We start from the raw sequence: 115,343 nt of genomic DNA on the forward strand, positions 1-115,343 counted from the left end.
AGGACGCCGAGAGTACTGCAGGGGAGACCCTGTGGGAGGGTAGGTTGTTGCCAGGTAGCTTAAGCTACGCTTAACTCAATTGGCTCCTTGGTCAAGCGGTTAAGACACCACCCTTTCACGGTGGTAACAGGGGTTCGATTCCCCTAGGAGTCACCATAGAATATGCAGATGTGGCGGAATTGGCAGACGCACTAGACTTAGGATCTAGCGCTTTACGGCGTGGGGGTTCGACTCCCTTCATCTGCACCACTTGCGGGTGTAACTCAATGGTAGAGTGCTAGCCTTCCAAGCTAGTTACGAGGGTTCGATTCCCTTCACCCGCTCCAAAATATGCGTTTTTAGCTCAGCTGGATAGAGCAACGCCCTTCTAAGGCGTGGGCCAGGGGTTCGAATCCCTTAAAACGCACCATATATTGGGATATCGCCAAGCGGTAAGGCACCAGACTTTGACTCTGGCATTCGTAGGTTCAAATCCTGCTATCCCAGCCAAATGGTTCACTAGCTCAGTCGGTAGAGCACATGACTTTTAATCATGGTGTCCGGGGTTCGATCCCCCGGTGAGCCACCAAAGCTTTGGCTCCTTGGTCAAGCGGTTAAGACACCACCCTTTCACGGTGGTAACAGGGGTTCGATTCCCCTAGGAGTCACCATAACTCTTACTTTTAAAGTAAGAGTTTTTATTTTTGGGAATGTTTTTTATAATTAATATATATTAATTATAGATGATAGATTATAAATGTATAAGATTAATAATAAATACATACAAAGTTGAGGAACAGAAGGAATTTAAAGAACTAGTTTCTAAAAGAAGTAATCTTATGCAAAAGATAATTCATTATATATTAAGAATAAAATGAGATAAAGCAATGAAAAATTAGAGTTAAATAATACCAATATCCTCAATGGATATTGGTATTATAATTTTAATAAGAAAAACTCATTGTTATAAATCCTTATTACATATTACTTATCATTGGTAATTTCTTTTTAGATGTCTTTGAAAGTATAATTCCATAGACTATACCTAAAGAAAGCCAAGTAAAACCTACAGTTAATGCAAAGGTTGATAAATTAATCCATAAATAGAAACATACAATAAACCCTAAAGCTGGAATTATTAGATTAGAAAGAATTTTTCTCTCTTTCTTTTTAATAAAGTAATATACAATTACAGAAAGATTTACACACATGAACCCAACAAGTCCGCCAAAGTTTAATAGTTCTGTTACTAAGGATATATTAAGAGTAAGTGCACCTATAATTCCTATAGTACACATTATAAAAATATTATAAGTTGGAGTTTTATATTTTGGATGCAAATGAGTAAAGAACTTTTTTGGCAATACTTCATCTCTTCCCATACCAAAAAGCAAACGTGCAGCACTAGATTGTCCTGTAAGCCCTGCAGTAAGAGTAGAAATAACAACTGCAAAAGTATAAAGCCCTGCTAAGAATGCTCCACCTGCAAGTTTAGCCACTTCAAATAAAGCAGTATCTGAAGATGCAAAGCTTGAATAATCAGGCCATACTAATTGTATAACATAGGCTTGAACTATAAAGATTAATCCACCTACAATACAGGAAATAAGGGCAGCTTTTCCAATATCTTTTTCTGGTTTTACTGCTTCTTCTGCCATAGTAGTTATAGAATCAAAACCAAGAAAAGAGAAACAAGCAATTGCACCACCAGCTATAAGAGTTGAAACTGAAAAAGTATTTTCATTATAGAACGGTTTAATTGATAATAATGTTCCTTCACCAACTCCGCTTAAGAGCGACTTTCCGCAGATAAATATAAATATTACTACAATGGCACCCATTAATCCTACTAAATAAAGATTTGCCTTGGCAGCAATCTCTACACCAAAATAATTTACAACAGTAGTTACTCCACCTATAATAAGTACCCATGCCCAATAAGGAATGGAGGGTATTGCTACATTAGCATAAGCTGCACCCACCATGAATACCACCAATGGAACTAAAACATAGCTCATAAACATACACCATCCAGCTAAGAAACCAAGATAGGGGCTAATAGCACGCTGAGTATATGTGTAGGTGGATCCAGCCACTGGAAAAGCCGCTGCCATACGACCATAGCTATAAGCTGTAAATAGCATTGCTATCATTGCACAAAGATAAGCCAGTGCTAGCATTCCACCTGTTAATTGTGATGCTGTACCATAGATATATGCTGGTGCAATAGGAGTCATAAAAGCAATTCCATATATAGTTAAGTCTTTTAATGTTAAAACTCTTTTTAACTCATCTTTATAACCGGAGTTTCCATTTTGTGAATTTGTTTTTTTTACGCTTTCAACTTCTGTATTCAATTAAATATCCTCCTATCTTTTAGTACAAGCTTTACCATTTAATTTCTTCTGCATTTGCAAGTCTACAAATGACTGTTGCTAATATGTCAGCTAAAGCTTTTAATTTATTTGGATCTACTCTCTCTGGTTTATCCTCTGGGCTATGGTAATGTTTATCTCCAGGCCCCCAAATCCATGTAGTTGGAACACCTGCTTCAGTAAATCTTCCACTATCAGGTGTGCCTAATACACAATAATCTTGCTCTAGATAATATCCCATTTCATCAGCTACATCTACTACATAATTACATAGCTTTTCTGGAAAATGAATTTGTCTACCTGGCCAATTTCCACCTTTCATTACCCAAAGCTCGCTGCCTGCACCTACCATATCTACTTCAATACCTGCTTTAACACTTTCTAAGTCATCTTTATGTTTTTTAATATAGGCATCTGAGCCTGCTGAGCCAAGTTGTTCTTCAGCACCTAGTGATATAAATTCCACTGTACGATTAAGCTTTTTATCTTGTAATATTCTTGCAAGTTCCATAATAATTGCTGTACCAGAACCATTATCGTTTGCACCTGGTGTTCCAGCAGAATCTCTATGCCCATAAATGATAATCTTTTCTTCAGGAAATTTGCTACCTTTTTTAATTCCTCTAATATTAACTGAATATCCATCTTCATTTTTAGTTTTTACTACAAGATTTCCTGATACTATTCCATTATTCATAAGTTTTAAGAGTTTATCACCTTCAATACAATCTATAACTACAGCTGGAATTGGCTGCGGATCAATTGGAAGAAATCTTCTTTCACTTTCAAAATATCCAGTTTCTAAAGTAGTGATAAATATCCAAGGATCAAAATTGATAAGAATTGCTCCTATTGCACCATTTTTTGCTGCATTACATATTTCAGGCCAAAATTGATCTTTCATTGTTTCTTTATCTCTTTCAAAAACAACTATTTTTCCTTTAACATCTTTTCCTTCATAATCTTCCTCCAATCCTTTATTTACATAAATTAATTCCCCATTTAGCCCATCATCGCAGGTTGCTTCAGAGAAGAACATAGCTCTTGAAGGAATTTTTATTTCATTGTTTACTTTTATAAAAGAATATTCTTCATTAAAGGTTTTAATAGGGAAGTCCTCTTCTATTACTTGAATTCCTGAATTTTTAAAGGAATCTGTCACTAGCTTTGCAGCCATATATTCTACTTCTGAGCCTGCAAATCTATTTCCAAGCGCTGCTAATTTCTTGATGTCATTAAACATCCTTCCTGCTTTTGATTGTTGAATAATGTTACTCATAATGAGACCTCCTAAAATTATATGATTATTATAAATGTGATTTCCTACACGTATATCAATATAAAGCAAGTGGCATGCCAACTAAAAAAGCAAGAAAATCTACTAATTTTCTTGCTTTCTGTATAGTAATTTTATGTAGTTTTTTAGAACTGATACTATAAGGTATCAAAAAAAGTGAGAATTTTCGTGCTTTTACTAAATATCTTCTTTTTTATATGATACCTTTTAGTTACATGGTGTTACATTTTTGTATCATCTTTTGATAAATCTAGCTGTTTAATTTTCAGTTGTAGATTTTTTCTAGCAATATTTATTTGCTTTGCAGTAGCGGAAATGTTCCAGTTATTTCTTTTTAAGGCTTGAGTTATGTAGTTTTTTTCAAAAATTTTTTTCGCTTCAAGAAAAGGCATTTTATCATCTTTAATTTTAGTTATTTCCTCATTTTTTATTTCTTTTGGTAAATCATGAGTATGAATTATTGTGCTAGAAGAAAAGACTACTAACCTCTCTACTAGATTTCTTAGTTCACGGACATTTCCAGGCCAACTATACTCCATAAGAATTTTTAATGCTTTGTCAGAAAAAGCCATGAAAGGTTTACGCATTTCACTACAAAAATACTGCAGAAAATAATTAAGAAGTATAGGAATATCTTCAAGCCTATCTTTTAATGGCGGCATATGAATAGGAACTACATTTATTCTATAAAAAAGATCTTCTCTAAAATTACCTTTAGCTACTTCTTCAGATAAGTTTTTATTAGTAGCTGATATTAAGCGAAAATTAGCTTTAATAATTTTAGTGCCTCCTACACGCTCAAATTCCTTCTCTTGCAACACCCTAAGAAGTTTACTTTGAAGTTTTAGAGAAATTTCACCAATTTCATCAAGAAAAAGAGTTCCACCATTTGCCATTTCAAATCGTCCAAATTTCGTTGATATTGCTCCTGTAAAAGCTCCTCTTTCATGACCAAATAATTCACTTTCTAGAATACTCTCTGACAAGGCTGCACAATTTACTTTTACTAAAGTACCATCACTACAAGAGCTATTTTGATGTAAGAGATTAGCAACAATTTCTTTTCCTGTACCACTTTCACCAGTAATTAATACGGTGGAATTTGTAGACGCAACAATATTAATGTTTCTTTTAATTTCTTTAATTTCAATGCTATTACCTAATAGCTGTACTTTTTTTTCCATTGCTTCAATTCTATTTTTTAGGATTCTATTCTCAGTATTTAGATTATAAAAGTTTAGCGCTCTCTCCACATTTAAAAGAAATTCTTCTATATTTAAAGGTTTTACAAGATAAGTATAAGCACCAAAGGTCATAGCTTCAACTGCACCTGAGATTGAAGCTTCACCTGTAAGCATGATTACTTGAATATCAATATATTCATTTTTAATTTTATTTAATACATCAATACCACCAATACCTGGCATTACAATATCACATATAACTACCGCATAAGGTTCATTTTTAAGCATAGTAAGAGCATACTCTCCATTAATAGCTGTATTAACATCATATCCTTTAGACTGTAAAATTCTACAATGAATTTTTAAAAAACTTTCATCATCATCTATCATTAAAATTTTATTTAGTTTATTAGGCATTTGTATCACACCTTTCTTTAGAAGGGAGTATAATCACAAAGGTTGTCCCATGTTTATATTTACTTTGTACTTGAATTTCCCCTCCATGTTTTTCAATCTCTTTATTAACAATCCATAGTCCTAGTCCTGTACCTTTACCTGTTTCTTTTGTAGTAAAGAAAGGTTTGAATATTTTGTCTAGATTTTCTTCTGGTATTCCTAAACCTGTATCAGAAAAACATATCTCTATTTTTTCATTATTTAAGTTTTTTCCGTTAATATTTAGTTTCCCTCCTTTAGGCATTGCTTGAACTGAATTAGTAATGAGATTCAAAAATACATGTTTTATAGAACTAGATTTACCAAATACATATAGTGGTTCATTAGGTAAGTTTATAATTACATCAATATTTCCTTTAATGATAGATGTTTTCTCTAAAAGAAGCACTTGCTCAAGAAGATTTCTAGCTTCTATTTTTTTTATTTTTTCATCTGAAGGACGAGAGAAATTTAAAAGATTATAAATAATTTTCTCAGCTCTTATGATGTTAGTATCTATTTCTTCAATTGCCTCTGTAGCTATTTCATCTTCATGGATATTACAACAAGAATTAAGTAAGTATGAAGCACCTTTTATTACAGCTAAAGGATTTTTTAATTCATGAGTAATTCCCGCAGACATTTGCCCAATTGCAGCCATTTTTTCAGCTTGAATAAGTTCTTTTTCAAGCATAACTTGTTCCGTTACTTTTCTACTATGTACAACTATTTCATCAATATTACCTAAACTATCATATACAGGAAATGACCAAAGATGATATACATCTGAGTCTCTTAAAATTTCGCTTTTATATTCAGATCTAGTTTCTAATGTATTTATTATAGGACAATCTTCACAAGGGCAATTTGACTGATTGAAAACTTGGTAACAAAACATACCTATAATATTGTCATCTTTAAAAGTTTTTTTAGCTATATTTAAACCTTTATAATTAATTCTTCTAATTTGATAATTTGGTCCTAAAATCATCATTATTCCACTAAAACTATTAAAAAGAGTTTCTAACTGATTCTTATTTCTAATTATATTTTCTGTATATTCCTCAATTTTTCTACTCATGGTATTGAAGGACTCAGCTAAAATACCTATTTCATCTTTAGAGTTTACTTTTACAGTCTCACCAAATTTTCCATCAGCTATTTTTTTAGCATCTTGAGTAAGGATTAAAATAGGATTTGTTATTTTTAAAGAAAGATGAACTCCCATAAGTAAAAGCATAAATATAATGAGTGCTATAGCTAACCAAAACTTTGATGCTAAATTTTTAAAACCAACTACATAGTCACTCTTATTAACTTCTATACCTATGCTCCATCCTAAGTTATTAATTGGTTCGAAAGAAATGATATGTTCCTCTGAGCCTTTATCATATAACAGGAGTCCCTTTTCACCATATGTCATACTAGATAGTATTTTTTCATAATCTTCACTAATTTGTTGTTTAAAGATATTAGTATTAAGCAACTCACCTTGTATAGGACTTGTCCTCATATACTCTGGATGATAAATAACACTTCCTTCCTGATCTATTATAAAGGCAAATCCTGAATCGCTTAAATTAAAATCTGCAAGCGTCTTTTTAATTTTGTTTAAAGAAACATCTATGCATACAATCCCTTTAAAATTTCCATTTATATAAATAGGATGAGAACAAGTAATCACCCATCCTTTTCCACCATAATCATAGTAAGGTTTAGTCCATATTGCTTTAGACTTATTATTATTTTCCTGTGCTACTAAGGTATAAAATGGGTCTTTTCTTTGATCATGATCTGGAGAAAAGGTCAAATTGGACAAATAAGGATATACTCTAATAAATCCATTATTTGAAACCATATATATGTATTCTATAGAAGAGTTACTTTCTTTTATTTTCTTGAAAACATTATCTAATTTTTCCGTATTAATAAGATCATTTATTACTTCTTCAGTAAATTCAATATTATTAGGTACATATATATTTGAAATATTGCTTAAAGATGTTTCTTTCTTTATTTGTCTTTCTAACACTCCTCTACTATCGAAAGAATAGTGATCTGGAATAGATTTTCCACTTTGCTTTTCATTTAAGATATACTCTGTCCATTGAGATAAATTTTCCACTTCTCTTTCCACTTGATTTAAGTCTTTTGAAATAACATCTGCTTTTTCTTTAGCAAGTGCACCTAGATTTTCCTTCATATTTTTCTCTTCTATAGTTCTACTTTCTTGAACAAAGAAAAGAGTAAATAGTGTAAATGGTACTATGCATATGAGAATAAAAAAACTTATTATCTTAACAACCAAAGATTTTCTCATAATCATTGCACTCCTTTATTTTGTACTTATAGAAGTATAAAATGATTATAGCATATAGCAAGAAAATTTTTACCTGAATAAATGAAATATTCTGTAATTAAAGAATAACTAAAGAGTATATGATTTCATTTTATGTCTCAAATATAAGACAGAAAGCGTATCCTACAAGCAGAACAATATTTACAAGTATTGATTTATTAAAATAATTTTTAAATAATTCTAAAGAAGGAGTATTTTTACCTATTATTAAATATGATAAAAAATTATTAATATCAACGGTATGTTCTATATTGTTATAAACACCTACATAATTTACCCCAAGAGAAATAGTAATTATTATTGAGAATAATAGTAATATTAGTATGGGTTTATTTAATTTCACTATTTTATGTCTTTTAAATGATTTTAAGCATAATACTAAAGAAAATATTATAAATACAATAAATACTAGTAATAAAAATTTCACAGTCAATTCCTCCTAAAACTAGTTCAATTTTAACTCATAATAATTTAATTCATGATCTTCATAAGTTTTAACAAATCCAAAAGAAGTAAATAAATTTTTAGATCTTTCATTATACTTATATATTGATATAGATATTTTCTGCAAATTTAAATATTTTGCTCTTTTAATCAAAGTTGCTATGATCTTAGTACCTATACCAGTACCCCAATAAATTTCTTCTCCAATAACTATAGGCATATTTTGTTCTGATAGTGCAGCATCACCGATTGCTTTCCAAGTATTATTTTCAAGTATTTCTATAAAATAGACCTCACCAATGTTTTTTAGTAGCTATACATTTTATTTATAATTTCTAAATCATATGATCTATTAGTTACCCCTTCAGAATAATAAAGTATTTTAGGATTTCTATACCATGGTAGTGCTAGTTTATAATCTTCTTCTATTATAGTCCTTAATCTTAGAGTGTCATCTATATTAATATAGTTAGGACTATGCACAATATTAGAATTCATGATTTTAACCTCCAATTCAATAAAAAATTTTGTGTTTTATAATAAAATCATTCATGAAAAGATTTTAGTCTAATATAATTACTATATATAAGTATATAATTCCTGTCATTTCTAGAAAATTATTTCGTTTTTGCATAGGCTATGTTATGATAGGAGAATAGGATAATTCAATAAGGTAATAAAGGAGACGTATTATGGAAAATAAAGTTTTAGCCGTAGTTAATGGAAATGAAATAACTCAGATGGATTTAGATTTTTCAATAGCTAGATTCCCAGAGCAAAATCAAAGTTATTTCCAAACAGAAGAAGGCAGAAAGCAACTATTAGATCAAATTGTTAATTATGAATTAATATACAATTATGCTAAAGATAATAATGTAGAAAATGAAGATGAGTACAAAAAACAATTAGAACTTCTTAAAAGAGACCTATTAATACAAATTGAAGTAACAAAAACTTTCAATAAGGTTAAAGTTAGTGATGATGAAATAGAAGAGTTTTACAATAACAATCAAGAGACGTTTAAAACAGAGGAAACAGTAGTAGCTAGACACATACTAACTGATTCAGAAGAACAAGCTAAACAAATAATAGAAGAAATAGAAAACGGCAAGTCATTTGAAGATGCTGCTACAGAATATTCAAAATGCCCATCTAAAGCACAAGGTGGAAATTTAGGGGAATTTGGAAGAGGAAGAATGGTACCTGAATTTGAAGAGGCTGCTTTTGAATTAGAAGTAGGGGTAATTAGTGAGCCAGTTAAGTCTCAATTTGGATTTCATATTATAAAAGTTGAGGATAAGAAACAACCTTCAATAAAACCATTAGAAGAAGTTAAACCTATGATAACAACTAATTTATTACATGAAAAACAAAATAAAGAGTTTTTAGCATTAGTTGAAAAATTAAAAGGTATCTATTCAGTAGAAATGAAATAATTTAGAATCCCATAGTGAATGCTATGGGATTTTGTTTATATGTAATAAAAATTATAAAATTAAATTTATAACATTATAAATCCAATATGAAGCTACAAATAGGTTATAACTTTATATTAAGTCTATAAACAATTCCTCGTGTATCTCTATGTAAAATACGAAGAAAAATAAAGATAATAGAAGAAATAAAAAAATAAATTTATATTATGATATATTTTTAGATGAGAAGTATATATATCCTATGATATCATGTAAAAGTCGCAATTCCACATGGGAACTGAGGCATATAGAATAGCTTAAAATTTTCTTTTTAATTAACTTTTTAATGACATTTTAAATAATTTTAAAAAAATAAAAAAAGTTGTTGACAAGAAAAAAATTAAGTGATAAACTAATTAAGCAGTCGGAAAACGACGGTAAAAATTACTAAATAATTTGGTCTTTGAAAATTAAACAGAGAAATAGGTAAAACCAGTTAATTCATTGAGTTTCGAAAGAAACTTAAAATGACTATTACAGTCAGCAAACTTTACTTGAGCAAATTTCTTTAAGAAATGATCAAGATTCAAACTTTTAAATTGAGAGTTTGATCCTGGCTCAGGACGAACGCTGGCGGCGTGCCTAACACATGCAAGTCGAGCGATGAAGCTCCTTCGGGAGTGGATTAGCGGCGGACGGGTGAGTAACACGTGGGTAACCTGCCTCATAGAGGGGAATAGCCTCCCGAAAGGGAGATTAATACCGCATAAAGTATGAAGGTCGCATGACTTTTATACCAAAGGAGCAATCTGCTATGAGATGGACCCGCGGCGCATTAGCTAGTTGGTGAGGTAACGGCTCACCAAGGCGACGATGCGTAGCCGACCTGAGAGGGTGATCGGCCACATTGGAACTGAGACACGGTCCAGACTCCTACGGGAGGCAGCAGTGGGGAATATTGCGCAATGGGGGAAACCCTGACGCAGCAACGCCGCGTGAATGAAGAAGGCCTTAGGGTTGTAAAGTTCTGTCATATGGGAAGATAATGACGGTACCATATGAGGAAGCCACGGCTAACTACGTGCCAGCAGCCGCGGTAATACGTAGGTGGCAAGCGTTGTCCGGATTTACTGGGCGTAAAGGATGCGTAGGCGGACATTTAAGTCAGATGTGAAATACCCGGGCTCAACTTGGGTGCTGCATTTGAAACTGGGTGTCTAGAGTGCAGGAGAGGAAAGCGGAATTCCTAGTGTAGCGGTGAAATGCGTAGAGATTAGGAAGAACACCAGTGGCGAAGGCGGCTTTCTGGACTGTAACTGACGCTGAGGCATGAAAGCGTGGGGAGCAAACAGGATTAGATACCCTGGTAGTCCACGCCGTAAACGATGAATACTAGGTGTAGGAGGTATCGACCCCTTCTGTGCCGCAGTTAACACAATAAGTATTCCGCCTGGGGAGTACGATCGCAAGATTAAAACTCAAAGGAATTGACGGGGGCCCGCACAAGCAGCGGAGCATGTGGTTTAATTCGAAGCAACGCGAAGAACCTTACCTAGACTTGACATCCCCTGAATTACCTGTAATGAGGGAAGCCCTTCGGGGCAGGGAGACAGGTGGTGCATGGTTGTCGTCAGCTCGTGTCGTGAGATGTTGGGTTAAGTCCCGCAACGAGCGCAACCCTTATCATTAGTTGCTACCATTAAGTTGAGCACTCTAGTGAGACTGCCCGGGTTAACCGGGAGGAAGGTGGGGATGACGTCAAATCATCATGCCCCTTATGTCTAGGGCTACACACGTGCTACAATGGTTGGTACAACAAGATGCAAGACCGTGAGGTGGAGCTAAACTTAAAAACCAATCCCAGTTCGGATTGTAGGCTGAAACTCGCCTACATGAAGCGGGAGTTGCTAGTAATCGCGAATCAGCATGTCGCGGTGAATACGTTCCCGGGCCTTGTACACACCGCCCGTCACACCATGAGAGCTGGTAACACCCGAAGTCCGTGAGGTAACCGCAAGGAGCCAGCGGCCGAAGGTGGGATTAGTGATTGGGGTGAAGTCGTAACAAGGTAGCCGTAGGAGAACCTGCGGCTGGATCACCTCCTTTCTAGGGAGTCGACGTAGTTGGTAACTCTACTACGAAAACTGGTACTATCTCTGTTTAATTTTGAGCGACCAAGGTCCTACGGGACAGAGGAAAAGCTCAATTGTTCTTTGAAAATTGCACAGTGAAAATATTTGTTTAAATATCCTTTAAATTTAAAAGATAAATAAACAATTTCGTCAAGACAAACAGAAATAAGTTTAAAAACAAAGTTTTTGAATTCTATTTATGCGAATTTGTATAAGACAATTTTAAAAAAAGCAATAGAAACGAGTAGTACAAGGAAACGAAGGAACGAGGAGCAGAGTTTACTAATGTAAATGAGCACCGCAGTGACTGAAGTTGACGAAGTAATACAAAGTTTATATTGATTTTTAGATAGGTCAAGCTACAAAGGGCGCAGGGTGAATGCCTTGGCACTAGGAGCCGAAGAAGGACGTGATAAGCTGCGATAAGCTTTGGGTAGACGCAAATAGTCTGTGATCCAAAGATTTCCGAATGGGGAAACCTACATGGCTACGCCATGTACTATATGCTGAATACATAGGTATATAGAGGTAAACCCGGGGAACTGAAACATCTAAGTACCCGGAGGAAGAGAAAGAAAAATCGATTTCCTAAGTAGCGGCGAGCGAAAGGGAAAGAGCCCAAACCTAAGCCTTTGGCTTGGGGGTTGAGGACAGAACATAAAAGAGGTGGCTATTGTAACTGAAGATAGCTGGAAAGCTACTCCGTAGAAGGTAATAGACCTGTAAGTGAAACGAGAAGACCTTAAGTTCTGATCCAGAGTACCACGAGACACGTGAAACCTTGTGGGAAGCAGGGAGGACCACCTCCCAAGGCTAAATACTACCTAGTGACCGATAGTGGAGAAGTACCGTGAGGGAAAGGTGAAAAGAACCCCGGGAGGGGAGTGAAATAGAACCTGAAACCCTGTGCCTACAACCGATCGAAGCACTTTATATGTGTGACGATGTGCTTTTTGTAGAACGAGCCAACGAGTTACGATATGTAGCAAGGTTAAGTACTTAAGGTACGGAGCCGAAGGGAAACCGAGTCTGAATAGGGCGCAAAGTTGCATGTCGTAGACCCGAAACCGGGTGACCTATCCATGGCCAGGTTGAAGCGAGAGTAAAATCTCGTGGAGGACCGAACCACGTTGGTGTTGAAAAACCATGGGATGAGCTGTGGATAGCGGAGAAATTCCAATCGAACTCGGAGATAGCTGGTTCTCCTCGAAATAGCTTTAGGGCTAGCGTCGATTAATTGAGTAATGGAGGTAGAGCACTGAATAGGCTAGGGGGCATATCGCTTACCGAACCTTATCAAACTCCGAATGCCATATACTTTTATTTCGGCAGTCAGACTGCGAATGATAAGATCCGTAGTCAAAAGGGAAACAGCCCAGACCATCAGCTAAGGTCCCAAAGTGTAAGTTAAGTGGTAAAGGATGTGGGATTTCTAAGACAACTAGGATGTTGGCTTAGAAGCAGCCACTCATTCAAAGAGTGCGTAATAGCTCACTAGTCAAGAGATCCTGCGCCGAAGATGTCCGGGGCTAAAACTTACCACCGAAGCTATGGGTGTACACTACGTGTACGCGGTAGAGGAGCTTTCTGCATTGGCTGAAGTCGTACCGGAAGGAGCGGTGGACGATGCAGAAGTGAGAATGTTGGCATAAGTAGCGAGAGACAGGTGAGAATCCTGTCGGTCGAAAACCTAAGGTTTCCTGAGGAAGGCTCGTCCGCTCAGGGTTAGTCGGGACCTAAGCCGAGGCCGAAAGGCGTAGGTGATGGACAACAGGTTGATATTCCTGTACCACTAGCAGACGTTATTACAAATGGGGTGACGCAGGAGGATAAGATGTGCTAGCTATTGGATGCTAGTCTAAGCGTTTAGGTATGTAGGATAGGCAAATCCACCTACATTAGCTGAGGCGTGATGGGGAAGCCCTTTAGGGTGAAGTATCTGATTCCACGCTGCCAAGAAAAGCCTCTATGGAGGAAGCTAGTGCCCGTACCGCAAACCGACACAGGTAGGTGAGGAGAGAATCCTAAGACCATCGGAAGAATTGCTGTTAAGGAACTCGGCAAATTGACCCCGTAACTTCGGGAGAAGGGGTGCCTACGCAAGTAGGCCGCAGAGAATAGGCCCAAGCAACTGTTTAGCAAAAACACAGGTCTCTGCTAAAGCGAAAGCTGATGTATAGGGGCTGACGCCTGCCCGGTGCTGGAAGGTTAAGGGGATTGCTTAGTGCAAACGAAGGCATGAACTTAAGCCCCAGTAAACGGCGGCCGTAACTATAACGGTCCTAAGGTAGCGAAATTCCTTGTCGGGTAAGTTCCGACCCGCACGAATGGCGTAATGATTTGGGCACTGTCTCAACAGCAAATCCGGCGAAATTGTAGTGCAAGTGAAGATGCTTGCTACCCGCGATTGGACGGAAAGACCCCGTAGAGCTTTACTGCAATTTAGCATTGAGTTTCGGTACTATCTGTACAGGATAGGTGGGAGACTTGGAAGCAAGGGCGTCAGCCTTTGTGGAGTCATCCTTGGGATACCACCCTGATAGTACTGGAATTCTAACCGGAGGCCTTGAATCAGGTCACGGGACATTGTTAGGTGGGCAGTTTGACTGGGGCGGTCGCCTCCAAAAAAGTAACGGAGGCGCCCAAAGGTTCCCTCAGAACGGTCGGAAATCGTTCGAAGAGTGCAAAGGCAGAAGGGAGCCTGACTGCGACACAGACAAGTGGAGCAGGGACGAAAGTCGGGCTTAGTGATCCGGTGGTTCCTCGTGGGAGGGCCATCGCTCAACGGATAAAAGCTACCTCGGGGATAACAGGCTGATCTCCCCCAAGAGTCCACATCGACGGGGAGGTTTGGCACCTCGATGTCGGCTCGTCGCATCCTGGGGCTGAAGTAGGTCCCAAGGGTTGGGCTGTTCGCCCATTAAAGCGGCACGCGAGCTGGGTTCAGAACGTCGTGAGACAGTTCGGTCCCTATCCGTCGCGGGCGTAGGAAATTTGAAGGGAGCTGTCCTTAGTACGAGAGGACCGGGATGGACAGACCTCTGGTGCACCAGTTGTCACGCCAGTGGCACAGCTGGGTAGCTATGTCTGGAAGGGATAAACGCTGAAAGCATCTAAGCGTGAAGCCCCCCCTAAGATGAGATTTCCCATAACATAAGTTAGTAAGACTCCTGGAAGAACACCAGGTTGATAGGTGAGAGGTGTAAGCATGGCAACATGTTCAGCTGACTCATACTAATAAGTCGAGGGCTTGACCTAATTAATTTCACTGTGCAATTTTCAGAGAATAATTTCTTTGAAGCTTATATAAATTTTTAAAATTTGATAGAAACGAGTAATACAAGGAAACAAATGAGTGAGGAGCGGAGTTTACTAATGGTAAACGAGCACCGCAGCGAATGCAGTTGACGAAGTAGTACGACGTTTATAGCAAATTTAGATCTGGTGATGATGGTCCTAAGGGTAACACCCCTTTCCATTCCGAACAGGCAGGTTAAGCCTTAGGACGCCGAGAGTACTGCACGGGAGACTGTGTGGGAGGGTAGGTTGTTGCCAGGTAGTGCTAACTAAGTTTTACTTAGTTTAGCAATATGGCTCGATAGCTCAGTCGGTAGAGCAGAGGACTGAAAATCCTCGTGTCGCTGGTTCGATTCCTGCTCGAGCCACCAAAGCTTTGGCGCCATGGCCAAGTGGTAAGGCAGAGGCCTGCAAAGCCTTTATCCCCAGTTCAAATCTGGGTGGCGCCTCCAAGTTAGAAAGCTTGCAAATGTATATTTGTAAGCTTTTTTTGTCTTTAAAAATCATAATTATAAATAAATTAAACTTTTGTAATTAATTAAATTATTAAGATAATTATTTTTAATATCAAACATTAAGTTTCAAATTAATATGTCGATATATTGTATGGGTATAGGAGTTTTTATACTATGTTTATATTAAAGCTTATACTTAACAAAATATCAGACATTAGTAAAAAATTTTAATTTGATTCTTTTTATATTATTTTATAAATCAAAGGGGGAAAGATTATAAAATGGAGAATAATTTTCTCAAAAAATCAATAAGAAAAACAAGTATTATTAGTGGACTAATGCTTATTTTAATAATTAGCATTATTATATTAGCATTATTTGAGGCGAAAGGTAAAATTCCATCTATTTTAGGAAAACCAGAAGAAATCAATACTGTAGAAGAGCTTGAAAAATATAATAAGACTGGAGAGGGTTATGCAACTTTAAATATAGAGTATATGGCAGATTCAGGTTATTATATTGCTGAAGATGGAGGAAAGGGAACAATAACAGAGAATGTATATATTGCAATTATTGAGGATAAATTTGTTACAGTAGCTTTACCTGCTAAAGTATCTTCAAAGAATCCAAGTGAAATGGAAAACGTTTCATTTGTAGTTAAAAGGTTTGATGGATTGGAGAATGCTAGTAAAGTTCAATTACTTAGTGAAATAAAGAAAGAAATTGCAGAAGGATTTGGAGTATCTATACAAGATGTAAATGATGGATTTATAGATGTTATGCTTGAAGATTCAAAAACGGATAGATTACTAGAAAAAATATTTTATATAGGTGTATTTATTGGATTAATATTTTTAATTATGCTTGTTATAAAGAAAGTAATTGCCATAACAAATTATAGAAGTAGTAAAGTTATTAAAAGATTAAGCAAATATGGAAATACAGATTATATAGAAAACCAAATAAATCAAGAAATTAATTATCCAGAGTATGTTAATAGAAGAATAACTATTACAAATAATTGGATAATAGATAAAACACCTTTTAGTGTAAAATTTATGCCTATAGAAAATTTAGTATGGGTATATAATGTGAGAACTAAACACTATCAAAATGGAATTAGAACAGGTACATCATTTTCGGTAATGTGCTACTCTGATAAGAATGAAAAGCTTCCATTAAATGTAGGCTGGAAAAAGGATGAAGAAAAGGCAATAGAGATTATAGAATTACTTTCACAGAAAGCTCCATGGGCTATATATGGTTATAGTGATGAAATAAAGAAGAACTTTAAGAAAAATCCACAAAAAGTTATTGAAGAAGTAAGAAATATAAAAATGGAAAATTCATTGTAAAATAACTTCTAATAAAGATTTTTAGAAATATAAAGATAAAAGGATTAATTAGATTAAACTATTTAATCCTTTTTTTATTTATTGTTTCAAAATGCAAGATATTTAAGACTTTATTATATAATTTTTATTACAATAATTAATTATATGATAAATAAATCTTTTAGCTTCTTTTGCTCTTTTAATTTTTGATATATATAGAGAATTCTTAGAAGTATTTTCCCTTATGCGAATGGCTTCTTCAATTATCAATCTCCAGTTGGAAGGTAAAAATTCAATTGAAAATTTAGCTCCTTCAACTTTTGAGGTTATTTTTTTATTTTCAAGAGTAAATAAAATTCTACATAGAGTTAATATAGAAAATTCTATCCAATTATCAAATAAGAAAACTATGGTTTTATTTAACTTATCTTTCCAATAGATATTTAAATTGTAATCCATTGTATCTAATACATTATTCCATTCAACTTCAAAATTAAGGTTACAAGCTTTAGGACTGTTTATTTCTACGCCATAATGCTTTAATACCCACCATGTAACATAATTAATATCATAATATCCGCTAGCAGTGAGCTTACCATCAGCAAAATAAGGGTAAGGCGTAATTTGTGAATTACTTTTACCTAAATCATTTACTTGAATGTACATTCCCTCCATCTTCTTTCCGTAAGGACTTTCTATGTTAAGACTTTTATGTATTGAAGATAATAATTCTAATTCTTGTTTTGATAAAGGGGTTTTGAGCACAGTTATAAAATCTATATCACTTTTATTCTCATCAAATTTACCTAATGCCAGTGAATTATAAACATAAACTCCAAAGATTTTATCTTCAAAGGCACTATTAATAGATGAATAATAATCATCTAAAAGCTTTGCTATCATGTCAGGAATTTCATTTTTCATAGCTTTACCTCATTAAATTTATTATCTATATAAACATTATACTTAAATCTTTCTAATTTGTATGTGACATTTATAAAGCTATTATTAAACTAATAGTTATAAATAAAAAAATAAGTTATTTCATTAATAAGAGAAACTTTTTAGTGAAAATAAGATTGATAGAATTATTAAGATTTAAAAAAAATTTTATGAAGAAATAGAAGAAATATATGAAGATAATGGATCAAGAAATAATTTTTATATTTATCTAGATAAAATTTATGCAGTTTATAATAGTATAAAATGTGTTGGATATTATGAGGATATACATATTATATCTTATAATACGGTTTCCATAAATAATAAAAGTTTTGTAAGAGATAGATTAACTATGCTTTTTGATAAGTTATAGTAGAAAATATCTAATGAGGCACGAGGGAGAGTCTTTATAGAATGGAAAGAGTATCTATATATTAGAAATGTTATGGATAATAAAAAAATTTTTAATTATAGTAATGAAATTACTTGTCCTATAGCTAGAGTTTCTGCTAATTTTTTAATAATTAATTATGGAATAGAAAAATTTAAAAGTTTTTGTTTAGATTATGGCTATGCAATAGAAATTTTAGAAAGGGATTATAGATGCTCTTTAGAGAGGTTACAAGGCTTATTTTATAAGTCTGTGGAAAATATAATAGTGTTATATATTAACACGTTAACAATAGGAAAAACTTAAACTTTTATAAATACCTTAATAGATTAAAAAATCCAGAGAATAAAAAACTCTGGATTTAACTTTAAACATTTTTTGTGCAATTATAAGATATGCAATAAAATTTGATTCTTTTTATCATAATTATTGTATTATAACAAAGAAATCAGTATTTCATCGTATTGTAAATTATTATATATATTTCTTAATTCTATTAGCGTATTATCATTTACTTCATACCATGTGCCATTAACTTTTACTAAATTATCTGCAAATATTAGGGAACAATTTAGTTCTCCCTTTACTTCTATTAAAAGTAATGGTTCAGTTGTATTCACTTGTTTTGTGGTATTATAATCAAGTGTATTTAAAAAGTTTATAATTTCCTCCAGGTCCTTTTTTTAGTTACCTTTTTCATTTTAGGAGGAAAATAAAGCAACTTTATAGTGATATTATCAACATATTTTAGTGAAATAGATTTTGGATTGTAATTACATGATATAGCACATATGTCTAATACTATTAATAATATTATTAAGAATCTTTTCATAGTAAACTACCCACTTTTTTATAAAAATTAACGTTTATATTTTTTTACAGTAACTACAACTATTAATATTGGCATTGCAATTATTAATAAGAATATAAGTATTTTAGCAATTGATTTTAATAATATAAGACCTACTATTACTGAAAGTACGATTAAAAATGCCTTTTCAAGAAAGTCAGAATCTCGTTTGCGACATTTTTTATGGTTGCAACATCTTCCTCTAGATCTCATAAAATTCCTCCTAAATATTCCTATATATAAATTATGCGAAATATTTATATAAATGACATTATATCTTTAAATAGAAATTACAAAATATAAAATAACTAATTTAAATGTCATCAAATGTCTAAAAAAAATTAAAAATTAATTAAACTTTTGATATCAATTTTAGATGATATAAATATTATATATCTGTAAGGTAAAATTGAGGAAGTGATTATAATATGAGGTTATAGTAAGCTGAATGATTAATTTTAGCAAAAGTATAGAAGATAAAATGAAAAATTCATTATTTAGCTTCTAATCCTAAAATTTTTAATTTAGAGAATATTTGCATTTAAAAGTATGGACAATATAACACAAGATAAATGATGCTATATAATAATAGTTTGCAATAAACTCTATTAAAGAGGAAATTTAACTATTAGTAAGCTTTAAAAGGCTTTAGTTCAAGTGGATTATTTCCATAAAGCCTAGTATAATACTCTAGGACAAGATAACAAAGAATTTTTAAGGTATAAGAATTAGGAGGATTTAGTGATGGGGACTATGTATAAGGAAATTATATATAGAAAAAAATTACCAGTACTATTATTTTTATTTAGTATAATTCTGATTTTCATATTATTATCAGATTTTATAAATAGTTTGATAGGAAATATGAGATTTGTTTGTAATATATTCTTTTTACTTTTAACTATAGTATGTTGTATTTTTGAAGCTTATAAGTGCAGTATTAAATACAAGTATTCTATAATAGCTGATCAACTCATTATTCATAGAATAAGGGGAGATATTCAATGCTTGGTAGAAGATATAAAGATAAAAGATATAGAGTATATAGGTCAATGCTCTCAAGGAAGTAAATTTTTTAGAGTTATAAGTCCTAAAAGATATATTTGTTCAATTTTTAAATTAAATAAATATTGTTGTGTTTATAAGATGAATGGTAAAATTTCGAAATTCTATTTTGAACCTAGTAATGAATTGGTCCAAAAATTAAAAAATGTTAAAGAAAAAAATGCACTATGTTATGGACAATGTTTATAATAATTGATGTACTTAATATATTAGAGAGTAACAAAGGATAGCTATTAACTATCCTTTTTTTTTACTTTTTAACTTATAATAATTAACTATTATTTTTTAGATTTTTATGTAGTTCAATTGTTATTTCTTCTAATAAATCATTTCTTTCAATAAAATCTACAGCAGTTATTGCAAGAGCTTCTGCCGCTTTTATAATTCTTTCTTTACATAAAGAAGATAAAGTTGATTCTTTAAACTCTAGTGAAGGACAGTTAATATTCTGATTTTCAGTAATTGCTATAGAAGGATATATTGTAGGAGTAGTATGACTAATAGTTCCTATACCAAGAGAATATTCCGCAGTTTTAGGATCGCACACATTAATAATACCACATTCCTTTAAATTATTAGAAAATATTCTAGACAATATAGTATTACTTACAAGTTCTTTTGAAGGAAGTTCATAAAGAGCTACTTCATATTTAACATTTAAAATAGTTTCTAATGTTTTAAGGTAGTTTCTAATTTTATGTTCTATTTCTTCCGCATCTTTTATATTAGGAGATTTTATATTAAATTTGAACATTTCCTTAACTTTTTTACCATGAATTTTATTATTTATGTCTATACATAAATTATCTATATAACATTTATCGCAGGATGATTTAACTAATTCATTTATAGCACTAAGATTAAAAATAGAATAATCTAAAGAATTATTATATGGAGTATTTAATATATACTCTATTTTTAATGGAATAGATGCCATAGATGTACCACTTTCAGAGCCATAATTATCAACGTGAGGAGCTAAAATAATATCCATATCTTCAAATACATTTTCATGGGTCATTTTAATTTCACTACCATTAGAATAAAGACCTGGGCAGCCTATTATGACTATACTACCAGAAAGTTTGTCTATTGCTATTCTTGAAGCTATGGCAGTAGCCATTGAAATGGAAGCATTAGCATTATTTCCATAGATATGTCCATCTTTTTCATCAGCACTATATTTGCAAATAATGCAAATTTTAGGATGACCTTCTCCGTATTGTCCATAAAAAGCAGTTGGAATATTTAAAAAGTTATCTGTAATATTAAAATCATACTTTTTTAGCATATCTATTAAATATTTTGATGATTTATTTTCATAAAAAGGTTTTTCAGGATTATTATATAAAAACTCGCATAGGGAATAGATATCTTCTTTGATAGTTGATAAAAAACTTATTATATTTTGCTTCACTAAATATCTCTCCATTCAAATTAAAATGCATCATAGTTAGTATATCCAAGAAAAATTTATTTATTGGTATATTTTATATCTTAAAAAATTTTATAAGTCATTAAGAAACATCTTTAAATTATAATTATATTTTGTCACTTAATAGATTGAATTAAGTAGTGTATTGTTAAAATAGGTAGAAATATTAGGAAATATTTTAGCAGATAATTTTAGTGGACAAAATAAATAATCGATGATTGATGAATAAAATATAGTACAAGGGGCGATAATTGGGATATATTAAGCTTAGCAATTACAAGGGGGATTAATAATAAAAATGAAATGTATAATATGCGGAAAGCCTCTAAATAATGGTATAATAATATATGGTAGAGGTATTTGTATTAGCTGTGAGCACAGACTAATAAATTCAAATATTGAAACAGACTTCTACGAATTTTATAAAAGCTGTATTAGAAGAAATTTAATACAGTTCTTATTAAGAGGAGTGAATAATGAATGTCAAGATTACCACTTGTAGAGGGTCTCTTGAAGTATGTGAAGGAAAATAATATACCCTTTTCTATGCCTGGACATAAGGGGGGAAGGGGACTAAATTATACTAAAGAGGGCATTGAACTTCTTAATAATATTGTAAGTTGCGATATTACAGAAGTAGATGGATTAGATAATCTTCATAATCCTGATGGAATAATAAAGGAGTCATTAGAGCTTTTAAGTAATTTCTATAATAGCCAAAAGTCTTATTTTTTAATAAACGGAAGTACTAGTGGAAACTTAGCAATGATTTTTTCAAATTTTAATGAAGGTGATAAAATAATAGTAGAAAGAAACTGTCATCGTTCTATATATAATGGAATTATTATGAGGAAATTAAAGCCAATATATATTAAAAATAAGATGGATTATAAATATGATGCTCCTTTTTCCATAGATAAGGAGCATTTTTCCCGTATTATAAGAGAGCATAATGATGCTAAAGGAATAATTATAACTTATCCAAACTATTATGGAATATGTTGTGATTTATCTTACATTGTTAATGAAGCTAAAAAATATAATATGAAAGTTTTAGTGGATTCTGCTCATGGTGCTCATTTTAAAGCAAATGAAAAACTACCTAAAGATGCTTTAGAATTAGGATGTGATATGGTAGTTGAAAGTTCACATAAAACTATGCCAAGCTTTACCCAAACTGCTTTTCTTCATTTAAACCATGGGATAGATACGGAAAAAGTTGATTTTTACATTTCATCATTCTTAAGTACAAGTCCTTCCTACATGCTTATGGCATCTATGGATTATGGAAGATTCTTTTTAGAGACTTATGGAAGAGATGTATATGATAAGTTAATAGATTTATGTGAAGAGTATAGAATTAAAATAAATAAGTTAGAAAATTTTCATATTATAAGTAAAGAGGATCTATATTCAGATATAGACTTAGATAAAACAAGATATATAATTAATGTTAAAAGTGGATATAGTGGTCATAAACTTTTAGAGTATTTAAGGGAAGAAAAAATTCAGTGTGAGTTAAGTGATGCAAGAAATGTAGTAGCTATATTTTCACCATTTAATGATAGAAGGGATTTTGAAGCCCTATATAGAGCTTTAGACAAGTGTAATATAGAAAAGTTAAGAGAGAATAGAATAGAGGCTCTGGAGCAGGAAATACCCGAAATAAGGCTACTTCCATATGAAGTTATGGAAAAGAAAAAAGTTAAAATTAATATAAATTCTTCTTTAAATAAAATTTGTGGCACTTCAATCGTTCCTTATCCACCAGGAATTCCATTGGTAATGCCGGGTGAGATTATAAATAAAGATATTATAAAATCTATTAATTATTACATTGAAAATCATGTTACAATACTAGGAGTAGAAGAGAATAAGATTAGTATAGTAGAGGAATAGATATTTTAAATTTAGGGAGGAACCTATGAAAAAAGGGTTATTAATAGCATTAGAAGGACCAGATGGCGGCGGAAAAAGTACTCAAATAAAAATGCTTTGTGATTATTTAGAAAATAAGAATCATGAAGTTTTATTAACTCGTGAACCAGGAGGAACATCAATAAGTGAAAAAATACGTCAAATTATATTAGATAACTCAAATTCAGAAATGTGTGATATGTGTGAAGCACTATTGTATGCTTCATCTAGAGCACAGCTTGCAGAGGAGATCTTAAAACCAGCTCTTGAGAGAGGATGTATAGTACTTTCAGATAGATTTGTATATTCATCTATTGTATATCAAGGTATAGGTAGAGGACTTGGTATCGATAGAATTAAGTATATAAATGACGCTGCACTTAATGGAGTAAAAGCAGACTTAACTATAATGATTAATGTATCTTATGAAGAGGGACTAAAGAGAAAATCCAGCCAAAGAGATTTAGATAGACTTGAAAATAGTGGCAACAATTTTCATAAGAAGGTTTATGAAGGATATCAATATATTGCAACTAATATGGATAATATAATAGTTATTGATGGAAATAGAAGTTTGCAAGAGGTTCATGAAGATATTGTAAGAGAAGTAGAAAAATTTATAGGTTAATAAAAAATATATTCAAAAATATTTAAAGAATATGATAGAATATTTATAATATATAAATAATAAAGTTTATATATTAAGATTTAAGGAGGGATTGTTATGAAACTAGTTATTGCAATAGTACAAGATGATGACGCAGGTGATTTAATAGACGTTATAACTGAGAATGGATTCAGAGTAACAAAACTTGCTACTACAGGAGGATTTTTAAAATCAGGAAATACTACATTAATGATTGGTGTTGAAGATGATAAAGTTGATACTGTTCTAGCATTAATAGAAGATATATGCAAGGTTAGAAAGCAAATAGTTTCATCGCCTTCACCAGTAGCAGGTTCAACAGGCGTGTATGTACCTTATCCTGTAGAAGTAGATATTGGGGGAGCTACTATATTTGTAGTAGACGTAGACAAATTTTTAAGAGTATAATAATATAAACTTGAATTTAATAATGTGCAGTAAAATATAGTATTTTACTGCACATTATTTATAGATTTAATATAATATATAAACTTGTAAATTTGTAATATATTAGGAGGAATGTTGTGGGCTATAAGAATATAATAGGACACGAAGAAATAATTAAAACTTTTGATATTACAATAAATAATAATAGATTTTCTCATGCTCATATTTTCTTAGGAGAAGATGGTATTGGTAAGAGTGTTATTGCTAAGAATATAGCAATAAAGCTTATTGGAGAAAGTGAATATAAGGATTATGTTGATATCGTTCATTTTAGATTAGAAAAAAATAAAGCCTCTATAGGAGTAAATGCCGTAAGAGAGCTTATAGAAGAAATTAATAAAAAACCTTATCAATCAGAAAAAAAAGTTGTCATTATCCATGAAGGTCATAAAATGACTGTTCAAGCACAAAATGCGCTTCTAAAAACAATAGAAGAACCGCCTAAAAATGTTTTTGTTTTTATTTTATGTGAAAATATAGAAAATATATTGGATACTATTAAATCTAGATGTCAAATACATAAATTTAACACATTAAGTGAAGATGATATGCGTACATATTTACAAGTTAATTATCCTGAATTAAATGAGGACAATATAACATTATTGTTGTCTTTTAGTAATGGTATTCCAGGAAAAGCTGAATTTTTGATGAATAATGAAGAGTTTAGAGAATTAAGGAATAAAGCTATAAATATAATATTACTCTTAAGCAATATAAGAGAACTAGATATATTTAAGGAAGATGAATTTTTTATGAAGAACAGTAATATGTGGGAGGACATAATGGAAGTCTTTATTTCCTTTATAAGAGATACAATTATTTATAAGGAAGTTGGTTGTAAAGAACTAATTATAAATAAAGATAAACTTGAAGAAATAAAACAATGTGCAAATATGTTTTCATTCACTAAATTAAATGATATTATTAGTATAATAAATGAAACTAGAGAGAACATTGATAGAAATGTAAATAATTTGTTAGCTTTTGATGTTATGTTACTGAAGATGCAGGAGGTGTAACATGGTTACAGTAATTGGCGTTAGATTTAAGAAAGCTGGTAAGATATACTACTTTAATCCAAGTGGTTTAGATATAAAAAAAGGTGATTTTGTAGTAGTTGAAACTGCTAGGGGAGTGGAGTTTGGAGAATGCGTAATTGGAATCAAGAGCATTAGTGAAGAGGAAATAGTTTCTCCACTTAAAAATGTTATAAGAAAAGCAGAACCAGAAGATATAGAGAAAAATATTGAGAATAAGCAAAAAGAAAAAGAAGCCTATGATATATGTGTTGAAAAAATATCAAAGCATGGGCTAGATATGAAGCTTATAGATGTTGAATATACATTTGATAATAATAAAGTTATATTTTATTTTACAGCTGATGGTAGAGTAGATTTTAGAGAGCTGGTTAAGGATTTAGCTTCTATATTTAGAACTAGGATTGAGTTAAGACAAATAGGGGTTAGAGATGAAGCTAAGATGACAGGAGGACTTGGTCCTTGTGGAAGAACCTTATGTTGTTCTACGTTCTTAGGTGAATTTGTTCCTGTTTCAATTAAGATGGCTAAGGAACAGAATTTATCATTAAATCCTACAAAAATATCCGGTATATGTGGAAGACTTATGTGTTGCTTAAATTATGAACAAGATATATATGAAGAAATAAGAAAGAAACTTCCAAAGGTTGGATCAATAGTTAATACACCTTATGGTGAGGGTGAAGTAATTAGCAATAGCGTAATTAAAGAAAGTGTTAAAGTTAAGGTTCGGATAAAAGATGGAGAAGATGAATTAAAGGTTGTAAAAATTGAAGATTTAACATTGATTTCTGGTAGCTATGAGGATATTATTAACGATGTAGATATAAAAGAACTGGAAAGCGAAGTAGAAGATCCAGATATGATAAAAGAATTATTTAAGGAAAATTAGGAGGAAAAATATGAAATCAGTACTTAAAGTGTGCGATATGGTGACATCAAAAGATATTTCTAATGTTAGAAGTGCAATTTCAAATAATCAAGGGGTTTTAGCTTGTCAGATATTAACTGAAAGCAAGGAAATTGAAATTGTATATGATGACTACTTTATTAGTATTGATGATATTATTGAATCAATAGAGGACAAAGGATATACAGTACTGTAAAAAAGCGGCTTAGGCCGCTTTTTTTATTTATAGTATATAAAAATTTAAATTTTCATCTTTCAAAGAAGCGTGACAAAGTCACGCTTTAAATATTAATTCCATGTAGTATGAAGTAAGCAAAGAATAATAACGAAATAATGTACATGGAAATTGATAATTCTTTATGCTCTTTTTTAAAGAACTTCATCACCGGGTAAGCTATAAAACCAAAGGCTATACCATCAACTATACTGTAAGTTAAAGGTATTAGCACTATTGTTAAGAAAGCGGGAAATCCCTCTGTAAAATCTGAGAAATTAATATTTTCTACATTTTTTATCATTAATCCACCTATTATTATTAATATTGGTGAAATTGCTGCATTAGGTATTATTTTTATAAATGGTATAAATAATAGCGAAACAAGGAATAGTATACCAGTAATTAGTGAAGTAAGACCAGTTTTTCCACCAGCAGTTATACCAGCGGTACCCTCTACTGTTGACACAGAAGGACTTGTACCTAATAATCCACAACATAAAGTTGATAACGCAGTTGCTTTTAATGCAGGGTTAAACTTATTTTCAGATTTTAGCATTCCATTTATTTGACCATGTAACAATCCTATATTTTCAAAAACTAAAACTAGAGTTAATGAAAATGTAGCTATCCAAAAGGATAAAGTAAATATTTGACTAAAATCCATACTAAAAAACAATTTGTTATAGCTAGAAATATCAATACTACCAAGATTGATTCCGGTAAGGTCAATAATATTAAAACCAAAACAAATTAAAGTTCCAGCGATAATACTAATTAAAAATGCACCAGGAATATCTCTTAAAAATAAAAATAAGGCTATTGTTAAAGTTATTAAAAATGCTAAAACCTCTGGAGAATTTAAACTTCCTAATGCTACAAGGTTTTTTGCATCACTTATAATAAGCCCACTCTTTTGAAGGCCTATAAAAGTAATAAATAAACCTATACCTACTGTTATTGCTTCTTTTAGTGACTCTGGAATAGCTTTTGATATTATAGTAGATAATTTTGTAAATGCTACTATAGAAAACAACACTCCAGACATAACTACCGCAGCTAAAGCCTGCTCATAACTTAGTCCCATAGATTTAACTATAGTGTATGTGAATAATGCATTTACTCCCATGCCGGGCATTAATATTAATGGTGAATTACTTATAAATGCCATTAATAAACAACCAACTAATGAAGCTAAAACAGTAGCTACAATTTGTCCTTCTAAAGGCATTCCTGTATCACTTAAAATACTTGCGTTTACTACAATGATATACACTGCAGCAAAAAATGAGGTTAAACCTGCAGTAAATTCATTTTTAAAGCTTACTTGATGTTCTTTAAGGTTGAAAAATTTTTTCATCCTCTCTACCTTCTTTTTCTATATCCCTCACCCACCCTCATCTATAAAGATGCATTAAGATTATAACATAAAGTAAAAAATAATTGTTATATATTTTTTAGAAAAACTTTAACTCTTATTATAGCCATTAAAGGATAATTAGTTAACATAGCGGTCATTTTATATAATATTTAGCTATAGTTTTAACTACGATTTTATTTAAGATGGCTTAATTTGAATATACTTAGGAAAAAGGGTTAATACTAGGATTAGAAGGAGGCGAGTTGTTTATGAAAAAGGTTGCTGTTCAAAAGGGATTAAATCCAGTAAAAAGTTATTTAAATCAAGAAGGATATACAGTTAGAGAATTTGATAGAAACAAGAAAAATACAGAGAGTTTTTTAAATAAATTTGATGCTGTAATAGTAACTGGAGAAGAAGAGAATATGATGGGAATACAAAATGCATCAATTAATGCTCCAATAATTAATGCTGATGGTATGACCCCACAACAAGTAAAAGACCAATTAGAAAATCAATTTAAATAATAAATTTAATTTAAATGGGAAAAATCTAAAGGGATTTTTCCTTTATCATTTTAATTTTTAGGTATAAATCTATGATATAACTTTAATATTTAAGCAGAGTATATAATATTTTTACTTTGTTTAAAATGAAATATTTATCATGTTTTTAGCAAATTATATTAGTTTATAAATCTAATATAAAAAAATTATAAATAAATTTTATAAAAGTGAATAAAATTCAAATATCTGTTAATTATTTAGATAGAAATTAGAAATTAGTGAGGTGTATTACATTATGAAATTTAAAAAGGAAATAATTGCAGCTATAACCTGTGCTGTAGTTTTAGTAGGAATTTTTTTAACTGTTAGCTTTATAGGAAAAAAAGATGCTGCCTTATCCACTAATAAGGTAAATAATAAAGAGGTAACAGAAACTGAGAATGATAAGAAAAAGCAAGATGAAAATAAAGACAATGAAAGCCAAAAAACTAACAGCAAAGAGACAAAAGATAAAGAGAATAATGATAAAGAAAAGAAAGTAGAAACTAATAATCCTGAAGAAAAAAAAGAAAATGAAAAAAAAGTTAATAACAACAATGACAAACCACAAGAAGACAAAAATGAAAATGAAAATAAGCCTTCAGATAAAAACTCTAATTCAAGTTTAAATGAAGAAGAGGGAATAAAAGAAGGAATATATGTAATTCAGAAAAATGACACATTATACAGTATAGCTAATGCATACATGCCAAGTCATGATACTAGCTTAGTTATAGAAACTATAATGAAAAGAAATAATTTAAATAGTTCTAATAAAATAATCCAAGGACAAGAAATTATAATTCCTTATGAAGTTGCTTTAGAAACTAAAGCTACATCAGCTTCAACAGAAGATGACAAGAAAAAAGATAATTTAAAAGAAAATAACAAAAATACAGATGAAAAAAAGGAGCCTTCAAAAGAAACTGACAAAAAAGTAGATGAAAAAAACACAGATGAAAAAAAGGAAGATAATAAAGAAAAATTAAGTGGAAATAAATATGAAATTAAATCTGGTGATAATTTATATAGTATAGCTAAAGAAAAAATGCCTGAGATTTCATTAAAAGAAGCAGTTGAAAAAATTAAAGCTCTTAATGAAATTAAAGATGAAAATGCTATAAAAGCTGGAGAAGTAATATATATACCAGCTAAATAATTTACAATAGGTTATATTACTCCTAAAAATACAATAACCCTATAAGTCCGTTATTAGACTTATAGGGTTATTATATTTTTAATATACTTATACTACTACTTTCAGCATATAAAAAGTCACTATCTAAAGTTAGCAAATAATTAATACAATGACATTCTGCAGTTGCTAGTATAGTGGCATCATTCACAGAAATTAAATGTTTTACCATAAGTTCTTTAGCTTTTAATATACAATCTCTATTTATGTCTAAATAATTGAATTTTATAGTGTTTTCAAGCTGAGTATGCATATTGACAGCAGTTTTATAATATATGGCTAATAAATCTTTCTTCAAAACGTTTTTAGAAAGGTTATCGAAATACTTTTTATAAGGTATATCAACAAGTTTATCAGTTCTTTTTTCTTTAAGTGCTTTTCTATCATACTTATTAAAACTAGATATAATAGTTCGTATATTATTACGACTATTAAAAGGTGTATTCTTAATAGATTTAAATTGCATATCAAGCATAAAAACCTTATACATAATTTGATTTAATACCTCAGAAGAAATTACAGAGGTAACATACAAAATACATTTATTTAATAATAATTTTCTAAGGACTTCTATACATTCAGAATGCTTTATATCTTCGTCATAAACTAAAGATAAAAGAAAGGAGGCATCTAGCATTATTGAAGTGTTTTCATCGAATGTAACACTTTTAAAGGGATATAAAATCATTTCCATAAGATATACCTTCTTTAAACATAGTATATTTAAAGTTTATTAAGGTATATCTTTAGTTATTACATTAAGATGTTAAAAATCTTTAATATTATTGGACTTAGACATACAGTGATTAGCCCAGCAATTCCTATAGCTAGTCCACTCATTGCACCTTCTGTTTCACCTAGCTCTATTGCTTTTATTGTACCTACTGCATGAGAGGAAGTTCCTATTCCTATACCAATGGATAAACTATCCTTTATCTTAAATATTTTAAATACTAAAGGTGATATTATAGCACCAATTATTCCTGTTATAATTATTGCTGTTACTGTAATAGCAGGTATGCCTTGAAGTTGTTTTGAAATTTCCATACCTATAGGTGTAGTAATAGATTTAGGGATTAGTGAAAGAGCAATAGTATTATCTATGTTTAACAATTTACACAGAATAATAATAGAGATCATGCCTGCAAAACTACCAACAGTTATACCAATGATTATAGGCAATGCATTTTTTTTAAATAAATCAATTTTATTATAAAGTGGAAGTGCTAAAACTATGGTTGAAGGGGTTAAGAAGAAAGAAATTAACTTACCTCCACTATTATAGTCTTCTAGTGGAATTTTAAATATTACTAAGAATAATATTATAAATATCATGGATAATAGCAAGGGATTAAATAATGCTATTTTAGTTTTTTTACTAATGTACTGCGCCAATATATAAGATAATAATGAAATTAGTATAGCAAATAATGGTGTTGATAATAATTCCTTCATTTAATATTCACTTCCTCATATATATTCTTAGTTTTTTTCTTTTGTAAGGATGATACAAATTGTACTGTATAAGCTGTTACTAATAGTACTATTATTGTTGTTATTATACATACAAGCAATATTTTAAGTATGTTTCCTTTTAAAATATCAAAACACCCAAGCACTCCCACACTTGCAGGAATAAAGAAGAATGCTAAATTACTTAAAAAATAATTACATACTTCCTCTATAGCTTTAGGTTTAATTATTTTAGTCATTAAGGCTAAAAGTAATAAAAGCATACCCAATACATTCCCTGGTATAGGTAAATTAAGAAAACTACTTATAGCTTCACCAAGAAATGTAATAAGCAGTATGATAGATAGTTGCTTTAAAATCTTCATTTTATCACTCTCATTTCTCTAATTATTTAATTTTAAAGTTAGTTATGTTTTAAAATAAATATTGTGTTTATGAAATTTAGCATTTAAAACTTAGTTACTTTATAACTATTTTTATAGGATACTTAAATTTCAACAACATCTTTTTAAAACATTACTTAAAAATTTAAAGCAAGAAATTAAAAAAATTTATTTCCATTGTATATTTTAATACTTTTTGGCAAATATACTAATATAAGATTTAAGCAAAATATAAAACCCTAGAAGCAACATACAAGTATTATATTCTAGTTTATAGTGTTTATTTAGTAAGTATACACCTATATAAATTTGTTTGTTGCTTCTCCCCCTATAAAGAAAAATTATAACTTACTTTAAAATATAGATAGCTTAGAACCGAAAGGTTCTTTTTTATTTGGTAATATAAGTTATTTAGAACTTTAAACACAAATAAATTATAATTAATTGTTAAGCGGATAAGGGATAAGCTATAAATTTATCGTAATGAAATTTTTAACCTATTATTATATAATGTTTTCTGTATCTAATATTAAGGCATATTCAAAAATAACTAGTCATTATATTCGTCTATTTTGCCTCATTATGTATGTTAAAAATAACAGGATATATAATATCAGGAAAGTTGTTTTCTTGTCTTAAACAAGATATACTTGTTTTTTTGAATGGTTATTTTTCTATATGTCTAAGAGGTTACTTTGATTAAAAGTGAGGTTTAAATATGAAGTTTGTAAAAGATAATGAAACGTTAGATGATTTGCAATTAAAAGGCATTCATGTTATCCAAAAGAAAGAAGGTTTTAGATTTGGTGTGGATGCAGTACTTTTAGCAAATTTTTCTAAAGTTAAAAGAAATCAAAGAGTTATAGATTTATGTAGCGGAACAGGAATAATTCCTTTTATTTTATCAGGAAAGACAGAGTGTAATAGTATAATGGGAATAGAAATTCAAGAAGAATTTGTGGAGATGGCAAATCGATCAGTAGCTTATAATAAGCTTCAAGATAGAGTTAGCTTTGTAAATGGAGATTTAACAGATATAGAGCTTTTAAAAACTATTTCAAAGGCTGATGTAATAACAGTTAATCCACCATATAAGCTTCATAATTCAGGGATAATTAATATGAATGATAAAAATGCTATTGCTCGCCACGAAATATGCTGTAAATTAGAGGATGTTATAATAGCGTGTAGAATACTATTAAAGGATAATGGGAGAATGTTTATGGTCCACAGACCAGATAGGCTTATAGATATAGTAACGCTTATGAGAAAATATAAGATAGAACCTAAGAGGATAAGAATGGTTCACCCTTCTCCAGGAAAAGCACCTAATATAGTTTTAATAGAAGGACAAAGAGATGGTGGTGCCTTTTTAAAATGGGATGAACCACTAAATGTTCACACTGAAGATGGTGGATATAGCGAAGAAATAATAAAAATGTATAATTCTCAAGTTTTAAAATAATTATTGCAAAGGATGATTTAAATGAGTGGTAAATTATATCTAGTACCAACTCCTATAGGAAACTTAAAAGATATAACTTTAAGAGCATTAGAAGTATTAAAAATGGTGGATGTTGTGGCTTGTGAAGATACTCGCCAAAGTCTAAAGCTATTAAATCATTTTAATATAAAAAAGACCTTAATTAGTTATCATAAGCATAATGAAAACGAAAAAAGTGAAGATATAATTGAAATGTTAAAAGAAGATAAAAATATTGCAATTGTAAGCGATGCTGGCACACCGGGAATTTCAGATCCTGGGGAAGTAATAGTAAAAAAATGTATAGAAGAAAATATAGATTTTGAAGTGCTTACAGGTGCAACAGCTATTACTACAGCTCTTATTTACTCAGGATTAGATACAACTAAATTTATTTTTAGAGGATTTTTACCTAGAGAAAATAAGGATAGAAAACCTATTATTGATGATTTAGTGAATAGAACGGAAACCTTAATATTTTACGAGGCACCTCATAGAATACTAAATACATTAGAATTCTTATATGAAAATTTAGGAGATAGAAAGATTGCAATATGTAGAGAACTTACTAAGATGTATGAGGACATTATAAGGATGACTTTAGGTGAAGCTATAAAATACTATAAAGAAAATTCACCTAGAGGTGAATATGTTTTAGTTTTAGAAGGAAAAAGTTTAGAAGAATTGCAGGAAGAAGAGAGGTCTAAGTGGAATAACTTATCTGTAGAAGAACATATTAAAACTTATATAGAAGAGGGATTTAGTAAAAAAGATGCCATAAAAAAGGTTGCAAAAGATAGAGAAATGCCAAAATCTGAAGTTTATAAGTATTCCATTGATATATAAATATGTATATATTTTCTCAAAAATGTATATATATCAACTCAAATGGTATATTATAACACATATTTTATAGAAAAAGTAAAGCTTTTGTAACAAAATAAAAGAAATATTGGTTGAAACCTTGAGTTTGCCCTTTAAATGATGTTATAATTAAAAAGAAATTTTACTGGGAGGGATTGATGTGAATAAAAAAATTGTAGCAATTGCTATGGCAATGGCGATAGTGACTTCGAATATGGGTGTAATAGCTTATGCTAATCCATTTGATAGTCAGGTTAGTGAAAAAAATAATGAATATAAAAGTGCTCAAGAAAAAGTAGACGAAATAAATGCAAAGATTCAAAAATTAGATAATGAAATATCAAACTTAATTATTGAAATAGACGAAACAAATGGTAAAATAGCTAAAACTGAGGATGATATAGAAAATACTAAAGAAAATGTGAGACAAACAGAAGATAGCATGGTTGAAGAAGAAGATTTATTCAATCAAAGAATGAGAGCTATGTATATGAATGGAATGGATAGTTATGTTGAAGTTATCCTAAATTCAGAAGGAGTTTCAGATTTAGTTTCAAGAGTTGAAAATGTTAAAGAAATAATAAACTATGATAAAGAACTTATGACTGAATTAACAAATAAAAAAGTTGCATTAGAAAAGCAAAAAGCAGAACTAGAAGATAAAAAAGCTGAATTAGTGGCTCTTAAAGAACAAAATGACAATAAAAGAAAAGATTTAGAAGTTATGAAAGAAAGTCATAATAAAGAGTTTGAAGTGGCTAAAGCAGAAAAAGCTAAAGCAGAAGATGAGTTAAAAGCAGCACAAGGTAAACAAAGTGCATTTAATGATGAACAACAAAAAATAGCTGAAGAACAAAGAATAGCAGAAGAACAAAGAAGAGCAGAACAAGAAAGAATAGCGGCAGAACAAGAAGCAAATAATAGACCATCAAGAGGTGACGGTTATGATGAAGAACCGTCTGGTGGTGGAGCACCAGCAGGTAGTGCCAGTGGACAAGCTATTGTTGATTATGCTTATAGCTTTTTAGGTATAGACTATGTATGGGGTGGAAATGATCCATCAGGATTTGACTGCTCAGGATTAACTCAATATGTATATGCACATTTTGGTATAGATATTACAAGAACTACTTACACACAAATTGGACAAGGTTCCTATGTGTCAAGAGACCAATTAGCTCCTGGTGACTTAGTATTTTTTGGATATGGAAGCCCAGATCACGTTGGTATCTATGTTGGAGGAAATCAGTACTTACATGCACCACAAACAGGAGAAGTAGTTAAAGTATCTCCAATGACTAGAAGCGACTATATGACTGCAAGAAGAATAGTTCACTAATAGTCATTAGAGCTAGATATTGTTAATTTAAGCATTGAAAATAAATGAAGTTTATATAAATAGACCATTGATTTATTCGATGGTTTATTTTTTATAATTTTATTTATTTTAATTGTATCATTATAAAATATAGAGAAAGTTAAAAAAAGATTACAAAATATAAAAAGCTTATAATAACTTTTTATTAAAGTAGAAAATATATAAAATACAGAATTTTAACCAACCATTAATTTAATAAATAATTAATAGATAAAATAGTAGAGTGCAATATAAAAAAATAAAGTTGTATGGTGCTTAAATAAGCCTAATAGGCTGTAGATTTAACTTTATAGTTTAATATGTGTAAAAGGTTATCTACGTTTAAAAGTGTTTTAAAACATAATAAAAACGTTAGCAAATTTATGCTAACGCCTTTTATTATAAAAGTGATTATTCAGCTTTTAATGCTTCTAAACAGTTTTTACAAACGTTTTTAGATTTGTAGTTTATAACATCTCTAGCATCTCCACAGAAAATGCAAGCAGGTTCGTATTTTTTTAATATTATTTGCTCACCATCTACATATATCTCTAGAGCGTCCTTTTCACCTATATTTAATGTTCTTCTTAGCTCTACTGGGATAACGATCCTTCCAAGCTCATCTACTCTTCTTACAACACCAGTTGATTTCATAATGTATTTCCTCCTAACGCAAAAAAGTTTTTTTCGACAAAATATTATTTAAAATTATATATTCTTGGGTATTTAGCATAATTTCTTAAACCTATACTCTTATAAAGTTACAAAATTTCTACTAAATTCCATCTATAGTTAATATACTACCATATTATACAAATGTCAATATTATTTTTAATTTAAAATACAAAAATTTACACCAATGATAAACGTTGAAATCAAGCGATTCGCTGATAAATAGGGCGGTTGTACTTATAAATTTAACAATTATATTAATAAAAATATTTTGAGAAATAAATGTAACAATATGGTTATAGCATTAAACAATGTCGAATATTACAAGAAAACCTTATATATTATGGTTAAAAAAGTAATTAAGATGTATAATAATATATATATTTTTAAACTAAATACTTCTTAGAACAATTTATGGTATTATATGCTCTTTTATTAAAATCAAAATACATGACTAGTTTTATTTATTTCCAAAAATTTTCATATTTATTTTTAAATATTGGGGTACATGTATTTATATAGTAAAAAAATTAAGAATATAATATCATTTACGTAAATTTCCATAAATTACATAATAATTAATAAAAGTATACAAAAGGACACTAGATACAATAAAATGACGGATTTAATTCAATTATTTCCACAAAAATATAACAAGTTATACACAGGCTAATTGTTGATAATGTGGATAATTATATGCAAATATTCACAGTTATAAACAACAATATTGAAGAGTGGCATGAATAAAGGGAAAGTTATGCACAGATTTTGTGAATAACTTATAATAAAATGTGTATAACTTACTGTGGATATCATTAAATGATGTTGATAACTAAAAGATTGCAATATTTTATTTCCTGATTTGCAATTAATATAATATTGTCGAAATTAATAATAAAAAAACAGCTTTCAAGAGATGAATAATATGTATTTTATGGTTAAAAATAATTTGTAATAAGTTTATATATAACATATAATATGAATACGAAGAAAATATTAAAAATTAATGTAGTAATAAATAAATTGAATCTGAGGTGAGCATATGGAAAATAATTCGAATCAAGAAAACAATAATGTGAAAAAAGGCTTTAGTCCTGAGGCTCTATCTAACATATTAGGTAGAATATCTGTTATGGCAGAGGATATTGCTGAAAAAAGTGTGATTCCTTATGAAGAATTACCACAATATGATTTGTTTTTATCACAGGTAAAGGATTACTTAAATGATAGATTTGATGATGATAACTTTACTAATAATATACTTCAAAACTATATAAAAAGTGAAGTAATATCTAAGCCAGAAGATGGGAAAAAAAGAGGTTATACAAAAATTCACTTAATACAATTAGTTTTATTAAGTTATATGAGACCTATACTTACTACAGAAGAAATAAGAAAAGTATTTAAACTAGCATTTAATGAAATAAATAATAGAGAAGATGATATACTATCATGGGAAGATACTTATGAAGTTTTTTCAAAGATGCAAAAGGATAGTTTTAATGCACTTTTCATAAATGAAGAATTTAATGATAAAGAAAAATTAAGCGATTACTTTAAAAATCATGATTTTAAAGAAGAGGAACATGAAAGAATTCTTGTATTTTTAGTTGTAATGACATTAGTAGCTCAAGCTAGTTCAATTAAAAAGCTTGTAAGAAGAATTGTTAGTGAGTATACTGATGAAAATTAGAAATTACAATATTCCCTAATAGCATGGATAAAATATTATCATATACCACAAAATAATTATAAATTTAAGAAATTATTTTTGGTATAGGAGCTGAATATATGAAACAATTACGTATAATTGATATTAAAGATAAACAATCTTCCCAAAAGTTTATCATGCTTGTTATGATTAAAAAGAAGTTTTATGATGCTGAAGGAAGAGTAATGCATTATGTGGGAGATAATAGTGGAGATTTAAAGGTATTTATACCAGAAGGTACTAAATACAATATAGGTGATGTTATAAAAATAGAGGCAGTTTCAGATGGTAAGTTTAAAATAAATAAATCTGAAAAAATAGAAAATTTTAATATAGAAGATTTTCTTCCTACTGTTAGAAGACCTATAGAAGATATAATGAATGAACTTAAATCTATATCTGATGAAGAATTTAAAAATAGTGAAGTAAAAGCATTAAATGATTATTTTTTTAATGATATAGAATTTTTAAATAAGTTTAAAAGAGGGATTGCAGGATTAAGTCAACATCACGGATATTTAGGTGGACTTGCTGAGCATACTCTAAATGTTACCTATTTAACTAAGGTTTTTGCTTATAGATATAATTGTAAACATAAAGAAATTGCTATTTTAGCTGCAAAGCTTCATGATATAGGTAAAATATATGAATATAATTATGATGGACCATTTTCTATGAGTATGAGGGGTGAAATGGAGGGGCATATAGTAATAGGTATAAATATGATAGAAGATGCCTTTAAAAATCAACCAGAACTTTACACAGAAGAGTTTAAACATAGAATAAAGGGATGTGTAGTTCAACATCATGGGAAGGTGGAATATGGCTCTCCTAAAGCACCTAATACTGAAGAGGCTTTTATAGTCCATTATGCTGATTATGTAGATGCAACAATGAATAAGGTAGAGCAAATTAAGGATATAACTGAACCAGGAACATGGTCCGAATATGACAGGAGAATAGGTACAAGATTATTTGTATAAAAATAAAAAAAGCTATGAACTTTCATAGCTTTTTTAGATGTCTTATATAAAAAAATATTTGATAATTTTTATAAGATTATGGTGTTAGCATATTTTTATTTACTAACAAGTACTTGGTGCTACTGTACTTGATGCTACTTTAAAAGTTTCTCCAAAAATTGTTTTTGAATAGAAGACTCTACAATTTTCAAATATTTCTGCTTCCTCGTTATCTACAACAAATTTTATTCCTTCAACTGTTTCAGCTATATCGTTTTGTTTCTGTTCATCCAGAACAGCTCCTAAAGTTGGGCCGCCTCAGCCAAAGCCTTTAATCATTAATCTGAAAGCATCCTTATCGCTTTTTTCAAGCTTATCTAAAAGAGCTTTTTTTGTTTTTTCGTCAAATGATATTTTCATTAAAATTTTCCTCCTTTATTTTAAGTAGTTGGTTATAATATTAGTGTACCAAAAACTTATGATATAAATCATTTAGTTAATGGTAATGTTTAGCTACATATCAAATTTAGATTATTAATAAAAATATTTAGTATATTTGTATAACTCATGATATTTATTATGATATATCTATAGAAGTTCTTAATCAAAATTTAACTTATATAGCATTTTAAATTCCATAATAAATAGTCTTATTTATGAATTAAAAATTAAAAATGAAGCACAGGAATCATGATTAAAATTCCTATGTGAAAGTCTTGGAAATTTTTAGAATAAATTTCATTTTAGGTTCTTCATCCTTAACTATTAAGAGGTTAAGCTATTTTTATATAGATTTATTTCACAGTATATTTTAAAACTTTATACTGGATATTTATATTATACTATATATATATTCAAATATCTATATATTTGGATATAATAATTTAAAATTATTTTTATTTTAATAAATTTATAATACATATTATGTTATTTTAGCAAGTATTGGTGAATATGATATATACTAAGTATAAATTTAATTTATATATTCATAGAATTATCTAAATCCTATAATTATAAAATTATTAATGTAATATACATTGAAGTAAAATATTTGTAATTTAATAAAATATCTTGACAACTATTAAAGATTTATATAATATGTATTTTAAGATAAAAAAATATTAAAACTTTAATATAATCCTTTTAAATTTGATTCCGTGAGATCAGAAGGGAAGATAGTAGTGTTATGTAGGTATATAGGTGTAGCTATAATTATAGCTATAGCTATATGTTTATAGTAAAGAAAAATGCTTTCCTTTCAGGAAAGCATTTTTTATTTTATAAAAATTTTAAACTCTTAAGTTATACTAATACCTTTAAATTAACCCAGTGAGGTAAAAAGGAGATGTCATTATGTTAAAAGGAAGAAATTTAATTGAGCCAATGGATTTTAATTTAAATGAACTAGAGGAGATATTTATACTTGCTGATGATATCATCAAAAATCCATGGAAATATTCAAAACTTTGCGAAGGAAAATTATTAGCTACACTTTTTTATGAGCCAAGTACTAGAACAAGATTCAGTTTTGAGGCAGCTATGTTAAGACTAGGAGGAAGTGTAATAGGGTTTTCTGAACCAAATTCAAGTTCAGTAGCTAAAGGAGAAAGCATTTCAGATACTATAAGAACCGTTGCTTGCTATGCAGATATAGCTGTAATGAGACATCCTAAAGAAGGTTCAGCTTTAGTTGCAGCATCTAACTCAGAAATACCAGTTATAAATGCTGGAGATGGAGGCCATCAACATCCTACCCAAACTTTAACAGATCTTTTAACAATAAGAAGTATAAAAGGCAATTTATCAAATTTAACCATAGGATGCTGTGGGGATTTAAAATTTGGTAGAACAGTACACTCACTTATAAAAGCTTTATCTAGATATGAAAACAATAAATTTGTATTGATATCACCTCAAGAGCTTAAAGTTCCCGATTATATAATAAGACTTTTAGAAGAGAAAAATGTAGAGTTTGTTCAAGTAGAAAAAATGGAAGATGTTATAGGAGAACTAGACATACTATACATGACGAGAGTTCAAAGAGAAAGATTCTTTAATGAAGAAGATTATGTAAGATTAAAGGATTCCTATATCTTAGATGTTGAAAAAATGAATATGGCTAAAGATAATATGATAGTACTTCACCCACTGCCAAGAGTAAATGAGATATCTTATGATGTTGATAATGATGAAAGAGCAGTGTACTTCAAACAAGCTAAATATGGAATGTTTGTAAGAATGGCACTAATTGCTAAACTGTTAGGCTTAGCTTAAATATTGGATGTAGGAGGAGTATGAATATGTTAACAATAAATAGTATTAAAAATGGTATAGTTATAGATCATATAAAAGCAGGTGGTGGAATAAAAATATTCAATTACCTAGGGCTAGATAAGGCAGAATATAGAGTTGCATTAATAATGAATGCTGAGAGTGAGAAGCTAGGAAGAAAAGATATTATAAAGATAGAGAATGTTATAAACATAGATTACGCAATTTTAGGCCTTATGGATAAAGGTATAACCATAGATATAATTAAAAATGAAAATATATCTAAAAAAATAAGCTTAAAGTTACCTGAGAAAGTAGAGAATGTTATTAAATGTAAAAACCCAAGATGTATAACTTCCATAGAGCCATATTTAAATCATGTTCATTACTTAGTAAATGAAAAGACAAAAGAATACAGATGTAAATACTGTGATGATATAAGAAAAGTAGGAGAGTTTATCTAATAAACTCTCAAAAGGAGAGAGTATTTATGGAATTGTGTATAAAGAATGCTAAGGTAGTTGATTGGTGCGGAACATTTATAGGAGATGTGTATATTAAGAATGGACTCATAACAGAGATAGGTAAGGATTTAAAAAAGAACTGCAATACAATAAATGCAAAAGGGTTAACTCTAATGCCATCTTTTGTAGATTTACATGCTCATTTTAGGGATCCAGGGTTAACCTATAAGGAAGACATAGAATCAGGCTCTAAAGCCGCAGTTAAAGGTGGATTTACAATGGTTAACCTCATGGCTAATACAAACCCAATATGTAGTTCTATGGACATTGTAAATTATGTTAAGAGTAGAGCAGAAGAAATAGGGTTAATAGATGTACACCAAGTATTTTCAATAACTAGAAATTTTGATGGACAGGATATTAGCCATTTAGATGAAGTAGATAGTTCTATAAAAATAATTTCTGAAGATGGAAAAGATATAATGAATAGCAAAGTAATGCTAGAAGCAATGAAAAAAGCAAAGGAAAAAAACTTGATTGTAATGTGTCATTGCGAAGATCCATACCTTTCAAACTATGACATGAGAATTGCTGAGAATATAATGACTAAAAGAAATATAGAGTTCTCTAAAATTACTAATTGTAAGCTTCATATTGCACATGTAAGTACTCTAGAAGCAATCAACTATATTATTGAAGCAAAAAAGCAAGGATTACAGATAACTTGTGAAGTTGCACCCCATCACTTGGCGTTAACAAATAATTATGATTATAGAGTAAATCCTCCACTAAGAGAGAAAAATGATATAGATTTTTTAATAAAAGCCATAAAAGATGGATATGTAGATGCAATAGCTACAGATCATGCTCCTCATAATGAAGAAGATAAGATAAAGGGCGCACCAGGAATTTCAGGACTAGAAACAGCCTTTTCAATAACTTACACAAAATTAGTAAAAGAAAATAACATAAGTTTAAATAAATTAAGTGAAATAATGAGTAAAAATCCAAGTGAATTGCTAGGAGCAAATAAAGGAACGATTGAAATTGGATATGAGGGAGACTTAGTTCTATTAGATTTAGAGGCCAGCTACGAAATAAATTCAAAAGAATTTTGGTCAAAAGGAAAAAATACGCCATTAGATGGAATAAGAGTCTATGGGAAGATAGTTAAAACTATAAAAGGTGGAAAAGAAGTTTATTCTAATGAAGAATATAATTAGGCACCTTAAAAAAGTAATCTATTTTGTATAATACTGTGCTGTCAGAAACCAGTCATAGGATCACTATGGCTGGAGCTTGATAGCTTGTCTAACATAAATAAGATTGAGGGGAAGAAACAATGATAATAGATAAATTATTTAAAACTGTTGAAGAAAAAGGACACGTTTGTGTAGGACTGGATACAGATTTAAGCTATATACCAAATACTTTTCTAAATAAATTTAGTTCACTAGAAGAAGGAATATTTGAGTTTAATAAGGCTATAATAGATGAAACTTTTGATGTTGCAGCTTGCTATAAACCACAAATAGCTTATTATGAAGCATTAGGAATATCAGGACTTATGGCTTATAAAAAAACATTAGAGTATATAAAGCTTAAAGACGGAATAAGCATTGGAGATATAAAGAGAGGAGATATATCAAAAACAGCTGAAATGTATGCTAAAGCTCATTTTGAAGGAGATTTTGAAGCTGATTTTATAACATTGAATCCATATATGGGATTAGATAGTATCGAACCTTATCTTCCATATATTAAGGAAAAAGAAAAAGGGGTATTTCTACTAGTTAGAACTTCAAATAAAGGGGCTAAGGACATTCAATATATTGATACACTAGATGGAAAAAAGGTATTCAATTTAGTAGGGGAAAAGATTCAGAACTTAGGAAAAGAATGTATAGGAGAGTGTGGATATAGCTCAATAGGAGGAGTTGTAGGATGTACTCATGTAGAAGAAGGAGTAGAGCTTAGAAACAAACTAAACTCAATGTTCTTCTTAATACCTGGATATGGTGCACAGGGGGGAAAGGCAGAAGATGTTGCACTATATTTAAAGAATGGAAACGGTGGAGTTGTAAATTCATCAAGAGGTATAATGCTTGCTTATAAAAAATATGAGGATGGAGAAGCAAACTTTGCAAAATATGCTAGAAAAGAAGTTATAAGAATGAGAGATGAAATACTGAGGGCTATAAGGCAGGAGTAGTTACAATGAATATAAATAAGAAGTACACAGTAAATACAGTTATAGAAAATATTCAAGTATGTGAGGGTATATATAAATTAAAAATAGAAGGAAACTTTAAAGCAGAACCTGGACAATTTTATATGTTAAGAAGCTGGGATAATGAACCAATACTTTGGAGACCTATAAGCGTATATAACATAGATGAAAATGGAGAAAATATAGAGTTTTTATATGCAGTAGTAGGGCAGGGAACTGAACTTTTAAGCAGACTTAAAGGTAAAGATCAAATAAGTGTTGTAGGTCCACTAGGAAATGGATTTGATATAGAAGAAGCTAGTGGTAAAAAAGTAGCCTTAGTAACAGGGGGAATAGGTGTAGCTCCTATACACTATCTTTCAAAGAAAATAAAAAATTCTCAAATAGATGTGCTTGCAGGGTTTAAACATGATGTATATGGGATAGAAGAAATAAAAGAGCAGGTAAACTCAGTGAACATATCAACAGAAGATGGAAGTTATGGTCATAAAGGATATATAACAGAAATATTTGAACCTGAAAAATATGATTTAGTACTATGTTGTGGGCCAGAAATAATGATGTATAAAGTTATAGAAATGTGTAGACAAAAAAATACTAGGGTTTATATTTCAGAAGAAAAGAAGATGGCTTGTGGGATAGGAGCTTGTTTAGTATGTACGTGTAAGACTAAGTATGGTAATAAAAGAACTTGTGTAGATGGTCCTGTATTTTTAGGAGAGGATATAGAGCTTTAATTTATTGTAAGGGAGTTGACTAAAGTGTTAGGTGTTAATATATGTGGAGTAGATTTTAAAAATCCCATAATAGCAGCTTCAGGTACATTTGGATTTGGTAAAGAGTATAATGAATTCTTTGATGTATCAAGACTTGGAGGAATAAGTACAAAAGGACTTACCATTAATCCTAAAGAAGGAAATTGTGGAGTTAGAATGATAGAAACTTCATCAGGAATGATTAATAGTGTAGGACTTCAAAATCCTGGAATACACCACTTTTTAAATAATGAAGTTAAGAAAATGGAAAAGTTGAATACTGTAATAATAGCTAATTTAGGCGGCTCTACAATTGATGAGTATTTAGAAGGGATAGAAGCATTAAATAATAGCAATGTAGATATGATTGAACTTAATATATCTTGTCCTAATGTTAGAGAAGGTGGAATGGCATTGGGTATAAAATCTCATATTGCTTATGATGCTGTAAGACAAGTTAAAGTATTATGTAAGAAGCCGTTAATAGTAAAATTATCGCCTAACGCAGAAGACATAAGAGATATGGCATATAAATGCTGTGAAGCAGGTGCAAATGCATTATCTCTCGTGAATACTTTTAAGGCAATGGCTATTGATATATATAAGAAAAAACCTGTATTTGATAATATATATGCAGGATTATCTGGACCAGCAATAAAACCTATAGCACTTAGAATGGTTCACGAAGTTTGCCAAATAGTAGATGTTCCAGTTATTGGTTTAGGCGGAATAAGAACATGGCAAGATGCTATAGAATTTATAATGGCAGGATCACAGGCAGTTCAAATAGGTACTGCAAATTTTATAAAGCCTGATATAACTTTAGATATAATAAATGGTATAGAAAAATATTTAGAATCTGAGGGAATTAAAGATATAAACGAAATAAGAGGGATAATTTAAAGAATTAAAGATGAATAATGATGAAATATATAATAAATTAAACTTTATTAGTAGATTTCTTAATATAGTTAAAAATGTTGTTGAATCTTCATCTTTAAATTAAAAAATATTTACTGAAAATGCAAATATATATTGGAGGTTAATAATGGATAATAAAGATAAAATAGTTATAGATACATTAGTAGAATCAGGAGCATTACTAGAAGGGCATTTTTTACTATCTTCAGGAAAACATAGTAATAGATATTGTCAATGTGCACGATTATTACAATACCCAGATAAAGCAGAAGAAATTTTAAAATTAGTGGTAGAAAAGATAAAAGATATAGATTTTGATGTAGTTGTAGGTCCAGCTATGGGAGGAGTAATTGTTGCTTATGAAGTTGCTAGACAATTAGGCAAGACGGCAATATTTACCGAGAGAAGAGATGGAATTATGACTTTATCAAGATTTGAAATTGCAAAGGGAACAAAAGTTATTATATCTGAAGATGTTGTAACTACAGGAAAATCCACTATGGAAGTTGTTGAAGTATTGAATAAGCTAGGAGCAGAAGTTGTAGGAGTTTGTTCAATAGTTGATAGGAGAAATGAGGATTGCAAATTAAAATTACCTCTATATAGTGCTATAAAATTAAATATAGAAACTTTTAATGTTGATGAGTGTCCATTGTGTAAAGAACAGGTTCCGTATATTAAACCAGGCAGTAGAATTATAAAATAATTGTCAGAATTAGTCTATAAAAAAAGTTTATTCATTAGTTAAGAATAAATATTCAAGCAGTGTATTAAATTTGCATCAAATAAAGTAAAAATGCATAATATTTTAAGCTGTTATGCATTTTTTTGTAGCGCCTCTGTATAATGTGATAATTTCTAATTATTGACATAAAAGTGAAAAAATTTTACTATGAAATTATAAATATCTCAATATTCTGAATATGTGCGTCGGATAAAATAGTGTTAAAAATATATGGGGGGGTTAATAATGAAAATTGTGTTAGCTTTAGGGGGAAACGCATTACAATCAAATCCAAAAGATAAAAGTGCAAAAGCTCAGTTAGAAACATGTAAAGAAACGGCAAAATCAATAGTAGATTTGATAGAAGATGGTCATACAATATCTATCGTTCATGGAAACGGACCTCAAGTTGGACAAATAGTAGCTACTGTAGAGGATGCCATAAAACAAAATGAAACAAATGTATTATTTCCATTTGATGTATGTGGAGCATTCTCACAAGGATACATCGGATACCACCTTCAAAATGCCATTTCAGAGGAACTCGCTAGAAGAAATATAAATAAACCTGTAGCCACAATAATCACTCAAGTTGTTGTAGATAAAAATGATAAGGGGTTTCAAAATCCAACAAAACCAATAGGATCTTTTTATAGCAAAGAAATAGCTGAGAAATTAGAAAAAGAACAAGGTTATGTTATGAAAGAAGATGCTGGAAGAGGATATAGAAGAGTAGTTGCATCACCTAAACCAATAGATGTAATAGAAAAAAATACAATTAAATATTTAGTTGATAGTGACAATATAGTAATTTCATGCGGTGGAGGGGGAATACCTGTAATCAGAGAAGGTTCAGAGGTTAAGGGCGTTGCCGCAGTTATAGATAAAGATTTTGCAGCAGAGAAATTAAGTGAGATATTAGATGCTGATTGTTTGCTAATATTAACAGCAGTTGATAGAGTTTGTATAAATTATAATAAACCAGAAGAAAAGTCACTTGATATTATAACTTTAGAAGAAGTCGATAGATATATAAAAGAGGGTCAATTTGCACCTGGAAGTATGTTACCTAAAGTAGAAGCATGTAAAAAATTTGTTATGCATAATAATAATAAAGTTGCAATAATTGCTTCTCTTTCAAAAGCAAAAGAAGCATTGAAGGGATTATCAGGTACTAAGATAGTTAGATAAGATTTACAAATTGAAAGTAGGGTATCCTATAGAGAAATGAGAGGTTTCTTATTATAAATTAAGGAAGTGATAGTTTGTGGAAAAAAGAAATATAGAAGTTTATTCAGAAATTGGTAATTTAAAAACTGTTCTTCTTCATAGACCTGGAAAAGAAATAGAGAACCTTACACCAGAGTATCTAGAACGGCTTTTATTCGATGATATTCCATATTTAAAAATTGCTAGAGATGAACATGATAAATTTGCAGATTTATTTAAAATCAATGGAGTAGAAGTTTTATATCTTGAGAATTTAGTAGCTGAAGTTGTAAAAAGCCCAGAAATTAAAGAAAGATTTATAAATGAAGTCATATGTGAAAGTAATATAGAAAAGGATTATATTAAAAGTGAAATAAAGTCATATCTATCATCTATGTTACCTAAAGAGATGATAGATACTGTAATGGCGGGAGTCAGAAAAATTGATATCTCTATGAAGGAAAGTTCTAATGAGTATCCATTCTTGTTAGATCCTATGCCAAACTTATATTTTACTAGAGATCCATTCGCTTGCATAGGAAATGGTGTATCTCTTAATTCTATGAAAAAGCCTATTAGAAGAAGAGAAAGTATATTTGGGAAATATATATTTAAATATCATCCTCATTTCAAAGACTCTAATATTAAAATTTATTACGATAGAGAAGATGAATTTCACATAGAAGGTGGAGATCAGTTAGTATTGTCTAAAGATGTTCTAGCAGTAGGATATAGTGAAAGAACGGACAAAGAGGCTATATTTACTTTAGCTAAAAATATTTTTAAAGCTAATGAAAGTTTTAAAAATATTTTAATATTCGACATACCTAAAATAAGAGCATTTATGCATTTAGATACAGTATTTACAATGGTTGATTATGATAAATTTACCATACATCCAGCTATAGAAGCTAGTTTGAAAGTAACAAATATAAGGTACGATAAAACTAAAAATGAAATAGTTGCAATAGAAGAAGAAGATAGTTTAGAAGCTATATTATCTAAATATTTAGGTCGTGATATCACTCTTATAAGGTGTGGTAATGGAGATCAAATAATTTCGGGAAGAGAACAATGGAATGATGGCTCTAATACCCTAGCTATATCGCCAGGTAAAGTTATAACTTATGACAGAAATTATGTAACTAATGAACTTTTAGATAAACATAATATAGAGGTGTTTTCTATTACTTCTAGTGAGCTCTCTAGAGGAAGAGGAGGCCCAAGATGTATGTCAATGCCATTTATTAGAGAAGAATTAAAGTATTAAGCTAAGATTTAAAGTAATAAATCTTAATGATTATTTAAGTATAGCTAAGTATAAAAATATTAATTAGGGGGAATTGAATATGTTTAACCTTAGAAACAGACATTTTTTAACACTTATGGATTTTACACCAAAGGAAATTAATTTTTTACTTGATTTAGCTCAAGATTTAAAAAAAGCTAAGTATACTGGAGTTGAAGAGCAAAAATTAAAAGGTAAAAACATAGCATTATTGTTTGAAAAAGATTCAACAAGAACAAGATGTGCATTTGAAGTTGCTGCACATGATCAAGGAGCTCATGTAACATACCTTGGACCAACAGGTAGCCAAATGGGAAAAAAGGAATCTATAGCAGATACTGCTAGAGTTTTAGGAAGAATGTATGACGGAATAGAATATAGAGGATATGGACAAGAAATAGTTGAAGAGCTTGCAAAATATGCAGGAGTTCCGATATGGAATGGACTTACAAATGAAGATCATCCAACTCAAATATTAGCTGATTTTTTAACAATAAGAGAACATTTCTCAAAGCCACTTAGTGAAATAAAATTTGTTTACGCTGGTGATGGTAGAAATAATATGGCAAATGCTCTTATGATAGGTGCCGCTAAAATGGGAATGGATTTTAGAATAGTAGCGCCAAAGTCATTATTCCCAGAAGATGAATTAGTTAAAAAATGTGAAAAAATTATAAGTGAAACTGGTGGAAAAATAACATTAACTGATAATGTTGAAGAAGGTGTTAAAGACGTAGATGTTATATACACAGATGTCTGGGTATCAATGGGAGAACCTGATGAAGTTTGGGAACAAAGAATTAAGTTATTAATGCCATATCAAGTTAATAAAAAGATGTTAGAATTAACAGAAAATAAAGATGTTAAGTTCATGCATTGTTTACCAGCTTTCCACGATGTAAAAACTAAGATTGGAAAAGAAATATATGAAAAATTTGGCATAGAGTCAATGGAAGTTACTGATGAAGTATTTGAAAGTTCTGCTTCTATAGTGTTTGATGAAGCTGAAAATAGAATGCATACTATAAAAGCTGTTATGGTTGCAACTTTAGGATAGTAAGATAGTTAAGCTAGCCCTAGGAATAATCCTTTGGGCTAGTTTTTATTTAAATCATTTTTGATAAGTTAATAAGATAATATTTTTTCAATGTATTTAAATAACAATTTATATTCTATTAAATTGTTGTACAAAATTTATAAATACTCTGTAGTTTATATAATTTGTATTAAATTATTATTTTATTGATATTATTTAATACATTTGATTTGAAATATACTGAGCAACAATAGTAATATAAGTATATAACAAGCAATTGAACCAGTATGTTCCTTATATGTAAAGTTATCAACATATTTAACGATATACTTTTAAAGTAAATTAATTTAATAATTACATAATAAGATAAAGAGAGGATATGTTATATGAAAAAAGAATTAATTTGGAGGGCGTTAGATGGATTTTCTACAGAACATTTATGTCTTTATGAAGATCAAGATAGAATAGTAGCCAATTCTGTTGTTATAGGTATGAATGAAAATATACCATTTCGTGTTAATTATGAAATAGATTGTGATTTAAACTGGAAAGTAAATAAAGTTGATTTAAGAGTATTTGATAATAAATCTAAAAATATTACTTTATTATCAGATGGTAATGGAATTTGGAGAAAAAGTTGTGGTGAAGAGATAGAAGATTTAAGAGGCTGTATAGATATTGATATTTCTATTACACCCTTTACTAATACTATTCCAATTAGGAGATTATCTTTAAATCTTGGTGAATCAAGTGAAATAAAAGTAATTTATATTGATGTTCATAATGTTAAACTAAAGCCTGTAACACAGAAATATACTTGCTTAGAGTCAAACTTAGAAGGATTTAAATATAAGTATGAAAACTTAGATAGTGGTTTTATTACTGAATTTTTTGTTGATAAAAAAGGTTTAATAATTGATTATCCAGGTATATTTAAAAGAGTAGATAATAGGAACTATTAGTAGCATAAATATATATTTAAATTATAAAGTATAAATTATATTTCTAAAAATTATAGTAAAAGCATTATATAGTTCAAGTGGTAGTAATAAACATTTATTGATTATACGTAGTTAAATATAATAGAGAGATGAATAGTAATAAAGAATACCAAAAAAAGATATAGTTACAACTATTTGCTTATTATAAGAAATAACCATTATTAAATGATATGAAGTATTAATTTAAAATATTTTCTGATAATATCATTATTATTCTTTACAGCAATAATAATATCTGTTAAATTATAATTACAACAAAAGAGAAAAAGTTGATTAGTTTGCATATATTAAAAATAGAATATTAGGTATATTTTTCGGTTAGTTCTAGAAAAATATATATATGATAAATTTTATAATTTAGGAGGAAATATTATGAAAAAGTATGTTTGTGTAGTATGTGGATATGTTTATGACCCAGCTGAAGGAGATCCAGATAATGGAGTAGCACCAGGAACATCTTGGGAAGATGTACCTGAAGAGTGGGTATGTCCACTATGCGGAGTAGGTAAAGACCAATTTGAAGAAGAATAAAATATAGTTTACACATAATAAAAGTCACTATTTAATAGTGACTTTTTTATAATATAAAAAAACAATCATAAAACTTTATTACTCTTAATATTATATATCATCAATTAGGTTATAAATTAGCAGAAGGAGAGAAGATTATGTTAAATGAAGTTCCAACGGTGATTTATGATTTGGAAGGAATTCCTATGAGAGTAATAAAAGCTTCTAAAATCTTTTTTAAAAATAGAAATGAAGAAGGGTATATACTTCATATAGAAAAAGCTGAAAAAGTTACTGCTGTAAGTGAATTTGAGCTTAAATATGTAGATGGTAAGTATGTTTTAAATAGGAAAATTTTTAGAGAGATAATATTAGTATAATTTTAAAGTAAAAGGGGCAATTCTATTATTGGAAGTTGCTCTTTTTGTTTATGTAAAAACTTCTAAAAAAATATAAATAAATTTTTCTAATTTGTGCAAACTAATATTATAAAAGAACGAGGAGGATTTAAACTATGAAAAAAAATTTTAAAACACTATTATGCTCAGTAATGGTATTATCTATTTTCACACTTCCTTTAATAGGATGTCGTACAGCTACAACAGATGGAAACAATACAACAAATGGTACTAACACAACAAATGGTACTAATAAAACAAATGGAAACAATACAACAAATGGTAATAATACAACAAATGGAAACAACACAACAAATGGAAACAACACAACAAATGGTACCAATACAACAAACGGAAATGCGGATACAAAGAGAGCACAAGATATAAGCACTAAAGTTCAGGCTGTAAAAGGAGTAAGCAGAGATGCTGTAGTTGTTAATGACAATACTGCTGTAGTTGGTGTTACATTAGAAAACACTGATATGAAATTAGATGATAACATGAGAAGATCTATAGAAAATGCAGTTAAAGAAGTAGATCCTAATATTACAACTGTTAAAGTAACTAATGATACAACTCTATTTGACAGAATACAAAATATGGCTAACGATGTTATGAATGGAAGAACAATGACAGATATCAGAGATAACTTTAATACTTTAGTGAATGATATTAGATAATAGAACTAATAAAAAAACTCTACGAAAAGTCGTAGAGTTTTTTTATTTTAGGTAACATTTGTTACCGATTATTTTATATGTGATTGATATAATTTTATTGTAAGGTAAATAAACAGAAAATATTGTTTAGATAAATTAAAGTAAAAAATATTTCTATTTATTGAAGGAGTTAAACAAAAATGTTTGAAGCGATTAAAAATATATTTAAATCAAAGGCAGAGGGGGAAAAAGAAATGTCAATGTTTTGTTATCAATGCGAGCAGACAGCTGGAGGAAAGGGTTGCTCTAAAGTAGGGGTTTGTGGTAAAAATCCTAGGGTTGCAGCTCTACAAGATTTATTAATTCATCAATTAAAGGGTATAGCATTATATGGAGAAAAACTAATTGAAAAAAATATTAAAATTGAAGATGAAGTAAATAAGTTTATGATGGATGGACTATTTTCCACATTAACAAATGTTAACTTTGATGAGGAGAGATTCGTTAAATATATAAATAAGTCAGAAGAAATTAAAAGAGCATTAGAGAATAAAGTCGGTGCAATGGTTGGAAATGATATAGCTATGTACATTTCACCAAAAACTGTTGATGATATGGTTAATGAAGGAATGAAACATGGAATAATGAATGATGGGTCACCAAATGAAGATATTCGTTCATTAAGAGAGTTAATAGTATATGGGCTAAAAGGTATAGCAGCTTATTCACATCAAGCAAATGTTTTAGGAAAGTCTGATGAAAGGGTTAATAAATTTTTCTACAAAGCTTTATCTGGAATAACTAAATTAGAGAATGGAATTGGAGAGCTATTCGACTTAGCAATGGAATTAGGACAAGTTAATTTAATAGTTATGGAATTATTAAGTAATACAAATAGAGGATTCTATGGAGTTCCTGAGCCAACAGAAGTATTAATTACAAAGAAGAAAGGTCCATTTATAATAGTTTCAGGACACGATTTAACAGATCTAAAACAATTATTAGAGCAAACAGAAGGAAAAGGAATAAATATATACACTCATGGAGAAATGTTACCATGTCATGCTTATCCAGAGCTTAAAAAGTATAAGCACTTAGTAGGAAATTATGGTGGAGCATGGCAAGATCAGCAAAAAGAGTTTGACAGCATTCCAGGTTGTGTTGTAATGACAACAAACTGCATACAAAAACCAAGAGAAAATTATAGTGATAGAATATTTACTACAAGTGTAGTAGGTTGGCCAAATGTTGCACATATAGAAGAAACAAATGGAGTTAAAGATTTCACTCCAGTTATTGAAAAATCACTAGCATTAGGTGGATGGAATGAAGATGAGGTAGAAAAGAAAATCTTAGTAGGATTTGGACATGAAGCTACATTAAATCATGCAGATGCTATAATTAATGCTGTTAAATCAGGTGCTATAAGACATTTCTTCTTAGTAGGTGGATGTGATGGAGCTAAACCAGGAAGAAATTACTACACTGACTTTGCAGAAAAAGCTCCAAATGATACAGTAATATTAACATTAGCTTGTGGTAAATATAGATTTAATAAATTAGATTTAGGAACAGTTGCAGGTCTTCCAAGATTATTAGATGTTGGACAATGTAACGATGCATACTCAGCAATTAAGATTGCCTTAGCTTTAGCTGAAGCTTTTGAATGTGGAGTGAATGATTTACCATTATCAATGATACTTTCATGGTATGAACAAAAAGCGGTATGTATATTATTAACATTGTTATCAATAGGAATTAAGAACATTAAGCTTGGACCATCACTACCAGCATTTGTATCTCCAAATGTACTAAATGTATTAATAGAAAAATTTAATATAGCCCCAATATCAACTGTAGAAGAAGATTTAAAAGCTGCTTTAGGTGAATAATAAAAAACCGTGACATAACAGTCACGGTTTTTATGTTTTTAAAATTTAATTATAAATATAGCAATTTTTTCATTTATACATAATAGCTACTAAATTAAGATTTTTTTATTGCAATAAATAAAGAGGTTTTTATATTATCAAACAGATATCCATCTTCATATTTATAAATATATTTATTTATAAATTCTTTAAGCATAGATATTTCCAATTCATTTTTATTTTAAAGTGCCTTTTAAAAAAATTAAGGCGTCATCGTAGTCTTTAAAAAATTGAGGAAAATTATAGGTTAAATTTTTGTGTTCATATTTACAGTTAAGTAATTGTAAATTCTTTAATGTATCATTAGTTTTAAATTTACGTGTAGGTCTATTAATCATTTTATAAAATATTTCCCCATTAAAATTAGACTTAGTTGGAATTACAATAAAACCATAATTAATAATTAAATCATAAAATCTTAATAAGCTTTCTCTAGAGGTTGCACCGCCACCATGAATACTTAATGTAATATCGTGAGGCTTTATTTTAGCATTTTCAAAAGGTGATAATACAAAATCAATATTATGTATTTCCTTTGACTTTGCTTTTCTTCTAAAAAAGTTTAGCATATTGAAAGAAGAATCTACAGCAGTTATATGATTAACTTCTCTAGAAAGGGGAATAGAAAATGTACCAATACCTGCGCCTATATCTAAAAGAGTTTTATTTTTAAAGTTAGGTACATATTTTTTTATTTCATTTATAATTGTTTTTGTATATTCACATTTTTTATAGTTAATAGCATCATCATAGAATTGAATTAATTCTTCACTCCAATAGAAAGCATCTTTTTTCTTAAGTGGTACTTCAAAACTAACTAATATGGTTATTAATTTTTCTAGGAGAATATTTCTATTTTCTTCAGTAACTTCTATTATAATAACATCCTTCCTATTTCTTATATTATTTAAGAATTCGCAATCTCTTTTTTTCAAAACTCCAATAACTGTCTTAGAGCTATCTAACAATCTAAGTACAATATTTTGAAATCTATAAGCCTTTGATTCCATAAAACCTAATTCATCCATAATAACTACATTTCTTTCATAGAAGCTTTTTTCTAATATACTAAAGGCACCTTCATTAAAAGAAGATAAAAAAACTTCAGGATTGTTGGAGTGCCTATTTAAAGGCATCTGGGATATGGAGTATTCTTCAATGCCATCATATAAAGAAATTAAGTTATATTTAAGGATATTATTATCTATAACTCTTTCTGTAACATATCCGCCTATAGAAGTGTTGATTTTTTCTATCAACTTTTTTAATAATGTAGATTTCCCCACACCTATTTCACCAGTTAAAAATAAATTTTTCATATAACTAAAGTCCTTTCAAAATTATATGTAATTTAGAATTATTTCTGAGTGATATTCTCCGTTAAATTCTTAATTCCTTTAAAGTGTATTTTCATTGATATAGAAAAAATAATAATATATATCTAATATAAGTAATTTAATAAAATGCAATATTTGAAAATAATTATAGGACAATTCTCTAAATGCAAATATTATGTATATGTATCAATATTTCCACTTTGAGAATATAAAGATATTAAAGTATATTTTGGAAAGGAAGGGAAGGTTCTTATGAGTGAAGTTTTGGTACAAGTTTTAATTATTATTACTGTAGTGCTTGGGATTACAGGTATAGTATTAATATTTAAAAAGAATAATATAGAACCAAAGGAAAAAGTATTTGAAAATATTTATACTATATTAATAATGCTTCAAACTTTAGGAGTTGCTGATGAAGGAACTAAGAAAATTTTAAGACTCATCATGGATGGAGTAAAATATGTAGAGGAGAATTTTAAGGATTCTCCTAATAATGTTAAAGAAAATCAGGCTTTTAATTTTATTAAGGAAAAATTAGATATTTTAAAATTTGATAATGTTTTAAGTGATGATGATATAAGAACTTTTATAAGATTAGCAGCTACATTTTTAAAACCTAATGAATTATCTAAAGAAGATGATAACACAAAATCAGAATACAATATTGAAGCAAATGAAGATAATGAGCAAAATGATGATATTAATCAAGAATATAGAAATGAAAAAGATGATGATACAGTATAATTAAAATATAAAGATGAATTTACTAAGTTATTTGAATTATAAATAGAGTATGGGTTGAGAGTCAATCTTTATATTTTAATTTTAAGCAAAGAAAAGCGTGATTTTTAATCACGCCTTTTTTAGTTCTCTAATAAAAGACAAATACTTTGAGCAGATATTCCTTCACCACTACCTGTAAAACCTAAACCTTCTTCTGTAGTAGCTTTTACATTTATTTTATTCTCTTCTACATTTAAAGCATTAGCAATATTTTTTACCATAGTTGGTATATGAGGAGCCATTTTAGGTTTTTGAGCAATTATAGTTGAATCTATATTACCTATTTCAAAATTGTTATCCTTTAAAAGTTTACCAACATGCTGTAATAATGTTATACTTGAAATTCCTTTGTATTTAGGATCAGTATCAGGGAAATGCTTTCCTATATCGCCTAATGAAGAAGCGCCCAATAGACTATCCATTATAGCATGTATTAAAACATCTGCATCAGAATGTCCTAATAATCCTTTTTCATAAGGGATTTCTACACCACCAATAATTAGCTTTATATTTTCAACTAATTTATGTACATCATATCCAAGACCGATTCTCATATTATTCCTCCTAAATTAAAATTTAATTAAACTATAATATATCATTAACTAAATACATAATCAATTTATAATTTTAGAAAAAAAGTACGCCTTTGCGTACTATAATAAATTTCTAAAGTTATATATTTGTACTTTCGGTGGGGTTTCTTTATTTTTTGTTCTAAAGATATTTTTTAGATGAAAAATAATTAGACTTAAAGTTAGTTTAGGTTTAAGCTTATATCGAGTTTTAGTCTGAAAATTCACATAAATTATATTATTCTTCATCATACCAGCCCTTTACTTAAAATTTTTATTAAAAGCTCATGGTTCTGTTTGCCATTAAAATTATATCATGAACTGAGAAATAATGTAATATTTCAAATTTTGGAAATTATTAAAAGATTGTAAATTAATTAACAGAGTTTGTAGTAAAAGGATAATTATATAAAAATATAAAAATTAGTATATGCAACTTATCCCCAAATTATTCACAATTATGTGGATAATGTTAATAATATTGATAAAATAACAAAGTAAAAGTAAAAAAAATTTAAAAAATATTTTGATAATATTATATTTTTTAAATAAATACTTTTTTATTAGATTATTAACATCAACTCCACAAATTATCAACATATAAAATGTGGACAATGTGTATAAATAAAAGTTTATCCACAGAGTCTTGATAAATTTTTAGACTTTTAAACAGAAATATCTTAGAAATTGTATATTAATTGTTGATAACCTATCAGTGTTAACTAATTACCTAAATCTAAATATTAATATTTTGAAGTATTTGCAAAAATTTAATAAAGTGATATAATTATCCATAGTGATCACTAAAGTTAAAATGTCAAAAACAAGGGATTATGATGCTTTATTAAAATATTAAATATTTTAAACTAATATTAGTTTTATAGCTAAATAGCTCATTGTTTTTAGGAGGAAATAATTATGAAAAAAGTATTATCTATTATTTTAGCTGGAATGATGACATTCTCACTAACAGCTTGTGGAAGTAAGGCAACAACTGAAACAAATAAGGAAGTTACTAAAGAAGAAAACAAAGTAGAGGAAACAAAAACAGAAGAGGTTAAACATGAAAGCTTTAAATCATTACTAAACTCAATAGCAGAAAAAGATTATGGCTATTCAGAGGTTGACACTATAAAAATAATGAAAGAAGAAGATATAGCTAAATATCAAGAGAAAGCAAAAGCTGTAGTTGATAAAGCAATGGAAGATAATAAAATAGAAGCAGCAAAAGCAAAAATTTATCCATATTATATAAATGTAAATGGGGATAAATCAGAGAAAGATTATGTAGTTGTTTATGGAGATGATAAAGTTCCTACTACAGTTTATGAAATAGTATTAAATATTTCAGATGAATTTGAGCCAAGCTTAAAAGAAGTTAAAGAAACAAAAGATATAATTGATGATCAGTTTAAAACTTTATTTGCTGAGGAAGTAAAATAGTTTTCAACAGTAAATTAACAAGTTATCCACAGTGGACATGTTAATACTGTGGATTAAAAAGGCATGGAGTACAGACTCCATGCTTTTTATTATAGAAAATTATGAAAAAGAGTTTTATGGCTAATTTATAAAATTAGCAGTTACTCATTAATTTTTATAGATGCTTCTTCTGTTTTTACTGAGTTTTCTATAAGCTGGTTTATAGTATTAACTTCTTCTTTGGTTAAATATCTCCAATTACCAATAGGTATATTATCAAGAGTTACGTTCATAATTCGGATTCTTTCTAATTTAGTAACGTTATATCCTAAATATTGGCACATTCTTCTAATTTGTCTATTTAAGCCTTGAGTCAGTATTATTCTAAAGACATATTTACTTTCTTTTTTTACTTTACATTTTTTCGTTATTGTATCTAATATAGGCACTCCATTACTCATTTTATGAAGAAATTCATTGGTGATGGGCTTATCAACAGTAACTATATATTCTTTTTCATGATTATTTCCTGCTCTTAAAATTTTATTTACTATATCTCCATCATTAGTTAAGAATATTAATCCTTGAGAAGGTTTGTCTAATCTCCCTATGTGAAATATTCTTTCAGGATAGTTAATATAGTCTATTATATTTCCTTTTATATGTCTCTCAGTAGTACAAGTAATTCCTACTGGTTTATTAAAAGCAATATAAACTCGTTTCTTTTTAGGCTTAATTATTTTATTATTAACTTTAACTATATCTTCAGAAGTTACTTTTGAACCTATTTCTGCTTTTTTATCATTTATATATACGAAACCTTTTTCGATTAGTTTATCTGCCTCTCTTCTAGAACAAAATCCACTTTCACTAATATATTTATTTAGTCTTATTTCTTCACTAATATGGCTAGTCATATTACACCTTCCTTTAAATATCAACATCATTAATTATTATATACTATAAACTTTATATTAACGCATTTAAAATATAAATTTACTATAAATAAAGAAGGTAAAATTTATTAAAAAGATAAATTAATTATATAAAAGGTATGGAATTTCATGTATAATTTAAAATAAGCTTTATAATATATGTAAAATATTATAAAGATTAATTTATTTTTTAAAAATTTGTAAACTAGGGGGGAGGAGAAATTATATGAAAAAACTTTGGCGCAGTTTAGGCACTATGCTTATGACTATGATATTTATATTTTTATTAAATATTAACGTTGCTAAGGCTTCAATTTTAGAAATAGAACATAAGATTGATCAACCTATTAATAAAGTGTGGACGATATATCTTAATGATAGATTGAGTAGCAATGCGATAAATAATCTATCTAATAATATTATAGTCATAACAGCTAATAGTGAACGACCAGCTGTAACTTTTAGTTATGATGCTGATAATAAAGCAATTAGAGTAAATCCGCCATCCGGTGGTTATAAGTATAATGAAACTTATAGCATTATGGTGAAAGATTCTTTAGTCAGTGAAAATGGGGTTAAGCTTATTTCAGGTGCAGTCATAGATTTCACTACGGTTAAAGCACCAAATAGCACAGTAAACACAAGCAAAGGGACAGTAACTTATAAAGATTATGGATTTACCTTAGATCAATTTGTGGACAAGCAGATGAATCAACGTCCAATATATAACCGTTGGTCACCCTTTAATACAAGTGCAAGTCGTATAAGTGTTAAGCAATTTGCTGATGCAGAAAGATTTTCGGTAAGTGATTATGGTATGTACCAATTTTTAAAGTTGAACTATATGGAAGGCATAACTGCTAGTGATTTAGATGTTCAGCTTAAAGGAAAAGGTATTTTAAATGGATTAGGAAAAGCCTTTGATAGTGCAGCAAAGAAGTATAATGTAAGCCAAGCTTATTTAGTTGCACACTCAATTTTAGAAACAGGAAATGGAACTTCTCAACTTGCTACTGGTGTGGATTATAAAACTCCAGATGGAAAGACTGTTAAAGTTTACAATCTGTTTGGTATAGGTGCATTCGATAGTGATCCTATAAATGGAGGAGCTAAAAGAGCCTATGAAGAAGGGTGGACAACTCCTGAAAAAGCTGTTGAAGGTGGAGCAGAATGGATAGCTGAAAACTATATACATAGGTCAGAATCATCATCCAAAGAGCCAGACCAGGATACACTATATAAGATGAGATGGAATGTAGAAAACTTTGCTAGCCCTTGGCATCAGTATGCAACAGATATAGCTTGGGCTTATAAGCAGGTAGGTAGAATTAAAAATATATTAGACAATATACCGAATGCTAAATTGCAATTTGAAATACCGAGATTTGTAAAATAAAAGGTTTTGACTAAAAGTCAAAACCTTTTATTTTATTAAAATTTATTATTATTATTATTTACATTTATAATATATTTTTTTTCATCAGCATATTTTATAAACTTTTCTAGATTCAAAATATTATTCTTTTTATTTTTAGTCACATATATTTTTACTTCACCCATATGAAATCCATCCGGTATCTTCAACTGTTTTTGATTAATGGCCTCATCAAATAACATCATTAATCCATCATTTAGGGAATTTCCCATAATATTTACGCTATTAATTAGCTTAAATCCATTAGAATCTGTAGCAGATACTTTTACTATCTTATTGTTATTATTAACATCTATTTTAATAGTACAATTCATATCTGCAACTAAAGAAGTTTTAATAGAAAAAGCATTAAATATATATATGATGCCTGCAATTAAGAAGATAGATAGCACTGCAGGAATTAAATATGAGAAGAAGGTAGGTTTTTTAATTACACTACCAGTATAAAGTTGTCCAACAACAGGCTTTACATTATTTCGTCTTACAGTAACAAATTCTTTGCCTTTTGTAACTAGATAAACTTTATTACCATCAATATTAATGACCTTACCAGTTTTATCCATAAATAATCACTCTTTCATCTAAGTATTAGGATTTAATAAATTGCTGTAGATTTTATATTAAGCATATGATTTGAGTTTAAAAACCATTAATTTTATTATTGATATAATAAATAATTTACTGTTAAAATCTAGATAAGTATATAATATCACATAATTGAATGTTGGTGAAAGAAATAGTATGTATTGTATGATATTAAATTAAAATGGTATATTTATGAAAAATTGATATAATATTCTTATAATTAAATTTTAAGTTGTATTTAATAATTAAGTAAGTTATATTTTGTGGTCATATTTGTATTTAGAATGCAAAGTAGTATAACAGTATTTTTATTATAATTAAATACGAAAGGAGAAGCGAAGAATACTTAATTAAGTAAAGTATACTAAAGATTTTAAATTTGTGGGGTAGGGGGGACATATCTATGAAAAATAATAAGAGAATCTATTCTATAATAATAGGGGTTATGTTGATATCTATATTAATATTTCAGTATGTTATTAATGTAAATCTTTATAAAAGCCCACCATCTGATAAATGGAGTAAGGAAGTGCAAATAGGTAAAGGGAATATTAAAAATAATCCAGTTCTCATTAAAGATGATGATAAAATTATAGTAGGGTATGAAAATAAAGATCAATTATGCTTAGTTGCAACTGATAGAGTAGGGAAAAAATTAAATGAGAAAGTCTATAGTGTAAATGAAGACTTTATAATGGATACTACACTTGTTAAAACTAAAGATGGATATTTATTTAACTTTAGATCTACAGAAAATTCAATAGGTTATATAGGTACTTTAGTTTTAGATAAAGATTTTAACAAAATTGATGAACGAAAAATAACTAATGTAAATGCTATGTATCAATTAGAAGATAACTTGTTATTAATAAGCTACAATGACAGACTGGAGTTAATAAATACGGAAACTTCCTACAAAACTTCTATTAATACTAAAAAAGTAGATATGATTTCAGCAGTAAAAAATAAAGATGGTTATTTTATAAGTTTATTACAAGATGAAAGAGATTTTAGGGCAGTATATATAAAAGATAATAAGTTTCAAGAGATAAGAGATATAATAACAATAGAAAGAAGAGACAATCTAACTTATAGTAACCTAGCCTGTTCACAAGATGATAAATATGGATATATTCTAGTAGAGCAAAGATATAAAGGTGAATTTATGGGTACTAGAGTTATTCAATTTGACTTAAATGGAGATGAAGTAACTTTAAAAGAATTAAAAGTTAATGATAACAAGAATGTTCATGACAATATAGGTATTTATTCAGAAGAAGGTGCTAGGTTTTTAGCCACTACAGAAAGAGTATTTGGTAAGAAAGATATTCAAGAAAGTATAGTAGATTATGTTATTTACGATGGAGAAGTTAAGTTTTTTGATTATGCAACAAGACTTAGAAATCTTTGTATATATCCTTTCATAAATGAGGATACAATAGTATTTATAAGTTTTTCTGGACAAGATCAATATAATGTTAACTTAGCTTCTATGAATGGTGAGTTTAAAGAAGTTAATAATGTTCCCAGGAACTCAGAGTATGTTATGGCATTTACTGCAATGTTACAAGGTTCTTTATATGCATTAGCATATATATTTGTATATGGATTAAGATGGATAATACCTTCATTATTACTAGTTGGAATAATAAGCTTTTTTGACTATAGTATTAGTACTAGTAAGAGACTTAAATTATTTATAGGTAGTGGAATTATAACTACAATCATAAAAATTATGGGCATTATTTCTGTAGTATATACTCAATATTATTATGCAATTCCAGATGTAATTGCATCAAGATTTATAGGAGTAATAATTTGCATAATAATAAGCTTCTTTAGCTATGCTTTAGGATATGAAATATATAAAAAAGATTTAGATAATGTTATGATGATTTCCTTTTCTGTAGGATTATTAATAGATACAGCATTAACCTTATTAGTTTTTGTACCATCAATGATATAATTTATGCAATAGAAATAACTTTATAATTAAAATTAATAATAATTAAGAGGCAACTGATATACTTTAGATTAAATAGTAGAAGTATATTAGTTGCCTTAAAAGTTAATTATTTAATATTTATTATATATAGAAAACACACAGTAATAATAGTTTGAAAAGAGCTATAGCATTGGTGATAGAAGTCTTGATACAGCCTCTTTAATTCGTACTATTAAGCTCCTTTTTTTCATATGCTCTTCAGTTAAAAAGGTTGAGCTTTTAATATCATTTAGGAATGAATCCTCTACATCTTTAGTAGTATCTGCATCGTATATTATAGCATTTACTTCAAAGTTTAAGTTAAAACTTCGTATATCCCAATTAGCAGTTCCAATACTACACATTCTTCCATCTACTGCTATCATTTTACTATGGATAAATCCAGTATTATATGTATAACATTTTACACCTGCTTCCATTAAGTCCCATACGTAAGATTTACTAGCCCAATAAACAAACATATGATCAGGTTTAGCTGGTATTATAATTCGTACATCAATACCAGATAGTGCAGCTATTTTTAGTGCTGTTAATATACTATCATCAGGAACTAAATACGGAGTTTCTATATAAATATTTTTTTCAGCTCTATTAATCATTTTTAAATAAGCATTTCTTATAGCTCCCCATTGAGAATCTGGACCACTGGAAATAATTTGAGCACATTTATTACCTATTTCTCCTTTTAGAGGTAAATATTTAGGTCCCATTGTTATATCCTCTTTTGCAGCAAATCTCCAATCAAGTAAAAATCTCATTTCCAGAGAATCTACAGCATCACCAGTTATGTAAAGATGCATATCTCTCCAAAATCCAAATTTTTTAGAACGACCTAAATATTCATCTCCTATATTAAGTCCACCAATAAAACCATGGAATCCATCTATAGTACAAATTTTTCTATGATTTCTGTAGTTTACTCTTAAATTTATATAAGGTATGAAAGGAGGGAAAAAGCAGCTAATTTCACCACCGGCCTCTACAAGGGGTTGAAAGAAATTTTTAGGAAGTCTTAAACATCCCATTCCATCATATAAAAGTTTAACCTCAACACCTTCTTTAGCTTTTTCTACTAATACATTTAATATCTCATTTCCAATATCATCATTTTTAAATATATAATATTCCATATGTATAAAATTCTTAGCATTTTTAAGACACTCTATAAGCTTAGGGAATTTTTCATCTCCATTGTTTAAAAGCTGAATGTCATTATTGCTTGTAAAAATAGCGTTATCTGTACTTAGATTTAATCTAATAAAATCATGATATTCAGATAATAGTTCATTATTTTTTACTATATAATCATTCGTTAATATGTTTTTTTGATTTTTAGTAATGGAAAGTAAATTATCTTCTTCCTCTTTTTTATAATAGAAAAATTTTTGTTTTCTTAAGTCTTGACCTACAAATAAATAGAGTACGAATCCTAAAATAGGAATAAAATACATAATCATAATCCATGTCCACGTACTTGCAGGATTTCTTCTTTCAAAAAGGATTACTATAACAGCAAAAACTATATTAATTAAAAATATAAAATTAAAAATATCTTTAAAAATACTATAAAATTCCATCATACTCTCCTTAAAGTTATAATTATAAAGAAAATTAGGTTAGAGTTACGGGTATATAATCTTAACTTCATTTGTGTTAGCTATATTATTAGTTTTCACTATTACTAAACAAATATTAGCTCTAAAATATTACATTTTATAAAATTTTAAGAAGTCAATAATATGATAACACAAATTATAGATATAAGCTTTAAAAATAATTATAATTTAAATTTAAAAATAAATTAAAATAACTAGTAAGTTCTATAATTAAGGTAAAATATATTAAGCATTTTAAATAAAATCATTAGAAATATTGATTAATTATTTTAAATATAATTAAATTAGCTTATGATTTAGACCCTATATTATATCATTATATTATAAGAATTATATTTCCATAAATAGTTTATTTACAATACATTAATAGCTTGTTTACAACTAATATTAAATATGTTATAACATATGAGTGTTTATTGATACAAAGGAGGGAATGATGATGGAAAAGGTTTTCAAAAAAGAAGAATTAATAAAATATTTTATGATAATATTAGGAACAACTCTGCTAGCTTCAGCTATAAATATGTTTTTTAAACCTAATCAATTAGTTATAGGAGGAATTTCAGGACTTGCTATAGTTTTAGAATATATTACATCTAAAGTAATTGGATATGGAATTCCACTTTGGATAACAAATATAGTTGTTAATATCCCATTATTTATATTAGGAATAAAATTAAAAGGTAAGTCCTTCGGCGGGAAAGCTATATTTGCTTCATTGTACTTATCCTTTGCGTTATGGTATACAGAGTTTTTACCAGTTATAGATGTAGAATTAATATTAGTAAGTATATTTGGAGCTATTATATTAGGAGCCGGAATAGGACTAGTATTAAAGGCATCTGCTAGCACAGGAGGAACGGATCTTGCAGCAACAATTATAAAACATGTGTTTCCAAGTGTATCTTTAGCCAAGGTTATGGGGCTTATAGATGCATGTATAATTATTGTAGGATTAATAGTATTTGGTGTACAAAAAGGAATGTATGCATTAATAGCTATATATATTATATCGACAGTAGTAGACAATATAATAAGTGGTGGTAATGCTTCGAAATCAGTACATATTATTTCTGATAAAGCTGATGAAATTGCAGTAGCTTTAATGAAAGAGTTAAATAGGGGAGTTACAGGTTTAAATGGTACAGGAATGTATACTAAAGAAAATAAAAAAATATTATTTGTTGTCTGCAGTAAAAATGAAATAGTAGAATTACAAAGAATAGTAAAAGAAATAGATGATAAAGCATTTTTAACAATAACAGATATTAAAGAAGTTTTTGGGAGAGGATTTTCAGAACCACAAGTTATGAAATAAGAAGAGATTATAGGAAAGATAACTAGCAAGTATGGTAATATATTTGGCTAGTTATTTTATTTTAAATAAGCAAATATAAAAATTAATAATAATCTTTGGCAGTAAGCTTACTCTTTAATAATTTTACCTCTAAGGAAAATAGTATTTATTATAAATTAAAGAATTTTCTGATATAATGTAGTTGACAATAAGATTTTGTAGGGATAAAATTTAAATAATAAAGAAAATCAATTGATAATAATTATCCGTGTTGATTTATGAAAGGGGATAATAGAATGAATATAAAAGCATATGATTTTAAAAATTTTAATGAGCTATCCGATGTAAAAGCTATATTTATATTTGAAGGTATGAAAGAAGTTGGCAAAAATTTATCAGATGATGTTATAAAAAATTCAATTGCTCACGTTTTAGAGGTTGAAGATTTTAAAGGCACAAATGGAGAAATTTTAGTTTTAAATCTTCTTAGAAAAGAAGCCCCAACAAAAATAATATTAGCAGGATTAGGTAAAAAAGAAAGCTTTGAAATAGAGAAGTTAAGAAAAGTTACAGGAAAGGCTATTAAAGAAGCTATAAAATTAAAAGCTAAGTCAATGGATATACATGTAGGTGCACTTAAAGAAACTAATTCTATGAGTGATGCTATTAAGGCAATAGCAGAAGTTTCAGTAATGTCAACCTACAGATTCGACACATATAAGAGTGAAAAGAAGCCAGTAGAACTTAAAACAGTAAATATATTGGCTTGTAACTTAGATCCATATGAGGACATAATAAAAGAAGGTATTTCTTTAGGAGAAGGAAATATAATTACTAGGCAATTAGTAAATGAACCAGCAAATGTTTTATTTCCAAGAGAACTTGCTAATAGAACAGTTGAAATAGGTAAAGAAGCAGGCTTTGAAGTTGAAGTTTATAGTGAAGAGGAAGTTGAGAAATTAGGAATGACTTCATTCTTGACAGTAGGAAAAGGTTCAGACAAGGAATCTGTACTTATTGTTATGAGATATATGGGAGATAGTGAAAATCAAGATAATATACTAGGTCTTGTAGGGAAGGGATTGACTTATGATACTGGTGGATATTCATTAAAGCCATCAGCAAGTATGGATACTATGAAATCAGATATGGGTGGTGCAGGTGCTGTTATAGGTGCTATGCATACTATAGCTAAAATGAAATTAAAAGTTAATGTAGTAGCTGTAGTAGCTTCTTGTGAAAATTGTATTTCTGGTGGAAGTTATAAACCAGGAGATATAATAGGATCAATGGCAGGAAAGACTATTGAAGTTTTAAATACAGATGCTGAAGGAAGACTTACACTAGCTGATGCAATAACATATATTATAAGAAATGAAAAAGTTTCTAAAGTTGTTGATATAGCAACATTAACAGGAGCTGTTATAGTTGCATTAGGAAGTGTTGCAACTGGTGTTATTTCAAATAATGATGAGTTTTATTCAATGCTTCATAAAGCTTCGGAGATAACAGGAGAAAAGATTTGTAGATTGCCTGCTTTTGATGAATATAAAGAGCTTATAAAAGCAGAAAATGCTGATCTTAAGAATACTGGTGGACGTGGTGCCGGTACAATAACAGCAGGATTATTCATAGGAGAATTTGTTGAAAGTAAACCTTGGTTACATCTTGATATAGCAGGTTCTTCATGGACTAATAAGCCACTAGATTATATAACAACTGGTGCAACTGGTGCAGGGGCAAGAATATTATATCAATTAGTAAAAGAACACACAAAATAATTTGTATAATGTTACCATACAGACTACCAATATAGTTGGTAGTCTTTTTTTATTGAATAAAGAGATTAAACTATAGTAAACTTAGAAAGAATATAGAAAAAAAGGTGGATTTATATTATGAAGAATTTAAAATTAACTATAGAATATGACGGAAGTAGATATAAAGGATGGCAAAGGCTTGGTGATAATGATAATACTATACAAGGAAAAATAGAAGCTGTACTTTCTAAAATGACTAGTGAAAAAATAGAGGTTATTGGTTGTGGAAGAACCGATGGAGGAGTACATGCAGAAAATTACATAGCAAACTTCCATACTAATTGTATATTAAGTAAAGAAATGATGATTAATTATCTTTATGAATTTTTACCTGAAGATATAGTAGTTAAAGAAATAGAAGAGGTAGAAGAAAGATTTCATTCTAGATATAATGCTAAAGCTAAAACTTATATTTATAGAATAAATAATGGTAAATTTAGAAATGTTTTTAATAGAAAATATGTTTACCATATAGATAAAAAATTAAATCTAGAAAATATGATAAAGGCAAGTAAAGTATTAGTTGGAACTCACGATTTTCAAAGCTTTACTACGCTTAAATCAAAGAAAAAATCCACAGTGAGAACTATAAATTATATTAATATAAGCAAAAATGAGGATTTAATAGAAATAGAAATTAATGGTGATGGATTTCTATGGAATATGGTAAGAATTATAACAGGAACTCTTTTAGAAGTAGGAATTGGAAAAATATCAATAGATGAGGTTGAAACTATATTAAATAAAAAGAAAAGAGAAGAAGCAGGTCCCATTGCACAAGCTAAAGGGCTTTATTTAAAGGAAGTCATATATAATAACTAAATAAAGAAGAAAATTCAAATTTTAAAAGTCGTGATTAAAGATCACGACTTTTTATTATAATATTCCTTCTTCTTTTAATAGATTTTCAATTTCTTGCATTTTTTTAGTTAATTCTAAAAAATTTTTCCTAACAAAATCTTCTGAAAGAGCATCTTCCTTTATACTTTTTTCTAGTTTTTCAATAGTGTATAGCGCCTCATCGATATCTTTTTGAGCTAGTTGTAAATTGTTTTCCTTCATAAAAATCTCCTTTTAAATTTAATCTTCTTGTTTCCTACGAATTATTTCTTAATAAAATGTTAGCATTGCATAGCATTAATTTCAAGTTGAAAATAAGTTTAATTAATAATTTATATACTATAGAATATTATTTTCTTCAGATAATTTACGAATAGGAACTACATAAGTTTCTAATATATCTAAGTCTATAATTTTAGCTATTTCTTGTTTTGTATTTATATGATCTATCCAAACTATATGATTATTAAAATACACAGTGATATTTTTATTAGATTTTTGAATTTCTAAAAGCCTGCTAGTATCCATCTATGAATTCCTCCTATAAATTTAAAATTTCATTTATAATTTATAACTTAAATAATAGATATGTTTAGAGTTTTAAATAAAAATTGATATCTAGAAATAAAAAAATTGTGGATACTTCTTACCAAAGTTCACAATAGTATAATTTGTATTAGCTTTTTACATATTTTAAAAGTTTGTACAAATTGAAATTTTATACTTTCATTCTTCATATATATTATTAACCTATTAATAAAAATGTGCAGGTTATATGGTTAAATATTGCACTATAGATTAAAAAAATTAAATTTATGGAGGGAATTTGCATGATAAATGTAATATGGTTTCTTATATTAGCTATAGGTATAGGATTTGGCATATTAAATGGAGATGGGGAGATAGTTTCTAAAGCAATAGTATCAACTACTTCTTCAACAGTGGATTTAGTAATTGGACTTGTTGGAATGATGTGTCTTTGGTGTGGAGTCATGAAAATAGCAGAAAAAAGTGGACTAACCTCAAAACTTTCTAGAGTGTTGACTCCTGTACTAAAACTAATATTTAAAGATGCAGGTAAAGATGAAAAAGCAATGGGGGCTATAACTATGAACCTTACTGCTAATATGTTTGGACTTGGAAATGCTGCTACACCTTTTGGAATAAAAGCTATGGAGGAGATGGAGCGATTAAATATGGAGAAAGGTAGAGCTAGCAATGATATGGTGTTATTCTTGATACTAAATGCCGCTTGTATTCAGTTTATTCCTACAACAGTAGTATCTATAAGAGCAGCAGCTAATTCTCAAAATCCAGGAGCAATAATTTTGGCTGCTTTTATTACAACATTTTGTGCATCTTTAATAGGGATAGTTCTTTGTAAACTACTACAAAAGTATTTTTAAAAAAGTAAAATTGATTCTAGCTATCAATTAAAATAAGGAGAATATTATGGATGTGAGAGTATTAATTCAATATATAATAAAAGCTATTATTCCGATAATAATAATTTTAATTACAACCTATGGAATTTTTAAAAAGGTTAAGGTATATGAGTGCTTCATAGAAGGGGCAAAGGATGGAATAGGAATTTGTGTTAGGATATTTCCCTATCTTTTAGCTATGCTTTTAGCTATTAATGTTTTTAGAGCATCAGGAGCTATGAATCTTTTAATTTCATTAATAAAGCCTGCAGTAGATGTGGTAGGGGTGCCGCCAGAAGTTGTACCTTTAGTTTTAATGAAACCTCTATCAGGAAGTGGAGCTGTAGGAATTTTTACAGATATCGTAAAGGAATACGGTCCTGATAGTTTTATAGGTACTTGTGCTTCTATAATTATGGGATCTACAGAAACAATATTTTATACTTTAGCAGTTTATTATGGAGCAGTACAAATTAAAAAGATAAGACATACTTTATGGGTGGCAATATTAGTGGATATATGTGCAGTACTTATAGCAGTAAATGTAGCAAAATTTATAATATACTAAAATTGTTTATTCTTAATTATTAGTCCTTATTTTTATAAGTCAATTATTAAGATAAAAATAAATAAGCACCTCTAAATATCTTAGAGGTGCACTGATTTAAGCACCTTAAAAAATTCATTTTGTATTATGAGAATTAGTTTACAGCCTTAAAGGGTTATTCTATATAACTTAAAAGAATTTTGATTGATTAGGTGTATTTATAAATTTTTATTAAATATTCTGTGTTGATTCAATAGGATATTCTTTTATTAGACTGTTAAATTTTCTTTTATAAGCAATATAAATTAATGCAGCATCAACCATCCATTGAATTACACAAATCCACCAAAAGTATGTTACCGAACTTTGGGTTATATAAATGAAGTAAAATACCAATGGTAATCTAATACACCATCCTGTAAATAGAGATACTTTAAATGGTATTTTTGTATCGCCTATTCCTTTTAGGGCCCCTCCATATATCATAGAAATTGCCATACCAGGCTGCTGGAGTGCTGCTATCATTAAGCATTTAGCACCTAAGGAAATAACTTCAACTTCACTACTATTTATAAATAGACCAATCAAAAATTTAGGCATAATTATAAATAATGAAGCTGTACAAATCATTGAAATTAATCCTAAGACTGCACAGTTATAAGCGTATTTCATTGCACCTTTATAATCTTTCTCACCATATTTATTTCCAACAAGCGTTGTACATGCTACAGCAAATCCCCAACCAGGCATATAAGATAATGATTCAAGAGTGGAAGTTATTGTATTAGCAGAGAAAGCAACAGTTCCAAGCCTCATTATCATAAAAGTTGTAAATAATCTACTAATACTAAAAGCACCTTCTTGAAGTGATGCAGGTATGGATAATTTAAATAAGCTTTTAACTTTTTCTATAGTTAAGGATTTTAAATATTTAAATTTGATTTTAATCTTAGACTTTCTAAAGGTATAATATGTAGAAAACAAAAATCCGCAAATTTGAGCAGTTATAGTTGCTAATGCAGCACCAGTAACTCCTAACTCTGGAGCACCAAACTTACCGAAAATTAGTATATAGTCTAAAGTCATGTTTATTAATATTACTATGAAGGATGTTATAAGAGGAATTTTTGTATTTCCATAAGCTCTTTGTATTGCTGAGTAAAGACTAGTTATCATACTAAATACAATTCCAAAACAAACAATTCTTATATATGTCATAGCAATTTCTAGGACTTCAGGTTCACAACCAGCAGCAGTTAAGAGTTGTTTAGAAAAAATAAAAATTACAACAGTACAAATTATGCTAATTATAGTACCTATTACAAATCCAATAGTAGCATATTCTTCAGCAGTATCATATTCTTTAGCACCATAACGTCTTGCCACAATAGAGGTTATGGCAACAGATACACCCATAGCTATAAAAATATTAGCAAAGGTAGATAATATTTCTCCAGAAATACCAACAGTACTAACGGCTATTTGTCCTCCATATTGTCCAATCATAAGAGTATCTAAAACCCAAACCATCATGTACAAAACCATTTCTCCAACGGCAGGCAATGCAATGGCAAGTACACTTTTAACTTCTTTTTTGTTTAACATATAATTACCTCCTTCCTTTTTAATATCAATATCACTTAATTATATCAGAAGCGAATTATACTGTTAATAAGAAATGACAAAATAATAGTATTTTTGTAACTATTATGAATATTATTAACAATTAGTAAATTGTTTGTATATTTATTAAAAAATATGTAAAATCTGGTATAACATATTTTAAAGGGGCAAGTATTTTAAACTTTGGGGGGAGAGTTTATGAGAGAATTAAAAAAGAAAGATTTTGAAGTTGTTGGTTGTAAAATCGAAGAAAAAGAAATAATAGGTGAGAGGAGTTTAAATTATTGGCAAAGTGTAAAAATAAAATTTTTTAAAAATAAGTTTGCAATTTTAGCTACAATTATTTTATTAATTGTAATTTTGATGACAATTTTTTCTCCGCTTTTTACGAAATTTGATTACTTTGAGCCTGTTAGAGAGAAAAATTTAAGACCAAATAGTATTCATTATTTTGGTACTACTGATGAAGGAAGAGATATCTTTGCAGGTGTATGGCAAGGAGCTAGAAGTTCATTAGGTATCAGTTTTATCGTAGCATTCTTAAACTTATCTATAGGAATAGTGTATGGAGGTATTTGCAGTTTTTATGGTGGTATTATTGATGACATAATAATGAGAATACTAGAAATAGTAACCAGTGTGCCACTTATAGTTATAATAACCCTAATGTACCTTATTTTAGGATCTGGACCTCTAAGCTTAATTCTTGCTATGACAATTAACGGGTGGGGTAATGTCGCAAGATTAATTAGAGGACAACTATTACAAATAAAAGAGCAAGAATATGTTTTAGCTGCGAAAGCATTAGGAGCTAGTACTTCTAGAATTATTTGTAATCATTTAATTAGAAATGTAATTAGCATAGCTATAGTTACTATAACTATAGAAATTCCTAATGTGCTTATATTAGAAGGATTATTAAGTTATATTGGATTTGGTATGAGATATCCACTACTAAGTTGGGGATCACTTATGTATAACACAGGATTTTCACTTATGTTCTATCCATATCAAGTATTTATCCCGGCTTCTATCATAACTATAACAATAATTTGCTTTAATGTTATAGGGGATGTTTTAAGAGATGCATTAAATCCTCAAGAGTCCATATTGTGGTAGGGTGATAAATTATGAAAAGAAAGAATTTTTATACTGTGGTTATATTAATATTTATATGTACATTTGCATTTCATTATTATCTAAACTATAGGGAAGCGATTAAACCTCCATCAGAGGCATGGGCAAAGGAGGTATTAATATCTAAAGGAGATATTAATCAATGCCCAGCTTTAACTGGATATAATGATAATTATATCATTGCTCATCAAGATGGAGATAATATAAAAGTAGTATCAGTGGACAAACTAGGCAAGATATTAAAGGAGATTAGTTTTAAACCAGATGAGAAAGAACCTAAAGAGTTGGGCGTATTTACTGATAATAAAAATATATATATTACCTATATGTTGACAGATAAGCATTATAATACAGTAAAAATTTTAAAATTAAATGATAACTTAGAATTAATAGAAGAAGAACAAATTGATAAAATGCGAACTAAACTTAATGTGTCAGAGAATATATTATGTATTTTTTATGATAATTATATAGAATTTATTGATTTTGGTAAAAATAGATCTTCTAAAATTAATTTAAACGACAAAGTATATATACCTACAAGTATTCCTTATAAAGATAAATATTTGATAGGATATATAACTGATAAAAAGCAATATAAATACTTTTTTATGGATAGAAATGGACATATAACTGAACCTAAATTTGCATTTGATGTAAAGAGTAGGCCAGATTCTATTTTTACTTCAAATACTATTTCTTAAGGCAATGATATATTTGCAGTTATAGAGTATTTATATAAGAGTAAAGAATTTTTTATGCAAACTTTTAAATTCTCATTAGACAAAGATGATGTATGTAGAAGTGATTTTAGATTAATGGAAAACTATACTAACGATCTAAATGAGTTAATGAATTTTAATGTAGATGTAAATAATTTATCTAATTATCCAAATCAAGAAGGATTGATTATAGGGAGCTGTGGAAGAAAGACTTTTAAAATGAAAGAACAACCTGACATAGTAGAAATTTCCATTGAAGATAATAAAAATTCATTAAATGGACTTTTTGAGAATAAATATGGTGCTGTTATTAAAAATGCTGTATCAAATACTAGGAATAACTCTGTTTACCCTGTTAGCTATAAAAACGTAATAGTGTTTTGTGAACCTACAGGAGATAATAGAAGCAATGTATATATTACTTCAAAAGATGAAGAATTTAAATCAGTTAATAATAATAGTAGGCCAAGTGAAGCTGTTTCCTCACTTATAAGTACTTCTGAAAGTACACTTTTTAGCATAGCTTATTTAGTGATTTATGGTTCATTATGGATTATACCATCTCTTTCTTTAATCTCTCTTATTTCAATAATCGAATTTAAATTTAATAAAACTATAAGAAAGACATTATTTATATTTACTTATAGTTTAGCTTATCTATTAAAGCTTTATTTTATAAATAAACTATTTTATATTAATCAAGTAATGCTTATGCCATCTTTTTTTAGCTTAAATGTAGGAGTTGCATGTACATTATTAATTAGTTTAGTTTGTTTGAGTTATGGATATAAAAGTTATAGTGAAAATTTGGATTATAATGTAATTGTATTAAGTTTTTCAAAGCCAATATTAATAGATTCACTTTTAACCTTAATATTATTTGTTAGTTTTATTATATAGAAAATAATCTTTATATTATAGGATAGGACCTTTATATAAAGAAAGCAAAATCATTATTGAATATTAAGATAAAAGAAAAATTCTTATTTGAAATTTATATATAATCGTATACTTTAGACTATAGAAAGTAGAGGGGTATGTGTGAAGAGGGGAAAATTTTATACAATTGTAGGTGTGATAATTATAGCTATATTTTGTTTTCACTATAGTTTGAACTATAAAGAAGCCATAAAACCACCAAGTGAAAAATGGGGTAAGGAAGTATTTTTATCACAAGGAAACATAACAGAGTTTCCAGATATAATTGAATATAAGGGTAATTATGTGGTTGCCCATCAAGATGGTGACATTATTAATGTAATACTAATAAATAAATTAGGAGGAAAAATTAGAGAGTCACAATTTACAGCGTCTGATAATGAGCCAAAAGATATAGATATTATTACAGACAATAAGAATATTTATATAAACTTCTTATTAACAGGTGCAGATAAAAATGCTATTGAAATATTAAAATTAGATGATGATTTAAATCTGATAGACAAAACAAGTATAAAAAATGTAACTAATAAAACAAAAGTTTCAGAAAATATAGTAGCAGTTTTTTATGATGGGTATATTGAAATAAAAGATTATTTAATAAACAAAGTTTCTAGAGTTAATATAGGTGACAATATAAAACTACCGGTAAGTGCAAAATATAAGAATAAATATCTACTTGGCTATATGATGGGGTTAGATGAATTTTACTATATTTGGATAGAAGATGGTAAAGTCACAGAGCCTAAATTAGGTGGAAATTTAATTGAGATCTCAAAGGTGAAATTTAGAAATGCTACAATGGCAATTGATGAAGAAAATGTTTATGTTTTAATAGAGTATATATTTCAAGGTAAGAAGTTTGGATTTAATCTTTTAAATTTTCCTATTAACGGTGAAAAAGATAGTAGTTATGGACCATTTGGAGTCAAAATAGGAACAGATAAAAATAAAATTAATTCAGATTATGAAGTTGATATAGGTACTATAGCCACCTATGGGGAGGAACCTGGCACATTCTTAGTTAGTACTAGTAGAACAGCTGAAAAATTAAAAAGTCAAACAGATATAGTTAAGATGAAAATATCAAAAGAAAAAAAGGAGAAATCAGATGAAGTTTTGTATAGAGGAGACTTTAAAGAACCATTATCAAGAAGTAAAAAAGTATCTATAAACCCAGTGAATTATAAGGATGCAGTAATTTTTATTGACTCTGTTAAAAAAGGTAAAGCAAATCTTTATATTACATCAAAAGATCCAGAGTTTATAAGCGAAAATTCTGGAAATAGAAAAGAGGAAGCGATAAGTGCATTTATTCAAACTTTAGAAGGAATGTTTTTTGGAGTTGTTTATATAGTTTCTATGGGACTTATATGGATTATACCAGGCATGGCTATAGTATCTCTTGTAGCTCTCATAGAATACAAATTAAGTAAAAGTTTAAGAAAAATAATGTATTTTGTGATATATGGTATTACTTTTACTATAAAATTTTATTTTATAAATAGAGCTTTTCACATTAGTAGAACAAACTTCTTGCCTGGTTATTATAATAGTGTTGTTGGTTTTTTATGTATGTTTACCATAAGTTTACTTTGTGCTCTATATGGATATGGCAAATATAAAAAGGATTTAGAGTATAATGTTATAGCTTTAAGAATTCCATCTGCATTGATTATTGATAGTATTGTGACTTTAATGTTATATGTAAGCTTTATAAAATAGTAAATACATTTGAGATAATGTAGACATCTTTATTGGAGCAATATCTATAAATGAAAAATTGATTACTTTAATAAAATACTTAGAAATTTTATTATATTGACATAAAAACTACTTTATCATATCATAATAGTAATAATAACATAATGCTATGAAGAGAAGAGTAATAAAGTTAAGTGTTTTAAAGAGAGCTAGATTAGGTGAAAGCTAGTAACATAAAGCTTTATGAATATGGCCTTGGAGCAGACCTTTTGAGCGAAAGTAAGGAAGGTACGGTGGCAACCGATATATTGCAGAGTGATAAAAGCTTTTTGTCAGTCACTTAATGAGGTACTTATTGTGAAATAAGTATAAAATAGAGTGGTAACACGTATATAACGTCTCTATATGGGAAATTTTCCATATAGAGATTTTTTTATTATGTATTTATAAAAAGAGATTAATTATTAATCTTTTTTTCAATTTGGATATCTTAAAATGTAGAGTAAAAGTTTATATTTTAAAATACAGGAGGTAAAAGAATGAGCAAAAAACCATATTATATTACTACACCAATTTATTATCCATCTGCAAATCTTCACATAGGAAATACTTATACAACTGTTGCAGCAGATGCTTTAGCAAGATTTAAAAGATTAACAGGACATGAAGTAATGTTTTTAACAGGAACAGATGAGCATGGCCAAAAATTACAAAGAATAGCTGAAGAAAGAGGCGTTAAACCAATAGAATATATTGACGAAATTGTAGCAGGAATAAAAGAGCTATGGAGCATGATGGATATAAAATATGATAAATTTATAAGAACTACTGAAGATTATCATAAAAAAGCAGTTCAAAAAATATTTAATCAACTTCATGATCAGGGAGATATTTATAAAAGTTCTTATGAAGGATGGTATTGTACTCCTTGCGAGTCTTTTTGGACAGAAACTCAATTAGTTAATGAAAACTGTCCAGACTGTGGAAGACCAGTTGAAAAAGCTAAAGAAGAAGCATATTTCTTTAAAATGTCTAAATATGCAGATAAATTACTTGAATACATAGAAACTCATCCAGAATTTATTCAACCAGAATCAAGAAAAAATGAAATGGTTAATAACTTTTTAAAACCAGGATTACAAGATCTTTGCGTATCAAGAACTTCATTTACCTGGGGAATTCCGGTGGAGTTTGATCCAGGTCATGTTATATATGTATGGATTGATGCACTTTCAAACTATATAACTGCATTAGGATATAATAGTGAAGATACAGAGCTTTATAATAAATTTTGGCCAGCAGATGTTCATTTAATTGGTAAGGATATATTAAGATTCCATACTATATACTGGCCTATAATGCTTATGGCTTTAGGATTACCATTACCTAAACAGGTATTTGGTCATGGATGGCTATTAGTTGATGGAGGTAAAATGTCTAAATCTAAAGGCAATGTAGTAGATCCAGTAGTACTTGTTAATCATTTTGGAGTAGATGCTGTTAGATATTATTTACTACATGAAATACCATTTGGTTCAGATGGTTTATTTAACAATGAAATATTTATTAAGAAAACAAATTCAGATTTAGCTAATGATCTTGGAAATCTAGTTTCAAGAACAGCTACAATGATAGAAAAATATTTTAATGGAGTAATACCTTCCCCAGATGTTAAAGAAGCTGTAGATGAAGAGTTAATTTCATTAGCTCTTGAAACTCCTATATTAGTTGAGAAGGCTATAGATGAATTAAATATATCTAATGCTTTGGATTATGTATGGACATTAATAAGAAGAACAAACAAATATATAGATGAAACAACTCCATGGATACTTGGAAAAGATGAGGAGCAAAAGCCAAGACTTGCAACAGTTTTATATAATTTAGCAGAGTCATTAAGAATAGTTTCTGTATTAATATCATCTTTTTTACCAAGTACAAGTGAAAAAATTAATAGCCAATTAAATATTACAGAAACAACATGGGAAAGCCTATCATCATTTAGTGGAACAAAATCAGGAGTTAAGGTTTCTAAGGGAGAAGTGATGTTCCCAAGAATAGATGTAGAAGCTAAAATAGCTGAACTAGATAAGATATCTGAAGAGGCTAGAAAAGCAACTAAAGTACCGGTAATGGAGCCAATAAAAGAGGAAATTACAATTGATGACTTTGATAAAATAGATTTAAGAGTTGTTAAGGTTATAGAGTGTGAACCTGTTAAAAAAGCTAAAAAATTACTTAAACTAAAGGTAGATTTAGGTGGAGAAATTCGTCAAGTTGTATCAGGAATAGCAATGAACTATAAACCAGAAGAATTAATAGGTAAAAATGTAGTATTAGTTGCTAATTTAAAACCAGTAACTTTGAGAGGAGAGTTATCTCAAGGTATGATATTATGTGCAGCAACTGATGATGATAGTAAATTATTTACAGTAGATCCAGGCGAGTTACCAACAGGTAGTATAGTAAGATAAGTTATCTAAAGGAAAATAAGAAATTGAATATGTTAGTCTATTCAATATAAAATAAGGAACCAGATTTCAATCATAGTATTGCTTATGTAAAATCTGATATTAGAATAATGTAAAACAAGATAATATACTAATCTATTATTTTTGAAGATATTTAAAATAAAAAGAGCGTAATAATTATTACGCTCTTTTTATTTTATCTTACATTATAATAACATGTCATTGCTAAGAAAATTACGAATATACAAAGTTATAACATATAAAATGTGATAAGTGTTATTTTATAAAAGTTTATTAATATATAGAAGAAGATTATTTAGGTTAAGTATGCAGCTGTTGTAATAATTTTGAAAATAATTTTTAAATATTTGGAATATATGGAAAAACATATATTAATTTGTTACAATTATTGTATAAAAGTTCAATTACCAAATTAATTCATAATGAATTAATTTTGAGCTTTTAGGTAAAAATATGAAATGAGAAATTTTGAAGGAGTGTTGTTTTATGAAAAGTTTAGTTGGAAGCAGAACGGCAGATAATTTAGCTAAAGCTTTTGCAGGAGAATCTCAAGCTAGAAATAGGTATACTTATTATGCTAACATAGCACGTAAAGAAGGACATATGCATATTGCTGCAATATTTGAAGAAACAGCAGATAATGAAAGAGCTCATGCTAAGGTTTTTTTTAATCTATTAACAGAAGGATTAGGAAAAGCTCATATAAAAGTTGATGCAGAATACCCTATAGGAGTAGGAAATACATTGCAAAACCTTGAATATGCAGCAGAAGGGGAAAAAGAAGAGTGGGGTACAGCATATCCTGAGTTTGCTAAAATTGCTAAAGAGGAAGGATATCCTGAAGTTGAATTTGCTTTTAATCATATAATAGAAGTTGAAAAAGCTCATGAACAAAGATATTTAGATTTAATGAATGCGTTAAGAGAAGGTAGATTATATAAAAGAGAAGAAAAACAATATTGGAAATGTAGAAATTGTGGATATATACATGAAGGGGATGAAGCACCTAAAGTTTGCCCTGCTTGCAAACATCCACAGGGATATTTCGAAATTATGTATGATACTAAAGCATAGATAAGGCATCTTCAAAAAATAACTAGCCAGCATACTAGTCTATTTTCTATCATACTGCGTCAACAGAACTTACTCATAGCTTAAACTATGAGCGAAACCTGTTTCCTTGTCTGATGCAAAATAGACGTCGCATCTTTGACTAGTTATTTTATTTCAGATGCCTAAATCCATAATTAAGATAGGTATTTCTAATAATGTAAAATAACTTATAAAAGGTGTGATTATTAATCACACCTTTTTATGTATTCAGCTTTTCTTTCCTTATAATATACAGGAGCTAATCCTACATACTCACAAATTTGTAGAGCTTGTTTAAAATTTAATCCAATAGATGATGGAATATGAGCATCGGAACCTATGGTTACATATTTTCCTCCAAGTTCACGATATCTCTTATAAATATCTATAAGATTTTTAGTACTTAGTGAATTATCTAGACGTTTTGCGTTTATTTCTAAAGAGATTTCATAAGATAAACACAATTTTATAACCTCATCTATATAATCACTATATTCATTATAATATAGCTCTTGATTTTCATAAGGACAATATCTTGAGATAAAGTCTATATGACCTAAAGTATTTATATAATTATGAGTTTTTATAGAGTTTATCATATTTTCAAAATAAAGTGAGAATATTTCTTTTTTACTTTTTTCTTTATACAATGACTGATCGAAAGCATCTATTCCATTTACTGAATGTTGAGAACCTATTATTTGATCAAAGGGATGACAGGAAATTAATTCATTTTCTTTCTTATAGTTCATATCCATTCCTAATTCTATGCCTATTAAGATATTATTACTTCTATAAGAATTATAGCATTTAAAATATTCGTTTAAATCAACTTTAAATTTTGTTTTATCAGGATAATTTAAATCTATATGATCAGTTATAACTATTCCTAAGTTTAAATTTCTAGCTGAATTAATAGCATCCCTTATATTCATCTTTGAATCACTAGAAAAGTCAGTATGAATATGAGTATCAAACATATTTGCACCATCCTTAAAACATATTAATTACATTATATCAGTAAAAGTATAAGAAGAATATAGCGCTACTAATCCACAGCTTCTTTAATGCACATAATATGCAGTTTACTGTAGAAGATTAATAAATTGTGATAGATCTATTGAAAACAATAATAATTGATATCTTTTACTTGATATTTTTTGGATGTTTTATTTTAAATCCTCAGTTAAAAAGACATGATAAAAATCATGTCTTTTATAAGATATATTCAAAAATTTAAAAAAGTAAAAAATTAAAAAAATTTGAAAAACAAATATATGCTGGTATTAATTAACTAAAAAGGTTTACAAAGAGAGTTATTACCAACGAATTTGAAAAGTCTACAAGAAAAGCACCTACCACTGGGAGTATAAAAAATGCTTTTGGAGAAGCTCCATACTTTGAAGTTATAGCTTCCATATTTGCCATTCCATTTGGTGTAGCACCCATTCCAAATCCACAATGACCTGCTGCCATAACAGCTGCATCATAATCTTGTCCCATAAGCCTAAAGGTTATAAAGTAAGCAAATATAGCCATCAATATTGCTTGTCCAATAAGTAATATTAGTAGTGGACCTGCTGTACTTTTTAATTCCCATAGTTGTAAATTTATAAGAGCCATTGATAAAAATACATTTAAACTTATATTACCAATAATATCTGCACATTTTGAGTTGATTTTCCATTTTCCTGTACTTTCTCCTGTATTTAATATTATCGCTGCTACAATCATAGCATCAATGTATGCAGGTAAAGTAATACCTATTTTAGTGAAAATCATTTCTAAGATAGTTCCAAGACCCATAGATATAAAGATAATAGAAGTAGTTTTAAATAATTCTTCGTAATTTACTTTTTCTTTAATCTCTGTATCTGTTGCTACAAAAGCATCAGCATTGTTTTTTAGCTTATTTTTATTAATTAAATTTTTAGCAATAGGGCCACCAATTAAGCTACCACATATAAGTCCAAAAGTAGCAGCTGCCGCAGCTGTAGTTGTTGCACCAGCTAGACCATATCTAGATTCAAACAGTGCTCCCCAAGTTGCACCAGTACCATGTCCGCCGGTCATTGTTATTGAACCAGATATAAGTCCTAATAGTGGGCTTACTCCTATAGCTTTAGAAAGAAAAACACCAAGTATATCCTGAAATATTACTAATGATAAAGCTGCAATAAAAAATAATCCAACTTGAATTCCACCTTGTTTTATAAGTTTAAAACTTGCTCCAAGGCCTATAGTAGTGAAGAAAGCAAGCATAAAAGGATTCTGTAAAGTTGAATCTAAAGATATGGTCATTATATTGCTTTCAGTAAGTATTAAATTTAAGATGGCAAAAATAAGACCGCCTACTACTGGTGAAGGTATACAAAATTTTTCTAGAATAGTTACCTTAGTTTTTATCCATCTACCTATGTAGTAGACAACTATTGCTAAGGCTAAAGTTTGAATCATGTCCAATTTTAACGTCATAATAATTTCCCCCTAGTAATTAATTATTTATATAGATAACTTCATATTTTGAATTATATAATAATACTTAAAATTTAGTCAAATAGATTTTTTTAACATATAGCCATCATACATATATCGACAATAACCATGTTTTTCCATATGTTATTTAGAATTATCCAGAAAATTTATCATATTAAGTGCCTATATCTTAAGAGTTATGTTATTATATTTTGTATATTGAATTATGATTTTATATATTAAAAGGGAGTGAAGAAATGAAGTATATTATTGGATCAATGGTAGGTGCAGTAATAGGATACTTAACTAATTGGTTAGCTATAAAAATGTTATTTAGACCTCATAAGGAATTGAGAATAGGTAGCTTTAAAATACCTTTTACCCCAGGGCTTATTCCTAAAGAGAAAGAAAGAATATCAAAAAGTGTAGGAGAAACAGTAGGAGATCATTTACTAACTAAAGAAACAATATTAGAAGCTCTTTGTAACGAGAATATAAATGAGGGAATTTCTAATTATGTAGGAGAGAAGTTTAAAGAGTTACAATTTAGTGATATCACAATTGAAGATAAAGCAAAAGAGCTACTAAATGAAAACTATAATAAAATTTATTATGGAATAAGAGATAGCTTATCTAAATCTTTAATAGAAAATGTTAGAGATACACAATTTAAAAAAGCAATTTGTGAAGCTATAACTATAGAAATTAAAAATAAGCTTAAAAATAATCCTAAGGAGTTTTTAGGTAATAATGTTTATAGTGCTGTAAAAGGAAGTTTAATAGCTAAGAGTAAAGGTTATATAGATAGTGATGAATTAAAGAGAAGCATTGAAAAAGTATTAAATGATAAGATGAGAGACTTAGATAATTGCAATAAGTCGTTAAATGACATTATACCCAAAGGATTGACAAGCAATTTAAAAATCTATACATATAATAAAAGATATGAGATTTCATCTTATATTAAGACAGGGATAAAGAGTGAGAAAGCAGAAGTTAAGATAAAAGATATAATAACTGAAGTTATAAGTGGAATGAGTCCTATGATTGCTATGTTCATTAAATCAGATAGTATATATGAAAAAATAGTTAATGGGGCAGAAGAATTGCTTTCACAAGAACAAAATATTATTGATATAGTAATGGTAATAAATAATATTATAGATAAAATTTTGGAAACAAAATTAAGCGAGATAGTTAATAATACATCTAAAGAAGGCAAAGATTCTGCCGTTGAGACTATATCTAATCTTTTCATAGAACAATTAAAGGAAAATAATATAGTAGAGAATTTGTTAAATAAATTAGAGGAAAAATTTTGCAGCATGGAAACTCTAGAAGAAGCACTGGAGAATATGAATTTTTCTTATGATGAAATTATCAATAATATGATAATAAAAATTGTGGACAACATTGTATATAAAGAAGAATTTATGGACAAAATTAAAACTATAGTTGAATATGGGCTTAATAGCGTGGTTAAAAAGTCATCAAGAAGTTTATTAGTAAATACTAATGGAGAAACAGTAAATAAACTTTCCAAAGTATTAATAGACCTATATAAGAAATTCATAGATAATAAAGCACCGCAGCTTATTGAACGTTTTAATATAGCTAGAATTATAGAGGATAAAATAAATAGTTTTGATGTGATGTTCGTAGAAAAATTAATATTAGATATTGCAAGTAAAGAGCTTAAGGCTATTACATGGTTAGGTGCATTATTAGGGGGAATAATGGGATTATTATCACCATTACTTTCATCATTATAAGGCATCTTCAAAAAATAATAGCCCAGCATATTAGTCTATTTTTCATCATACTACGTTGTCAAAATTAGCACATAGCACCGCTATGAGCAGAACCTGACGCCTTGTTTGATATGAGGCATATTCAAAAAAATAGATAGTCAGTATGCTTATCTATTTTGTATCATACTGCGTTGTCAGAACCAGCCCATAGCGTCACTATGAGCAGAACTCGACGCCTTGTCTGATATAAAATATACTAACATCTTTGGCCTATTATTTTATTTCAGATGCCTAACAAAGAAAAGAGGTAGAAGAAATGATATTTGATTCACATGCACATTACGATGATGAAGCTTTTAATAAAGATAGAGAAAATGTTATAAGAGATATACAAGAAAAAGGAGTTATAGGTGTTTTAAATTGTGGTTCAGATTTAAGAGGGGTTAAAATTTCTGTTGATCTTTCTAATAAATATGAATTTATGTATGCTGCTATAGGTATACATCCTTCCTATGCAGACATTATAAATGAAGAATTAATTGAGGAGTTTAGGGAAATATCTAAAAATTCTAAAGTTAAAGCTATAGGAGAAATAGGACTAGATTATTATTGGGAAGAAAATCCTGAAAAAGAAGTTCAGAAAAAAGCATTTAGAATGCAAATGGAACTTGCAAAAGAATTAAATTTACCTGTGGTTATTCATGATAGGGATGCACATAAGGATACTTTAGATATACTAAAGGAATATCCTGAGGTTAAAGGGGTAGTCCACTGCTTTTCAGGTAGTGTAGAATTTGCAAGAGAGTGCTTGAAATTAGGATATTATATAGGTGTAACAGGGGTGGTTACATTTAAAAATGCAAAAGTAATAAAAGAGGTTGTTAAAGCAGTCCCTATAGATAGATTACTTGTTGAAACGGACTGTCCTTATATGGCACCTACACCTTATAGAGGAAAAAGAAATCAATCTGATTATATAGAATATATAATAGAAAAGATAATGGAAATTAAAAATTTAGACAGAGAAACTGTGGAAATAAATACCATAAATAACACTAAAAGGTTGTTTAATATAAAATAATAAGGTATAATACCAATATATAAAATCCATTTTGTTGAAAAAAGCTCCTAAAAATTACAGAAGAATAAGGAAATATAGTGGAATTAATGGAGTGAAATGGTTTTTAATATATATAATTCTATGATTTCCATGAAAAAAACAGTAGCAAAAATGTTAATAAATTATGAACAAAACTTATTTTCAAGTAATATTTATATAATTTATTAAATATATTTAATCATAACATCATCAAAAAATATTCAATATGGTCTTCTACAAATCTACCCTTAAGGATTGATTTTTCTGCAATTATAAGTGATGACCACATCATTGTAGGTATGTACACTACGTATATTTACAGAATCAATTCAATGTAAAGATACTTGAAATTTGACACAATTGCAAAACTTAGGTTATAATTTCGAGGTACTCTTGTCTAAGGGAGGTAATTTTATGATTATGAATGCAAAACTGAAGTTGAATACTTATTTTTCAACTTGGCAGAAGGCACTATTTATAGTAATGTTAGTATTACTAGGATTAACTATTACTATAATAAACATGAGAAAAACCATATCAATAGTTATTGATGGCCAGGAAGTACAAATTACAACATTATCAAATAATTTAGATACAATACTAAAAAATGAGGGTATTGCAGTAAGTGAATTTGATAAAGTATCTGTGGCATTAGACAGTGAAGTGAAAGATGGAGACAATATATATATAAATAAAGCTATAGATGTTGAAGTGAATGTTGATGGAAAGGTGTTAAAGGTTAAATCTGCAGAGGATACTGTAGAAAAAATGCTACAGGCAGAGAATATAGCTTTAAATAAGCTTGATAAAGTAACACCTGATAAGTCAAAACTTCTACAAAATGGATTGAAAGTTCAAATAACAAGAGTAAATAAGAAAGTTAAAGATGAGGTTAGGCATTTAGATTTTGCAACAGAAGTTAGAAAAAATGAAGATTTGCCTCAAGGAACTCAGAATATAGTCCAAAAAGGACAAAAAGGCGAGAAAGTAATCACAACAGAATTTGTGTATGAAAATGGTAAAGAAATTTCTCGTAAAGTTTTAAATGAAAAGGTTAAAAAGCAACCTGTTAATCAAGTAGTTGATGTAGGAACATTAGGGGTTTTAAGGCCTTCTCGTGGTGGCGAGGATTATTATACGGAAATGTTAACTATGTCATCTACGGCTTATACAGCTGATAGAGGAGATGACAATGGTGTTGCTGCTATAGGAGTGAACTGTGTTCGTGACCCAGATGGTTACAGTACGATTGCTGTAGATCCAAGAATTATTCCTCTTGGAACAAAGGTATATGTTGAGGGGTATGGATACGCTATAGCACAAGACACTGGAGGAGCTATAAAAGGAAATATAATTGATGTATATTTTAATACTTATAATGAAATGATCAATTGGGGTAGAAGAACAGTAAATGTTTATATTCTTAAATAGGAGCAATGCTCCTATTTTTTTCTTATCAGAATATTATATAGGATTAGGATGTATATAATATTCTGATAAGAAAAAAATTAATATATAACTTAGTCAATAAAGAACTGACTATGGATAGCTTTTGAAAATTGATAATTAAGTATGAAGAAAAGAATTATGGTGAAAATTAATTTCTTCAAATGGGATTTTCAATAAAAGTGACTGTGTCATTTTAAAAAGAGATAAATTTAAAATTTCTATTATAAAAGAGAAATATAAATAATTTTTTTAACTTATATGAAGATTAGCAACTTGTTTTTATCTTAATTAAAAAGTTATTTTCAACATATAATAAGGATAATACTCATCTAATGACTACATATAGTTTTTGTATAAATTAAATTTGTATATAACTTTCAGTTGACATTAATAAATATATAGAAGAAAATTATAAATGACATAAGGGAATATGGAAATATATTGGAGGAGCAGATGATTAAAGAAGTTATTGTTGTAGAAGGAAGAGATGATATTACTGCTGTAAAAAGAGCTGTGGATGCAGAACTTATAGCAGTAAGTGGATTTGGTATAAATCAAAATATAATAAATAAGATAAAAGAGGCACAAAAAAGACAAGGGGTTATAGTACTCACAGATCCTGATTTTGCTGGAGAAAAAATAAGAAAGATAATAGCAAAAAGAGTACCAAATGTTAAGCATGCATATATAAGTCAAAAAGAAGGTACTAAAGATGGAGATATAGGAGTTGAGAATGCATCACCAGAGACTATAATAAAAGCATTACAAAATGCTAAGTGTGAAATGAAAGAAGTTAGAAAAGAATTCGATATTCAAGATATGTACTTTTTTAAGCTTACAGGAGATAGCAAATCTAAAGAAAGAAGAGATGCTTTAGGTAGAGTTTTAGGGATAGGATATTGTAATGCATCTCAATTTGTAACTAGATTAAATAATTATGGTATATCTAAAGAAGAGTTTGTAGAAGCACTTAAAAAAATAGATAAGGAGATGAATTATGGAAAACTTAACAACTAAAGATATAGTAAATAAGTATGGATTTAAGTTTACTAAAAGTTTAGGGCAAAATTTTTTAACTGATGATAATGTTTTAAAGGATATTGTTTATGGAGCAGAGGTTTCAGAGGAAGATTATGTTATAGAAATAGGACCAGGTGTAGGAACTTTAACTAAAGAACTTTTGAAAAAAGCTAAAAAAGTAACTAGTATTGAACTAGATGATAAATTAATACCTATATTACAAGAAGAACTTAAAGAATATGACAATTTTGAACTTATACATAAAGATGCTTTAAAGGTAAATTATAACGAGCTTATAGGTGATGAGCAGAGCGTAAAAGTTGTTGCGAATCTTCCATACTATGTGACGACTCCTATTATAGTTAATCTATTAAATGGTGATTATAATTTTAAATCTTTAACTATAATGATTCAAAAGGAAGTTGCGGAAAGAATAGATGCGGAACATAGTACTAAAGAATATGGAGCTTTTTCATTATTAGTTCAATATTATTGTAGCACGAAAATAATAAGAAGAGTGCCACCATCATGCTTTATACCATCACCTAAAGTTGATTCGATAATTATAAGATTAGATAAATTGAATAAACCTGCTGTAGAGGTAGAAGATGAGAAATTATTTTTTAATATAATACGTCAAGCATTTAATATGAGAAGAAAGACACTATGGAATGGAATGAAAAATTTAGGTATGGATAAAGAAAAACTGCAAAAAGCTTTTGAAAAATCAGGTATAGATCCTAATAGAAGAGGAGAAACTTTAACAATACAAGAGTTTGCTACATTAAGTAATAATATATTAGAAGAGAAAAAGAATTAAAAATTAATTTGAAGAATCATTTTTGCTAATTAAAAGTTTAGTTAGTAAAAATGATTTTTTTATTTTCAAAAACAATTTGTAAATATTTGAAGGAAAATAATTAGTGAGAGCTTATAAATACGTTTTATATCAGATTAAAAATATTTTAAGAAGATTAAAAGGCGTTTTTTACAATTAATAATTAGTTAAGAATTAAATATTTTTAACATTAAATAGAATATTATTTAATAAGTATAAATATAATCTACTATAAGACAAAATGGGAGGAGTTTAAACTTTATCTTGTATAGGTTTTTATCATTTTTTAAAGTTCCCTCTCATATATTTATATTGTATAAATTTAAATGGAGGTAACGTGAAGTGACACCTAAAAAAAGTTATAGTAGATTTTTTATTATATTACAAGAAGACGAAAAAGGTTATTCTTTAGACCAAGATAAAGCTCCATCAGGTTATGCTAAATTAGAAATGAAAAATAATAAATGTAAATTGTCATATTATGTTCAAAACGTAAATAAACAAAAAGGACCTTGTCATATGGTACTTATTTGCGATAAGAAAGACACTAAAAAAATAATAAAAATAGCTAAAATGAACATAGATGATTATGGCAGAGCCGATGTTACTTATGAATATGACATGAATAATATAGCAGATAGTGGTATAAGCGCTGATAAAATAGCAGGAGCAGCTATCGTTAAATTGGATGGTAACAAAATTGGATGTATAATGCATGGATTTATTACTTCAGATGTATCTAAGGATTGGAAAGACTATGAGGTTGTTTCAGAAGAAGATATGAAGCCTATGCCAAGAGAAGTTATATTTGATGAATATGAACAACGAATAGAAGCTGTAAAAGAAAATAATTTAGAAGAAAGTAATACAGCAAAAAATGATATAGAAGAAAGTAGTATAGTAAAAAGTGATGAATATGAACAACGAATAGAAGCTGTAAAAGAAAATAATTTAGAAGAAAATAATACAGCAAAAAATGATATAGAAGAAATTAATATAGCAAAAAATGATGTAGTAGAAAGTGATATAGAAGAAAATATAGCTACTGCTAAGAATGATATGGAAAACTCTGAATTAGATGAAGAAATGAGAAAGAAAAAACATAAGTCTGATTGCGGCTGTAAAGAGAAAGATGATCATAAGAAAGAGGAAAAGAAAGAATATAAAAAAGAAGAGAAGAAAAAAGAAGAGAAGAAAAAAGAGAAGAAAGAAGAAAAGATGGATAAATGCAAAGAGCATGAATATGATAAGCATGATCATAAAGAGAAAAAGGAACATTATGATGATTATAAAGATAAAGAAGAGCATCATAAAGAGCATAAACATTGTAATGATCATAAAATGAAAAAGGATTGTGAGTACATGAAAAAAGATCACGATCATAAAATGAAGAAAGATTGTGATTATATGGAAAAAGAATATGAGTATATGAAAGAGGATTGTAGTCATATGAAGAAAGATTGGGATCATATGAACAAGTCTCATGATTATAAAATGAAAAAAGATTGTAATTACATGGAAGAAGAATATGAATATATGAAAGAAGATTGTAGTCATATGAAGAAAGATTGGGATCATATGAATAAATCTCATGATTATAAAATGAAAAAAGATTGTAATTATATGGAAAAAGAATATGAATATATGAAAGACGATTGTAATTATATGAAAAAAGATTATGATCATAAAATGAAGAAAGAATATGATTATATGAAAAAAGATTGCGATTATATGAAGAAAGATTATGAACATATGAATAAACATTATAACCATGAAATGCAAAAAGGCTATGAACATATGAAAAAGGATTATGATCATATGAATAAATATTATGATTATATGAAAAAAGATTGTGATTATATGAATAAAGAATATGGCCCTAAAATGGAAAAGCATTATGAGCATATGAAAAAAGATTATGATCATAAAATGAAACATGAGTGTTATCCTAATCATGAAGAGCATGAAAAAATGTACGAGAAAAATGATAGCTACAAAAAAGATACTAAGAGTATGATGACTAAATTCTTTAAAGATATAGTTAAAGAGTTTGAGAAAATGGATAATTATGATGATATTAAAAATTGTGCATGGTATAAAGTACCAGTGGAAAAAATGGAAGAGATGTACTGCATGCATGATTATAAGAAATATACGGTAATTTATTATCCGATGATTTGTTATTATCCTTACATTGCAAAGCATAAACATTTTATGATAGGTCATAAGTATGATATTAATGGAAATCTAAAATATATCGTATATGCGTTACCTGGCAAAAAATCTGAATCCGATCAGCCATATGGAGGAAAGACAGGATTTGTAGCATGGATGCCACATAAAAATGATGCTGAAATGGGATATTGGTTAATGTTCTATGATTTCAAAAATTCTACAGTAGTAGTACCAGTTAAAAGATAATATAAAAAAATAAAATGAGGGGAAAATTTCCCTTCATTTTTTATTATTGCTTAGCATCAATAAATTTTCAGTATTGAGTAAAGCAGTAAATACATTTACTTTATATATAAAAGATAAATTTTTAACATTTTAAAACTATTCATTGTAATATTTTATGTATATTATAATGTAAATAGGTAGAGATTAGCTTTTTATATTGTACAAAATATTCTTCTAATTTTTAATTAAGTATTCACCTTATAAGTCTTAAGATATAGCTAAAATTTAATAAAGTTACAATCTTTTCTAATAATTTAATATTAGCATTCATATATTATATTAATAATAATTTATGGAGGAAAATTTGATGAAGGTATTAACGATAAATAAGAGAAAAACTGGATTAGCGATCATAATGGTTGGTCTTATGATTTTAATAATTGGTCTTGGAAATTACTTTGAAGAAAAACTAAAAATTGCTACATTGACACAAAATAATATAGGATCCTTCAAAACATATAAAATAGAAGAAGAGATTACTTATGGATTGCCTGAATCTTGGATTAGTAGCGAGACTAAAGTAAGTAATGAGAAAATTAAATATCATAGTGATTTTATTTCTGATGATAATATAATTAAAGGATATATAGAACTTTGGGATGAAAATGAGGACATACAGTCTATAATCAAGGAAAATGAAAAACATATAAGAGGTATAGGTATTGATGATTATAAAGTAATTAAGTCAAACATAGGGAAAGATGAAGCTTATGTAATGCAATATAATATTTCTCTTTCTAAAGATGATTTTTATAGAACATATGATTATTTTTTAAATTTGAATGGAAATAAAATAAAATCAAGTTTCTATATAAAAGATAAAAGTTATAAAGAAAATATTCCTATAATATTTGAAAATATAATGAAGACTTTTAAAATCAATTAATATTTGATTTAATATCATATAAGTATTATAATTAAAGATATAAAAATTAAAGGAGAAGCAACATCCGCTTCTCTTTTATTAATTTTATAGTGTGGAGGAAAATTGTGTATAAGTTAAAGAAGTATGCAACAGTATTATTAATATTTCTAGTAAATGTAATGATATTTACTGGTTGTAGTGTGCTAAAGAGTAATAACAATGCTTTTGAATTTATGAAAGAAAAAAAAGCAACTAAAATCACTATTCAAAGCACAAGAGATAAAAGTTATAAATTTACTGTTACTGATGTTGGGGTAGCACAAGAAATATATAAAATTCTATCAAGTGCTAAAGAAGTTGATACAAAAAGTCCATTAGAAGCAGATTATATTTTTGAAATTTATGAAGGACCTGATAAGATTCATAAATTCAATTATATTGCTGGATTAGACAAAAATGATGGTGCAAATTTTTATAATGATGATAAAAACTATATAGTATCAAAACGACTTGATAATGATATAATTAAAAATTTCTGGAATATAAGAAAACCTATAGATTTTCAAAATGTTTATTATGATACAATATACGAGGCAGTAGACATGTATAAGAAGAGTAAAGAAGATAATCCTAAAATAGGAATTAATATGAGTTCAGATTTAGAGATGTCAAAATTTATTTTGTCTACTGATTTATTGAATTTTGAGCAAAGGCTTAATAAGCTGTCTGATGTAACTTTAGTAAAGGATGAAAATGCGGAAGATTTTGGTATAGTGGTGAATATAAATACTGAAGGGTATACTTCTACAAAATATAAAGCGATAATTACCTTTAAGGGACATGCTGGTGAGTATGAAACTAACTATTATGCAGTTAATAAGTATGAAAAAGGTGAATGGAAAATACAAATATACGAAAAGAAACCAGATGATTTTTAAATTAAAGAGCCTAGGGAGTTCCCTAGGCTCTTTTTAGGCTCTTTTAAGTTCTCTTTGTAATCTTTCAAGAGGAAGAACTGCTAATATTAATACACAGATTAATCCATCAAAGAATACATATGAAATATTGTATAAGAATGAATATACTAAAGGAGACATACCTTCTGGTGCATATGCGGCCCAAAATATAAAGCCGGAAATAAAGTGGAATACGAATCTTAGTGAGGTACCAAAAACTGTCCCCAATAATTTATTACTCTTAATTAAGCCTGAAAGACCTATTGCCATAAATGGCAGTGCATAATCAAATAATATTTGTATAGGATGAAGTATTTGAGCTGGACCAATTATAAAATCTAATACTCCTCTTAAAAATCCAGTTAAAACCCCTAGTACAGGACCATAAATATAAGAAATAATTATGATTGGAACCATACTTCCCAAAGTAACACTTCCACCATAAGGTGCATTAAATGGTTTTATAAGGCTAAGTGCTAAGGACACACCTAAGGCTACACCAATTTGAGTTATCATAGATGTAGAAAATTGGATTTTTTTAATTCTTGTAAAAGCAATAATTATTATTAGAACGCCTATTAATGTAAAAATTGTAGTACTACTACTTAAAATTTTTGATAAATTTTCTTGTAATGCATTTAACATAGTTGAACACCCCCCATTTACTTTAGACATCCAAAAGAAAATGATAAATTTAAGATGCCTTGATATATTAAAAATAAAATTGCTTTTAAAAATATACATTAAAGAAATATAAATTTAATAACTATATATTATAAAATGCTAAATATATAAAAAACCTTATGCCAATATAGGCATAAGGTATATTAATCTCCATTTTAATATAGACGCTTTCCTACGCTGGCATTATCCAGTTCAGGTACAAGGGTTAATGAATTGTCCATCTCTCAGCCATAAGGCACCCCTAGCAATTTATTAGATTTTTATTACAATTTCATTATATTATGTAACTAAAGAAAACACAATAAAAATTATAAGAAATCTGCTATTTTATTATTTAGCATAGTTGAAGAATTAGAAAAAGATATATCTACTTTATCACCAACCTTTATATGATTAGGAAGTTTACTTACAGATACATTTATGGTTATACCATCTGTAAGTTCTACAAATGCATCCGTATTATTCATATCTATTACTTTGCCAAACATTAAATCATCCTTTCAACTGTATTATAAATTTTATATTAGACTAATAAATAGACTTAGTTTGAAGATATATAAGAAGATTTACGAAAGTTTTGTATAAATATAAATTTAGAATTACTTTTCTAAAAAATAGATATTTATATATTATTTTTATCTTTTTTATAGCAAATATTCACAATTATTCTGTATAATTAAGAATAAACATATATGTTAAAAAGTGGGGTTAATATGTTGACAAATAATTTACTAGTAACATTGACTGGGGTACTGATATTAATATGTGTTATGGAGGGTTGTATAATATATAGCTACAAAAAAAGCTTAAGAGAAAGAGAAAAAAGAAAAGAAGTTTTATATGCTGTTAGTGAAAAAATAATTTCACTTAAAAATGAAAAAGAGGTTTATGATTTAATATTAAATACAGCTATAAAACTGGTACCTAAGGCGTCTAAAGGCAGCTTACTTAAAATAACAGAAGATAGAAGTGAATTTAAGTTTATATCTCTTTATGGATATTCTGATGATTTAAAAAAAATAATATTAAAAAAAGAGGAAATATACCTTCATGAAATAAATAATTTTAAGGATATTGCAATAATAAAAAATCCTAAAAAATTTAATGAAGTTTATATGGAGCCTTCAAAAAAGTATATGCTTATTTCAACGGAATCTTTAAATATACACAATACTTTAAGTGCACCTATATATTTAGATGGAGTTTTAACTGCAATATTAAATTTAGATAGTACTGTTATAGAAGAGGCTTTTTCAAGTGAAGATATACGAACAGTAAAATATATACTAAATGAATTTAGATTAGCAGTTAGAAGTCATTTAATTCAAGGAGAATTAAGAGAAAAAGCAACTTATGATAGCCTGACTTGTCTTTATAGTAGAGGCTATTTGGAACAGATAATAGAATATTATCTTAACGAATTTCATAATAAGAACTATAGAAGCTCTATAATTTTTATAGATATTAATAATTTTAAATATGTTAATGATAACTATGGACATACTATAGGTGATGAGTTATTGATAAGATTTTCTCAAGCATTAAAGTCTCATATCAATAGCAATAATTTATATGGTAGGCTAGGCGGAGATGAATTTTTAATATTATTAGATAAGTGTAGAGAAGATGAGGCAATTGAAATTATGGAAGATTTAAGAGAGATATGTAAAAATCATAGAGAACAAGACTATACTTTAGATTTCAGCTACGGAATCTTTGAAATAGCTGGAGGAGAAAAATATGATTTTAAGACTATAATTTGTAATGCAGATAAAAAGATGTATAAGAATAAAAAATTTAATAAAGAAATAGTTTAGTACTATAAAAATAACTAGTCAGAGATGAGGTTATATTTTGCATCACACAGATTTAGAGGCTCCAAGTTATCATTAAGTTTAATGATTAAGTGTGATGAAACTAGATTAGTATACTGACTAACTAATTCTTAAATATTACTTAAGTTATAAACACCCTTCATAATAATGTGAAGGGTGTAGCTATTTATAAAGAAATAAGAGTATTTAATTATATAAGCTAAATTATAACTTAATAACATTAGCTGCTTGAGGTCCTCTAGAACCTTCTACAACTTCAAATTGTACTTTGTCACCTTCTTCTAAAGTTTTGTATCCTTCTCGTTGAATTGCAGAGAAATGAACAAATACATCTTCCTCGCCTTCAACTGATAGAAAACCAAATCCCTTTTCAGCGTTAAACCATTTAACTGTCCCTGTTTTCATCTAAATTCCTCCTGAATAAAAAAATTTCAATTGTTATAATTTTACCATATTTATTAAATAATAAAGTTTAAACTTAATATGGTCATAATTAACATTAAATTCTCATTATAGATATATCTTGAGCATTTTTAGAGAGTTTTATACTTTAGACTAGTAGATATTTTAAATAAATCTTTATGTCAATTATGATGTTCACATGAAAAAAGGAATAATTACAAGTTAAATGTAATTAATAAACCATAGTCCATTTTCATAGATATTTTTATAAATTGATATAATTTTTTTAGTAGAGTATAATTATCCGAGTGCAATATGTTGTGTTTTAGGGGGGTAATTTATGCTATATGTTGTTAAGCGAGATGGTAGAAAGGTTGAATTTAACTCTGTTAAGATAACCAATGCTATTAAAGGATCAGCAGATGAAATATCTTATAATTTACTAGAAAGTGAAAAAATAGAGTTAACTCAAAAGATAATAAAAAGAATAGAGAATTTAAATGTAGAAGAATTAACAGTAGAAGAAATTCAAAATATAGTACAGAGTACTTTACTTGAGAATGGTCATAAGCCTATAGGTGTTGCTTATGGAAACTATAGAAAAGAAAGAACTAGGATTAGAGAAATAAAATCTGATTTGATGAAAGCTATAGAAAGAATAGGAGTAGAAACTGATAGAGACAATGCTAATGTTGGAAACAATTTTAGTTCTAAACTACTTAGAATAGCTAGTGAATCTAATAAATGGTATAACTTATCTACTATGCCTAAGCACCTATCAAAAGCCCATGAAAATGGAGATTTATACTACCACGATTTAGATAGTTATAATTTAACTATAAACTGCTTGCATATCCCTACTAAAGAAATTTTAGAAAGAGGTTTTAATACTGGATATGGTTATTTAAGAAAGGCTAAACGTATAGATTCGGCAGCAGAACTTTCTTGTATATTACTTCAATCTACTCAAAACGATATGTTTGGAGGACAATCCCATGCAGATTTTGATAATGACTTAGCTGCTTTTGTAGAACCAACAAGAGAAGAAATAAGAACAGAATTAAAAGAGTTAGGAATACCAGAAGATATATTAGAAGAAGCAGTAGAAAAAAAATTAAGAAGAATAATAGAGCAATCCATGCAGGGAGTTGTTTATAATCTGAATACAATGCATTCTAGAGCAGGTAGTCAAGTTCCGTTTTCTTCCATGAATATAGGAATACCTCAAAGCAAAGATGCAGCACTTATATGTGAAATATTCTTAAAAGAATACGAAAAAGGATTAGGTCGTGGGGAGCAACCTATATTTCCAAATATAATATTTAGAGTTAAAAAAGGTGTAAATAGAGAAGAGAATGATCCATATTTCTATCTATTTAAGCTTGCATGCGAGGTAGCCAGTAAAAGAATGAATCCTACTTTCATGAATATAGACTCTGATTTTAATAAAGTTTATTATGATCAAGGAATAGTTCCGGCAACTATGGGATGCAGAACTTATGTAATGAGTAATTGTAATGGGGAACCAGGAACAAAAGGTAGAGGAAATATAGCCCCAACTACAATAAACCTTCCAAGAGTTGGAATACTTGCGAAAGGTGATGTGAAAAGGTTCTTTTCATTACTAGAAAATAGATTAGAGCAAGCAAGTGAAGCGTTAATGCATAGATATAATGTACTTAAAAAACTTAAAATAAAGGATTTACCTTTTGTTGCAGGTCAAGGACTATTAAAAGGATCAGAAGGATTATCACAAGATGATTCAATTGAACCAATATTAAAGCAAGGTACCTTTGCTATAGGTTTTATAGGACTTGCAGAAACTTTAGTGGCTTTAACTGGAAAACATCATGGAGAGGATGAAGCTTCAAGAGCACTAGGAGTTGAAATAATAACTTTTATAAGAAACTTTACAGATAAATTAACTAAGGAAACTAGTTTAAATTGGGGTTGTTATGCAACACCAGCAGAAGGATTAAGTGGAAGATTTATACTACAAGATAAAAAGATATTTGGAGAAATAGAGGGAGTAACGGATAAAGAGTATTATACAAATAGTTATCATGTACCTGTAGGATTCCCAATATCTATAATAGATAAAATTCATATAGAAGCACCATATCATAAACTTTGTAATTCAGGTCATATAAGTTATTTAGAGGTTGATGATTATCCAAATGGTGACAATATAATGGATATAATTAAGTATGCCTATGAAAATACCAATATAAGTTATTTAGGAATTAATTTTCATATAAAATATTGTAGAGAATGTGGTACTTATTTGGATAGTGAAAAGTTTGAATGCACAACTTGTGGAAGTACAAACATTCAAGGTGTATCTAGAGTAACAGGGTATCTAAGCCTAGATGAAAGATTTGGGCCGGGAAAATATCATGAGAGAGAAGATAGAATTTCTCATACAGAAAATCATAAAAAAGTTTATAATATAGATAATAAATAGCTAAAAGTACCAAGGATGTTTCTTGGTACTTTTAATTATTAGCATTAAGGAATAAAATATATGTTAAGAGCTAAAAGCAAAGATTTATTTTTAGCTTTCTAGATTTGATGTATAATTTGTATAACAGATTTAAATGAGGAGAAAATATGAAAATTATATTTGATGAAGCTATAGGAAAATTTGAGGATTTAGTTTTTAGTCTATATATGTTAGAAAATATGAATTTAATGCATAAAATTATTAATGAATATGGAATAGAATTAGATAAGGACATAGTTAGATTTATAGAAAATGTAGGCAAGTGGAAGGAATTAGATAGAGAAAAGCTAAGGTTCTTTTTTCATGATTATAATAATGGTACTCAGCTTGTGAGCATAGGAGGGGCAACTTTAGGGTATGAAGAACATAGAATAGATAATTTTAATGAAGTATTAATGGATATAGAAAAAAAGGGAGAAGAAGAGTTAACAAAAAATTTAATTAAAGTTATTTTACATTCAATCATAGGTAACTCTAATTTAGTAAATGAAAAATATAAAGAAATTTGCTCAAGTAAACGTGATATTATAGAATATATTAAAAAGTTATCCTATACTCCAGAAGAAAAGTGGAATTTATTTTTATTTATAGATGAACCTAAGAAATATGCTTTAGAGCTTTGCAATTTTTTAAGATTATATAAACCCATATTTGAAAAGTACTATAAAAATTTAGATAAAATTAGAGAAAAATTTAATAAATATTTAAAAGAAAAAATAGAAGAGGAAGGTATAGAATATTTAAATAATCTATCTAAAGTAATTCCTTATAAACAGTTTGAAAAAATATATATCTATCCATTATACATAGGATTTTGTTCTATTAATTATAATATGGTAGATGATAAAACTATTTTTTTGGGAATAGGTTTTAAATATGAAGATTCTGTTTTAAAAAGATTAAAAGACAATGATGAATATGACAAATATAATTTAATCTTAAAAGTGATTTCTGATAAAAGTAAATTTAATATTATAAAATTATTAATGGAAAGAGAAATGTATGGAATGGAAATTGCTGAAAGATTAAAACTTACAACTGCTACAGTTTCTCATCATATGTCTCAATTATTTTTAGCTGAAATAGTATTAATGGATAAACAAGAGGGAAAAGTATATTATAAATTAAATAAAGAGACGTTAAAAAATACAATCAAATATCTTAATAATCAATTCAAGTTGGATTAGAATAGGAACTTAAATTAAAAATAATCATGATGAAATATAACTGTCATCATGATTATTTTTTTATGAAAAAATTAATATATTCATTAGATAAAAACCTAATGAATATATAGACAAATATCTAATTAAATTAGTATAATATTATCATGATGTATATCTAAATGTATATTAGATTAATATCTAAAAAGGGGGGTTTTTATGAAAAAGTATTTGTTTAGGTATAAGAGCTTGTTTGTTATTACTGCTATTATGGCGATTTTGGTGAGGGCAATTGATGTTTCTATAGCTTTTATCTTTAAGTATATTACAGATGTGGCACAGATGGGAGATATAGAAGGTTATAAATTTATTGTTATAGTAATGGTAGGATATTTTATTCTAAATTCTTTAATGAGTATTATAGGAAAAAATGTACAGCATTATTATATTAAAAAGACTATGATATTTTTAAAGATGGACATATTTTCTAATATTCTTAAAAAAGATATAAAAGATTTTAATGTTGATAATAGCGGAAAATATATTTCTATATTATCAAGTGATGTGTCTTTAATGGAAAATGATTATTTTACTAGTATATTTGAAATTATACGAGTAATCTTTGGATTTATATTAGCAGTAGTAAGTATGGTAACTTTAAGCATAGAAATAACCATATCAGTTTTTTTATTAGGAATTTTAAGTTTTTTATTACCACAAATATTTGGGGAAAAGTTAAGTAAATACAGAAGTGAGTATTCTAATAGTCAAGGAGCGTTTATTTCAAAGGTTAAAGATATACTTCTAGGATTTGATGTGATAAAAAGTTTTAATGTTGAAAAGAGAATGATAGAAGAGTATAACAAATATAATAATGATGCAGAAACTAAAAAAAATAAGTTTAATATTTTTGAAACACTGGTAGGAGGAATAGCAATTTTTATGGCTTATGGAATATTTACAGTGGTATTTGGAATTGGCTCATATTTATGCATAAAAGGAAAAATTACCATAGGAACAATGTTTGCTTGTGTTCAATTATCAAATAATATAACTCAACCAATTATGATGAGTATACAATATATAAATAAAATTAAGTCTTTAAAGGATATTTCAGCTAAGATTGAAAAGCTTAGTGAAGATATAGGAGAAAATAAATTATTAATAGAGAAAACTCAGTTTAATAATAAAATAGTGTTTGATAACATTAGTTTTAGTTATGATAAAGAAAGAAAAGTGTTAAATAGTATCAATCTATGTCTTAAAAAGGGCAAAAAATACGCAATAGTAGGGGCTAGTGGTGGAGGAAAATCTACTATATTAAAATTATTATTGAAGTACTATGAAAACTACAGTGGAAATATATTAGTAGATGGAATAGAACTAGAAAATATAAGCAGTGAAAATCTTTATAAATTGGAAGGAATAATTCAACAAAATGTATTCATCTTTGATGCTAGCCTCAAAGATAATATAACACTATTTGGAAGTTATAGTGATAGTGAAATAAATAGAGCTGTTGAGATATCAGGATTAAATTCATTATTGCTTAGATTAAAAGATGGATTTAATAGTGAGCTTGGAGAGAATGGTAACCTGTTATCTAGTGGTGAAAAACAGAGAATATCAATTGCAAGAGCAGTTATTAAAAATACACCAATAATGTTATTAGATGAAGCTACTTCTTCCTTAGACAATAAAACGGCTTATGATATAGAAAAAACTCTTGTAGCTATGAAAGATATAACTTCAGTTGTTGTAACTCATAGGCTTTGGGGAAACATATTAAAAGAATATGATGAAATAATAGTGATAAAAAATGGAGAAATAGTTGAACAGGGAAATTTCTATGAACTACTACAATTAAAAAGATACTTTTACGGACTTTATTATATATCCCAAGGTGAATATGAAGAAAAAGAAATTATATAAAAGAAGCCAGAAATAAATTTAGTCACGGATTTTTCTCATATATTTATGATAAAATAATATTAGCATATTTTGATGAATTATATAAATAATTTGGAAAAAGAAATTATAAGTATATAGGTGATTAAATGAATAAAACAGTGAAATTAGCAGGAATAATACATGAAAGTTTAACTAATGGACCAGGTATGAGACGAGTTTTATTTGCTCAAGGATGTATGCATAATTGTAAAGGATGTTTTAATACTCATACTCATAGCTTTAATGATGGTCAAGCTTTTAATATTGATAATATTATTAATGATATAAAGAAAAATCCATTAATTAAAGGAGTTACCTTTAGTGGAGGAGATCCTGTAGAACAAGCAGAGGCTTTTTCACAAATAGCTAAGGAAGTTAAGAAATTAAATAAAGATATATGGTGTTATACAGGATATACCTTTGAAGAAATTTTAAAAAATAGTGATAAAAAAGTAGGATTGAAAGAATTAATTGAAAATATTGATGTCCTTGTAGATGGAAAATTTGATATTAGTAAAAAGAATGATAATTTAAAGTATAGAGGATCATCAAATCAAAGAATAGTGGATGTAAAAAGAAGCTTATCAAAAGGAGAAGCTGTTATATTAGAAGGATACTAAAAGTTATATATTTAGTTTAAGAGTTGTAATTGTTAATTATAGATTTAGGTATATTCGTTTATTCCTAATGTACTTATGCAAAGGTCATATGGGAATAAAGATAATCAAAACCTAAAAATATGTTAGATGATTGTAATAGTAGCATGTCATTTTACATAATATATAGATATAATTTAGCTTTACAAAATGTGCATCTATAATATACAATTTTTAGTAAGAAATAAAATTAAGGTATCATAAATGATAGAGGTGAATTAATTTGGAGAATCTAAAAGATATTAGATGGAGGCAACGATTTGAAAACTTTGAAAAATCATATAAGCTTATCGAAAAATACTCTAAAGAAGAAATAAAAACAGAGTTAGAGAAAGCTGGTATGATTCAATTTTTCGAGATGACATTTGAACTAGCTTGGAAGGTATTAAAAGATTATTTAGAGTCTGAGGAGTTTATGGTAAAGAGTCCTAGAGAAACGATAAAGCAAGCATTCCAAATAGGATTAATAGATAATGGTCATATATGGATTGATGCCCTTTCAAATAGAAATTTAACAACTCATACTTATGACGAAGTTTTAGCAGATAATATGGTAAAAGAAATTAAAGAATTATATTTCCCAGAGTTAAAAAAAATGTATGACAAACTATCACAGGAGTTGTAAGTATGTTTGGTTTATTAGATAGAGATATTAAATATATTTTACAAGCTATAAGCAAGCTTAAGGAAATTGAAAGAGTCGTTATATTTGGAAGTAGAGCTATGGGAAATTATAAGAAAGGCTCAGATGTAGATATGGTTGTTATAGGAAATAATATTACTAAAGATACAATACTTCAATTAGATGAATATCTTAATGAAATATATCCATTGCCCTATTTTTTTGATATCATAAATTATAGTGAAATATCCAATAAAAAATTAAAAGAACATATAGACAAAGTTGGTAAAGAAATATATGTAAGAAAATAAGAGTATAAAAGACTACTTAATTATAATTAGGTAGTCTTAATAATTTTTTTACATAGATTTCTTATATTCTTTTTTCTAGAAAGTCTATTGCAACCTCTTCATCTGTAAAATATAGTGTTCTATCTTTAATTTTCATAGAACTTTCATGACCACGGCCAGCAATTAGAACAATATCATTCTTTTTAGCAATTGAAAGTGCCTTTTTAATTGCAGCAGGTCTATGTATCTCTATAGAATAATTATTAGAAGATATACCACTTTTGATATCGTTTATAATCTCTTCTGGATCTTCATTTTTAGGGTTGTCTGTAGTAATTATAACGTGATCACTTAAATTAGTAGCAATTTGTCCCATAATAGGACGTTTATTTTTATCACCATTACCTACACAACCAAATACAGTTATTATTTTTCCATCGGTATAAGATTTTACTGTATTTAATATTTTTTCTATAGCATCAGGAGAATGGGCAAAATCTATTATTATCTTGTAATCAATAGGATATTCCTCACATACATATTGAAATCTACCCTCAATTATAGGAAGATTTTCAAGAGAGAATTTTATTAAATCCAAACTTACACCTTCTAAAATTCCTACCATAGAAGCAGCTAAAGCATTATGAATATTATATAATCCTGCTATTTTTAAATTAATAGGTAAAGAATTTTCTTTATAATTAAGATAAAATGAGGAACCTTCTAAGGAAGAATATAGTATTTTAGCGCTTATTGAAGCGTTATTTTTAAATGAGTAAGTGTAACGATTTTTAAATTCAATTAAAAGTGATCTTCCATACTCATTATCTATATTTATAACTGAATTCTTAGAATTTATAAATAGAATTTTTTTAGAGTGATAGTAGTTATAAAAATTTCCATGAAAATCTAAATGATCATGAGTTATATTAGTAAATACTCCATGTTCAAAAGTGATTCCGTATGTTCTCTTTAAAGCTAAGGAATGAGATGAGATTTCCATAATGCAGTGAGTAATATTATTGTCTACCATTTCTCTTAAAAGTTTATGAAGTTCTAAAGATTCAGGTGTTGTTTTATCTGTTTCAATTTTTTTATCACCTATATAGTTACATATAGTACCTATTAATGCTGTTTTAAATCCCGCATTTTTTAAAATATTTCTTATCATATAACTAGTAGTAGTTTTTCCGTTGGTGCCTGTTATTCCTATTATTTTAATATTATTTTTAGGATTACCATAGTAATTAGATGACATAATAGCAAGAGCCTCTCTTGTATCATCTACTTTAATTATCGTAATATGAGGGGCAACTTTAATATCTCTATTGGTTATTATAACAGTTGCTCCTTTTAGTACAGCATCATCTACATATTTATTACCATCATCTAATGTTCCATTTATACATATAAATACGTCATTAGAAGTTATCTTTCTAGAGTCATATTTTAGTTCATTTATAGATATATCTAAAGCTCCTTGAACTAGTAAGTATTCTATTCCTATCAAGATATCCTTTAATATCATACTCTCACCTTCTTTTATTTACATATTATTATGTGCAATTATATATATCATGTAAATTTATTTATGAAAACGTGATTTTAATAAAATAGCTTATCTTCAATAAATTATAATAAATAATAAAATTAAAGAAGTTAAAAAATTATAACATTATTATATGTTTTTAAGAATTATATTATTTCTACAATTATTAGTTATTATATAATGTTTTATAGATATACTCATGTTAATTTAATCATATATCAGAATAAATGCTATTTTTAAGTATTTTAATTAGTGTTATTAAATGCACAATGTTTAGCTCATAATTGTGAGCTAAGCACTGTGCATTATTTTAAGTTATGAATTGTATAGTGGAATTACTATATTATAGTTATAATTTTATGTTGTAAGTATTAATACTTTATTCTTATCTTCATCCAATATGTCTTCAATTATTATAGAATTACTATTAATTCTCTCTCCACTTTTCATGTGAGTTAAGAAGGTTTCAACTCCATCTAGCGGAAAAGTCAGACGAGGAGTTTTGTAATGCATAGGGATAGTTATCTTACTTTGAATTGAGTTTGCGATGTTAGCAGCTTCACTACCACTTATGGTATAGTTTCCACCTACAGGAATGAGAAGTATATCTACATCACCAATCATATCTAAATCTTCAGACGTTAATAAATGACCTAAATCTCCTAAATGACAAATTTTATATCCATCCATTTCAATTATAAAAATTATATTTTCTCCACGTTTTGCTCCTTTAACTTCATCATGGAAAGATGGTATTCCTCTAATAGGGATATCACATTCATTAAAAAAACCTACTTTATCTACGATTTTAGCTTCATTGCCGATTATTTTAATATAATTATGATCAAAGTGATTATGACTTATGGTAATTACATCAACTCTACCCTTAAAAACAGTGTATCCTACAGTTTCATCGAAAGGGTCTGTAAGAAGCTTTCTACCATCACTATCCTCAAGTAAAAAAGAAGCGTGACCAAGCCAAGTTAATTTCATTTTCATCTCTCCTTATAAATTATTTATTTTACATTTCTTTGTTAAATTTATCTTAATTATAGTATAGGATACAAGTAATTGGAATTATTATAAATATTTAGGTAAAAGATTTTTAAGTTTATAAATAATAAATTTTCCTTATATTAATCTATATTTCATTTAATTATTAGCATTATTTTAAATAATATACTTTAAAAAATCCTTCCTATTACATCCTAATAAACGTAATATATAGAAATAATAGATAGAGTTTAATTTTCTTTCTTAAATATCTTGAATATTTAAGAGAAAAAAGGATAGAAATAAATTGACAATAAAAATTTACTGTACTATAATTGATATAAAATTAATTTTGAAAATCTTAAAAGGCTAAGATTAGGAAAAGTACTTTAACAAGTAACTTACAGAGAGTGAGGAGTAGGTGAAACCTCATAGTGATGGTTAAGGGAAAATCACCTAGGAGCTGAAGGCTGAATTTTAGTAAGTTTGTCCGTATTTCTGCGTTAAAGAATAGAACATGTTAGTGTTTGAATTTATGATATTACCATAGGTGGTATAGCGAAGTTCACTTCGTCCTATTTAGGACGGAGTTTTTTATTTTTTAAATATATTTCATTATAGTAAGTATATATTGTGTTAATGATAATAATGAGGATTAATCTTATTATCATTAGTATAGATTACAATAAAATATAGATTAAATATTAGGAAGGAGATTTACTATGTATAAGAAAATTGATTCTTCAAAGAGTTTTATGGATATTGAATTAGATGTATTAAAACTTTGGGAAGAAAAAAACGTAATTCAAAAGAATTTTGATTCAAATGAAGATGGTGAATATTTTACATTTTATGATGGTCCACCAACAGCAAATGGTAAACCTCATATAGGACACGTTATAACAAGAGTAATGAAAGACATAATTCCAAGATATAAAGTAATGAAAGGTTATAAGGTTTTAAGAAAAGCAGGATGGGATACCCATGGTCTTCCTGTAGAACTTGAAATAGAAAAGAAACTTGGAATTTCAGGTAAACCAGAAATAGAAAAGTATGGTGTAGAAGAATTTGTTAAGCAATGTAAGGAAAGTGTATTTACATATGTTGAAATGTGGAGACAAATGTCTGAAAGATTAGCTTATTGGGTAGATATGGATGATCCATATGTAACTTTCCACAATGATTACATTGAATCAGTTTGGTGGGCATTAAAACAAATGTGGGATAAAGACTTAATTTATAAAGGTCATAAGATAATGCCATACTGTCCAAGATGTGGAACTACACTTTCATCTCATGAAGTTGCACAAGGATATAAAGATGTTAAAGATAGCTCTGTATATGTTAAATTTAAACTAAAAGACGAAAATAAATATGTGCTAGTTTGGACAACAACTCCTTGGACATTACCAAGTAACGTAGCATTAGCAGTAAATAAAAAATATGATTATGTAGAAGTACTTCATAATGAAGAAAATATAATACTTTCAAGAGCGCTTTTAAATAAACTTGAGGGAGAATATGAAGTTGTTGCAGAATTCAAAGGAGAAGCTTTACTTGGAAAAGAATATGAGCAAATGTTTAAATTTGAAACTCCAGAGGAAAAAGCATTCTATATAGTTCATGCAGACTATGTAACATTAACAGATGGTACAGGTATAGTTCATACAGCACCTGCATATGGAGATGAGGATAGCCAAACAGGTAAGCGTTATAATCTTCCAATGATAAACTTAGTTGATGCAGAAGGAAAATTTGTTGAAAAGGTAACTCCATGGGCTGGTATGTTTGTTAAAAAAGCAGATGAGAAGATCGTTGCTTACTTAAAGGAGAACAATATTCTTTATAAAGGAGAAAAATTCCTACATTCATATCCACATTGTTGGAGATGTGATACACCACTTCTTTACTATCCAAGAGAGAGTTGGTTTGTAAGAATGTCTTCTGTTAGAGACCAATTATTAGAGAATAATAATAAAATCAATTGGATGCCAGATAACGTAAAAACAGGAAGAATGGGAAAATTCTTAGAGAATGTTATTGACTGGGGTATTTCAAGAAATAGATACTGGGGAACTCCACTTCCAATTTGGGAATGTGAATGTGGTCACAGAGAAATGATAGGAAGTGTTAGTGAACTTCATGAAAAAGGAATAAATGTACCAGAAGGAATAGAGCTTCATAAGCCATATATAGATAATGTACATTTAAAGTGTCCAAAATGTGCTAAAGAAATGACTAGAGTAGAAGAAGTTATTGACTGTTGGTTTGATTCAGGTTCAATGCCGTTTGCTCAATATCACTATCCATTTGAAAATAAACAAATATTTGAGTCTAATTTCCCAGCGCAATTTATATCAGAGGCAGTTGACCAAACAAGAGGATGGTTCTATACATTACTTGCTATATCAACAACTGTTTTCGAGAGAAATCCATTTGAAAATTGTATAGTACTTGGACACGTTTTAGATAAAGATGGACTAAAAATGTCTAAACATAAAGGAAATGTATTAAGTCCGTTTACTGTATTAGAAAATCAAGGAGCAGACGCATTAAGATGGTATTTCTATACAGCTAGTGCACCATGGTTACCTTCAAGATTTTATGAAGAAGCAGTTATAGAAGCTCAAAGGAAATTTATAGGAACATTATGGAATGTTTATTCTTTCTATGTTCTATATGCAGAATTAGATAAATTTGATCCAACTAAGTATGAAGATTTTGTATCAGAAAACGTAATGGATAAGTGGATGATGTCTAAACTTAATACTTTAGTTAAAAACATAGATGAGCATTTAGAAAATTATAGAATTACTCAAGGTGCTAAAGAACTTGAAGATTTTGTAGATCAGCTTTCTAACTGGTATGTAAGAAGAAATAGAGCAAGATATTGGGTTGAAGAGTTAACAGAGGATAAGATAGGAGCATATATGACTTTATATAGAGTATTAACAACTTTAGCTAAAGTAGCGTCTCCATTTATACCATTTGTTACAGAAGAATTATATCAAAATTTAGTAGTTAGCTTTGATAAAAATGCTGAAGAAAGTGTTCACTTATGTAAATGGCCTGAGTACAGAGAAGATTTAGTAGATGAGTCATTAGAAATGGAAATGGATAAAGCATATAAAATAGTTAAGCTTGGAAGAAGTGCGAGAAATGGTGCTAATATTAAAAACAGACAGCCATTATCTAAGATGCTTGTTTCAATAGGAACACTTCCAGAATATTATGGGGACATAGTTAAAGATGAACTTAATATAAAAGAAGTTGAACTTGGTGCTGACATTTCAAAATATGTTAACTTTGAAATAAAGCCAAACTTACCTATACTCGGAAAAGCTTACGGTAAATTAATACCTGGCATAAGAAAAGCTATTGGTTCAATGAATCAAATGGAGCTTGCACAAGCTATAAACAACGGTAAAACTGTTAATATTAATGTAGATGGAACAGAGATAGAGTTAACATCTGAAAATCTACTTGTAACAATGCAAGGTTTAGAAGGATATGCCTTTGCAGGTGAAGGAGATATAGGAGTTGTACTTGATACTAATATTACAGATGAACTTAGAGAAGAAGGTCATGTAAGAGAAATACTAAGTAAAATTCAAAATATGAGAAAAGAAAGTGGCTTTGAGGTTGCAGATAAGATTAACATATATGTATCTGGAAATGAAATGCTTGAAAATATCATTAGAAAATTTGAAGAGCAAATTGCTAAGGATACATTAGCTGTTGAGATAGTTTATAATGCAGACTCTAATTATCAAGAAGTTAAAATAAACGGAGAAAATTTAAAACTTGCTGTAGAAAAATTAGCTTAAGAGATTAGAATAAGTTATTTCATTTAATACACTTAAAACCTTATTAATCAAATTTGAATTTGGTTAATAAGGTTTTTTATATATCAATATAAATTATAAAATAATGAAAAATTGATAATTATAGCTAAGACTAGCCCCTTTAATTTAAGTAACAACTGTAGTACTAGTTTCAATATAGAAATTTACTATATAGCTTCAAAAAGAAATCAATTTAAAACTTCTCCTATAAAGAGAAGTATCTATAATTCTCTATTGTATAAGGTATGCTAGCAGTAAATTTATATATTACAAAAGTGTAAGTACTATGAATATAAATGTAAGATAAAAAAATTGTTAAAAAATTAAGAGTGATGTAAAATTAATGGATAGACGATGAATTTGAATTTTTAGGAGATGACTAAGATATGCAAGACCCAATAAAATTTATAGCAATACTATTTATAGCTAACATACCATTATTTGTATTCATATATTTTAGTTTCTTTTCAAAGAAGAATAGAAGAAAAGGAAAACACAGGAATAAGACCCAAGGACATTTGTTATTCTTAATATTTACATACATAATTATATTAGCTATAGAGTTTATAGCAGTATATAGACTATTACAGGTAATAAAATAAACAAATTTTTTAAATAGTATATATAAAATATATCCAATTGATTTTTAAGAAAAGTGACTAATCACTTTTCTTTTTTGTTAGGTATATGAAAGAAAATAACGAACCGAAGATTGGTGGTATATTTTATCTTATATAAGGAGACAGGTTCACTGATAGTAGTCTCTATCAGCGAATTCTGTGAAGGCACTATAAGCAAAATAGAAGAACTATACTAGTCCTTTATTTTTTTAAAAATGTGTCTCAGTTGAAAACGTAATATTATATCCATTCATACCGAAAACTATAGAAAAAAAGCAAAGTTCTTACGATTATAAGAAATATAGGGCAGTTTTATTAGAATTTGATTAAAATTTAATAAATGATGAAACTTTTTATATTTAAAAAACGTCTATATTATAGGAAAGAAAAATTACAAGTTTAAATTTATATTAATTTAAATGTAATTCATTTGTAACCAAATAAATTGTCCAATATATTATAATTAAGTTAAAGATTGGGTATATGAGATGGTAATATGTCAGAACTATTAATTATTTCTACAATAGTAATTTCAGTTTTAGCCTATACATTTTCAACAGTCTATTTTAAAGAAAAAGAAATTGAAAGATTAAGCTAATAGTTAACATAGAATACATTTTATTAGGAAAAACTATTGTAAATTATGTTTCTATAACTTACTATAAATAGTAAAGCTTAATTTATAATAGGAGTGATTAACGTGGCGGCTTCAATAAAAGATGTAGCTAAAGAGGCGGGAGTTTCAATAGCAACTGTTTCTAGAGTTTTAAATGGAATAAATGTTGTAAATGAAGATACGAAAAGAAAAGTATTAGATGCAATAGACAAACTAGGATATAGACCAAATATTTTAGCAAGAAGTTTAAAGACACATAGGTCAAGTACAATAGGAATAATAATTCCTGATATTGCAAATTCTCTTTACCCAGAAGTGGTTAGAGGTGCAGAGGATGTTGCAAATATTTATAACTATAACATAATGCTTTGCAATACAGATCTAGACCTAGAAAGAGAAAAAGAAAGCTTTAGGATGTTAAAAGAGAAGATGGTAGATGGAGTTGTTTATATAGGTAATGCTCTTGTAGATGAAGTTGAAGAGCTTATTAATGAACTTGAACTACCAATTGTATCTGTAGGTACAGGTGATAAGAAGGGTAAATACCCAAGTGTAGCTATAGATAATTATAAAGCTGCATATGATGCAACTAACTATTTAATTGATAAGGGAAATAAAAAAGTTGCTTTTATAGGATTCTTCCCATCAATGTATGGTGGAAATTACGAAAAACTTTTCAAAGGTTATAAAAGTGCAGTAGAAGAAAAACTTGAATTTGATGAATCTCTAGTTTATTTTTCCTCTTTAAATGCTCAAGAAGGATATAAAGGAATAAACACTATACTTGAGAATAATGAAGTAGATGCTGTATTTTGTGGAAGTGATGAAGTAGCAGTAGGGGTTATTAATGCATTGAGAGAGAAAAATATATCTGTACCTGATGATGTAGATGTTATGGGATTTAGTGATACGGATCTAGCTTCTATGTATTATCCAACCTTAACAACTATATCACAACCACTTTATGATATGGGATCAATAAGTATGAGATTACTTATAAAAATAATAAATAAGGAAGAAATAGATAAAAAATATTTTGTTCTACCTTATGAAATAATAGAGAGAAGCTCTTGTAAATAGGAGGGCTTTCTCTTAAAAGGTGTTTTCTATGAAAATTATTTTTAAATTATAAAATTTTTTAAGAAAATAAATGAAAGTCTTGCAGTAGACAATATAAGTTAACAGGATTTGTGCAACCAAATCCTGTTTTTGTTTAAAAAGAAATGAATTTAAAACTTCTCTTATAAAATAGAAGTATCCATAATTGTAAATTTTCCATTGTGAATTGTGAATTGAAAAACCCAAGGGTGTAGCTATATTTAGCTATACACTAATTTTTAAAGTAGTTTATCTATATAGATGCTAGTTATAACAATCCTGTGAAGCTCTAATTATCTCAGTATAAAAAATATCTTATTTATCATAATTAAAAATTTATAAAAATTTTATGATTAATTTAATTAAGTATATTTTTAAATAATTTGTTTATATAACATGTCAGTAAAAAATTATATAAGGGGAATGGTAATATGAAGTATTTAGTAAGTGCAGCTGGAGGAAATACTACAGCAATTCAACTTATTGAAAATTCACAAACTAGAGATTGGTATAACAGTAATGGCAATGAATTAGTGAGCAAGTATGAGAAGTTTCAAGTTGAACAGTCTGGTTTTCTTATTCTAAAGGATTCACATTTTGAAATGGCTGGAGGTGAGTTTTGTGGAAATGCTTCACGAGCTGCTGCAGTGATCTTTTCATTATTACAAGAAGAATCAATAGTTGATTTTACTGTTTCTGGGTTTAACGGTATTGTTCATTCAACTGTAAACAAATATTTCGATAATGAATATAATGTTGAAAGTATATTTAATGGAATGAATATACTTTCAAAAGAAGTTAAACTTTCTAATGGTACACAGGCATTTTTAGTTGATCTTGGTGGAATCGTTCATATTGTTATTGAGGGGGAATTACCTAGTAACTATAAAGATATTCATAAGGAAGTCACTAGTGAATTAGACCTTTTAAGAAAAAGTGCTGTAGGTGTAGTTTGGTATACAAAAAGAGAAAATAAACCAGTGAAAATTCATCCTATTATTTGGGTAAATGAAGTCAATACCTTTTATTATGAAACTTCCTGCGGATCTGGTTCCATTGCAGTTGCGGTTGTTACTGGGATAAATGAAATTGAACAAGTAACAGGGGAGTTAATATTAGCTAAAATTTCAAAAGAATTTGTATCGTTAAAAAGCAAGATAAAAGTACTTCATATTGAGTAAAATTGGCATCATTAAAGTTATTACATTTGAACTTGGGTTTTTGAGAAATAGAAAAATGGATAAGGAAAATTTTCTTATCCATTTTTCTATTTCGTAGAATTTGATTTTTTGTTGATATAATATAGAGTTTTTTTATATTATGATCTTTCTAAATTTAAAGCTTCAAATTCTGCAATTTTTTCATTTTCAATTACTGATTTTCTAGTAGCTTGGCTATTTTGCTTTGTGAAAGTTGTCTTTGTTGCTAGTGGTGGAAGAATTGTTCCAGCACCACCTATACATCCACCTTCACACATCATACCTTCTATGAAATTTCCTGGTAGTCGTCCAACTTTAGCTAATGACATAGCTTTCTTAATTTCCATAGGCCCACTAACTTTTACAGGTTTAAATTCTGTATTCACATTTTGACTATTAATATAATTCTCTATAGCGGCAGTTAATCCACCAGCAGCGGCAAAACCTCTACCATAAATTGAAGCACCATCTACATTTGAGTCCTCACATTTTTCAGGGTCCATATCAAATGCATCTAATAGTGCAGATAATTCTTCAAAAGTTAAAGCATAGTCTATAACATCTTTTATAGGTTCTCTTCTTATTTCTGACTTTTTAGCAGTACATGGTCCTATAAATACAATTTTAGCATCACTATCTAAAGATTTTATATATCTACCAGTGGCTATCATAGGTGAAACTGTTGTAGATATATGAGCTACCTCAGTAGGGAATTTTTTTTCAATATAACTAAAGAAGCCTGGGCAACAAGAGTTTGTCATATATTTATCACCATTCTCCATTTTATGAATAAATTCTTTACTTTCATGAGCAGTTACCACATCTGCTCCACAAGCAGCCTCATACATTTCTATAAATCCTATATTTTGAAGAGCAGTCCTTATCTGACCCATTGATACTTTAGGACCAAATTGCCCTGCAATTGCTGGAGCAACAATAGCATACATTTTTTCACCATGAGATATTCTTCTTGCTACAGGTTCAATTAGACTTTTATCGGAGATAGCGCCAAAAGGGCATGCAGTCATGCAAGCACCGCATTGAATGCAATCTTCATTTTTAATCATAGCTTGTCTATCTGTTGCTACAGAAAGTGCCCCGGTAGGACAAACTATTTTGCATGGTCTTAAGACCTCAGAAATAGCTTCATAAGGACATTGTTTTTTACAAAGACCACATTCTTTACAAAGCTCTTGATTTATATAAGCTTTTCCGCCTACTCGAACCATAGCTTTAGTAGGGCAGACCTCCATACATTTATGTGCAATACATCCTCTACAGGCTTCAGTTACAGTAAACTTGTTAATAGGGCATTTATCACAAGCCGCCTCTATAACATATATAATTTGATCATCATTTTTTATATCTACAAGATCATCAAGGCTTTCACCAGAAGGTAAATAACCTGCAGCTAATTTAGCTCTTTGTCCTACAATAGCTCTTTCTTTATAGATACAGCATCTATACTGAGGTTTATCTTTGTCTACTATACATTCATGAATTTTTCCTAGTTCTTCAAGTGTTAATTTGTCCTTTTTTGCTAAAATAGCAATACTTTTTAAAACATCATGTTTAACTTTTTTTAAATGCGTTTCAAAAATAAACATATACCTAATCCCCTTTAAATAATTTTATACCCATATAGTTTTAGTAATGAGGATTTTACCTCAAAATTTCTAGATATATTATAACATAAAGTCGTTAAAAAAATAACAAAATTTGAATGAAAAAAATCTGGAGTTGACGGAAAATTTTCATTTTTCTAAACGGCTCAGTTAAAACATAAAACAAGTGATAAAACTTGAAGGATAATATAATATAAGGTAAGAATAGAGGTAATTTATGACGAATTACTGTTATAAGTTTTTTTATAATTAAAAAAGTAGTACAATATTATAGATATGCTAGTTGTAAAACTAAGGTATGTATCAAGATAATTGTTACTTTTAATTTTAAAATTATAGATATTCAATTAACAATTTAAAATAATGTACAATTAACAATTGGCAATTTAGAAAACTTCTCAGTAAAAGCTGAGGGGTTCAGAACTAATTTGTTTTGAGGTAGCATAGTCACTTTTATTAAAAAATTCAACTACAATTGTCCATCTTCA

At 28.4% G+C, this 115,343-nt stretch carries 98 protein-coding genes, 9 tRNA genes, 3 rRNA genes, 1 riboswitch and 2 other annotated features; of the genes, 78 read left to right on the forward strand and 32 right to left on the reverse strand.

Features of this window, described 5'->3' with window-relative positions:
• The first annotated feature begins 81 nt into the window (after nt 1-81).
• The 7 genes from ACY1IQ_RS11280 to ACY1IQ_RS11310 all read left to right on the forward strand — a co-directional run bounded on the left by ACY1IQ_RS11280 (nt 82) and on the right by ACY1IQ_RS11310 (nt 650).
• Nucleotides 82-156, forward strand: a tRNA-Glu gene (locus ACY1IQ_RS11280).
• Between the two features lie 8 nt (nt 157-164).
• Nucleotides 165-249: transfer RNA gene (locus tag ACY1IQ_RS11285), tRNA-Leu, on the forward strand.
• 3 nt (nt 250-252) lie between these two features.
• Nucleotides 253-326 (forward strand) — tRNA-Gly (locus ACY1IQ_RS11290).
• 6 nt (nt 327-332) lie between these two features.
• Nucleotides 333-409 (forward strand) — tRNA-Arg (locus ACY1IQ_RS11295).
• Nucleotides 410-414: 5 nt separating this feature from the next.
• Nucleotides 415-489, forward strand: a tRNA-Gln gene (locus tag ACY1IQ_RS11300).
• Between the two features lie 3 nt (nt 490-492).
• Nucleotides 493-568: transfer RNA gene (locus ACY1IQ_RS11305), tRNA-Lys, on the forward strand.
• A 7-nt stretch (nt 569-575) separates the two neighbouring features.
• Nucleotides 576-650 (forward strand) — tRNA-Glu (locus ACY1IQ_RS11310).
• Nucleotides 651-956: 306 nt separating this feature from the next.
• On the opposite strand, the gene ACY1IQ_RS11315 is transcribed toward ACY1IQ_RS11310, so the two are convergent.
• From ACY1IQ_RS11315 to ACY1IQ_RS11345, 7 genes are all read right to left on the reverse strand, one after another.
• The gene (locus tag ACY1IQ_RS11315; protein WP_461614017.1) at nt 957-2,336 is read right to left on the reverse strand and encodes an APC family permease; all 1,380 of its coding nucleotides are present in this window, start codon (nt 2,334-2,336) and stop codon (nt 957-959) included.
• A 31-nt stretch (nt 2,337-2,367) separates the two neighbouring features.
• Entirely contained in the window at nt 2,368-3,633 is a 1,266-nt protein-coding gene (locus tag ACY1IQ_RS11320) for a M20/M25/M40 family metallo-hydrolase (protein WP_461614018.1), read from the reverse strand.
• 239 nt (nt 3,634-3,872) lie between these two features.
• A complete protein-coding gene (locus ACY1IQ_RS11325) occupies nt 3,873-5,252 on the reverse strand; it encodes a sigma-54-dependent transcriptional regulator (protein WP_461614019.1) in 1,380 nt (459 codons plus the stop codon).
• Nucleotides 5,245-7,590 carry an ATP-binding protein gene (locus ACY1IQ_RS11330; protein ID WP_461614020.1) on the reverse strand — a complete coding sequence of 782 codons (2,346 nt, stop codon included), beginning with the start codon at nt 7,588-7,590 and terminating at the stop codon, nt 5,245-5,247. The genes ACY1IQ_RS11325 and ACY1IQ_RS11330 overlap by 8 nt, the downstream gene beginning before the upstream one ends.
• Nucleotides 7,591-7,720: 130 nt before the next feature.
• Complete coding sequence (locus tag ACY1IQ_RS11335; protein WP_461614021.1) at nt 7,721-8,056, reverse strand: hypothetical protein; 336 nt, start codon at nt 8,054-8,056, stop codon at nt 7,721-7,723.
• 18 nt (nt 8,057-8,074) lie between these two features.
• A complete protein-coding gene (locus ACY1IQ_RS11340; RefSeq protein WP_461614022.1) occupies nt 8,075-8,293 on the reverse strand; it encodes a GNAT family N-acetyltransferase in 219 nt (72 codons plus the stop codon).
• Between the two features lie 86 nt (nt 8,294-8,379).
• Entirely contained in the window at nt 8,380-8,571 is a 192-nt protein-coding gene (locus ACY1IQ_RS11345) for a hypothetical protein (RefSeq protein WP_461614023.1), read from the reverse strand.
• Between the two features lie 194 nt (nt 8,572-8,765).
• Between ACY1IQ_RS11345 and ACY1IQ_RS11350 the strand changes: the two genes are divergently transcribed.
• The 7 genes from ACY1IQ_RS11350 (at nt 8,766) to ACY1IQ_RS11380 (ending at nt 16,727) form a co-directional block, all read left to right on the forward strand.
• Nucleotides 8,766-9,509 carry a peptidylprolyl isomerase gene (locus ACY1IQ_RS11350; protein ID WP_461614024.1) on the forward strand — a complete coding sequence of 248 codons (744 nt, stop codon included), beginning with the start codon at nt 8,766-8,768 and terminating at the stop codon, nt 9,507-9,509.
• A 574-nt stretch (nt 9,510-10,083) separates the two neighbouring features.
• Nucleotides 10,084-11,594, forward strand: a 16S ribosomal RNA gene (locus ACY1IQ_RS11355).
• Between the two features lie 378 nt (nt 11,595-11,972).
• Nucleotides 11,973-14,878: ribosomal RNA gene (locus tag ACY1IQ_RS11360) — 23S ribosomal RNA — on the forward strand.
• Nucleotides 14,879-15,060: 182 nt separating this feature from the next.
• Nucleotides 15,061-15,178, forward strand: a 5S ribosomal RNA gene (gene rrf / locus ACY1IQ_RS11365).
• The 16S, 23S and 5S rRNA genes sit together here with 2 tRNA genes alongside, the layout of an rRNA operon.
• A 34-nt stretch (nt 15,179-15,212) precedes the next feature.
• Nucleotides 15,213-15,288, forward strand: a tRNA-Phe gene (locus tag ACY1IQ_RS11370).
• 7 nt (nt 15,289-15,295) lie between these two features.
• Nucleotides 15,296-15,369: transfer RNA gene (locus tag ACY1IQ_RS11375), tRNA-Cys, on the forward strand.
• A gap of 284 nt (nt 15,370-15,653) precedes the next feature.
• On the forward strand, nt 15,654-16,727 hold the full coding sequence (locus ACY1IQ_RS11380; RefSeq protein ID WP_461614025.1) for a DUF6709 family protein: 1,074 nt from the start codon (nt 15,654-15,656) through the stop codon (nt 16,725-16,727).
• Nucleotides 16,728-16,829: 102 nt separating this feature from the next.
• Here the strand turns inward: ACY1IQ_RS11380 and ACY1IQ_RS11385 are convergent, their stop codons facing one another.
• On the reverse strand, nt 16,830-17,630 hold the full coding sequence (locus tag ACY1IQ_RS11385) for an aminoglycoside adenylyltransferase domain-containing protein (protein WP_461614026.1): 801 nt from the start codon (nt 17,628-17,630) through the stop codon (nt 16,830-16,832).
• A gap of 463 nt (nt 17,631-18,093) precedes the next feature.
• On the opposite strand from ACY1IQ_RS11385, the gene ACY1IQ_RS11390 reads away from it, so the two are divergent.
• Nucleotides 18,094-18,345 carry a hypothetical protein gene (locus tag ACY1IQ_RS11390; RefSeq protein WP_461614027.1) on the forward strand — a complete coding sequence of 84 codons (252 nt, stop codon included), beginning with the start codon at nt 18,094-18,096 and terminating at the stop codon, nt 18,343-18,345.
• Between the two features lie 128 nt (nt 18,346-18,473).
• Here ACY1IQ_RS11390 and ACY1IQ_RS11395 read toward each other — a convergent pair whose 3' ends face one another.
• A complete protein-coding gene (locus ACY1IQ_RS11395) occupies nt 18,474-18,659 on the reverse strand; it encodes a hypothetical protein (RefSeq protein WP_461614028.1) in 186 nt (61 codons plus the stop codon).
• Between the two features lie 239 nt (nt 18,660-18,898).
• The gene (locus tag ACY1IQ_RS11400; protein WP_461614029.1) at nt 18,899-19,102 is read right to left on the reverse strand and encodes a hypothetical protein; all 204 of its coding nucleotides are present in this window, start codon (nt 19,100-19,102) and stop codon (nt 18,899-18,901) included.
• Nucleotides 19,103-19,633: 531 nt separating this feature from the next.
• Here ACY1IQ_RS11400 and ACY1IQ_RS11405 point away from each other — a divergent pair.
• A complete protein-coding gene (locus ACY1IQ_RS11405) occupies nt 19,634-20,143 on the forward strand; it encodes a hypothetical protein (RefSeq protein ID WP_461614030.1) in 510 nt (169 codons plus the stop codon).
• An 82-nt stretch (nt 20,144-20,225) separates the two neighbouring features.
• Here ACY1IQ_RS11405 and ACY1IQ_RS11410 read toward each other — a convergent pair whose 3' ends face one another.
• A complete protein-coding gene (locus tag ACY1IQ_RS11410) occupies nt 20,226-21,371 on the reverse strand; it encodes a zinc-binding metallopeptidase family protein (protein WP_461614031.1) in 1,146 nt (381 codons plus the stop codon).
• A gap of 307 nt (nt 21,372-21,678) precedes the next feature.
• On the opposite strand from ACY1IQ_RS11410, the gene ACY1IQ_RS11415 reads away from it, so the two are divergent.
• The 7 genes from ACY1IQ_RS11415 (at nt 21,679) to ACY1IQ_RS11445 (ending at nt 26,545) form a co-directional block, all read left to right on the forward strand.
• On the forward strand, nt 21,679-21,891 hold the full coding sequence (locus tag ACY1IQ_RS11415; protein WP_461614122.1) for a sigma factor G inhibitor Gin: 213 nt from the start codon (nt 21,679-21,681) through the stop codon (nt 21,889-21,891).
• Entirely contained in the window at nt 21,870-23,288 is a 1,419-nt protein-coding gene (locus ACY1IQ_RS11420; protein WP_461614032.1) for an aminotransferase class I/II-fold pyridoxal phosphate-dependent enzyme, read from the forward strand. Before ACY1IQ_RS11415 ends, ACY1IQ_RS11420 begins: the two co-directional genes overlap by 22 nt.
• Before the next feature lie 25 nt (nt 23,289-23,313).
• Nucleotides 23,314-23,934: a dTMP kinase gene (gene tmk, locus ACY1IQ_RS11425; RefSeq protein ID WP_461614033.1), complete on the forward strand. Its 621-nt coding sequence runs from the start codon at nt 23,314-23,316 to the stop codon at nt 23,932-23,934.
• A gap of 96 nt (nt 23,935-24,030) precedes the next feature.
• Nucleotides 24,031-24,360, forward strand: a complete 330-nt coding sequence (locus ACY1IQ_RS11430; RefSeq protein WP_039634945.1) for a cyclic-di-AMP receptor — start codon at nt 24,031-24,033, stop codon at nt 24,358-24,360.
• Between the two features lie 116 nt (nt 24,361-24,476).
• Entirely contained in the window at nt 24,477-25,421 is a 945-nt protein-coding gene (locus ACY1IQ_RS11435; RefSeq protein ID WP_461614034.1) for a DNA polymerase III subunit delta', read from the forward strand.
• 1 nt (nt 25,422) lies between these two features.
• Complete coding sequence (locus ACY1IQ_RS11440) at nt 25,423-26,331, forward strand: PSP1 domain-containing protein (protein WP_461614035.1); 909 nt, start codon at nt 25,423-25,425, stop codon at nt 26,329-26,331.
• Between the two features lie 10 nt (nt 26,332-26,341).
• A complete protein-coding gene (locus ACY1IQ_RS11445) occupies nt 26,342-26,545 on the forward strand; it encodes a ferredoxin (RefSeq protein WP_039634950.1) in 204 nt (67 codons plus the stop codon).
• An 85-nt stretch (nt 26,546-26,630) separates the two neighbouring features.
• Here ACY1IQ_RS11445 and ACY1IQ_RS11450 read toward each other — a convergent pair whose 3' ends face one another.
• Nucleotides 26,631-27,923, reverse strand: coding sequence for an NCS2 family permease (locus ACY1IQ_RS11450; RefSeq protein WP_461614036.1), 1,293 nt, complete (start codon nt 27,921-27,923; stop codon nt 26,631-26,633).
• A 269-nt stretch (nt 27,924-28,192) separates the two neighbouring features.
• Here ACY1IQ_RS11450 and ACY1IQ_RS11455 point away from each other — a divergent pair, with 269 nt between their 5' ends.
• Together ACY1IQ_RS11455 and ACY1IQ_RS11460 are read left to right on the forward strand one after the other, a co-directional pair.
• Complete coding sequence (locus ACY1IQ_RS11455; RefSeq protein ID WP_461614037.1) at nt 28,193-28,450, forward strand: YkuS family protein; 258 nt, start codon at nt 28,193-28,195, stop codon at nt 28,448-28,450.
• 274 nt (nt 28,451-28,724) lie between these two features.
• On the forward strand, nt 28,725-29,627 hold the full coding sequence (locus ACY1IQ_RS11460) for a LysM peptidoglycan-binding domain-containing protein (RefSeq protein WP_461614038.1): 903 nt from the start codon (nt 28,725-28,727) through the stop codon (nt 29,625-29,627).
• 70 nt (nt 29,628-29,697) lie between these two features.
• Here the strand turns inward: ACY1IQ_RS11460 and ACY1IQ_RS11465 are convergent, their stop codons facing one another.
• Genes ACY1IQ_RS11465 through ACY1IQ_RS11475 form a run of 3 tightly spaced genes read right to left on the reverse strand, consistent with a single transcriptional unit; the run spans nt 29,698 to nt 31,501 of the window.
• On the reverse strand, nt 29,698-30,357 hold the full coding sequence (locus tag ACY1IQ_RS11465) for a PIN domain-containing protein (protein ID WP_461614039.1): 660 nt from the start codon (nt 30,355-30,357) through the stop codon (nt 29,698-29,700).
• Between the two features lie 59 nt (nt 30,358-30,416).
• Nucleotides 30,417-31,118 (reverse strand): LrgB family protein, encoded by a 702-nt coding sequence (locus ACY1IQ_RS11470; RefSeq protein WP_461614040.1) that lies wholly within the window; start codon nt 31,116-31,118, stop codon nt 30,417-30,419.
• Nucleotides 31,115-31,501 carry a CidA/LrgA family protein gene (locus ACY1IQ_RS11475; RefSeq protein WP_461614041.1) on the reverse strand — a complete coding sequence of 129 codons (387 nt, stop codon included), beginning with the start codon at nt 31,499-31,501 and terminating at the stop codon, nt 31,115-31,117. The genes ACY1IQ_RS11470 and ACY1IQ_RS11475 overlap by 4 nt, the downstream gene beginning before the upstream one ends.
• A 736-nt stretch (nt 31,502-32,237) precedes the next feature.
• Here ACY1IQ_RS11475 and ACY1IQ_RS11480 point away from each other — a divergent pair.
• The 3 genes from ACY1IQ_RS11480 to ACY1IQ_RS11490 all read left to right on the forward strand — a co-directional run bounded on the left by ACY1IQ_RS11480 (nt 32,238) and on the right by ACY1IQ_RS11490 (nt 35,205).
• A complete protein-coding gene (locus ACY1IQ_RS11480; protein ID WP_461614042.1) occupies nt 32,238-32,984 on the forward strand; it encodes a tRNA1(Val) (adenine(37)-N6)-methyltransferase in 747 nt (248 codons plus the stop codon).
• 21 nt (nt 32,985-33,005) lie between these two features.
• The gene (gene rsmI / locus ACY1IQ_RS11485; protein WP_461614043.1) at nt 33,006-33,848 is read left to right on the forward strand and encodes a 16S rRNA (cytidine(1402)-2'-O)-methyltransferase; all 843 of its coding nucleotides are present in this window, start codon (nt 33,006-33,008) and stop codon (nt 33,846-33,848) included.
• 178 nt (nt 33,849-34,026) lie between these two features.
• On the forward strand, nt 34,027-35,205 hold the full coding sequence (locus ACY1IQ_RS11490; RefSeq protein WP_461614044.1) for a C40 family peptidase: 1,179 nt from the start codon (nt 34,027-34,029) through the stop codon (nt 35,203-35,205).
• Between the two features lie 429 nt (nt 35,206-35,634).
• Here the strand turns inward: ACY1IQ_RS11490 and ACY1IQ_RS11495 are convergent, their stop codons facing one another.
• Nucleotides 35,635-35,877, reverse strand: coding sequence for an AbrB/MazE/SpoVT family DNA-binding domain-containing protein (locus ACY1IQ_RS11495; protein WP_039634971.1), 243 nt, complete (start codon nt 35,875-35,877; stop codon nt 35,635-35,637).
• 1,060 nt (nt 35,878-36,937) lie between these two features.
• Here ACY1IQ_RS11495 and ACY1IQ_RS11500 point away from each other — a divergent pair.
• From ACY1IQ_RS11500 to hcp, 17 genes are all read left to right on the forward strand, one after another.
• Nucleotides 36,938-37,588, forward strand: a complete 651-nt coding sequence (locus tag ACY1IQ_RS11500; RefSeq protein ID WP_461614045.1) for a DUF1836 domain-containing protein — start codon at nt 36,938-36,940, stop codon at nt 37,586-37,588.
• A 98-nt stretch (nt 37,589-37,686) separates the two neighbouring features.
• A complete protein-coding gene (locus ACY1IQ_RS11505) occupies nt 37,687-38,589 on the forward strand; it encodes an HD domain-containing protein (protein ID WP_461614046.1) in 903 nt (300 codons plus the stop codon).
• Between the two features lie 1,332 nt (nt 38,590-39,921).
• The gene (pyrB, locus tag ACY1IQ_RS11510) at nt 39,922-40,842 is read left to right on the forward strand and encodes an aspartate carbamoyltransferase (protein WP_461614047.1); all 921 of its coding nucleotides are present in this window, start codon (nt 39,922-39,924) and stop codon (nt 40,840-40,842) included.
• Between the two features lie 26 nt (nt 40,843-40,868).
• Entirely contained in the window at nt 40,869-41,303 is a 435-nt protein-coding gene (locus tag ACY1IQ_RS11515; RefSeq protein WP_461614048.1) for an aspartate carbamoyltransferase regulatory subunit, read from the forward strand.
• 26 nt (nt 41,304-41,329) lie between these two features.
• Nucleotides 41,330-42,526 carry a dihydroorotase gene (locus tag ACY1IQ_RS11520; RefSeq protein WP_461614049.1) on the forward strand — a complete coding sequence of 399 codons (1,197 nt, stop codon included), beginning with the start codon at nt 41,330-41,332 and terminating at the stop codon, nt 42,524-42,526.
• 119 nt (nt 42,527-42,645) lie between these two features.
• On the forward strand, nt 42,646-43,515 hold the full coding sequence (pyrF, locus tag ACY1IQ_RS11525) for an orotidine-5'-phosphate decarboxylase (RefSeq protein ID WP_461614050.1): 870 nt from the start codon (nt 42,646-42,648) through the stop codon (nt 43,513-43,515).
• Nucleotides 43,516-43,526: 11 nt separating this feature from the next.
• A complete protein-coding gene (locus ACY1IQ_RS11530; RefSeq protein WP_461614123.1) occupies nt 43,527-44,270 on the forward strand; it encodes a dihydroorotate dehydrogenase electron transfer subunit in 744 nt (247 codons plus the stop codon).
• 24 nt (nt 44,271-44,294) lie between these two features.
• On the forward strand, nt 44,295-45,191 hold the full coding sequence (locus ACY1IQ_RS11535; protein WP_461614051.1) for a dihydroorotate dehydrogenase: 897 nt from the start codon (nt 44,295-44,297) through the stop codon (nt 45,189-45,191).
• Nucleotides 45,192-45,336: 145 nt separating this feature from the next.
• Nucleotides 45,337-45,915 carry an orotate phosphoribosyltransferase gene (gene pyrE, locus ACY1IQ_RS11540; protein ID WP_461614052.1) on the forward strand — a complete coding sequence of 193 codons (579 nt, stop codon included), beginning with the start codon at nt 45,337-45,339 and terminating at the stop codon, nt 45,913-45,915.
• 264 nt (nt 45,916-46,179) lie between these two features.
• Entirely contained in the window at nt 46,180-47,124 is a 945-nt protein-coding gene (gene arcC / locus ACY1IQ_RS11545; protein ID WP_461614053.1) for a carbamate kinase, read from the forward strand.
• 76 nt (nt 47,125-47,200) lie between these two features.
• Entirely contained in the window at nt 47,201-48,412 is a 1,212-nt protein-coding gene (gene arcA, locus ACY1IQ_RS11550) for an arginine deiminase (RefSeq protein ID WP_461614054.1), read from the forward strand.
• Nucleotides 48,413-48,491: 79 nt separating this feature from the next.
• Nucleotides 48,492-49,487 carry an ornithine carbamoyltransferase gene (gene argF / locus ACY1IQ_RS11555; protein ID WP_461614055.1) on the forward strand — a complete coding sequence of 332 codons (996 nt, stop codon included), beginning with the start codon at nt 48,492-48,494 and terminating at the stop codon, nt 49,485-49,487.
• 365 nt (nt 49,488-49,852) lie between these two features.
• Nucleotides 49,853-50,428, forward strand: coding sequence for a putative glycolipid-binding domain-containing protein (locus ACY1IQ_RS11560; RefSeq protein ID WP_461614056.1), 576 nt, complete (start codon nt 49,853-49,855; stop codon nt 50,426-50,428).
• Between the two features lie 411 nt (nt 50,429-50,839).
• Nucleotides 50,840-50,998 (forward strand): rubredoxin, encoded by a 159-nt coding sequence (gene rd, locus ACY1IQ_RS11565; RefSeq protein ID WP_461614057.1) that lies wholly within the window; start codon nt 50,840-50,842, stop codon nt 50,996-50,998.
• A 137-nt stretch (nt 50,999-51,135) separates the two neighbouring features.
• Nucleotides 51,136-51,357 carry a hypothetical protein gene (locus ACY1IQ_RS11570; RefSeq protein ID WP_461614058.1) on the forward strand — a complete coding sequence of 74 codons (222 nt, stop codon included), beginning with the start codon at nt 51,136-51,138 and terminating at the stop codon, nt 51,355-51,357.
• A 134-nt stretch (nt 51,358-51,491) separates the two neighbouring features.
• On the forward strand, nt 51,492-52,055 hold the full coding sequence (locus ACY1IQ_RS11575) for a YhcN/YlaJ family sporulation lipoprotein (protein WP_461614059.1): 564 nt from the start codon (nt 51,492-51,494) through the stop codon (nt 52,053-52,055).
• Nucleotides 52,056-52,234: 179 nt separating this feature from the next.
• Nucleotides 52,235-53,926 (forward strand): hydroxylamine reductase, encoded by a 1,692-nt coding sequence (hcp, locus tag ACY1IQ_RS11580; RefSeq protein WP_461614060.1) that lies wholly within the window; start codon nt 52,235-52,237, stop codon nt 53,924-53,926.
• A 215-nt stretch (nt 53,927-54,141) separates the two neighbouring features.
• Here hcp and ACY1IQ_RS11585 read toward each other — a convergent pair whose 3' ends face one another.
• Nucleotides 54,142-55,284: a nucleoside-triphosphatase gene (locus ACY1IQ_RS11585; RefSeq protein ID WP_461614061.1), complete on the reverse strand. Its 1,143-nt coding sequence runs from the start codon at nt 55,282-55,284 to the stop codon at nt 54,142-54,144.
• Nucleotides 55,285-55,554: 270 nt separating this feature from the next.
• Between ACY1IQ_RS11585 and ACY1IQ_RS11590 the strand changes: the two genes are divergently transcribed.
• Nucleotides 55,555-56,046 (forward strand): hypothetical protein, encoded by a 492-nt coding sequence (locus tag ACY1IQ_RS11590; RefSeq protein ID WP_461614062.1) that lies wholly within the window; start codon nt 55,555-55,557, stop codon nt 56,044-56,046.
• Nucleotides 56,047-56,165: 119 nt separating this feature from the next.
• Here the strand turns inward: ACY1IQ_RS11590 and ispF are convergent, their stop codons facing one another.
• A complete protein-coding gene (gene ispF / locus ACY1IQ_RS11595) occupies nt 56,166-56,639 on the reverse strand; it encodes a 2-C-methyl-D-erythritol 2,4-cyclodiphosphate synthase (protein ID WP_461614063.1) in 474 nt (157 codons plus the stop codon).
• Between the two features lie 936 nt (nt 56,640-57,575).
• Here ispF and ACY1IQ_RS11600 point away from each other — a divergent pair.
• Nucleotides 57,576-58,100: a hypothetical protein gene (locus ACY1IQ_RS11600; protein ID WP_461614064.1), complete on the forward strand. Its 525-nt coding sequence runs from the start codon at nt 57,576-57,578 to the stop codon at nt 58,098-58,100.
• A gap of 140 nt (nt 58,101-58,240) precedes the next feature.
• Here ACY1IQ_RS11600 and rluF read toward each other — a convergent pair whose 3' ends face one another.
• Nucleotides 58,241-58,996 (reverse strand): 23S rRNA pseudouridine(2604) synthase RluF, encoded by a 756-nt coding sequence (gene rluF / locus ACY1IQ_RS11605; RefSeq protein WP_461614065.1) that lies wholly within the window; start codon nt 58,994-58,996, stop codon nt 58,241-58,243.
• A 244-nt stretch (nt 58,997-59,240) separates the two neighbouring features.
• Here rluF and ACY1IQ_RS11610 point away from each other — a divergent pair, with 244 nt between their 5' ends.
• Nucleotides 59,241-60,410, forward strand: coding sequence for an N-acetylglucosaminidase (locus ACY1IQ_RS11610; protein WP_461614066.1), 1,170 nt, complete (start codon nt 59,241-59,243; stop codon nt 60,408-60,410).
• A 35-nt stretch (nt 60,411-60,445) separates the two neighbouring features.
• Here ACY1IQ_RS11610 and ACY1IQ_RS11615 read toward each other — a convergent pair whose 3' ends face one another.
• The gene (locus ACY1IQ_RS11615) at nt 60,446-61,012 is read right to left on the reverse strand and encodes a hypothetical protein (protein WP_461614067.1); all 567 of its coding nucleotides are present in this window, start codon (nt 61,010-61,012) and stop codon (nt 60,446-60,448) included.
• Nucleotides 61,013-61,437: 425 nt separating this feature from the next.
• On the opposite strand from ACY1IQ_RS11615, the gene ACY1IQ_RS11620 reads away from it, so the two are divergent.
• Entirely contained in the window at nt 61,438-63,000 is a 1,563-nt protein-coding gene (locus ACY1IQ_RS11620) for a hypothetical protein (RefSeq protein WP_461614068.1), read from the forward strand.
• A 161-nt stretch (nt 63,001-63,161) separates the two neighbouring features.
• Here the strand turns inward: ACY1IQ_RS11620 and cls are convergent, their stop codons facing one another.
• Nucleotides 63,162-64,616 (reverse strand): cardiolipin synthase, encoded by a 1,455-nt coding sequence (gene cls / locus ACY1IQ_RS11625; RefSeq protein WP_461614069.1) that lies wholly within the window; start codon nt 64,614-64,616, stop codon nt 63,162-63,164.
• Between the two features lie 478 nt (nt 64,617-65,094).
• Here cls and ACY1IQ_RS11630 point away from each other — a divergent pair, with 478 nt between their 5' ends.
• The 3 genes from ACY1IQ_RS11630 to truA all read left to right on the forward strand — a co-directional run bounded on the left by ACY1IQ_RS11630 (nt 65,095) and on the right by truA (nt 68,594).
• Nucleotides 65,095-65,973 (forward strand): YitT family protein, encoded by an 879-nt coding sequence (locus ACY1IQ_RS11630; protein WP_461614070.1) that lies wholly within the window; start codon nt 65,095-65,097, stop codon nt 65,971-65,973.
• A 275-nt stretch (nt 65,974-66,248) separates the two neighbouring features.
• Entirely contained in the window at nt 66,249-67,733 is a 1,485-nt protein-coding gene (locus ACY1IQ_RS11635; protein WP_461614071.1) for a leucyl aminopeptidase, read from the forward strand.
• Nucleotides 67,734-67,850: 117 nt separating this feature from the next.
• A complete protein-coding gene (truA, locus tag ACY1IQ_RS11640; RefSeq protein WP_461614072.1) occupies nt 67,851-68,594 on the forward strand; it encodes a tRNA pseudouridine(38-40) synthase TruA in 744 nt (247 codons plus the stop codon).
• 54 nt (nt 68,595-68,648) lie between these two features.
• Here truA and ACY1IQ_RS11645 read toward each other — a convergent pair whose 3' ends face one another.
• Both ACY1IQ_RS11645 and ACY1IQ_RS11650 read right to left on the reverse strand, forming a co-directional pair.
• Nucleotides 68,649-68,834, reverse strand: a complete 186-nt coding sequence (locus tag ACY1IQ_RS11645) for a hypothetical protein (protein ID WP_461614073.1) — start codon at nt 68,832-68,834, stop codon at nt 68,649-68,651.
• Between the two features lie 117 nt (nt 68,835-68,951).
• On the reverse strand, nt 68,952-69,140 hold the full coding sequence (locus ACY1IQ_RS11650; protein ID WP_461614074.1) for a small, acid-soluble spore protein, H family: 189 nt from the start codon (nt 69,138-69,140) through the stop codon (nt 68,952-68,954).
• Between the two features lie 302 nt (nt 69,141-69,442).
• On the opposite strand from ACY1IQ_RS11650, the gene ACY1IQ_RS11655 reads away from it, so the two are divergent.
• Both ACY1IQ_RS11655 and ACY1IQ_RS11660 read left to right on the forward strand, forming a co-directional pair.
• Nucleotides 69,443-70,018, forward strand: coding sequence for a nucleoside recognition domain-containing protein (locus ACY1IQ_RS11655; protein WP_461614075.1), 576 nt, complete (start codon nt 69,443-69,445; stop codon nt 70,016-70,018).
• 64 nt (nt 70,019-70,082) lie between these two features.
• Nucleotides 70,083-70,604, forward strand: coding sequence for a spore maturation protein (locus ACY1IQ_RS11660; RefSeq protein WP_461614124.1), 522 nt, complete (start codon nt 70,083-70,085; stop codon nt 70,602-70,604).
• A 210-nt stretch (nt 70,605-70,814) separates the two neighbouring features.
• On the opposite strand, the gene ACY1IQ_RS11665 is transcribed toward ACY1IQ_RS11660, so the two are convergent.
• Nucleotides 70,815-72,188, reverse strand: a complete 1,374-nt coding sequence (locus ACY1IQ_RS11665; protein ID WP_461614076.1) for an MATE family efflux transporter — start codon at nt 72,186-72,188, stop codon at nt 70,815-70,817.
• 216 nt (nt 72,189-72,404) lie between these two features.
• Here ACY1IQ_RS11665 and ACY1IQ_RS11670 point away from each other — a divergent pair, with 216 nt between their 5' ends.
• From ACY1IQ_RS11670 to rbr, 6 genes are all read left to right on the forward strand, one after another.
• Nucleotides 72,405-73,325, forward strand: a complete 921-nt coding sequence (locus tag ACY1IQ_RS11670) for an ABC transporter permease (RefSeq protein WP_461614077.1) — start codon at nt 72,405-72,407, stop codon at nt 73,323-73,325.
• Nucleotides 73,326-73,336: 11 nt separating this feature from the next.
• Nucleotides 73,337-74,047 carry a hypothetical protein gene (locus tag ACY1IQ_RS11675; protein ID WP_461614078.1) on the forward strand — a complete coding sequence of 237 codons (711 nt, stop codon included), beginning with the start codon at nt 73,337-73,339 and terminating at the stop codon, nt 74,045-74,047.
• 54 nt (nt 74,048-74,101) lie between these two features.
• Nucleotides 74,102-74,965, forward strand: a complete 864-nt coding sequence (locus tag ACY1IQ_RS11680; RefSeq protein WP_461614079.1) for a hypothetical protein — start codon at nt 74,102-74,104, stop codon at nt 74,963-74,965.
• A gap of 141 nt (nt 74,966-75,106) precedes the next feature.
• Entirely contained in the window at nt 75,107-76,729 is a 1,623-nt protein-coding gene (locus ACY1IQ_RS11685; protein WP_461614080.1) for a hypothetical protein, read from the forward strand.
• A 139-nt stretch (nt 76,730-76,868) separates the two neighbouring features.
• Nucleotides 76,869-77,114, forward strand: a binding site (T-box leader).
• Nucleotides 77,115-77,247: 133 nt separating this feature from the next.
• Nucleotides 77,248-79,182 (forward strand): methionine--tRNA ligase, encoded by a 1,935-nt coding sequence (gene metG, locus ACY1IQ_RS11690; protein ID WP_461614081.1) that lies wholly within the window; start codon nt 77,248-77,250, stop codon nt 79,180-79,182.
• A 504-nt stretch (nt 79,183-79,686) separates the two neighbouring features.
• Nucleotides 79,687-80,274: a rubrerythrin gene (gene rbr, locus ACY1IQ_RS11695; protein ID WP_039635033.1), complete on the forward strand. Its 588-nt coding sequence runs from the start codon at nt 79,687-79,689 to the stop codon at nt 80,272-80,274.
• Nucleotides 80,275-80,498: 224 nt separating this feature from the next.
• On the opposite strand, the gene ACY1IQ_RS11700 is transcribed toward rbr, so the two are convergent.
• Both ACY1IQ_RS11700 and gltS read right to left on the reverse strand, forming a co-directional pair.
• On the reverse strand, nt 80,499-81,272 hold the full coding sequence (locus ACY1IQ_RS11700) for a histidinol phosphate phosphatase (RefSeq protein ID WP_461614082.1): 774 nt from the start codon (nt 81,270-81,272) through the stop codon (nt 80,499-80,501).
• A gap of 310 nt (nt 81,273-81,582) precedes the next feature.
• Nucleotides 81,583-82,767: a sodium/glutamate symporter gene (gene gltS, locus ACY1IQ_RS11705; RefSeq protein ID WP_461614083.1), complete on the reverse strand. Its 1,185-nt coding sequence runs from the start codon at nt 82,765-82,767 to the stop codon at nt 81,583-81,585.
• Between the two features lie 257 nt (nt 82,768-83,024).
• On the opposite strand from gltS, the gene ACY1IQ_RS11710 reads away from it, so the two are divergent.
• From ACY1IQ_RS11710 to ACY1IQ_RS11745, 8 genes are all read left to right on the forward strand, one after another.
• Complete coding sequence (locus ACY1IQ_RS11710; protein WP_461614084.1) at nt 83,025-84,539, forward strand: DUF445 family protein; 1,515 nt, start codon at nt 83,025-83,027, stop codon at nt 84,537-84,539.
• A gap of 295 nt (nt 84,540-84,834) precedes the next feature.
• The gene (locus ACY1IQ_RS11715; RefSeq protein WP_461614085.1) at nt 84,835-85,599 is read left to right on the forward strand and encodes a TatD family hydrolase; all 765 of its coding nucleotides are present in this window, start codon (nt 84,835-84,837) and stop codon (nt 85,597-85,599) included.
• Nucleotides 85,600-86,031: 432 nt separating this feature from the next.
• A complete protein-coding gene (locus ACY1IQ_RS11720) occupies nt 86,032-87,048 on the forward strand; it encodes a 3D domain-containing protein (protein WP_461614086.1) in 1,017 nt (338 codons plus the stop codon).
• A 471-nt stretch (nt 87,049-87,519) separates the two neighbouring features.
• Nucleotides 87,520-88,083: a ribonuclease M5 gene (rnmV, locus tag ACY1IQ_RS11725; protein WP_461614087.1), complete on the forward strand. Its 564-nt coding sequence runs from the start codon at nt 87,520-87,522 to the stop codon at nt 88,081-88,083.
• Complete coding sequence (rsmA, locus tag ACY1IQ_RS11730) at nt 88,064-88,906, forward strand: 16S rRNA (adenine(1518)-N(6)/adenine(1519)-N(6))-dimethyltransferase RsmA (protein WP_461614088.1); 843 nt, start codon at nt 88,064-88,066, stop codon at nt 88,904-88,906. Before rnmV ends, rsmA begins: the two co-directional genes overlap by 20 nt.
• A 360-nt stretch (nt 88,907-89,266) precedes the next feature.
• Nucleotides 89,267-91,345, forward strand: coding sequence for a hypothetical protein (locus tag ACY1IQ_RS11735; protein WP_461614089.1), 2,079 nt, complete (start codon nt 89,267-89,269; stop codon nt 91,343-91,345).
• A 346-nt stretch (nt 91,346-91,691) separates the two neighbouring features.
• The gene (locus ACY1IQ_RS11740) at nt 91,692-92,270 is read left to right on the forward strand and encodes a hypothetical protein (protein WP_461614090.1); all 579 of its coding nucleotides are present in this window, start codon (nt 91,692-91,694) and stop codon (nt 92,268-92,270) included.
• A 104-nt stretch (nt 92,271-92,374) separates the two neighbouring features.
• On the forward strand, nt 92,375-93,187 hold the full coding sequence (locus ACY1IQ_RS11745) for a hypothetical protein (protein WP_461614091.1): 813 nt from the start codon (nt 92,375-92,377) through the stop codon (nt 93,185-93,187).
• A 33-nt stretch (nt 93,188-93,220) separates the two neighbouring features.
• On the opposite strand, the gene thiT is transcribed toward ACY1IQ_RS11745, so the two are convergent.
• The gene (thiT, locus tag ACY1IQ_RS11750) at nt 93,221-93,850 is read right to left on the reverse strand and encodes an energy-coupled thiamine transporter ThiT (RefSeq protein WP_461614092.1); all 630 of its coding nucleotides are present in this window, start codon (nt 93,848-93,850) and stop codon (nt 93,221-93,223) included.
• 191 nt (nt 93,851-94,041) lie between these two features.
• Nucleotides 94,042-94,142, reverse strand: a riboswitch (TPP riboswitch).
• 55 nt (nt 94,143-94,197) lie between these two features.
• Nucleotides 94,198-94,377: a hypothetical protein gene (locus ACY1IQ_RS11755; protein ID WP_461614093.1), complete on the reverse strand. Its 180-nt coding sequence runs from the start codon at nt 94,375-94,377 to the stop codon at nt 94,198-94,200.
• Between the two features lie 282 nt (nt 94,378-94,659).
• Between ACY1IQ_RS11755 and ACY1IQ_RS11760 the strand changes: the two genes are divergently transcribed.
• Nucleotides 94,660-95,706 (forward strand): GGDEF domain-containing protein, encoded by a 1,047-nt coding sequence (locus ACY1IQ_RS11760; RefSeq protein WP_461614094.1) that lies wholly within the window; start codon nt 94,660-94,662, stop codon nt 95,704-95,706.
• A 222-nt stretch (nt 95,707-95,928) separates the two neighbouring features.
• Here ACY1IQ_RS11760 and ACY1IQ_RS11765 read toward each other — a convergent pair whose 3' ends face one another.
• A complete protein-coding gene (locus ACY1IQ_RS11765; RefSeq protein WP_461614095.1) occupies nt 95,929-96,129 on the reverse strand; it encodes a cold-shock protein in 201 nt (66 codons plus the stop codon).
• A gap of 337 nt (nt 96,130-96,466) precedes the next feature.
• Between ACY1IQ_RS11765 and nrdD the strand changes: the two genes are divergently transcribed.
• The 6 genes from nrdD (at nt 96,467) to ACY1IQ_RS11795 (ending at nt 103,331) form a co-directional block, all read left to right on the forward strand.
• Complete coding sequence (gene nrdD / locus ACY1IQ_RS11770; protein ID WP_461614096.1) at nt 96,467-98,590, forward strand: anaerobic ribonucleoside-triphosphate reductase; 2,124 nt, start codon at nt 96,467-96,469, stop codon at nt 98,588-98,590.
• A 146-nt stretch (nt 98,591-98,736) separates the two neighbouring features.
• Nucleotides 98,737-99,816, forward strand: coding sequence for an ArsR/SmtB family transcription factor (locus tag ACY1IQ_RS11775; protein ID WP_461614097.1), 1,080 nt, complete (start codon nt 98,737-98,739; stop codon nt 99,814-99,816).
• Nucleotides 99,817-100,011: 195 nt separating this feature from the next.
• A complete protein-coding gene (locus ACY1IQ_RS11780; protein ID WP_461614098.1) occupies nt 100,012-101,724 on the forward strand; it encodes an ABC transporter ATP-binding protein in 1,713 nt (570 codons plus the stop codon).
• A gap of 125 nt (nt 101,725-101,849) precedes the next feature.
• Nucleotides 101,850-102,362: an anaerobic ribonucleoside-triphosphate reductase activating protein gene (gene nrdG / locus ACY1IQ_RS11785; protein ID WP_461614099.1), complete on the forward strand. Its 513-nt coding sequence runs from the start codon at nt 101,850-101,852 to the stop codon at nt 102,360-102,362.
• Between the two features lie 259 nt (nt 102,363-102,621).
• A complete protein-coding gene (locus tag ACY1IQ_RS11790) occupies nt 102,622-103,023 on the forward strand; it encodes a nucleotidyltransferase substrate binding protein (protein WP_461614100.1) in 402 nt (133 codons plus the stop codon).
• A gap of 2 nt (nt 103,024-103,025) precedes the next feature.
• A complete protein-coding gene (locus ACY1IQ_RS11795; protein WP_461614101.1) occupies nt 103,026-103,331 on the forward strand; it encodes a nucleotidyltransferase family protein in 306 nt (101 codons plus the stop codon).
• A gap of 61 nt (nt 103,332-103,392) precedes the next feature.
• Here the strand turns inward: ACY1IQ_RS11795 and ACY1IQ_RS11800 are convergent, their stop codons facing one another.
• Together ACY1IQ_RS11800 and ACY1IQ_RS11805 are read right to left on the reverse strand one after the other, a co-directional pair.
• Nucleotides 103,393-104,838 carry a UDP-N-acetylmuramoyl-L-alanyl-D-glutamate--2,6-diaminopimelate ligase gene (locus ACY1IQ_RS11800; RefSeq protein WP_461614102.1) on the reverse strand — a complete coding sequence of 482 codons (1,446 nt, stop codon included), beginning with the start codon at nt 104,836-104,838 and terminating at the stop codon, nt 103,393-103,395.
• A gap of 378 nt (nt 104,839-105,216) precedes the next feature.
• Nucleotides 105,217-105,852, reverse strand: coding sequence for an MBL fold metallo-hydrolase (locus tag ACY1IQ_RS11805; protein ID WP_461614103.1), 636 nt, complete (start codon nt 105,850-105,852; stop codon nt 105,217-105,219).
• Between the two features lie 362 nt (nt 105,853-106,214).
• Nucleotides 106,215-106,433, forward strand: a binding site (T-box leader).
• 141 nt (nt 106,434-106,574) lie between these two features.
• On the opposite strand from ACY1IQ_RS11805, the gene ileS reads away from it, so the two are divergent.
• The 3 genes from ileS (at nt 106,575) to ACY1IQ_RS11820 (ending at nt 113,212) form a co-directional block, all read left to right on the forward strand.
• Nucleotides 106,575-109,679: an isoleucine--tRNA ligase gene (gene ileS, locus ACY1IQ_RS11810; protein WP_461614104.1), complete on the forward strand. Its 3,105-nt coding sequence runs from the start codon at nt 106,575-106,577 to the stop codon at nt 109,677-109,679.
• Between the two features lie 1,338 nt (nt 109,680-111,017).
• The gene (locus ACY1IQ_RS11815; RefSeq protein ID WP_461614105.1) at nt 111,018-112,013 is read left to right on the forward strand and encodes a LacI family DNA-binding transcriptional regulator; all 996 of its coding nucleotides are present in this window, start codon (nt 111,018-111,020) and stop codon (nt 112,011-112,013) included.
• A gap of 449 nt (nt 112,014-112,462) precedes the next feature.
• Nucleotides 112,463-113,212, forward strand: coding sequence for a hypothetical protein (locus tag ACY1IQ_RS11820; protein ID WP_461614106.1), 750 nt, complete (start codon nt 112,463-112,465; stop codon nt 113,210-113,212).
• A 137-nt stretch (nt 113,213-113,349) separates the two neighbouring features.
• Here ACY1IQ_RS11820 and ACY1IQ_RS11825 read toward each other — a convergent pair whose 3' ends face one another.
• Nucleotides 113,350-114,837: a 4Fe-4S dicluster domain-containing protein gene (locus tag ACY1IQ_RS11825; RefSeq protein ID WP_461614107.1), complete on the reverse strand. Its 1,488-nt coding sequence runs from the start codon at nt 114,835-114,837 to the stop codon at nt 113,350-113,352.
• Between the last annotated feature and the right edge of the window lie 506 nt (nt 114,838-115,343).

The organism is Clostridium sp. Marseille-QA1073 (assembly GCF_054863625.1).

Bases quoted from the DNA above. Each gene is read 5' to 3' on its own strand.
- truA (WP_461614072.1), top strand. From the start codon at position 67,851: ATGAAGAATTTAAAATTAACTATAGAATATGACGGAAGTAGATATAAA.
- ACY1IQ_RS11740 (WP_461614090.1), top strand. From the start codon at position 91,692: ATGAAGGTATTAACGATAAATAAGAGAAAAACTGGATTAGCGATCATA.
- ACY1IQ_RS11700 (WP_461614082.1), bottom strand. From the start codon at position 81,272: ATGTTTGATACTCATATTCATACTGACTTTTCTAGTGATTCAAAGATG.
- ACY1IQ_RS11670 (WP_461614077.1), top strand. From the start codon at position 72,405: ATGAGAGAATTAAAAAAGAAAGATTTTGAAGTTGTTGGTTGTAAAATC.
- rsmA (WP_461614088.1), top strand. From the start codon at position 88,064: ATGGAAAACTTAACAACTAAAGATATAGTAAATAAGTATGGATTTAAG.
- ACY1IQ_RS11570 (WP_461614058.1), top strand. From the start codon at position 51,136: ATGTTAAATGAAGTTCCAACGGTGATTTATGATTTGGAAGGAATTCCT.
- metG (WP_461614081.1), top strand. From the start codon at position 77,248: ATGAGCAAAAAACCATATTATATTACTACACCAATTTATTATCCATCT.
- ACY1IQ_RS11825 (WP_461614107.1), bottom strand. From the start codon at position 114,837: ATGTTTATTTTTGAAACGCATTTAAAAAAAGTTAAACATGATGTTTTA.
- ACY1IQ_RS11450 (WP_461614036.1), bottom strand. From the start codon at position 27,923: ATGAAAAAATTTTTCAACCTTAAAGAACATCAAGTAAGCTTTAAAAAT.
- ACY1IQ_RS11340 (WP_461614022.1), bottom strand. From the start codon at position 8,293: ATGCCTATAGTTATTGGAGAAGAAATTTATTGGGGTACTGGTATAGGT.
- arcC (WP_461614053.1), top strand. From the start codon at position 46,180: ATGAAAATTGTGTTAGCTTTAGGGGGAAACGCATTACAATCAAATCCA.
- ACY1IQ_RS11675 (WP_461614078.1), top strand. From the start codon at position 73,337: ATGAAAAGAAAGAATTTTTATACTGTGGTTATATTAATATTTATATGT.
- ACY1IQ_RS11590 (WP_461614062.1), top strand. From the start codon at position 55,555: ATGAGTGAAGTTTTGGTACAAGTTTTAATTATTATTACTGTAGTGCTT.
- ACY1IQ_RS11715 (WP_461614085.1), top strand. From the start codon at position 84,835: ATGATATTTGATTCACATGCACATTACGATGATGAAGCTTTTAATAAA.
- ACY1IQ_RS11380 (WP_461614025.1), top strand. From the start codon at position 15,654: ATGGAGAATAATTTTCTCAAAAAATCAATAAGAAAAACAAGTATTATT.
- ACY1IQ_RS11560 (WP_461614056.1), top strand. From the start codon at position 49,853: ATGAAAAAAGAATTAATTTGGAGGGCGTTAGATGGATTTTCTACAGAA.
- ACY1IQ_RS11655 (WP_461614075.1), top strand. From the start codon at position 69,443: ATGATAAATGTAATATGGTTTCTTATATTAGCTATAGGTATAGGATTT.
- ACY1IQ_RS11795 (WP_461614101.1), top strand. From the start codon at position 103,026: ATGTTTGGTTTATTAGATAGAGATATTAAATATATTTTACAAGCTATA.
- ACY1IQ_RS11665 (WP_461614076.1), bottom strand. From the start codon at position 72,188: ATGTTAAACAAAAAAGAAGTTAAAAGTGTACTTGCCATTGCATTGCCT.
- pyrF (WP_461614050.1), top strand. From the start codon at position 42,646: ATGATAATAGATAAATTATTTAAAACTGTTGAAGAAAAAGGACACGTT.
- ACY1IQ_RS11465 (WP_461614039.1), bottom strand. From the start codon at position 30,357: ATGGAAATGATTTTATATCCCTTTAAAAGTGTTACATTCGATGAAAAC.
- ACY1IQ_RS11805 (WP_461614103.1), bottom strand. From the start codon at position 105,852: ATGAAATTAACTTGGCTTGGTCACGCTTCTTTTTTACTTGAGGATAGT.
- ACY1IQ_RS11635 (WP_461614071.1), top strand. From the start codon at position 66,249: ATGAATATAAAAGCATATGATTTTAAAAATTTTAATGAGCTATCCGAT.
- ACY1IQ_RS11780 (WP_461614098.1), top strand. From the start codon at position 100,012: ATGAAAAAGTATTTGTTTAGGTATAAGAGCTTGTTTGTTATTACTGCT.
- ACY1IQ_RS11455 (WP_461614037.1), top strand. From the start codon at position 28,193: ATGAAAAAGGTTGCTGTTCAAAAGGGATTAAATCCAGTAAAAAGTTAT.
- ACY1IQ_RS11720 (WP_461614086.1), top strand. From the start codon at position 86,032: ATGATTATGAATGCAAAACTGAAGTTGAATACTTATTTTTCAACTTGG.
- ACY1IQ_RS11475 (WP_461614041.1), bottom strand. From the start codon at position 31,501: ATGAAGATTTTAAAGCAACTATCTATCATACTGCTTATTACATTTCTT.
- ispF (WP_461614063.1), bottom strand. From the start codon at position 56,639: ATGAGAATCGGTCTTGGATATGATGTACATAAATTAGTTGAAAATATA.
- ACY1IQ_RS11600 (WP_461614064.1), top strand. From the start codon at position 57,576: ATGAAAAAAGTATTATCTATTATTTTAGCTGGAATGATGACATTCTCA.
- pyrB (WP_461614047.1), top strand. From the start codon at position 39,922: ATGTTAAAAGGAAGAAATTTAATTGAGCCAATGGATTTTAATTTAAAT.
- cls (WP_461614069.1), bottom strand. From the start codon at position 64,616: ATGGAATTTTATAGTATTTTTAAAGATATTTTTAATTTTATATTTTTA.
- rbr (WP_039635033.1), top strand. From the start codon at position 79,687: ATGAAAAGTTTAGTTGGAAGCAGAACGGCAGATAATTTAGCTAAAGCT.
- ACY1IQ_RS11760 (WP_461614094.1), top strand. From the start codon at position 94,660: ATGGAGGGTTGTATAATATATAGCTACAAAAAAAGCTTAAGAGAAAGA.
- ACY1IQ_RS11385 (WP_461614026.1), bottom strand. From the start codon at position 17,630: ATGAAAAATGAAATTCCTGACATGATAGCAAAGCTTTTAGATGATTAT.
- ACY1IQ_RS11480 (WP_461614042.1), top strand. From the start codon at position 32,238: ATGAAGTTTGTAAAAGATAATGAAACGTTAGATGATTTGCAATTAAAA.
- ACY1IQ_RS11680 (WP_461614079.1), top strand. From the start codon at position 74,102: ATGCAAACTTTTAAATTCTCATTAGACAAAGATGATGTATGTAGAAGT.
- ACY1IQ_RS11820 (WP_461614106.1), top strand. From the start codon at position 112,463: ATGAAGTATTTAGTAAGTGCAGCTGGAGGAAATACTACAGCAATTCAA.
- rluF (WP_461614065.1), bottom strand. From the start codon at position 58,996: ATGACTAGCCATATTAGTGAAGAAATAAGACTAAATAAATATATTAGT.
- ACY1IQ_RS11620 (WP_461614068.1), top strand. From the start codon at position 61,438: ATGAAAAATAATAAGAGAATCTATTCTATAATAATAGGGGTTATGTTG.
- ACY1IQ_RS11505 (WP_461614046.1), top strand. From the start codon at position 37,687: ATGAAACAATTACGTATAATTGATATTAAAGATAAACAATCTTCCCAA.
- hcp (WP_461614060.1), top strand. From the start codon at position 52,235: ATGTTTGAAGCGATTAAAAATATATTTAAATCAAAGGCAGAGGGGGAA.
- ACY1IQ_RS11320 (WP_461614018.1), bottom strand. From the start codon at position 3,633: ATGAGTAACATTATTCAACAATCAAAAGCAGGAAGGATGTTTAATGAC.
- ACY1IQ_RS11630 (WP_461614070.1), top strand. From the start codon at position 65,095: ATGGAAAAGGTTTTCAAAAAAGAAGAATTAATAAAATATTTTATGATA.
- ACY1IQ_RS11650 (WP_461614074.1), bottom strand. From the start codon at position 69,140: ATGGATACTAGCAGGCTTTTAGAAATTCAAAAATCTAATAAAAATATC.
- argF (WP_461614055.1), top strand. From the start codon at position 48,492: ATGTTTAACCTTAGAAACAGACATTTTTTAACACTTATGGATTTTACA.
- ACY1IQ_RS11400 (WP_461614029.1), bottom strand. From the start codon at position 19,102: ATGAGATCTAGAGGAAGATGTTGCAACCATAAAAAATGTCGCAAACGA.
- ACY1IQ_RS11585 (WP_461614061.1), bottom strand. From the start codon at position 55,284: ATGAAAAATTTATTTTTAACTGGTGAAATAGGTGTGGGGAAATCTACA.
- ACY1IQ_RS11440 (WP_461614035.1), top strand. From the start codon at position 25,423: ATGGTTACAGTAATTGGCGTTAGATTTAAGAAAGCTGGTAAGATATAC.
- ACY1IQ_RS11345 (WP_461614023.1), bottom strand. From the start codon at position 8,571: ATGAATTCTAATATTGTGCATAGTCCTAACTATATTAATATAGATGAC.
- ACY1IQ_RS11765 (WP_461614095.1), bottom strand. From the start codon at position 96,129: ATGAAAACAGGGACAGTTAAATGGTTTAACGCTGAAAAGGGATTTGGT.
- ACY1IQ_RS11445 (WP_039634950.1), top strand. From the start codon at position 26,342: ATGAAATCAGTACTTAAAGTGTGCGATATGGTGACATCAAAAGATATT.
- ACY1IQ_RS11390 (WP_461614027.1), top strand. From the start codon at position 18,094: ATGGATAATAAAAAAATTTTTAATTATAGTAATGAAATTACTTGTCCT.
- ACY1IQ_RS11645 (WP_461614073.1), bottom strand. From the start codon at position 68,834: ATGAAGGAAAACAATTTACAACTAGCTCAAAAAGATATCGATGAGGCG.
- ACY1IQ_RS11575 (WP_461614059.1), top strand. From the start codon at position 51,492: ATGAAAAAAAATTTTAAAACACTATTATGCTCAGTAATGGTATTATCT.
- ACY1IQ_RS11430 (WP_039634945.1), top strand. From the start codon at position 24,031: ATGAAACTAGTTATTGCAATAGTACAAGATGATGACGCAGGTGATTTA.
- ileS (WP_461614104.1), top strand. From the start codon at position 106,575: ATGTATAAGAAAATTGATTCTTCAAAGAGTTTTATGGATATTGAATTA.
- ACY1IQ_RS11420 (WP_461614032.1), top strand. From the start codon at position 21,870: ATGTCAAGATTACCACTTGTAGAGGGTCTCTTGAAGTATGTGAAGGAA.
- ACY1IQ_RS11330 (WP_461614020.1), bottom strand. From the start codon at position 7,590: ATGAGAAAATCTTTGGTTGTTAAGATAATAAGTTTTTTTATTCTCATA.
- thiT (WP_461614092.1), bottom strand. From the start codon at position 93,850: ATGTTAAATGCATTACAAGAAAATTTATCAAAAATTTTAAGTAGTAGT.
- rnmV (WP_461614087.1), top strand. From the start codon at position 87,520: ATGATTAAAGAAGTTATTGTTGTAGAAGGAAGAGATGATATTACTGCT.
- ACY1IQ_RS11495 (WP_039634971.1), bottom strand. From the start codon at position 35,877: ATGAAATCAACTGGTGTTGTAAGAAGAGTAGATGAGCTTGGAAGGATC.
- rd (WP_461614057.1), top strand. From the start codon at position 50,840: ATGAAAAAGTATGTTTGTGTAGTATGTGGATATGTTTATGACCCAGCT.
- ACY1IQ_RS11515 (WP_461614048.1), top strand. From the start codon at position 40,869: ATGTTAACAATAAATAGTATTAAAAATGGTATAGTTATAGATCATATA.
- ACY1IQ_RS11615 (WP_461614067.1), bottom strand. From the start codon at position 61,012: ATGGATAAAACTGGTAAGGTCATTAATATTGATGGTAATAAAGTTTAT.
- ACY1IQ_RS11755 (WP_461614093.1), bottom strand. From the start codon at position 94,377: ATGTTTGGCAAAGTAATAGATATGAATAATACGGATGCATTTGTAGAA.
- ACY1IQ_RS11710 (WP_461614084.1), top strand. From the start codon at position 83,025: ATGAAGTATATTATTGGATCAATGGTAGGTGCAGTAATAGGATACTTA.
- nrdD (WP_461614096.1), top strand. From the start codon at position 96,467: ATGCTATATGTTGTTAAGCGAGATGGTAGAAAGGTTGAATTTAACTCT.
- rsmI (WP_461614043.1), top strand. From the start codon at position 33,006: ATGAGTGGTAAATTATATCTAGTACCAACTCCTATAGGAAACTTAAAA.
- tmk (WP_461614033.1), top strand. From the start codon at position 23,314: ATGAAAAAAGGGTTATTAATAGCATTAGAAGGACCAGATGGCGGCGGA.
- ACY1IQ_RS11325 (WP_461614019.1), bottom strand. From the start codon at position 5,252: ATGCCTAATAAACTAAATAAAATTTTAATGATAGATGATGATGAAAGT.
- ACY1IQ_RS11610 (WP_461614066.1), top strand. From the start codon at position 59,241: ATGAAAAAACTTTGGCGCAGTTTAGGCACTATGCTTATGACTATGATA.
- ACY1IQ_RS11500 (WP_461614045.1), top strand. From the start codon at position 36,938: ATGGAAAATAATTCGAATCAAGAAAACAATAATGTGAAAAAAGGCTTT.
- gltS (WP_461614083.1), bottom strand. From the start codon at position 82,767: ATGACGTTAAAATTGGACATGATTCAAACTTTAGCCTTAGCAATAGTT.
- ACY1IQ_RS11470 (WP_461614040.1), bottom strand. From the start codon at position 31,118: ATGAAGGAATTATTATCAACACCATTATTTGCTATACTAATTTCATTA.
- ACY1IQ_RS11350 (WP_461614024.1), top strand. From the start codon at position 8,766: ATGGAAAATAAAGTTTTAGCCGTAGTTAATGGAAATGAAATAACTCAG.
- ACY1IQ_RS11800 (WP_461614102.1), bottom strand. From the start codon at position 104,838: ATGATATTAAAGGATATCTTGATAGGAATAGAATACTTACTAGTTCAA.
- ACY1IQ_RS11775 (WP_461614097.1), top strand. From the start codon at position 98,737: ATGAAAATTATATTTGATGAAGCTATAGGAAAATTTGAGGATTTAGTT.
- ACY1IQ_RS11460 (WP_461614038.1), top strand. From the start codon at position 28,725: ATGAAATTTAAAAAGGAAATAATTGCAGCTATAACCTGTGCTGTAGTT.
- ACY1IQ_RS11405 (WP_461614030.1), top strand. From the start codon at position 19,634: ATGGGGACTATGTATAAGGAAATTATATATAGAAAAAAATTACCAGTA.
- ACY1IQ_RS11520 (WP_461614049.1), top strand. From the start codon at position 41,330: ATGGAATTGTGTATAAAGAATGCTAAGGTAGTTGATTGGTGCGGAACA.
- pyrE (WP_461614052.1), top strand. From the start codon at position 45,337: ATGGATAATAAAGATAAAATAGTTATAGATACATTAGTAGAATCAGGA.
- nrdG (WP_461614099.1), top strand. From the start codon at position 101,850: ATGAATAAAACAGTGAAATTAGCAGGAATAATACATGAAAGTTTAACT.